The 103,673-nt window shown below is 68.4% G+C and carries 106 protein-coding genes, 1 tRNA gene and 4 pseudogenes (1 of these 111 only partly in view); 71 read left to right on the top strand and 40 right to left on the bottom strand.

Annotated elements, in window-relative coordinates:
• Window positions 1-1,465: 1,465 nt before the first annotated feature.
• The 3 genes from QQ657_RS32075 to QQ657_RS32065 are packed head-to-tail and all read left to right on the top strand — an operon-like array spanning window position 1,466 to window position 4,705.
• Window positions 1,466-2,773, top strand: coding sequence for an ATP-dependent nuclease (locus QQ657_RS32075; protein ID WP_284746014.1), 1,308 nt, complete (start codon window positions 1,466-1,468; stop codon window positions 2,771-2,773).
• Window positions 2,770-4,455 carry a UvrD-helicase domain-containing protein gene (locus QQ657_RS32070; RefSeq protein ID WP_284746013.1) on the top strand — a complete coding sequence of 562 codons (1,686 nt, stop codon included), beginning with the start codon at window positions 2,770-2,772 and terminating at the stop codon, window positions 4,453-4,455. The genes QQ657_RS32075 and QQ657_RS32070 overlap by 4 nt, the downstream gene beginning before the upstream one ends.
• A 43-nt stretch (window positions 4,456-4,498) precedes the next feature.
• Entirely contained in the window at window positions 4,499-4,705 is a 207-nt protein-coding gene (locus tag QQ657_RS32065) for a hypothetical protein (RefSeq protein ID WP_284746012.1), read from the top strand.
• A gap of 70 nt (window positions 4,706-4,775) precedes the next feature.
• Here QQ657_RS32065 and QQ657_RS32060 read toward each other — a convergent pair whose 3' ends face one another.
• Window positions 4,776-5,282, bottom strand: coding sequence for a hypothetical protein (locus QQ657_RS32060; protein WP_284746011.1), 507 nt, complete (start codon window positions 5,280-5,282; stop codon window positions 4,776-4,778).
• Window positions 5,276-5,437, bottom strand: coding sequence for a hypothetical protein (locus tag QQ657_RS32055; protein WP_284746010.1), 162 nt, complete (start codon window positions 5,435-5,437; stop codon window positions 5,276-5,278). The genes QQ657_RS32060 and QQ657_RS32055 overlap by 7 nt, the downstream gene beginning before the upstream one ends.
• 391 nt (window positions 5,438-5,828) lie before the next feature.
• On the opposite strand from QQ657_RS32055, the gene QQ657_RS32050 reads away from it, so the two are divergent.
• From QQ657_RS32050 to QQ657_RS32030, 5 genes are all read left to right on the top strand, one after another.
• On the top strand, window positions 5,829-6,692 hold the full coding sequence (locus QQ657_RS32050) for a sigma-70 family RNA polymerase sigma factor (RefSeq protein WP_284746009.1): 864 nt from the start codon (window positions 5,829-5,831) through the stop codon (window positions 6,690-6,692).
• 174 nt (window positions 6,693-6,866) lie between these two features.
• Window positions 6,867-7,688, top strand: a complete 822-nt coding sequence (locus QQ657_RS32045; RefSeq protein ID WP_284746008.1) for a conjugal transfer protein — start codon at window positions 6,867-6,869, stop codon at window positions 7,686-7,688.
• 18 nt (window positions 7,689-7,706) lie between these two features.
• The gene (locus QQ657_RS32040; protein ID WP_086676642.1) at window positions 7,707-7,946 is read left to right on the top strand and encodes a hypothetical protein; all 240 of its coding nucleotides are present in this window, start codon (window positions 7,707-7,709) and stop codon (window positions 7,944-7,946) included.
• Window positions 7,943-8,404 (top strand): hypothetical protein, encoded by a 462-nt coding sequence (locus tag QQ657_RS32035; RefSeq protein ID WP_284746007.1) that lies wholly within the window; start codon window positions 7,943-7,945, stop codon window positions 8,402-8,404. The genes QQ657_RS32040 and QQ657_RS32035 overlap by 4 nt, the downstream gene beginning before the upstream one ends.
• Before the next feature lie 11 nt (window positions 8,405-8,415).
• Entirely contained in the window at window positions 8,416-10,980 is a 2,565-nt protein-coding gene (locus QQ657_RS32030) for an ATP-binding protein (protein WP_284746006.1), read from the top strand.
• A 59-nt stretch (window positions 10,981-11,039) separates the two neighbouring features.
• Here QQ657_RS32030 and QQ657_RS32025 read toward each other — a convergent pair whose 3' ends face one another.
• The 4 genes from QQ657_RS32025 to QQ657_RS32010 form a co-directional block, all read right to left on the bottom strand.
• A complete protein-coding gene (locus QQ657_RS32025) occupies window positions 11,040-12,281 on the bottom strand; it encodes an SAVED domain-containing protein (RefSeq protein WP_284746005.1) in 1,242 nt (413 codons plus the stop codon).
• A gap of 70 nt (window positions 12,282-12,351) precedes the next feature.
• Window positions 12,352-13,275 carry an AAA family ATPase gene (locus QQ657_RS32020; protein WP_284746004.1) on the bottom strand — a complete coding sequence of 308 codons (924 nt, stop codon included), beginning with the start codon at window positions 13,273-13,275 and terminating at the stop codon, window positions 12,352-12,354.
• A 16-nt stretch (window positions 13,276-13,291) separates the two neighbouring features.
• Complete coding sequence (locus QQ657_RS32015; protein ID WP_284746003.1) at window positions 13,292-13,834, bottom strand: HORMA-1 domain-containing protein; 543 nt, start codon at window positions 13,832-13,834, stop codon at window positions 13,292-13,294.
• A 2-nt stretch (window positions 13,835-13,836) separates the two neighbouring features.
• Entirely contained in the window at window positions 13,837-14,835 is a 999-nt protein-coding gene (locus tag QQ657_RS32010; protein WP_284746002.1) for a CBASS oligonucleotide cyclase, read from the bottom strand.
• A 169-nt stretch (window positions 14,836-15,004) separates the two neighbouring features.
• Here QQ657_RS32010 and QQ657_RS32005 point away from each other — a divergent pair, with 169 nt between their 5' ends.
• From QQ657_RS32005 to QQ657_RS31955, 11 genes and pseudogenes are all read left to right on the top strand, one after another.
• Window positions 15,005-15,382 carry a hypothetical protein gene (locus QQ657_RS32005; RefSeq protein ID WP_284746001.1) on the top strand — a complete coding sequence of 126 codons (378 nt, stop codon included), beginning with the start codon at window positions 15,005-15,007 and terminating at the stop codon, window positions 15,380-15,382.
• A complete protein-coding gene (locus QQ657_RS32000) occupies window positions 15,382-16,545 on the top strand; it encodes a HigA family addiction module antitoxin (protein WP_284746000.1) in 1,164 nt (387 codons plus the stop codon). The genes QQ657_RS32005 and QQ657_RS32000 overlap by 1 nt, the downstream gene beginning before the upstream one ends.
• A gap of 330 nt (window positions 16,546-16,875) precedes the next feature.
• Window positions 16,876-18,885: a hypothetical protein gene (locus QQ657_RS31995; RefSeq protein ID WP_284745999.1), complete on the top strand. Its 2,010-nt coding sequence runs from the start codon at window positions 16,876-16,878 to the stop codon at window positions 18,883-18,885.
• Window positions 18,882-19,946: a C40 family peptidase gene (locus QQ657_RS31990; RefSeq protein ID WP_284745998.1), complete on the top strand. Its 1,065-nt coding sequence runs from the start codon at window positions 18,882-18,884 to the stop codon at window positions 19,944-19,946. Before QQ657_RS31995 ends, QQ657_RS31990 begins: the two co-directional genes overlap by 4 nt.
• A gap of 75 nt (window positions 19,947-20,021) precedes the next feature.
• A complete protein-coding gene (locus tag QQ657_RS31985; protein ID WP_284745997.1) occupies window positions 20,022-20,297 on the top strand; it encodes a hypothetical protein in 276 nt (91 codons plus the stop codon).
• Complete coding sequence (locus tag QQ657_RS31980; RefSeq protein WP_284745996.1) at window positions 20,294-20,941, top strand: hypothetical protein; 648 nt, start codon at window positions 20,294-20,296, stop codon at window positions 20,939-20,941. The genes QQ657_RS31985 and QQ657_RS31980 overlap by 4 nt, the downstream gene beginning before the upstream one ends.
• A complete protein-coding gene (locus QQ657_RS31975; RefSeq protein WP_284745995.1) occupies window positions 20,938-22,332 on the top strand; it encodes a tyrosine-type recombinase/integrase in 1,395 nt (464 codons plus the stop codon). The genes QQ657_RS31980 and QQ657_RS31975 overlap by 4 nt, the downstream gene beginning before the upstream one ends.
• A gap of 92 nt (window positions 22,333-22,424) precedes the next feature.
• Entirely contained in the window at window positions 22,425-22,799 is a 375-nt protein-coding gene (locus QQ657_RS31970) for a hypothetical protein (protein WP_284745994.1), read from the top strand.
• Window positions 22,800-22,808: 9 nt separating this feature from the next.
• Window positions 22,809-23,098: pseudogene (locus QQ657_RS31965) on the top strand (C40 family peptidase); the annotation flags it as partial.
• 188 nt (window positions 23,099-23,286) lie between these two features.
• Window positions 23,287-23,859, top strand: a complete 573-nt coding sequence (locus QQ657_RS31960; protein ID WP_284745993.1) for a hypothetical protein — start codon at window positions 23,287-23,289, stop codon at window positions 23,857-23,859.
• A gap of 223 nt (window positions 23,860-24,082) precedes the next feature.
• The gene (locus tag QQ657_RS31955; protein ID WP_284745992.1) at window positions 24,083-24,583 is read left to right on the top strand and encodes a hypothetical protein; all 501 of its coding nucleotides are present in this window, start codon (window positions 24,083-24,085) and stop codon (window positions 24,581-24,583) included.
• A 37-nt stretch (window positions 24,584-24,620) separates the two neighbouring features.
• Here QQ657_RS31955 and QQ657_RS31950 read toward each other — a convergent pair whose 3' ends face one another.
• Window positions 24,621-25,019 (bottom strand): histone-like nucleoid-structuring protein Lsr2, encoded by a 399-nt coding sequence (locus QQ657_RS31950; protein WP_284745991.1) that lies wholly within the window; start codon window positions 25,017-25,019, stop codon window positions 24,621-24,623.
• Window positions 25,020-25,596: 577 nt separating this feature from the next.
• Between QQ657_RS31950 and QQ657_RS31945 the strand changes: the two genes are divergently transcribed.
• Genes QQ657_RS31945 through QQ657_RS31890 form a run of 12 tightly spaced genes read left to right on the top strand, consistent with a single transcriptional unit; the run spans window position 25,597 to window position 37,326 of the window.
• Window positions 25,597-27,399: a type IV secretory system conjugative DNA transfer family protein gene (locus tag QQ657_RS31945; protein ID WP_284745990.1), complete on the top strand. Its 1,803-nt coding sequence runs from the start codon at window positions 25,597-25,599 to the stop codon at window positions 27,397-27,399.
• Window positions 27,400-27,404: 5 nt separating this feature from the next.
• The gene (locus tag QQ657_RS31940; protein WP_284745989.1) at window positions 27,405-28,265 is read left to right on the top strand and encodes a replication-relaxation family protein; all 861 of its coding nucleotides are present in this window, start codon (window positions 27,405-27,407) and stop codon (window positions 28,263-28,265) included.
• A complete protein-coding gene (locus QQ657_RS31935; protein WP_284745988.1) occupies window positions 28,262-29,374 on the top strand; it encodes a ParB/RepB/Spo0J family partition protein in 1,113 nt (370 codons plus the stop codon). The genes QQ657_RS31940 and QQ657_RS31935 overlap by 4 nt, the downstream gene beginning before the upstream one ends.
• Complete coding sequence (locus QQ657_RS31930; protein ID WP_284745987.1) at window positions 29,371-30,462, top strand: DUF4417 domain-containing protein; 1,092 nt, start codon at window positions 29,371-29,373, stop codon at window positions 30,460-30,462. Before QQ657_RS31935 ends, QQ657_RS31930 begins: the two co-directional genes overlap by 4 nt.
• Window positions 30,462-30,764, top strand: a complete 303-nt coding sequence (locus tag QQ657_RS31925) for a hypothetical protein (RefSeq protein ID WP_284745986.1) — start codon at window positions 30,462-30,464, stop codon at window positions 30,762-30,764. Before QQ657_RS31930 ends, QQ657_RS31925 begins: the two co-directional genes overlap by 1 nt.
• A gap of 15 nt (window positions 30,765-30,779) precedes the next feature.
• Window positions 30,780-33,173, top strand: coding sequence for a hypothetical protein (locus tag QQ657_RS31920; RefSeq protein WP_284745985.1), 2,394 nt, complete (start codon window positions 30,780-30,782; stop codon window positions 33,171-33,173).
• Window positions 33,173-35,122, top strand: coding sequence for a hypothetical protein (locus QQ657_RS31915; protein ID WP_284745984.1), 1,950 nt, complete (start codon window positions 33,173-33,175; stop codon window positions 35,120-35,122). The genes QQ657_RS31920 and QQ657_RS31915 overlap by 1 nt, the downstream gene beginning before the upstream one ends.
• Entirely contained in the window at window positions 35,119-35,571 is a 453-nt protein-coding gene (locus tag QQ657_RS31910; RefSeq protein ID WP_284745983.1) for a hypothetical protein, read from the top strand. The genes QQ657_RS31915 and QQ657_RS31910 overlap by 4 nt, the downstream gene beginning before the upstream one ends.
• A 23-nt stretch (window positions 35,572-35,594) precedes the next feature.
• On the top strand, window positions 35,595-35,978 hold the full coding sequence (locus QQ657_RS31905) for a hypothetical protein (protein ID WP_284745982.1): 384 nt from the start codon (window positions 35,595-35,597) through the stop codon (window positions 35,976-35,978).
• Entirely contained in the window at window positions 35,975-36,604 is a 630-nt protein-coding gene (locus tag QQ657_RS31900) for a prepilin peptidase (protein ID WP_284745981.1), read from the top strand. The genes QQ657_RS31905 and QQ657_RS31900 overlap by 4 nt, the downstream gene beginning before the upstream one ends.
• Before the next feature lie 45 nt (window positions 36,605-36,649).
• Window positions 36,650-36,883 carry a hypothetical protein gene (locus QQ657_RS31895; protein ID WP_284745980.1) on the top strand — a complete coding sequence of 78 codons (234 nt, stop codon included), beginning with the start codon at window positions 36,650-36,652 and terminating at the stop codon, window positions 36,881-36,883.
• Window positions 36,883-37,326, top strand: a complete 444-nt coding sequence (locus QQ657_RS31890) for a hypothetical protein (RefSeq protein WP_284745979.1) — start codon at window positions 36,883-36,885, stop codon at window positions 37,324-37,326. Before QQ657_RS31895 ends, QQ657_RS31890 begins: the two co-directional genes overlap by 1 nt.
• 292 nt (window positions 37,327-37,618) lie before the next feature.
• Here QQ657_RS31890 and QQ657_RS31885 read toward each other — a convergent pair whose 3' ends face one another.
• On the bottom strand, window positions 37,619-38,674 hold the full coding sequence (locus QQ657_RS31885; protein ID WP_284745978.1) for a hypothetical protein: 1,056 nt from the start codon (window positions 38,672-38,674) through the stop codon (window positions 37,619-37,621).
• Between the two features lie 97 nt (window positions 38,675-38,771).
• Here QQ657_RS31885 and QQ657_RS31880 point away from each other — a divergent pair, with 97 nt between their 5' ends.
• The 6 genes from QQ657_RS31880 to QQ657_RS31850 all read left to right on the top strand — a co-directional run bounded on the left by QQ657_RS31880 (window position 38,772) and on the right by QQ657_RS31850 (window position 44,756).
• Entirely contained in the window at window positions 38,772-39,641 is an 870-nt protein-coding gene (locus QQ657_RS31880; protein ID WP_284745977.1) for an N-6 DNA methylase, read from the top strand.
• A gap of 60 nt (window positions 39,642-39,701) precedes the next feature.
• Window positions 39,702-39,986: a hypothetical protein gene (locus QQ657_RS31875; protein WP_284745976.1), complete on the top strand. Its 285-nt coding sequence runs from the start codon at window positions 39,702-39,704 to the stop codon at window positions 39,984-39,986.
• A gap of 10 nt (window positions 39,987-39,996) precedes the next feature.
• Window positions 39,997-41,688: an FAD-dependent oxidoreductase gene (locus tag QQ657_RS31870; protein WP_284745975.1), complete on the top strand. Its 1,692-nt coding sequence runs from the start codon at window positions 39,997-39,999 to the stop codon at window positions 41,686-41,688.
• A gap of 124 nt (window positions 41,689-41,812) precedes the next feature.
• Window positions 41,813-42,244, top strand: coding sequence for a MarR family winged helix-turn-helix transcriptional regulator (locus tag QQ657_RS31865; RefSeq protein WP_284745974.1), 432 nt, complete (start codon window positions 41,813-41,815; stop codon window positions 42,242-42,244).
• Window positions 42,245-42,304: 60 nt separating this feature from the next.
• Window positions 42,305-43,666 (top strand): alpha/beta fold hydrolase, encoded by a 1,362-nt coding sequence (locus QQ657_RS31860; protein WP_284745973.1) that lies wholly within the window; start codon window positions 42,305-42,307, stop codon window positions 43,664-43,666.
• A 952-nt stretch (window positions 43,667-44,618) separates the two neighbouring features.
• The gene (locus QQ657_RS31850) at window positions 44,619-44,756 is read left to right on the top strand and encodes a zinc-binding dehydrogenase (RefSeq protein WP_434056802.1); all 138 of its coding nucleotides are present in this window, start codon (window positions 44,619-44,621) and stop codon (window positions 44,754-44,756) included.
• Window positions 44,757-45,321: 565 nt separating this feature from the next.
• On the opposite strand, the gene QQ657_RS31845 is transcribed toward QQ657_RS31850, so the two are convergent.
• From QQ657_RS31845 to QQ657_RS31825, 5 genes are all read right to left on the bottom strand, one after another.
• Window positions 45,322-45,546 carry a hypothetical protein gene (locus QQ657_RS31845; RefSeq protein WP_284745972.1) on the bottom strand — a complete coding sequence of 75 codons (225 nt, stop codon included), beginning with the start codon at window positions 45,544-45,546 and terminating at the stop codon, window positions 45,322-45,324.
• Between the two features lie 82 nt (window positions 45,547-45,628).
• Window positions 45,629-46,219, bottom strand: a complete 591-nt coding sequence (locus QQ657_RS31840) for a hypothetical protein (RefSeq protein ID WP_284745971.1) — start codon at window positions 46,217-46,219, stop codon at window positions 45,629-45,631.
• Window positions 46,192-47,772 (bottom strand): hypothetical protein, encoded by a 1,581-nt coding sequence (locus QQ657_RS31835; protein WP_284745970.1) that lies wholly within the window; start codon window positions 47,770-47,772, stop codon window positions 46,192-46,194. Before QQ657_RS31835 ends, QQ657_RS31840 begins: the two co-directional genes overlap by 28 nt.
• A 171-nt stretch (window positions 47,773-47,943) precedes the next feature.
• Entirely contained in the window at window positions 47,944-48,780 is an 837-nt protein-coding gene (locus QQ657_RS31830) for a helix-turn-helix domain-containing protein (RefSeq protein ID WP_284745969.1), read from the bottom strand.
• 86 nt (window positions 48,781-48,866) lie between these two features.
• Window positions 48,867-49,361, bottom strand: a complete 495-nt coding sequence (locus QQ657_RS31825; protein ID WP_284745968.1) for a winged helix-turn-helix transcriptional regulator — start codon at window positions 49,359-49,361, stop codon at window positions 48,867-48,869.
• 95 nt (window positions 49,362-49,456) lie between these two features.
• Here QQ657_RS31825 and QQ657_RS31820 point away from each other — a divergent pair, with 95 nt between their 5' ends.
• Entirely contained in the window at window positions 49,457-51,046 is a 1,590-nt protein-coding gene (locus QQ657_RS31820) for a phytoene desaturase family protein (protein ID WP_284745967.1), read from the top strand.
• 135 nt (window positions 51,047-51,181) lie between these two features.
• On the opposite strand, the gene QQ657_RS31815 is transcribed toward QQ657_RS31820, so the two are convergent.
• Entirely contained in the window at window positions 51,182-51,751 is a 570-nt protein-coding gene (locus QQ657_RS31815; protein WP_284745966.1) for a TetR/AcrR family transcriptional regulator, read from the bottom strand.
• Between the two features lie 89 nt (window positions 51,752-51,840).
• Here QQ657_RS31815 and QQ657_RS31810 point away from each other — a divergent pair, with 89 nt between their 5' ends.
• Together QQ657_RS31810 and QQ657_RS31805 are read left to right on the top strand one after the other, a co-directional pair.
• Window positions 51,841-52,839 (top strand): amidohydrolase family protein, encoded by a 999-nt coding sequence (locus QQ657_RS31810; protein ID WP_284745965.1) that lies wholly within the window; start codon window positions 51,841-51,843, stop codon window positions 52,837-52,839.
• A gap of 116 nt (window positions 52,840-52,955) precedes the next feature.
• Complete coding sequence (locus QQ657_RS31805) at window positions 52,956-53,162, top strand: hypothetical protein (RefSeq protein WP_284745964.1); 207 nt, start codon at window positions 52,956-52,958, stop codon at window positions 53,160-53,162.
• 94 nt (window positions 53,163-53,256) lie between these two features.
• Here QQ657_RS31805 and QQ657_RS31800 read toward each other — a convergent pair whose 3' ends face one another.
• The 7 genes from QQ657_RS31800 to QQ657_RS31770 all read right to left on the bottom strand — a co-directional run bounded on the left by QQ657_RS31800 (window position 53,257) and on the right by QQ657_RS31770 (window position 58,617).
• Entirely contained in the window at window positions 53,257-53,964 is a 708-nt protein-coding gene (locus QQ657_RS31800) for a FadR/GntR family transcriptional regulator (protein WP_284745963.1), read from the bottom strand.
• 114 nt (window positions 53,965-54,078) lie between these two features.
• Window positions 54,079-54,261 carry a hypothetical protein gene (locus QQ657_RS31795; protein WP_284745962.1) on the bottom strand — a complete coding sequence of 61 codons (183 nt, stop codon included), beginning with the start codon at window positions 54,259-54,261 and terminating at the stop codon, window positions 54,079-54,081.
• Between the two features lie 82 nt (window positions 54,262-54,343).
• Window positions 54,344-54,730: an RbsD/FucU domain-containing protein gene (locus QQ657_RS31790; protein WP_284746016.1), complete on the bottom strand. Its 387-nt coding sequence runs from the start codon at window positions 54,728-54,730 to the stop codon at window positions 54,344-54,346.
• Window positions 54,634-55,638 carry an ATP-dependent sacrificial sulfur transferase LarE gene (gene larE, locus QQ657_RS31785; protein ID WP_284745961.1) on the bottom strand — a complete coding sequence of 335 codons (1,005 nt, stop codon included), beginning with the start codon at window positions 55,636-55,638 and terminating at the stop codon, window positions 54,634-54,636. Before larE ends, QQ657_RS31790 begins: the two co-directional genes overlap by 97 nt.
• Window positions 55,638-56,918 (bottom strand): nickel-dependent lactate racemase, encoded by a 1,281-nt coding sequence (gene larA / locus QQ657_RS31780; RefSeq protein ID WP_284745960.1) that lies wholly within the window; start codon window positions 56,916-56,918, stop codon window positions 55,638-55,640. Before larA ends, larE begins: the two co-directional genes overlap by 1 nt.
• Window positions 56,915-57,763, bottom strand: coding sequence for an amidohydrolase family protein (locus tag QQ657_RS31775; RefSeq protein ID WP_284745959.1), 849 nt, complete (start codon window positions 57,761-57,763; stop codon window positions 56,915-56,917). Before QQ657_RS31775 ends, larA begins: the two co-directional genes overlap by 4 nt.
• A 2-nt stretch (window positions 57,764-57,765) precedes the next feature.
• Entirely contained in the window at window positions 57,766-58,617 is an 852-nt protein-coding gene (locus QQ657_RS31770) for a fumarylacetoacetate hydrolase family protein (protein WP_284745958.1), read from the bottom strand.
• A 275-nt stretch (window positions 58,618-58,892) separates the two neighbouring features.
• Here QQ657_RS31770 and QQ657_RS31765 point away from each other — a divergent pair, with 275 nt between their 5' ends.
• From QQ657_RS31765 to QQ657_RS31735, 7 genes are read left to right on the top strand one after another with little or no spacing between them, the layout of a single operon-like run.
• A complete protein-coding gene (locus tag QQ657_RS31765; protein WP_284745957.1) occupies window positions 58,893-60,209 on the top strand; it encodes an enolase C-terminal domain-like protein in 1,317 nt (438 codons plus the stop codon).
• The gene (locus QQ657_RS31760; RefSeq protein WP_284745956.1) at window positions 60,206-60,973 is read left to right on the top strand and encodes an SDR family NAD(P)-dependent oxidoreductase; all 768 of its coding nucleotides are present in this window, start codon (window positions 60,206-60,208) and stop codon (window positions 60,971-60,973) included. Before QQ657_RS31765 ends, QQ657_RS31760 begins: the two co-directional genes overlap by 4 nt.
• Window positions 60,970-62,025 carry a sugar ABC transporter substrate-binding protein gene (locus QQ657_RS31755; RefSeq protein ID WP_284745955.1) on the top strand — a complete coding sequence of 352 codons (1,056 nt, stop codon included), beginning with the start codon at window positions 60,970-60,972 and terminating at the stop codon, window positions 62,023-62,025. The genes QQ657_RS31760 and QQ657_RS31755 overlap by 4 nt, the downstream gene beginning before the upstream one ends.
• A gap of 37 nt (window positions 62,026-62,062) precedes the next feature.
• Window positions 62,063-63,565, top strand: a complete 1,503-nt coding sequence (locus tag QQ657_RS31750) for a sugar ABC transporter ATP-binding protein (protein WP_284745954.1) — start codon at window positions 62,063-62,065, stop codon at window positions 63,563-63,565.
• Window positions 63,558-64,586 carry an ABC transporter permease gene (locus QQ657_RS31745; protein WP_284745953.1) on the top strand — a complete coding sequence of 343 codons (1,029 nt, stop codon included), beginning with the start codon at window positions 63,558-63,560 and terminating at the stop codon, window positions 64,584-64,586. Before QQ657_RS31750 ends, QQ657_RS31745 begins: the two co-directional genes overlap by 8 nt.
• 2 nt (window positions 64,587-64,588) lie before the next feature.
• On the top strand, window positions 64,589-65,494 hold the full coding sequence (locus QQ657_RS31740) for an aldo/keto reductase (RefSeq protein ID WP_284745952.1): 906 nt from the start codon (window positions 64,589-64,591) through the stop codon (window positions 65,492-65,494).
• A 25-nt stretch (window positions 65,495-65,519) separates the two neighbouring features.
• Window positions 65,520-67,802 (top strand): alpha-L-fucosidase, encoded by a 2,283-nt coding sequence (locus QQ657_RS31735; RefSeq protein ID WP_284745951.1) that lies wholly within the window; start codon window positions 65,520-65,522, stop codon window positions 67,800-67,802.
• Between the two features lie 278 nt (window positions 67,803-68,080).
• Here QQ657_RS31735 and QQ657_RS31730 read toward each other — a convergent pair whose 3' ends face one another.
• Window positions 68,081-68,581 (bottom strand): MarR family winged helix-turn-helix transcriptional regulator, encoded by a 501-nt coding sequence (locus tag QQ657_RS31730; protein WP_284745950.1) that lies wholly within the window; start codon window positions 68,579-68,581, stop codon window positions 68,081-68,083.
• Window positions 68,582-68,663: 82 nt separating this feature from the next.
• Between QQ657_RS31730 and QQ657_RS31725 the strand changes: the two genes are divergently transcribed.
• A complete protein-coding gene (locus QQ657_RS31725; RefSeq protein WP_284745949.1) occupies window positions 68,664-69,761 on the top strand; it encodes an NAD(P)/FAD-dependent oxidoreductase in 1,098 nt (365 codons plus the stop codon).
• Between the two features lie 98 nt (window positions 69,762-69,859).
• Window positions 69,860-70,483, top strand: a pseudogene (locus QQ657_RS56775) (HAD family hydrolase); the annotation flags it as partial.
• Between the two features lie 99 nt (window positions 70,484-70,582).
• Here the strand turns inward: QQ657_RS56775 and QQ657_RS56770 are convergent.
• From QQ657_RS56770 to QQ657_RS31700, 5 genes and pseudogenes are all read right to left on the bottom strand, one after another.
• Window positions 70,583-70,780, bottom strand: a pseudogene (locus QQ657_RS56770) (NUDIX domain-containing protein); the annotation flags it as partial.
• A gap of 87 nt (window positions 70,781-70,867) precedes the next feature.
• Window positions 70,868-71,761: a phosphotransferase family protein gene (locus tag QQ657_RS31715; RefSeq protein ID WP_284745947.1), complete on the bottom strand. Its 894-nt coding sequence runs from the start codon at window positions 71,759-71,761 to the stop codon at window positions 70,868-70,870.
• Window positions 71,739-72,233: a glycine-rich domain-containing protein gene (locus QQ657_RS31710; protein WP_284745946.1), complete on the bottom strand. Its 495-nt coding sequence runs from the start codon at window positions 72,231-72,233 to the stop codon at window positions 71,739-71,741. The genes QQ657_RS31715 and QQ657_RS31710 overlap by 23 nt, the downstream gene beginning before the upstream one ends.
• A gap of 89 nt (window positions 72,234-72,322) precedes the next feature.
• Window positions 72,323-72,655, bottom strand: a complete 333-nt coding sequence (locus QQ657_RS31705; protein WP_284745945.1) for a hypothetical protein — start codon at window positions 72,653-72,655, stop codon at window positions 72,323-72,325.
• Entirely contained in the window at window positions 72,652-73,410 is a 759-nt protein-coding gene (locus QQ657_RS31700) for a TauD/TfdA family dioxygenase (protein ID WP_284745944.1), read from the bottom strand. Before QQ657_RS31700 ends, QQ657_RS31705 begins: the two co-directional genes overlap by 4 nt.
• 165 nt (window positions 73,411-73,575) lie before the next feature.
• Between QQ657_RS31700 and QQ657_RS31695 the strand changes: the two genes are divergently transcribed.
• Entirely contained in the window at window positions 73,576-73,992 is a 417-nt protein-coding gene (locus QQ657_RS31695) for an NUDIX hydrolase (RefSeq protein ID WP_284745943.1), read from the top strand.
• Window positions 73,993-74,123: 131 nt separating this feature from the next.
• A complete protein-coding gene (locus QQ657_RS31690) occupies window positions 74,124-75,245 on the top strand; it encodes a helix-turn-helix transcriptional regulator (RefSeq protein ID WP_284745942.1) in 1,122 nt (373 codons plus the stop codon).
• Here QQ657_RS31690 and QQ657_RS31685 read toward each other — a convergent pair.
• Genes QQ657_RS31685 through QQ657_RS31675 form a run of 3 tightly spaced genes read right to left on the bottom strand, consistent with a single transcriptional unit; the run spans window position 75,242 to window position 76,619 of the window.
• Window positions 75,242-75,499 (bottom strand): hypothetical protein, encoded by a 258-nt coding sequence (locus tag QQ657_RS31685; RefSeq protein WP_284745941.1) that lies wholly within the window; start codon window positions 75,497-75,499, stop codon window positions 75,242-75,244. The two genes, QQ657_RS31690 and QQ657_RS31685, sit on opposite strands and share 4 nt — an antisense overlap.
• On the bottom strand, window positions 75,496-76,248 hold the full coding sequence (locus tag QQ657_RS31680) for a Scr1 family TA system antitoxin-like transcriptional regulator (RefSeq protein WP_284745940.1): 753 nt from the start codon (window positions 76,246-76,248) through the stop codon (window positions 75,496-75,498). The genes QQ657_RS31685 and QQ657_RS31680 overlap by 4 nt, the downstream gene beginning before the upstream one ends.
• 8 nt (window positions 76,249-76,256) lie before the next feature.
• Window positions 76,257-76,619 (bottom strand): hypothetical protein, encoded by a 363-nt coding sequence (locus QQ657_RS31675; RefSeq protein WP_284745939.1) that lies wholly within the window; start codon window positions 76,617-76,619, stop codon window positions 76,257-76,259.
• A 374-nt stretch (window positions 76,620-76,993) separates the two neighbouring features.
• Here QQ657_RS31675 and QQ657_RS31670 point away from each other — a divergent pair, with 374 nt between their 5' ends.
• Both QQ657_RS31670 and QQ657_RS31665 read left to right on the top strand, forming a co-directional pair.
• On the top strand, window positions 76,994-77,857 hold the full coding sequence (locus QQ657_RS31670) for a DUF5753 domain-containing protein (protein WP_284745938.1): 864 nt from the start codon (window positions 76,994-76,996) through the stop codon (window positions 77,855-77,857).
• A 21-nt stretch (window positions 77,858-77,878) separates the two neighbouring features.
• Complete coding sequence (locus QQ657_RS31665) at window positions 77,879-78,070, top strand: DUF397 domain-containing protein (RefSeq protein WP_284745937.1); 192 nt, start codon at window positions 77,879-77,881, stop codon at window positions 78,068-78,070.
• Between the two features lie 463 nt (window positions 78,071-78,533).
• On the opposite strand, the gene QQ657_RS31660 is transcribed toward QQ657_RS31665, so the two are convergent.
• Together QQ657_RS31660 and QQ657_RS31655 are read right to left on the bottom strand one after the other, a co-directional pair.
• The gene (locus QQ657_RS31660; protein ID WP_284745936.1) at window positions 78,534-79,874 is read right to left on the bottom strand and encodes an FAD-binding protein; all 1,341 of its coding nucleotides are present in this window, start codon (window positions 79,872-79,874) and stop codon (window positions 78,534-78,536) included.
• Window positions 79,871-82,120, bottom strand: coding sequence for an ATP-binding protein (locus QQ657_RS31655; protein WP_284745935.1), 2,250 nt, complete (start codon window positions 82,118-82,120; stop codon window positions 79,871-79,873). Before QQ657_RS31655 ends, QQ657_RS31660 begins: the two co-directional genes overlap by 4 nt.
• A 363-nt stretch (window positions 82,121-82,483) precedes the next feature.
• On the opposite strand from QQ657_RS31655, the gene QQ657_RS31650 reads away from it, so the two are divergent.
• The 15 genes from QQ657_RS31650 (at window position 82,484) to QQ657_RS31580 (ending at window position 95,872) form a co-directional block, all read left to right on the top strand.
• The gene (locus tag QQ657_RS31650; RefSeq protein WP_284745934.1) at window positions 82,484-84,772 is read left to right on the top strand and encodes a tetratricopeptide repeat protein; all 2,289 of its coding nucleotides are present in this window, start codon (window positions 82,484-82,486) and stop codon (window positions 84,770-84,772) included.
• 82 nt (window positions 84,773-84,854) lie between these two features.
• On the top strand, window positions 84,855-85,613 hold the full coding sequence (locus QQ657_RS31645) for a hypothetical protein (RefSeq protein WP_284745933.1): 759 nt from the start codon (window positions 84,855-84,857) through the stop codon (window positions 85,611-85,613).
• A 188-nt stretch (window positions 85,614-85,801) separates the two neighbouring features.
• Window positions 85,802-86,113: a DUF6355 family natural product biosynthesis protein gene (locus QQ657_RS31640; RefSeq protein ID WP_284745932.1), complete on the top strand. Its 312-nt coding sequence runs from the start codon at window positions 85,802-85,804 to the stop codon at window positions 86,111-86,113.
• A gap of 1 nt (window position 86,114) precedes the next feature.
• Window positions 86,115-86,678 carry a hypothetical protein gene (locus QQ657_RS31635; protein ID WP_284745931.1) on the top strand — a complete coding sequence of 188 codons (564 nt, stop codon included), beginning with the start codon at window positions 86,115-86,117 and terminating at the stop codon, window positions 86,676-86,678.
• Window positions 86,679-86,791: 113 nt separating this feature from the next.
• Window positions 86,792-87,538 carry a hypothetical protein gene (locus QQ657_RS31630; protein ID WP_284745930.1) on the top strand — a complete coding sequence of 249 codons (747 nt, stop codon included), beginning with the start codon at window positions 86,792-86,794 and terminating at the stop codon, window positions 87,536-87,538.
• Window positions 87,535-88,188, top strand: a complete 654-nt coding sequence (locus tag QQ657_RS31625) for a flagellar biosynthesis protein FlgA (protein WP_284745929.1) — start codon at window positions 87,535-87,537, stop codon at window positions 88,186-88,188. Before QQ657_RS31630 ends, QQ657_RS31625 begins: the two co-directional genes overlap by 4 nt.
• A gap of 5 nt (window positions 88,189-88,193) precedes the next feature.
• Window positions 88,194-88,955, top strand: a complete 762-nt coding sequence (locus QQ657_RS31620) for a MinD/ParA family ATP-binding protein (protein ID WP_284745928.1) — start codon at window positions 88,194-88,196, stop codon at window positions 88,953-88,955.
• Window positions 88,945-90,264, top strand: coding sequence for a TadA family conjugal transfer-associated ATPase (locus QQ657_RS31615; protein ID WP_284745927.1), 1,320 nt, complete (start codon window positions 88,945-88,947; stop codon window positions 90,262-90,264). Before QQ657_RS31620 ends, QQ657_RS31615 begins: the two co-directional genes overlap by 11 nt.
• Window positions 90,261-91,112 carry a type II secretion system F family protein gene (locus QQ657_RS31610; protein WP_284745926.1) on the top strand — a complete coding sequence of 284 codons (852 nt, stop codon included), beginning with the start codon at window positions 90,261-90,263 and terminating at the stop codon, window positions 91,110-91,112. The genes QQ657_RS31615 and QQ657_RS31610 overlap by 4 nt, the downstream gene beginning before the upstream one ends.
• Window positions 91,109-91,966 carry a type II secretion system protein gene (locus QQ657_RS31605; RefSeq protein ID WP_284745925.1) on the top strand — a complete coding sequence of 286 codons (858 nt, stop codon included), beginning with the start codon at window positions 91,109-91,111 and terminating at the stop codon, window positions 91,964-91,966. The genes QQ657_RS31610 and QQ657_RS31605 overlap by 4 nt, the downstream gene beginning before the upstream one ends.
• A 13-nt stretch (window positions 91,967-91,979) precedes the next feature.
• Window positions 91,980-92,177: a hypothetical protein gene (locus QQ657_RS31600; protein ID WP_284745924.1), complete on the top strand. Its 198-nt coding sequence runs from the start codon at window positions 91,980-91,982 to the stop codon at window positions 92,175-92,177.
• Window positions 92,177-92,545 (top strand): hypothetical protein, encoded by a 369-nt coding sequence (locus QQ657_RS31595; protein ID WP_284745923.1) that lies wholly within the window; start codon window positions 92,177-92,179, stop codon window positions 92,543-92,545. Before QQ657_RS31600 ends, QQ657_RS31595 begins: the two co-directional genes overlap by 1 nt.
• The gene (locus QQ657_RS31590; RefSeq protein WP_284745922.1) at window positions 92,542-92,964 is read left to right on the top strand and encodes a TadE/TadG family type IV pilus assembly protein; all 423 of its coding nucleotides are present in this window, start codon (window positions 92,542-92,544) and stop codon (window positions 92,962-92,964) included. Before QQ657_RS31595 ends, QQ657_RS31590 begins: the two co-directional genes overlap by 4 nt.
• Window positions 92,961-93,365, top strand: coding sequence for a pilus assembly protein TadG-related protein (locus QQ657_RS31585; RefSeq protein WP_284745921.1), 405 nt, complete (start codon window positions 92,961-92,963; stop codon window positions 93,363-93,365). The genes QQ657_RS31590 and QQ657_RS31585 overlap by 4 nt, the downstream gene beginning before the upstream one ends.
• A 17-nt stretch (window positions 93,366-93,382) precedes the next feature.
• Window positions 93,383-95,872 carry a LysM peptidoglycan-binding domain-containing protein gene (locus QQ657_RS31580; RefSeq protein WP_284745920.1) on the top strand — a complete coding sequence of 830 codons (2,490 nt, stop codon included), beginning with the start codon at window positions 93,383-93,385 and terminating at the stop codon, window positions 95,870-95,872.
• Window positions 95,873-95,897: 25 nt separating this feature from the next.
• Here QQ657_RS31580 and QQ657_RS31575 read toward each other — a convergent pair whose 3' ends face one another.
• Complete coding sequence (locus tag QQ657_RS31575) at window positions 95,898-96,464, bottom strand: hypothetical protein (protein ID WP_284745919.1); 567 nt, start codon at window positions 96,462-96,464, stop codon at window positions 95,898-95,900.
• 567 nt (window positions 96,465-97,031) lie between these two features.
• On the bottom strand, window positions 97,032-97,676 hold the full coding sequence (locus tag QQ657_RS31570; RefSeq protein WP_284745918.1) for a hypothetical protein: 645 nt from the start codon (window positions 97,674-97,676) through the stop codon (window positions 97,032-97,034).
• Between QQ657_RS31570 and QQ657_RS56765 the strand changes: the two are divergent.
• Window positions 97,677-98,312: pseudogene (locus tag QQ657_RS56765) on the top strand (recombinase family protein); the annotation flags it as partial. It lies immediately after the preceding gene.
• A 3-nt stretch (window positions 98,313-98,315) separates the two neighbouring features.
• Here QQ657_RS56765 and QQ657_RS31565 read toward each other — a convergent pair.
• On the bottom strand, window positions 98,316-98,519 hold the full coding sequence (locus QQ657_RS31565; RefSeq protein ID WP_284745917.1) for a hypothetical protein: 204 nt from the start codon (window positions 98,517-98,519) through the stop codon (window positions 98,316-98,318).
• Between the two features lie 416 nt (window positions 98,520-98,935).
• A tRNA-Leu gene (locus QQ657_RS31560) sits at window positions 98,936-99,009 on the bottom strand.
• A gap of 174 nt (window positions 99,010-99,183) precedes the next feature.
• Here QQ657_RS31560 and QQ657_RS31555 point away from each other — a divergent pair.
• The gene (locus QQ657_RS31555; protein WP_013227937.1) at window positions 99,184-99,798 is read left to right on the top strand and encodes an ANTAR domain-containing response regulator; all 615 of its coding nucleotides are present in this window, start codon (window positions 99,184-99,186) and stop codon (window positions 99,796-99,798) included.
• Window positions 99,799-99,831: 33 nt separating this feature from the next.
• A complete protein-coding gene (locus QQ657_RS31550; RefSeq protein ID WP_284745916.1) occupies window positions 99,832-100,356 on the top strand; it encodes a DUF4352 domain-containing protein in 525 nt (174 codons plus the stop codon).
• Window positions 100,357-100,397: 41 nt separating this feature from the next.
• Here the strand turns inward: QQ657_RS31550 and QQ657_RS31545 are convergent, their stop codons facing one another.
• The 4 genes in view from QQ657_RS31545 to QQ657_RS31530 are tightly spaced (each overlapping or abutting the next) and all read right to left on the bottom strand, a layout consistent with a single transcriptional unit that may run on beyond the window.
• Window positions 100,398-101,111, bottom strand: coding sequence for an ABC transporter ATP-binding protein (locus QQ657_RS31545; RefSeq protein WP_284745915.1), 714 nt, complete (start codon window positions 101,109-101,111; stop codon window positions 100,398-100,400).
• Entirely contained in the window at window positions 101,101-101,874 is a 774-nt protein-coding gene (locus tag QQ657_RS31540; protein WP_284745914.1) for an ABC transporter ATP-binding protein, read from the bottom strand. Before QQ657_RS31540 ends, QQ657_RS31545 begins: the two co-directional genes overlap by 11 nt.
• Entirely contained in the window at window positions 101,871-102,998 is a 1,128-nt protein-coding gene (locus tag QQ657_RS31535) for a branched-chain amino acid ABC transporter permease (RefSeq protein ID WP_350310715.1), read from the bottom strand. Before QQ657_RS31535 ends, QQ657_RS31540 begins: the two co-directional genes overlap by 4 nt.
• Window positions 102,995-103,673: the 3' portion of a branched-chain amino acid ABC transporter permease gene (locus QQ657_RS31530; RefSeq protein ID WP_284745912.1), read on the bottom strand. It continues 293 nt past the right edge of the window; 679 of the gene's 972 nt are visible here — the last part of the coding sequence; its start codon lies off the right edge, out of view; the stop codon is at window positions 102,995-102,997. The genes QQ657_RS31535 and QQ657_RS31530 overlap by 4 nt, the downstream gene beginning before the upstream one ends.

Genomic DNA, 103,673 nt, shown 5'->3' with positions numbered 1-103,673 from the left:
TCGATCTTCCCGACACCGTCTGGATCAACCGACCCACCGACGACACCAACCAGGAGCCCGAAACGGAAGCCGCCTAACACCCACTGGTCTCACTCACCTTGACAAATTCCGGGTCGCGCATCTGGATAGTCTTCCTCTTGGCAGGTTCTCTCTGTTGCGCTGTTCGTGGCCTAGGAGGGCTATGTTGCGCTCCGGCTCAACTTGCAACGAACGCGTGTTCAAGATGTTGCATGACTCGGGCGTACCGTGTTCTCCCGTTGATCGACGAGGCGATCGGTACTTGCGTTCTACTTAAGCCATACTCTCAGTAAGGTGGCAACGACAGCTAGGAATACACCCGTCGCAAGAGGGCTGGTCGCGGCCGCGCGAAGCCGTCGCGCGGCCGCCTCGCGAGGTGAACGGGTCCGAAACCGCGCGGCAGGCGCGAACTGCGCATGCGGTATCGCCGTTTCGCGAGCTGCGGCAGCCACCAACTCTGCAAGGTAGGCGCCAACTATTGGACGGCGCCTTCGGTCTGCCGGGTTCTCGTCGAACCACAGCAGCAGCTCACCGACCGTTGCGCCAGCCGACACCGGTTGTCCCGTAAGGCGCGCCGTGTCGCGGGTCAGGGCCCATGCCACAGCCGCGACACGTCGTCGACGATATGTCGGGCTTTTCAGCCGTCGAGCGAATACCAAGTCGAGGCCCGCCCGGGGCGTAGGCGGCGCAAGGGCGCATAGTAGCCGTGTACACCTCGCAGCAGACGCCAACAGGCGATCGCGCGGCGCCGAACTCATAATCGTCGCCAGTAGTGCCGGGATCGTCGCTATGAGTACTATGCCGTGCGGGATGTTCGGGAGTAGTGCAGGCCCCAGGCCCGGCGCGTTGAATCCGAGCGGGACAGCAATTAACGCGATGCCCCAGAGCAAGAAGGTGGACCCCTGCACCCAGATGGCTGACTGAACTCGCGATAAGTCCCGCGGGGCAACTCCAAGGTCGTCTAAGTACTCGCGTTCCTGCGGTCTCATCATCCCCGTGAGCAACAGGTACGTGACCAGTCCTGGACCGAACGAAGCCAGTCTCGCGAACATGCGCTCCCGAGCTTCGGTGAGTGCGTCCGCCTCAACCGGGTCCTCGGCCGGCCCCTGCGGCTTCGCCGGTTCCATGCCCGCGGGGCCGTTCTGAGTGTTCACATCAGACAAGTCGGCACTGGGGGGACCACTGATACAGGCTGACGCAGACAGTCGAGCTTGCGCTCTCTGGCGCCCTATGCCCCGTCGTCCACGCCGCGTGCCAGGCCGCCAACGCCGGCGACGTCGGCGAGCCAGAGTCACCTCCGCTCTGGCTGGGATGCCGCCACTCGCTACCGTCGTCTCCGGCTCGCCAGATCTCGAACCGGGCAGCCAGTACCTGCTCGTCCGAGGCTGGATCCGGCCAAAAAGTCGCCCCCGGCAGCCACCGGGAAAGCCTCCTGCTGCGCCTGGACGTGCACACCGACCCGGACGATCCGGAGTCGCTGACCATCACCCGCAGGTTCCCCGAGTCCGGGCATCAGCGCTCGCCGTCGCGGGAGCAGTTCGCCGCGTTCGGCTGGCGGTACCTGCCAGCCACGCGGTCGGCGAGCTCAAGCCAGCTGGAAGGCCCGAACAGTGCCTGGCAGGCGCTGCTGTCGGCTGTCGAGCTGGGGGAGGCGAGCGCTAGCCTGTCCGGTCTGCTGCAACAGTTCAACACCACGCTGGAAAGCAGCGCCACCCTGGAAGAGCTCCGGCAGAAGATCGCGGGCCACCTGTCCAAGTCGATGCCCGCCGAGGTGACCGCGAGAGACCTCGTAGTGCGCACCACCGCGGACCCGGCGGTGTCAGCGCTTGAGAATGTGTCGCTGTTCTTCGACCGCGCCGGCCGACACGTCCCGGTCGCCGAGCAGTCCGACGGGCTGCGCCAGCTGATGATGATGACCCTGTTCGACCTGGCCCAGGGGGCGGCGAACATCGTGGCCATCGACGAGCCGGAGCTCCACCTGCACCCAGCGAGCCAGCGCACGATGGCCGAGCTGCTGCAGGGCTCGGCGAACCAGAAGATCGTGGTCACGCACTCGCCGTACATCGTGCACCAGTTCGACCCGTCGCACGTTATCGCGATGACCCCGGACGGCGCCTGCCACCAGGTCCCGGCCGGCAACCGCAACGCGGTCGAGAAGGTTCTGGCGCACTGGTGGTCGCCGCGGCTGCTGGAGGTGCTGACCGCCCGCTACGCGCTGGTAGTGGAAGGGGTCTCGGACCGGGTTTTCGTCGAGGCCGCCGCGGCCGCGATGGGGATCAGCTTGAACCGAATCGGCGCGGTGGTGTTCGAGCTCGACGGAGCCCATAAGTTCCCGCACGTGCTCAAGCTGCTGGGTGCTGACGGGTTCGGGATCCCGATGCTCGGCCTGGTCGACGACGCCGAAAAGGGAGGCTGGTACCCGGGGTTCGGCGGCAGCCCCAGGAAGGCGGTCAGCAAGGGTCTGTGGGTGTCGACGCCTGACCTGGAGGGCGAGTACTGCTCCGGCTTGGGCGGCCCGGTGGTGGCGGAGATCCTGGTGAAAGCAGGTGTGTGCCGGGAGCAGGGTGTGCTGCAGGCGTGTGAGGTGAGCAGCTACGCCGAGGTGACGCCGGACGCGCTGGCGAAGTTCTGCCGAGGGGACGGGAAGAAGGTGCCGGCGGCGGTCGCGGTCGCCGGGGCGCTCACCGGTGAGAACGTGGCGAGCGTCCCGAGCATCTATGGGATGCTGGACCGGCTGAGGACGGGCGCGCTGTGACAGCGACGGCCCTCGCGGTCGATCCGCAGCTGGCGATCGCGACCAGCGAGCGCGACAACCTGCTGGTGGTCGCCCCGCCGGGGTGCGGCAAGACCGAGATCCTGGCCAAGCGCGCCGCGTTCCTGGTTGCGGGGTTGAAGCCGGGACAGAGGATCCTCGCGTTGACGTTCTCGAACCGGGCCCAGCAGAACCTGCGGGAGCGGTTGAATCGGGAACTGGGGGCCGCGCGGTGCCGCCGGTATGTGACGGTCCGCAACTTCCATGGGCATGCCACCGAGATCCTGCGCGCCCACGCACGCACGCTCGGCATGAACCCGCAGTTCGCGCAGCCCGGCAAGCAGTCGCTGAAGTCGGCGATCGCGCCGCACGTAGCTGGTATGGCGCGTGGCCCGGCATTCGACTTCGCCAAGGAGATCGAGGGCGCGTTGAGCGCGGCGAAGCAGCAGCCGCGTGACGACCACGAGGTTCTCGTCGCGATGGCGAACGCGGGCGCCGCCAGCGCGGCGCTCGATGTTGAGCGGGAGCGGCAGCGCAGCGGGCTGCTGCACTACGACGACCTGCTGCGGCACGCCCAGCGGCTACTTCGGGTGAAGGCGGTGGCAAACCTCTACCAGCAGCACTACGGGGCGCTGCTCCTTGATGAGTTCCAGGATCTGACCCCGCAGCAGCTCGACATCGCCCTGCGGTCGGTCGCTGGCCGTCGTACGTTCGTCGGCGACCCGCTGCAGGGCATCTACAGCTTCGCCGGAGCTCGTCCTGATCTGGTGGAGGCGGAGCTGCGGACGTTGTGCGGGGAGCCGCTGCGGCTGACGACTTCGTACCGGTCGTCGCCGGCGGTCCTGGCCGTGGTCAACCCCGTGGCCGAGCGGATGGGCGGCCCGCCGCTGACCGCGGCCTATCCGGACCGGTGGTGTGAGGGTGGCGCGTCGTGCGCGGTCGGCAGATTTGCCACTGAGGATCTGGAGCCGCAGTGGATCGCCGAGAGCGCGCGCAGCATCCTGGCCCGGGATCCGGCGGCGACGATCGGTGTCATCTCCCGGTCGGCGTTCCGCCGTAGGAACGTCGATGCGGTCTTCGCGGAGGCGGATGTGCCCTCGAGCCAGTGGGACGTGGCCGTGGAGAACCCGCAGGTCGTGGATCTTCTGCGGATGGTGGCCAAGGGCCTGCCCAGCACAGCGCTGGTCACTGATCTGGAGATGCGGGCGCTGGCCGCGGTGCCGGCTGCCGATCCTGACACCCGGCAGGACGTGGTGGCCGCGGTCGACCAGCTGAAGGTGTTCGCGGCGGCGACCGGCTCGATCGCGGAGGCGTTCGCGCGGCTGCCGGTGCGCGATCCAAGCGCTGCGATCGGACCGGGTGTGCATCTGCTGTCGGCGCATACCGGGAAGGGGCAGCAGTTCGACTGGGTGTTCGTTCCCGGGTTTGAAGATGGCCACATCCCGGACTTCCGGGCGAAGGCGAGTGACGAACTCCGCGAGGAGCTCCGGGTACTGATAGTGATGCTGTCGCGGGCCCAGCACGCGGTGGTGCTGACATCGGCCACCCAGCGTGTGGCGGGGAGTGGGAACTTGTATGACCCTGGTGTGAGCATGTGGTGGGATTCGGTGACGTCAGCGTGCGAAATGTCGTGGCAGCACTTGCAGGCGCACATCAGCCGGTTCGTCCGGCCGCCGACCATGTGACGCCTGGGGGTCAGAGCTCGCTGGCGGGGCCAGCAGATCGCGCTTGAGTTCGTTCGCGATGGCCGCAAACGGCGCCGACGCCACCTCCGGATCGCGCGTCCCGACCGAACTCGGCGACGACGTCCTGCGCGGCTTGATTGCCGTGCGAATCCTGGGCCGCCATCGCGACACGATCTGGCCTTCGGCGGCCTGGCGTGGCTCGGCGTCGACCCGGTTCGTCGAAGTCGTCACCAAAACCTCTCGCCCTTGAACCCCGCCGACGGCGAAGACGAGCGCAGAGCACGCGCGGGCGAGTTTCAGGTCCGGGGTTGCCTCGAGTCCTACTGTAGCCACTTGTCGAAGGCGAACTTCAGTGCCTGCCGCGCCAACTCTTCTTCGATGACGCGTTGAACACCGCCGGACGATTGCGGCGGCGTCTGATTGATCACGGGCGTGCCAGTCCACCAGATCGGGGTGCCGCCGGGAAGCGCCATGAGGCCCCCGAAACGCATGTCCCCGACGAACCAAGCCAGCCCTCGGCCGTCCGTCATGCCTAGCCAAGCGTCGTCGGGGACTGCCGATAGGAAGGCCACGGCGTCCGCGCCCGCGGGGTCGAGCAGGAGCACCCGACGTCGCGCTTGACCGGCGACGGCCTCCATCCGGCACGGCCATACCTGCCACCGGCCGCTGAGCACCGGCGTTGTCATTTCCCGCAGAATCTTCTCCGTGGCCTTCGCACTGGCAGCGGACGACTTGCCCGCTGCGCTGGACAGAAGAAACGCCCCTGCAAGGCCGATGAACCAGACCCAAGCAGTTTGGGTGGCCACAGCTATGACGATCGTCAGCACGAAGAGGACTCCGAAACCACGTTCTCAGCCGACTTGCTGTTGGTCACCGCCTTCGCGGCCTCCTGGAGCGCCTTGTCGACCTCCCCTTGGATCTTGGGAGTCATCGCCAAGGCCGGTTTCGGCGACAACTGATATCCGAAATCTTCGGCCAGCACAAAAGCCCCCTATGCCGCGGTGTGTCGATCTCGCATTATAAAGCCACTCCGGCTTCCGGATCCGTTGATGCCAGAAGCTTCTGAGCTGCGGGGATGGGGGCGATGCGACGGTGCCGAGTGATGTCGGGCAAGGTCGTCTTGCTCGGTCGCCGGGTGACCTGCGAGAGCTGCGTTGCGGGGTCGCGAAATCGTCACTCCGTCGTCGCGATGGCCGCTGGATCCCCGGCCTCGGGCCGGATTGCTCCCCGAGACCTTCGCTGACCAGAGCCGATAGCACGTTCGAGTGAGTCGGTGCTTGCTCCACGCCGGGGCAAGGCTGTGGGCCAGGAACGGCGCGAACAGCGGTCCAGACGCTGGCTCGGATCTTGTCATCCGAGCGAAGGAGCCGGCCATGGCCAGCCGATCCACTGTGAACAGCCCGTTGACGATGCTGCAGGCCCACTTCCGGCAACTCCGCGTCGTGGCGCGGTTCGACCAGGCCCTGCGTGGGTGGTCCACCGAGGACCCCGTGTTGTCGGCGATCACGTCCCATCGGGTGCTGGTCGACGTCCTGGCGGACCGTGATTACGCCCGCCACGACGAGGTGCTGCACGCTCTCCTGGCGCGGGCGGCGTCGCCGGTTGGCGCGGGAGTCATCGCTACCGAGGTCGTGATGAATGCGATGCTGCCAGCTGTCCCGGGCATTGTCGGACGCGTCGTTCGTGCGGCACGAGCGGCGGGGAGTACGGTCGGGGTCCGGCGCGGCGTCACCGGCGGCGGCGTCTCGGCCTCTGAAGAGAGCCGTGACATCCAGGCGGCCGTCATCGGGCATCTTTGGGAGCAGACTCGCTGTTACCCGTTACGGCGGAGGCATCACGTCGCGGCAAACCTCGTGCGGGAGACCCAGCGAGCTGCGCAGCGGGACTTCGGTGTAGACCACGGCCAGGCCGCCGCGGACGTCGTCAGCATCGACGATGACGAGGCGCACCGACCGTTGGCCTCCGCGCCGAAGGAGATGGACGCCTCGGAGGAATTGCTCGAGCTGCTGTCGTGGGCGGTCGAGCAAGACCGGCTCGACGAGCACTCCGCCACGATCCTGATCACCCGCTACTTCGGCGATCCGGTCGGCCGCGACGGCGTGGCCACCGACCGCCAGATCGGCGCGCTAATCGGACTGAGTCAGCCGACGATCACCCGTCACCGCCGCCGCGCCTTCGAGCAGTTGGCCCAAGCTGCGGCGGAGTACCCAGGCCACGAGCTTCCTCGGGCCGGCTGAATCACACCGCGGCCCGGCCTGCGTGCCTTCGAGCAGGAAACCGGAACCTGCGGAGGAGGTCGTGCCGTGCTTGGTCGTCGCGGCAGCCCGGGCCGAGGATTACTTGTCGGCGTGCTGCCGGATGCGGATGTTGAGCCCGCGGTCCGAGGTGCGAATCGCCGGGCTGGCCAGCTGGTGGCATGGCTGGCCGTGCTGGCCAGCCCACTGCTGACCGTCGCTGGACTAGCGGTTCTCCAACCAGCGGGTGCGCCGCCGACGCGGGACGGTGGCGCACCCGCGCCCTCCGCGTCGCCGGAGGGCTGGGCGGAGATGTACGTGCGGGCCTGGCTCTCGGCGACCCGAGAGGACTCCGCCGAGGTGGAGGTCTTCTACCCGCCGGGGATGAAGTCGCAGCGAGCTGCCGGGACGCAGGTCCCGGTCGATACCGCGGTCGTTTCGGCGACGTCGCCGGCGCCGGGAGCTTGGTCGGTCGTGGTGGTGGCGGACGTGCTGGTGCTGCAGCGGGACGGCAAGCGCGCGGCGTCGCTGCTGTGCGCGCAGGTCGCGGTGGCCGGGACCGGCGACGCCTACGTCGCTGCTTCGCTGCCCTCACCTGTGGCTTGCCCCAGCACCCGCGGTCCCGTCGCGCTCGCCTACGACGAAGTCGCCGATCCGGCTGGTCCGATCGGGCAGTCGGTCGCAGGGTTTCTGGGCGCCTACCTGGCGGGGCAAGGCCAGCTCGACCGGTTCGTTAGCCCCGGGGCGAGCCTCGGGCTGCCGAAGCCGGCGCCGTTCGCCGCGGTGCAGGTGGCCGAGATCCGCACGCACGAGAAGTTCGAGCCGGGCCAGGCGGCGAGGCCGGTCGACGGGACGGTTGTCCACAGCCTCACCCACGCCGGGGGATGGGACGCGACCGGCCAGAACACCCCGGTCGACTACGCGCTGACGCTGGTCGCGCGGGCCGGCCGGTGGGAGATCAACCGCATCGATCCGGCGCCGCTGATCGCGGGCCGCTGAGGCCGAGGAGAACGTCTGATGATCGTGCTGGCTGCGGACGTGAAGTCCTGGATCGACACCAACCTGGCCTGGGGTGACCAGTCCGTCCGCCGGCTGATCCTGCTAGCCGCGATCGTCGGCGGGATCGGGCTGCTGATCGGCACCCGCGGGAACTTCACCCGGGCGATCAAGTACGGCGTGATCGCGGCGATCTTCCTCGGCATCCTGCTCAACCTCGACGGGGTCGCCGGCATGTTCGGCGCCTGGTTCACCCATTGACCGCCCCGAAAAGCCGCGGCGATGTCCTGGTCGGCCGCTCCTACACGCGGTCGCGGCGGTTTCCGCGGATGTTCGGGCGGATGCCCGGCCGCGACGGCGGCTATCTGCCCGGCGGCCCCTACACCCTGACCCAGGGCGCCCTGTTCCTCATCCTGCTGGTCGTGGTGTGGAAGCTGCCGCTGCTGGACTGGCTCGGTCCAGCCCGCTGGGGGCTGCCGCTGTCGGCGGTGTTCCTCCGGCGCGCCCGGATCGAGTCGCGGACGCCGCTGGGCTGGCTGGTCGGGCTCGGCGCGCACCTGCTGGCCCCGAGGGCCGGCATGCGCGGCCGTCGTCCGTACCGGCCGGCACGACCCGAACGGACCTGCACCAGTCTCTATGTGCACCTGCCGGACAACGGAGTCGAGGAGACACCGGTGTCTCCGCTGCAGCTGGTGCTGGCCCAGGCCCGGGGGCGGTGATGGAAAGCCCGGTGACCGACGTGGCCGGCAACCTGCTGTTCTGCGTCGACGGCTCGACCTGGGCGGTGTGGCGGGTGCTGCCGCACGAGAGCGCCCGCTCCACCGGCCGTCAGCTGCGCGAGCTCTACGACCGCACCGTCACGTTGATGAAGTCCCTGCGGGGCGAGGTCATGATCGCCTCGCTGTGCGAGCAGGTCCACGCCCACGCGATCGTTCGACGCTGCCTCCAGGGCATCGACCTCGATGCGAACCCGCACTGGGCGGAGACCATCCACAATGCCTGGGATCAGCTCGACACCCTCGACGTCCTCGGCCGCAGCTACTGGCTCGCCCAGCCCCTGTCCGGGCACGACTGGAAGGACGCCGCTCAGGCCATGCTCCGGGCGACGAGCGCGGCGCTCGGCGACCAGCTCGGCCTTCCCGCTCGACCGGCATCGGCAGCTGCGGTCGCGGCCGGTCGAGAGCGGGCTCGGGTGGCGGCGCAGGAGCTCGGGGGCGCGATCCCGATGCGGCCGGCGACCGAGGCCGAGCTGCTGTGGTGGCTCTGCCGCGCGCCGGTCCGCGGCATCGACGAACCGCAGCTCGACCGCGCGGCCGCGGTACACAACACGGGCGTGACCGTGCGACGGGGGAGCGGACGCGCCCGGCTCACGACCTTGCGCTCGTGCGTGTTCGATGAGGGTGGCCGCACCGACGCGCCCGCGGACCGTCAGAGCTGGGGACCGCTGGGGCTGTTAAACCGCCGGTTCGTCAAGTGCGTGACCCCACACGACGACGGCGCTATCGCCAGCTACCAGGCCTACCTCGTCTTGGCGGAGATGCCGCGCGCGTTCACCTTCCCTGGTCACGAAATCCTGGCCCGGCTGGCCGACATCGGCTTCGGCGTCGACTACGCACTGCGTATCACCGCCCGCTCGAACGAGGACGCCCGGGCGGCCAACCGCCGGCGAACCCGCGACCTGATGAGCCAGGACGAGGAACACGCCGGCGACTCCGCGGGCGTCCCGGCGGACGTCGTTTCGGCGCAGGAGGAGATCCAGCACAAGAACGCCCGTCTCGGCGCCAGCTCCACCGAGATCGACCTCGAAGTCGGCGTCGTCGCCTGCGTCTGGGGCGCTACCGCCCGCGATGCGGACGCCCGCGCGAAGTCGCTGCGACAAGCGTTCCTGGGCGGGGAGTATCGGTGGGAACGTCCGCTCGGTGGGCAGCGGCAGCTGTATCAGGCGCTGCTGCCGGGTAGCCGGACGCCGATGGTGGTGCGCGAATGCAGCCAGAACCTCCTCGCCACCGACGCCGCGATGCTGCTGCCGGTGTCGGCGACCGACTTCGGTGATCCCGCGGGCGCATTGTTTGGGCTGACCGTTGACGGCGGCGCCATCGCCCCATTCCTGCTCGACCCGACCTACGGTCCGACGCACGATTCCTCGGGCGGCATCGCCGTGATCGGTGAGCTCGGCGCCGGGAAGTCGGTCGTGCTGAAGAACGTCGCCGCGGTCGTGCGGCTGATGCTTGACGGCCGCGTCATCGTCATCGACCGGACCCGCAGCCGCGAATGGGCACCCGTCGCCGCCGCGCTGCCGGGGAACGCTCAGATCGTCGACATCATCGACCCCAGCCTCGATGACCGCCCCGCTGCGGCTGAGCTGCGGCACTCGTGCGACCCGCTTCGCGTCTTCCGCACCGCCGGGAAGTCCAGCACTGGCATCGCCGAGACCTTCTTCGCGTCCTGGCTCGACTTGGAGTCCAACTCCGCCGAGCGCGATGCCCTTGGCCGCGGCCTCGACGCCGTCAGCGGACACCCCGACGCCTCCAGTAGCCGACTTGTCGACACTCTCCGCAAGCACGGTGGACGCGACGCAGCGGCTCGTGCGCTGGCCGAGCGGCTCGAGCGGCTGCGGCGCGACCCGATCACCCGGCCGGTCTTCGATCTCGATCTCGCGCCGGTCGATCTGTTCGGCGCGGACATGGTCGTGTTCTGCACCAACGAGATCCCTCTGCCCAGCGCGCTGGAGATGAGCAACGAGCGGATGGCCGCCCGCGTCCCGCCGCGCAAGCTTTTCGGTCGCGCCTTTCATCTGCTGATCGCCGCGATCGCGAAGGAGATCTGCTTCACGCCCGGACGCTGGGGCGAGTTCATCTGCGACGAGGCCTACAACGTCACCGGCACCCCCGAAGGCCAGCAGATCGCGCTGGAGTTCGTCCGCGACGGCCGCAAGCACGGCGCCGACGCTGCCTTCGGTTCCCACGCACCGAAAGACCTCGGCGACGAGGTCCTGCGTGGCTTGATTGCGGTGCGGTTTCTCGGCCGCCACCGCGACGACGGCCTCGTCCGCAGCGGCCTGGCCTGGCTCGGCGTCGACCCCGCCGACGCCCGCTACCACGAGATCGTCACCAAAGACCTTTCGCCACTGAGCCCGGCGGGCGGCGAGGAGGAGCGTCGCGTCCGTGCGGGCGAGTTCCTCGTTCGCGATCACAGCGGACGAATCGGCAAGGTCAAGATCATGACTCAGCCGTATCGGTCGTTTTCGACGGCCGTGCTCACCACGCCGATCGTCACTCGCGGGCACTGCGATTAAGCCCCTGACGCAGGCAACCGCGCTCTCACGGCGCCTTCGGGCGCACTGCTGGGGTCCGTCTACGCGCTGTGTACTTCGGCGTACGCGGGGAACCGGTCGGTTGTAAACGACACGACGGGCCCACCACTGCGGCCTGCCGACACAGTGGCCATCTCGAGGTAGGTCGGCGGCTCGGCTTCCCGTTCCCACTCGTAGACGGTGACCCGCAGCGTGTTACAGGCGCGGCCCAGCATCACGGCGAGAGGGAAAGGGACTCGCATGAACAGGTGCACCGGTCGGTTGCCCGCGATCTCGCCCATGCGTCGGCGCAGTTCAGTGACGAGTGCGGGGGCCGCGTCGGCGGGGATGAGTTCTCGTTGCGCCACGGCGATCTCGACCGCGTGAGCGTAGGGCTGGCTCTTGACATATCGGCGGAAGTCTTTGTTGGGCGGTGCGGGTACGAGATCGAGATACACGGCGACGGGCCCCTCCGGAGGACCGTCGAGGGGAATCGCGCTCTGCACAAGCGGAACGGTCCGGGTTTCGGCTCCCGTCCACTCGTTTCCGTCCTGGTCGGTGACCGTGACCCTCAACCCGGTCGTGGTCGGTAACGCGGCCCCGAGAGCGAACGCCATGCTCAGGTGTGCGCCGCCAGTGATGTGCAGGTGCTGAACGCCGGCCGACTGCACGATGCGGGGCAGGTCGCCGAGGAACGGCGCGAAGTCTTTCCAAGCCTCGGCGGGCGGCACGCTGGTACCGGGCAGAGGCGGGCGGCTCCGGGGCGCGAGCGGTACCTTCCGGGTACCCAGGGCCGGGGTCCGGGTTTGGATGTCTAGATGCAGCCGATCATCGACGGCCGCGCGGCGGACGCGGCGGATCGCCATCTCGCCGGCCAGACGAGCGAGCCCATCGTGGTCGCACACCGGGAACTGGTCGAAGTCGCTAAGCGTGGCGATTTCCTGAGGGAGCAAACGGTCAGGGGCGCCGTAGTCCAGCCGGCCGTCTGGACCGGTGACGGTGTTGCCGATGGCGAAGGTGAAGGCTGGGTCGCCTTCCAGACGAAGAAGTTCCGGTAGTTCCAACTCGCGGACGTAGCTCGAGTGCGCCATGTCGTCCGTGACGAGGAGGACAGCTCCGGACAGACCTGATGCGAGGGCTTCTTGCAGTCGCCGCTGAAAGCGGCCGGGTGGCAGGTGAGTCTGGTCATGCCACACGGGGACGCCGTAGGCGCGGAGCACCCATGCGGCGCGGTCGGCCAGCTCGTCTCCGTCCGAGTGTCGGTAGCTGAGGAAGATCGGGTCCAGATCGTGGACTTGGGACATCTGCAGTCTCCTGTGCAGGGCTGGGGCAGATCCAGGGGCGGCCGCCGGCGGGAAGTGCCGTGTGGGCTTTCTAGTTCTGCTCGGCGAAGACCGGGCTCGGGGTGAGTTCGGCGGCGATGGTGAGGAGGCGTTCGTCGCGGACCGAGCGGTCGGGGAAGGCATCGAGGACGGCGGCCGGCACCAGGCGCTGGGTGATGTCGGAGCTGGTGAAGCCGGCACGGGAACCGTTCGGGCCGGTCAGCTCTACGAGTTTCTCGATGGTGTCCGGGCGGAGGCCCAGTCCTTGCAGTGCGCCGGCGAGGAGGGCTCGGCGCTGCTCGGTGTCCGGCCGGGTGAAGGTGAACGTCGCGGCCGCTCGGCGCATGATGGCCGGGTCGAGAGCGCCAGGGCGGTTGGTGCACAAGACCACCAGGACCGGCAGGCCTGCTCCGGCGAGGCTGTCGACTCCGGCGAGGAAGGCATCGACGCCGGCGCGGTCCTCGTGGTGCATCTGCTGTGCTTCTCGAGATTGGACCAGCGCGTCGGCTTCGTCCACGACGAACACGAGCACCCGCCGGGCTCGGTCGCCGGTCCGGGCGGCGGCGGCCTGCGCCTTGAGGTGGGTGAAGGCGTCGCCGATGAGCGTTGTCATCTCCCCGACGAGACCGCTTCCGCGGGTGGACAGCTTGAGCCGGTACAGGAGCACGGGGAGGTCGAGCTGGTCGGCGAGGTCGCAGCCGAAGGACTCGGCGAGCGCGGACTTGCCCGAGCCGACGTCGCCGGCGAAGACGAACAGCGGGGCGCGGTCGGTGAACAGGTCCAGGGCGGCGAGCTCGCGGCCGGGGTGGTGGGTGGCGGCCCAGGCTTGAAGGCGGTCCGGCGTCGCGAGCAGCATCGCCTCCTTGCGGAGACGGAGTTTGACAGCGTCGAGGCCGACGAGCCGGTCGTAGCGCGCTTGCCGAACCGGTTCGGGGAGTTCGACGACGGGGTGAAAGAGGTCGTCTTGAGTGCTCATGGTGATCTCCTGGGGGTTAGTCGTCGAGGGCGACGAAGACGTCGCGGGTGACCCCGGTGCCGTTCCGGCCGTAGCCGTGGCCGGGTGTGGTGGCGCCGGTGCCGGTGCCGGTGCCGGTGCCGGTGCCGGTCGCGGGCTCGGTGCCGGTGACCCGGTTGATGGGAAGTGCGCTCTTGAAGGCGGTGCGCTTGGCCTGCGGCAGGTTGTCGAACTTGGTCGAGTAGGCGAGGAAGGAATAGAACGGCAGGCCGTCGACGGGGGCCGTCCTCGGCAGGCGGCCGGGACCGTCATCGAGAAGGTGACCACCGAGGGTGGCGCGGTAGCGGAGCCGGAGCTTCCAGAGGTTGGTGTCGGGGTCGCGGAACCCGTAGGACACCGAGTCGAGGTAGCTGTGGTTGAGCAGTTGGGCGACCTCCTCGACGTAGTCGGTGATCATCGCGGCGCTCTCAGGTTCCCCGTACAGCGCGCGCAGCTGGCGCAGGTCGGCGCCGATCTTCGCGCCGACGTACCGGGCGTCGGTGAGGGTGAAGGAAGCTGATCGAGTCATGGAGAGGGTCATGGTCATTCCCCCGGGAAGGACGGGCCGAACAGCTCGCGCCAGGCGTCGTATGCGGCGCCCTGGGTGGGAGCCGTGGCGGCCCAGCTCACCGAATCGAGAGCCGAGGCCGCGGCCTCGACGAGACGCTTCCGGTCGGCGTCGGTGTAGCTGGACGCGATGTTGTTTTCCGGGTTCACCGGGTCCCAGATCCGGATCGGGTCGCTGGTCGCGCTGATCTCGTCGGTGGCGTAGAAGTCGCCGAAGACGATCGGGGTCTGCAGGCCGGTGGTCGTGATGTAGGCCAGCACCTGTTCGAACGCGACGGGGTAGTCGTCGACCTTCAGGCCGCCGCCGTGCCACCCCGTGTCCCACAGGTGCGCGACGACGAGCTCGAGCAGGAAGCTCTTGCACCGCAGGTGCGGATCCCGGGACTTCGCCTCGCGGATCCAGGCCTTGAGCAGCCGGATGAGCTCGGGGTAGCCCGGCCCGGCGAGCTTCCGCCGGTCGCGGATGAAGCGCAGGTGCAAGGTGACGGAGGTGAGGACGCGCTGGCCTTGGCGGGTGACCAGGAAGCCCTTGTCGTCCGCTTCGCCGGAGTAGAGGACCGGCGCGACGTCGATCTTCAGCCCTGAGCCGCGCAGGGTGATCCCGACCGCGTGCTGCGAGATCACGAAGTCCTCGGCGACCTTCGTCTTGCCGTAGACCTCCTGGCAGCGCTCGCTGAGCCACTCGAGCAGCTTCGCCTCGTCGATGTCTGGATCCGCGCAGCGCAAGTACGCGGCAACGTCCGCGTCCGATCCCTCACCACGCCGCCTGCTGATCGCCGTGTGCTTGGCGGTGCTGCCCGAGGCGCGCAACTTGACCAGGTCGTAGCCCGGGTTCGCGGCGACGTGTACCTCGAGGCGGGCCTTCAGGTGATTCACCTGCTCGCGGCGCCGCTTCGCCTGTTCCCTGGCGACGTTGACCCGGTTCTCGGCGAACCGCTGCAGGACAGCATGGGTCACATGAGTCTCGTCCGACATTTGAATCTCCCTCACGTTCCGCTTCGCAGGCGCTCCCCAAGCGCCACCACGCAGCGGCTCTCGCTCGCGCCGAAGTTGCATGCACCAGATCGGTAAACAAGATCGACCTGATGGCGGACGAAGTTAGCATGTACAGATCGGGTAAACCAAAACGGGGTCCAGGTGGCGAATGAACGTCTGGTTCGGCTCTCGGGAGCTGGCGCGCACCTGCGGCAGTGACCGAGCGCGAGTGTCCGCTTACGGTAAGGAGTCGGCCCGGCTGATCCGGGTCCGGCTCGGGCAGTTGCGCGGAGTGGTCAATCTGGCCAAGATGCGCGAGTTCGCGGCAGTGCGGCTGCGCTCAGGAGTGATTGCCCAGCGGACGGTCGTGTTCATCTCGGCCGGTCACAAGGTCGAGTTGGTCGTACAGGGTGCCGACGACAGTGTGAAACTCGCTGATGAGGCAACTGTGACGTCGGTGATCGTTGTTGGCGTCCTGCCTGTCGGGCTGAAGCGCCCCGGTCAGCACTCCGATGCTTCATCCCTCGAGTACAAGGGGAGCCTTTGATGACGCCACCTGCGGGCACGTACCCCTATCGTCCCGAGACGCCGCCGCATCCGGGTGAAATCTTGAAAGAGCAACTCGATGAACAGCGGGTAAGTCAAGCTGATCTTGCGCGCCGCGCCGGCCTGTCCACGAAGCATGTCAACCAGATAGTCCAGGGAGTTGTAGCCCTGAGTCCCGACATCGCGGTGCGGCTCGAACGCGCGACCGGAATTTCTGCCGAAACCTGGAATCAGCTGGAAGCGATCTGGCAAACCCATCAAACTGCTATCGAGGACCGGCGGAATCTGGCGGGTGAAATCAGTTGGGTCAGCAAGTTTCCGCTGGCATTCCTTAAGCGAATGGGAGTGCTCCGCGACACTGATCAGTCATTGGCTAACCTGCAGCTGATACTGAGTTTTTTCGGAGTCGCTACACCTGATGTTGCAGAACGGGCTTGGCGGGAGTATCGGCTCGCATTCCGACGTTCTGAACTTGTCGAAGGCGACGGCTACTCGATCGCCACCTGGCTCAGGGTGTGTGAAGTCAGGGCGCGCGGTATCGAATGTGAACCCTTTAGTCGCGAGCGACTCATTGCGTCAATACCTCAGGTGCGGAAGTTGACGCTTCAAGAGCCTGCGTCCTGGCAAGTCGAGCTTCCGCGACTGTGTTCAACTCTTGGTATAGCGCTCGTATTCATTCCGGCACTGAAGAATACTCACCTATCGGGTGTGACGCGTTGGCTTGCGCCTGACAAAGTGATGATCGGGCTCAGTGATCGATTCAAGACCGACGATACGTTCTGGTTCTCTTTCTTCCACGAGTTGGCGCATGTCTTGCTGCACGGCAAGAGATTGACCTTTCTAGATCACGGAATAGAGCCCGGCGACATTGGCGAGGTCGACTTGTCGCCCATGTTCCTGCATGGAGACTCCAAGGTGCCAGGTGCTTCGAGTGAGTCGGAAAGGGAAGCCGACAAGTTCGCTCAAAATTCGTTGATTCCTGAGCAAAATCTACAGAAATTCCTTGACTTCCCTGCTGTGGTCACAGAGCAGGCGATCAGGATATTCGCACGCGAAATAGGCGTCGCGCCAAGTGTTGTTGTCGGACGCCTTCAGTATGAAGGCATCGTGCCTTGGTCGTTTGGGAGAAAATTGAAAACTGTCGTGCGTTTTGATGCTATGTGATGCGAATAGGGATTGGTGCTGTGCTGCAAGCGGTGTTCCTGGGATGTTGTGAGCGGGACTGCGGGCGACGGCGGCCGCACTCAAGTGGCCTTACCGGCCGTCGATTTGAGGCCGCGAGATCGCCCGGCAAGGGAAGTTGTCGACGCCTGCCGGGGATCGATTCGCCGCAGGCTGGGCGGAGAGACGAAGGGACGCCTCCCTGCGCTGACTGACGGCGTGGTCTCCGCGTGACCTGGCTACACCTCCCTCGCCGAACCTGCCTCCGCCCTGCATAGAACCGCCCCGCATGCGCCGTGTCTGAGACACGACGGCACGCTGCAGGGAGGGCTGATGAAGCTGGTAGTGGCGCTGGCGATCATCACCGCGATCGCGCTACTGAGTCCGGGGACGGCCACAGCACAGACCGCACCGAACCCGTGCGAGCCGTACCCGACCTGCCTCTGGATCCCCGACAACCAGCCGGCACCGCCGAAGCCGGATCCGGACGCGCCGCCACTGCCGCTGCAGGACAACCCCGGCCACCAGGTTCACCTCGGCGGCATCTTCAGCATCGACGACGGCTATGGCCGCGACCTCCACAACTACGACCTCTTCGCCAACCTGCCCTCGCTGCTGGACAACCCGATGCCGGCGATCTGGCTGTGGCTGGGCAACATCGGCTTCGCCGTCGGCAAGTACGCGGTCGGGTTCTCGGTCTGGTTCACCGAATGGGCCGCCTCCACCCAGGTCTTCGACTGGATCAAAGCCCCGGCCCGCGACCTCGAAGGCATCTGGCAGACCTCGGTCATCGGCGCGCTGAAGCTGCGCGAGATCGCGCTGCTCATCGCCACCTGCTACCTCGGGCTCCTGTTCGCCCGCGGCCTGACCACTCGAGCGTGGCGGGAAACCGCGTCCACCATCGCGGTCAACGTCCTCGCCATCGCGATCCTCACCCACCCCGTCGACGTCCTTATCGGCGACGACGGCGTGCTGTCCCTGTCCCGCGATCTCGGCGCCGATGTCTCCAGCGTCATCATGGGCCAGGAACCCGGCGGCACCGGCAACCCGGCCGCGCCAATCGGCCAAGCCTTCATCGACAACCTGCTCGTCACCCCGTGGGAGACGCTCAACTACGGCACCCCGATCAGCCGCGTCCAGGGCATCTCTGGTGCCTGTCAGTACTCGGTCAAGAAGGTCCTCGACGACGGGCCCTGGTCCGGCAAGGACGACAGCACCCCAGCGCGTGAGCTCGACGGCTGCCCCGGCGACTACGGCAAGTACAACGAGGTCGCTGACGGCGACCGCGCGCTCGGGGCCTGGCTGTACGCGATCGCGATGCTTCTGTTCGCGATCCTGGTGGTCTGCCTGAACACCGTGCAGGTCCTCGCTCCGTACCTGCTGCTGTTCGAAGGACTGCTGCTCGCGCTCGCGTTGGTCGCCGCGCTGGTGCCCTCGATGCAACACCAGCTCGCCTACCGCGTCAGCTCCATCGCGACCACCATCGCCAAGCTCCTGGCCGGCATGGCCTTCCTCGCCGTCATGACGGTGCTGCTGCGCACCCTCATGCTGGCCGACCTCGGCCCCCAGCTCGTCCGGTTCGCTGTCATCGACCTCGTCGTCTTCTCCGGCTTCCTGTTCCGCAAGCGCCTCGCCGCGAACCTCCAGCGCGTCCGGGGCCAGGTCAGCTCCCGGCTGCAGCGGCTGGGCCGGCCCCGGCGCGCGCCGAAGGCGTTGCCGACGCCGGTCGTTCCGGCTGGCCCGGATCGGCTGGCCCGGGCGGTCAAGGCCGGGACGTCGGCGTTCGCGGAGACCTTCGCCCCGGTCGGGCGGCTGAAGGAGCGCCTGGTCACCGCGGGCCGCGCCGGTGGGCAGGCCGGCGGGAAGGTGCTCAAGTACACGGTCGGGGCACCGGTCTCGTGGCCGCACGCCGCCCAGCGCGCGCAGACGGCGCTCACCGCGAAGGCCGGTGTCGCCAAGACGGCGCTGGCGCGCCGCGCCGACGCCGCGAAGATCTACACCGCTGCCTACGCTGGCAACCTCGGTACTGCGACGGGTGCAGGACCGGCGTGGCATACCGCCGCCACCGTGCTCACCGCGCTCGGCGGCCGCACGGACCGGCAGAAGCAGGGAACGTCGACGTACCTCGACGCCAAGATCGCCGAGGCGACGCCACCAGCAGCCGGGCACAAAACAGAGTTCACTGGCACGGACCTCGCCGTCGCAGCCCGCGGGCGCGGGTTCCTCCCGAAGCCACCGGCGCCGCAGGCCGAGACGTCGCTGCCGCCTGCGATGCTGCCACCGCCCGTGCCCTGGGCGCAGCGGCTGCGTGACCGGCTCGGCAACTCCGCGGACCGACGGTGAACCCGCTGCTTGCCCTGCGCGCCGCCGAGATCGCGCGAGAACAGCTCCGCGAGCATCCCGGCCGCTGGGGTTGCCTGGCTGTGCTGCTGCTGTTCGGGCCGCCTGCCATCTGCGTGCTGATCGTCGTCGTCCTGCTCACCACGCTCACCGGTACCGGCGACACGAGCTCGGCAGCCGCCCCGAACGGGGCCGCGGTCGCCGACATCCCGGCCGACTACCTCGCCCTCTACCGCCAAGCCGCTCAGACCTGCCCCGGGCTCGACTGGTCCATCCTCGCCGCCATCGGCAAGATCGAAACCGACCACGGCCGCTCCAAGTTGCCCGGCGTGCACAGCAGGGTAAACAGCGCCAAGGCCGGCGGACCGATGCAGTTCCTGCAGTCGACGTTCGACAGCGTCGTAGCCCACCACCCAATCCCGCCCGGCGGCGCGCACCCGCCGTCGCGATACAACCCGCACGACGCGATCTACGCCGCCGCGGCTTACCTCTGCGACTCCGGGGCCCATGACGGTCGTGACCTGCACGCCGCGATCTTCGCCTACAACCACGCCGAGTGGTACGTCCAGAAAGTGCTGGCACAAGCCCATACCTACGCGCGAGCAACCAGCCAGCAGGGTGACTGTACGTCGGTGCGGGCGCCCAGCCGCGCCGCGCAGGCCGCGATCAAGTTCGCCTGCGACCAGCGCGGCCTGCCGTACGTCTGGGGCGGCAACGGTCCCGAGTTGACTGAACTACCGAATGGCCAGACCCAGGTCAGCGGCGGGTTCGATTGCTCGGGCTTGACGAAGGCGGCGTACGCGGCAGCCGGGATCCAGATACCGCGGACGGCGCAAACCCAGTACAATGCCGGTCCCCGTGTGCCTGCCGGGCAGCCGGTCTTGGCGGGAGACCTGGTGTTCTTCGGCTCCGGGCCGAGAGCGGTGACGCATGTGGGGATCGCGATCTCGGCCGAGGAGATGGTCGATGCGCCGGATCGGGGCTTGGTGGTTCGGGTCGAGCGGATCTGGCGGTCGAACTTCGTCGGCGCGACCCGTCCGGCCGCGGTCCAGCCCAGCCGATGAACCGGGGGTCACTCCATCAGGTGGTTTCCTTCTTCCGTCGGGCGTGTCGCGGCCGCAGCGGTCGCGGATGGTTCGTTGGATCTGCCCATGCACGGATATGAGGACGTGCAATGTGACCTGTCGACGCTGGAAGTGGCCCGCGTCGGCGGTCTGCGCGAGACCACTCAGGCGTGGGAACCCTACGTCCTGGTGAATGCGGCCGGATGCGAAGTCGAACCGGTCGCGGTGTTCTTGCGGGACCTGCAAGCCGCGGGCCGTCCACATGCGACGCTCCGTTCGTATGCGCTGGATTTGTTGCGCTGGTTTCGGTTCTCTGCGGGGACGTGCTCCGCCCAGGGGTGCGGTGGATGATGACCCGCCAGTCCCCGCGATTCCAGGCCGCGATGGAACGCTCACGCGACCCGGACGGCTTCGCCCGGCTGCGCAGCTGCTGCGCGGACAACCCCGGCGCCGCACCCCTGATGACACGGCTGGCGCTCTACCGCGCCGCCACCATCATGGCCTGCAAAGGCGGCCTGGTCACCGACATCGCCGTCGGTGACTGTGTGGAGCTACTCGACACCCAAAGCCAGGTCCAGGCCAAGGGCGGCACCTGCAAAACCTACTTCTACCAGCTGCTCCACGACGCCCAGATCTTCCCACCCGAAGCACCGGCAACCGTCCGCGCGTTCCGGTCGAGCACCGGCCAGCTCAGCGTCGAGGAACTCGTCGACCGCTACCACCTCGCCTGCCGGCCGATCCGCGACCTGATCGTCGAGTACCTGCGCGAACGGCAGCCCGTCGTCGACTACACCACCCTCAACGACCTCGCCAGTCACCTCGCCAACAGTTTCTGGCGCGACCTGGAGTGCCACCATCCCGGCATCGACTCCCTGAACCTGACGTCTGACGTCACGCACGCCTGGAAGCAGCGCAACCGGATCAAGACCACCACCACGGTCGACCCGCAGACCGGAAGCCGACGACCGTCGAGGCCCCGCGGGTCAACGCCGTGAACCGGCTGCTCGCCGTCCGCGCCTTCTACCTCGACATCAACCAGTGGGCACTGCAAGACCCGGCCCGCTGGGGCCCGTGGTCCGCGCCGTGTCCGATCAGCGCCGCCGACGTCAACCGCTGGAAGCACCGCCAACACGTCAAGGCGCGCATGAACCAGCGCACCCGGGAACGACTACCCGTGCTGCCTGCCCTCGTCCGGACGGTCGAACAACGCCGCTGCGACGCCACCGAACGCCTCCAGGCCGCGCACGCCACCGAACCCGGCGACACCTTCACCGCCGCCGGCGCCGACTATCGCCGACCGATCATGCCCAACGCCGGCGGCACCCGGATCTGGGCCGAGGACCTCGCCACCGGCGCCCGCCACAACCTGACCTTCGAAGAACACGAGGCGTTCTGGGCCTGGGCTACCATCGAAGTGCCGCGACACACCGGAATCCGCATCGAAGAGCTACTCGAGCTCACTCATCACAGCGTCGTCCAATATCGGCTGCCCACCACCGGCGAACTCGTCCCGCTCCTGCAGATCGCGCCCTCCAAAACCGACGCCGAACGCCTGCTGCTCATCAGCCCCGAACTCGCCGACGTCCTCGCCGCGATCATCTGCCGCGTCCGCGACCCCGAAACCGGCAGCATCCCCGCCACGCCGGCCTACGACACCCATGAACGCGAATGGCTTCCGTCCCTGCCGCTGCTGTTCCAGCGACGCTACGGCGCCGAAAACCGCGCCATACCCCGCCGCGGGATCGAGAACGCCCTCGACGCGGCCCTCGCCGCCGCCAACCTCACCGGCCCCGACGGGACACTGCTGGACTTCACCCCACACGACTTCCGGCGCCTGTTCGTCACCGACGCCGTCATGAGCGGCCTGCCCCCTCACATCGCCCAGATCATCTGCGGCCACCGCGACATCAACACCACCCTCGGCTACAAGGCGATCTACCCCGAAGAAGCCATCGAAGCCCACCGCGCCTGGATCGCCCGCCGCCGCACCACCCGCCCCAGCGAGGAATACCGCACCCCCACCAACGAGGAATGGGACGAATTCCTCGGCCACTTCCAACGCCGCAAAGTCTCCCTCGGCACCTGCGGACGCGCATACCACACCCCTTGCAGTCACGAACATGCCTGCGTCCGCTGCCCCATGCTCCGCCCCGACCCCGCACAACGTCCCAGACTCGTCGAACTCCGCGACAACCTGCACGACCGCATCGCCGAAGCGCACGACCACGGCTGGCTCGGCGACATCGAAGGACTCACCATCAGCCTCGCCGCAGCCAACGACAAACTCGCCGCCCTCGACAAACTCGCCACCCGCCGGAACACCGTCCACCTCGGCATGCCCAGCCTGAACGACCTGGGCGCGTTTCAGACGTCGACACCGCAGTAACGGGACGGCCCATTCACGGCTGCGACCGTGGGACCCGACAGGCATGTCGAAAGTCGATCACCAGATGGGCCAACTCGTGAGATGCTCACGAAATGCCCCGCTACGACCACTTCGTCGAGGAACTGCTCGGCTTCCTGCTGGCACGCCTGGACGAACCCGGCTTTGCGCGGCTTGTCACCCATGAACCCCAGCGGATGACGGCCGCCTACTTCGAAGGCGGCGGCGGCCGCGCGGAGACACGAACAGTGTCCTTCACCGGCTGCGTCACATGCTCGCAGATTCCGCCTTGCACACTCTTCCGCTCCCACGGCCACATCGACGTCCCTGCATGGCCCTGTCTGCCCGTCCGGGAGCTGGCGCTGAGCTTCGCCAACGCCCCTTACTACCGCGACGAATGGCGGCCCGAGTTCACCGTCGTCGCATCGGGGCAACTGGTCCACCAACCCGATCAAGATCAACTGTCCTAGTTCAGAGAACCGGCCAGCGGCGATCGAGGGTTCGACTGCTCCGGGCTGACCAAGGCGGCGTACGCTTCGGCCGGGATCGATCTGCCACGTACGGCGCAGACCCAGTATGTCGCGGGCCCACGAGTGGGACTGATCGACTTCAGCCGGGGGATCTCGTCTTCTTCGGAAGTAGCCCGAGCCACATCACGCACGTCGGGCTCGTCCTTTCGAATGGTTCGATGATCAACGCGCCGGACTTCGGCAAGCCCGTTCGAGTGGACACCATCGGAAAGGCGTTCGGTGCGAGCCGGCCTGCGTAGTGAATGATTCGGCGCGTCTTTGCGCCAGCCCTCTGCTTGCCTGCTGAATTCCGCTCTTCCCTCCACCGTGCCAGGGTTCTCTGGAGGCCTGCGGCTCTTTCTGTAACTGAACCGGCAGGCCGAGCGACTCCACAGCCAGACTCCTCGAGAGGAGGGTGTAGCCGCCGGTGACTTCGAGAGGGACAGGGATGAAGAAGCTCGTGATACCGGGAATCTTCGTGCTCGTGGCTGCCGTGATCACCGGCATCTTCGGCTTGGCTCAAGCGAACATCAATAAGCCGCCGCCTGCATCGCAGCCTCCCAGTCCGATTTCTACGGAGCCGCCGCGTTCTACTACGGTTCCGACGCCGGCATGCGTCAAGAGAGCAGCCATCACAACGCCGACGACCGGCGCCGAGATCGACGGAACCCAGGGTGTCAAGGTCGGCGGAACGGTCTGCGGTCTCGGAGCGGAAGAGTCAGTCTGGCTGTTCGACTTCGACCCCTATGACCAGAATTACTACCTCGTCTACGACCCCGAGGTCGGGCCACAGGCGGTGGCGAACTCGAACGACACCGAATTCGCCATGCTTGATCAGCCCATCGGCGATCCTGGGGACCAGCGCAAGAAGTACGTCATAACGGCCGTGGTCGCCCCGACTGCATGTGCCGACGAGCTGAGGAAGAAGAAACCCGACGGCGAAGGCAACTACGTCTTCCACCCGCTGCCACCGACGTGTGAGATCAAGGACCAACGGCAGATCTTCGAGAGCCAGCGATAAGTAGTAACTCGAGGGACGACACTTTGCGCATAGAAGCGCGTCGAACAACGACCTGTCTAGTCCCATGATGGGAGCAAGTTCGCAAGATCAGGTCGCCATGGGGTCGACGAGCTGGACTGGAATGATCGTTGGACCTAGCGTTGGCAGCGCGTTCGCGTCTGCCGGTCAGCAACACGCTTCCCCTGGCCAGAAGCGATTTTTCGACCTGGCTCTTAATGCCGACATGTTCCCCGGCACGCATGGCCGCCAGGCCATGCTGGGACACAGCGCGCCGAAGGCGCTCCGTCTGGGCGACGTCCTCACGAGCGGCGCGGTCTGGTGGGTGACCACCGCCGCGGTCGCGATCCTGATCGCGGTCTTCGTCCTCCACCGACACCTTCGTTCCCACCACCTCCGCTCCCGTGTCCGGTTCGACCTCCTGCCGACCGCCGGCTTCGATCCGTCGCCGCAAGCCGTCGTCGGGTTCGCGCACCAGCTCGGGCGGGTGCGGCCGGTGCACGGGTGGGTGCCGCCGTCGGTGGTCGGGGTGCGGATCCGGTTCAGCACGGACCCGGAGTTCGGGAAGATGGTGATGAGCGTGGAGGGGCGCGAGTCGGTGACCGGCGTGCTCAACAAGCTCGTCTACCCCGACGTCGAGATCCGACGCGCGACGTCCGAGGGTGAAGCGTCCTCCGTCGGAGACGAGGGTGATGTCTCCTCGCCGCCGACGGGACGACAGCGGTGATCTCTCCCCAGTGATCTGCTGGCCACCGCGGTCAGCGTCAGGCGGCGGTCTTCTTGCGCGGAGCGCGCTTTCGCGGCGCCGGTGCCTCCGCCTCGGCAACCTTGGCCTGCTCGTAGGCGGAAACCACCTCGGAGGACAGCCGTCCGCGCTCGGAGACTTCGTAGCCGTTCGCGTTGGCCCAGGCGCGGATCTCCTGGTTGCGCTGGCGGTCTGACGCGGTGGGCGCCGTCGACTGGCCGGTCGCGACGCGGACCCGGCGGCCGCCGATGCGTCGTCCGGCCCCGATGAACCGGGCGAGTTCGTCGCGCAGGGCGGCGGCGTTGTCGTCGGAGAGGTCGATCTCGTAGGTCACGCCGTCAAGACCGAACTGCACGGTCTGGGTGGCGGCGCTGCCGTCGATGTCGTCGAGGATCTCGACGAGCACTTTCTGGGCCATTGAATGCTCCTCGGGGTGGGTGTGCGACCAAGAACGCGAGCTGTGCCGCGTTGCACAATGCGCGACGTCCTTCGGCCGAGTGTATCCACAGTGTCGCCAGAAAGGAGATTCACCCTCATCGTCGACTGCATCAAAACCGTCCGGCACTTCCCGTGACTGGTGGTGCGAACCATCAATGTTGTCGTTCATGGGAGGAGAACCCGCCGTGCACCGTCAGCTGCCGCAGCCGGATCTGCATGTAGCTCGGGCGGAGCTCGTCTTGGCACGGCCTGGTCATCTTCCGTTGCATGCGTTGCCTATCCGGCCGGACGATCCACTGCAGACGTTGGCGAACGCGCTGGGTGACGTCCGGACGGATCTCGGTGAATCGGTGCAGGTCTGCCTTGACCTCATCCCACTGACGCCGGCGCGTATCCGACACCTGGCTCGTCGCGCTGCGCCACATTCCGGCAGAAACGGTATGAGGCCGTTCGGCGTAGTCGCCGACCTTGCCGCGGAACTGCTCGGAGAATTTTTACCGATCGCGCGCACGCAGGTCAGCGGGCGTCCACGAAATGCGACACCGTCCCCTCAACGAGTGACGAACAAGTTCGTGACCGACGAGCCGGTGTTCGCCATCCAGGTCCTGATCCGCTGTGTCTCGGAAATCCCGGGACGGGCGCAGGCGCACCTGCGCAGCGTGATCGGGGCGTTTGACATCTTCCGCGGCGAGAACTACTGGCGGGTCCGCGGCCCGCGGGTTCTCGGCTGGCACTTCGGCGCGGACACCCTGCTGGTGCGCCGACGGTTCGACCGCCGCTTCCGGACCGGGCTGGCGAAGCCGCGGCCGGGATCGCTGGTGACGACCAGCGAGATCGCCGGCCTGTTGAAACCGCCGTCCGGGCGCTGCCAGTCACCGGCGATCGCCCGCAGCCGCGGCTGGGTGCTCCCGGCACCCCGGGAAATTCCGACCTACCAACCGGGGACGGGACTGGTGCGACTCGGATACGTCACCGACGTCAACGGCGACGAGCGACTGGTCGGCGTGCCCCTGCGAGAGCTGCTGTTCTCCGCGCGCTTCGGCAAGGCCGGGTTCGGGAAGACCGAGGAAGCCTTGGCGCAGGCGATCGAGGTCGCTCGACTCGACGGTGGGGTTTGGTTCCTCGACCCGCACGCTGACGGCTGGAAACGCGCCAAGCCCTACCTGTCCGATCCGGCGTTGCGGGCGCGGCTGTGGGAGGTCAACCTCGACGTCCGCGGCCGGGGCAAGCGTTTGCCCGGTTGGAACCCGCTGAGCATGCAGGGCTTCACTGAGTCCGACATCGAGGACCGCGTCGACGCGGTCGTGACCTCGTTCGCCGCCGCGCTCGGGTGGGGTGACGCGGCGCCGCGGGCGAAGTCGATCCTCACCAAGGCCTGCGAAGCGCTCTGCTATCTCGCGATGCGGGTCCCGGCCGACTGTGCGCCGACGATCTTCCAGATCCCGACGCTGCTAGACGACGAGACCTGGCGGGAGTCGATCCTCCCGGTGCTGAAGCCGTCGGTGCGCAGGTACTGGACCGACTCGTTCCCCAAGCTGGCTCCGGACGCGACGACGGTCGTCACCAACATCATCAACCGGCTGCGCACCAGCCCCACCCTCTCGGCGTTCCTCGGCTCCTCGGTGACGACCTACGACGTCCGGAAGGCCATGGACACCGGCCGGATCGTGTTCGTCTGCACTACCGGCACGGGCGAGACGAACAAGCTGATCACCTCGTTCATGATCTACGACCTGTTCCGCGCCGGCCGCTCCCGCGCGGACACCCCGGTGGAGCAGCGGCGCAGGTGCGACGCGTTCGTCGACGAGCTCGCCGCGGTCGACGGCGCCTCCCGCGGCTACCTCGCGGCGATCCTCGAGCAGCTGCGCAAGTACCGGGTCGCGCTGCACGCGATGAACCAGATGCTCGACCGGCTCGCCGCGGAGACGCGGCGGGCGTTGCTGCAGAACCAGTCGCTGTTGATGACCTCCGCCGCGGCGATCGACGGCGCCCGCACCGTTGCCCGCGAGTTCGGGGGGCTGGTGCAGCCGGCGACGGTGACTGAGCTGGAGCAGTTCCACCACGTCGTCACGGTCACCCTCGGCGGGCAGCGCACGACGCCGTTCAAGATCCGCGGCCTGCACGTCGACGACGAGTTCGCCGAGCACTTCCACCCCGAATGGAACGACGCCGTCGACCAGGCTCTCGACGCCAACCTCGCACGCCGCCCGATCGGTGAAGTGCTCGACGAGCTCGAGGACCTGGACGACCGCATCCTCGACGCCCTGCAGACCGCGCAGCCGGCGCCGCAGTCAAGACGCGGGCGTCCGCCGACGCGGGGTAGCGGCGCCGGTATCGACCTGACTTCGAGCGTGGAGTGACCGGGATGGACCTTGACGTCGTCCAGCGCGATGCCCTGACCGTTCTCTACTGGCACCGGCTGATGTCCACGGAGCAAGTCCGACGTCTGGTTGCCCCGGCGCTGTCCCCGGTCACCCTGCGCGCGAAGCTCGCCGGCCTGCGCCACGCAGGCCTGGCGGACCGGATCACGCGGGAGCATCGGCCCCGCACGTGGCATGTCACCCCGGCCGGCGCCGAGTCTGTGGAGGCGGCCGGGACGGTGGATGCTCGGGCTTACCGGCTGCCGGGTACTGCGGTCGCGCACTTGCTGCAGGAGCACACCCTCGACGTCGTCGAGACGGGTCTCGCGTTCGTCGAAACCGCCCGGGAACGCGGTCACGAGTGCGGGCCGCTGTCCTGGACTCCGGAGGTCGCCCACCAGTTCCGTGACCGGACGGGAGACCGGCGCGGGGTCGTGATCGCCGACGCCGTCCTGCACTACGTCCTGGACGAGGCCGGACGGCGGTCGCAGCGGACGCTGTTCGTCGAGCTGGACCGCGCGACGATGCCGGTCGCGCGGCTGGCCCGCAAGCTGGTCGGCTACATCCGCTACCACGACCACGCCCCAGCAGGGGCCGGCCAGCGACTGGCCTGGCGGGAGCGCTACCCGCGGTTTCCGCGCGTCGTGGTCGTCTTGTCCGGCGCCGAGCCGTCCGTGCTCGAGCGCCGGCTCGCCGACCTGCGCGCCCACGCCCAGGCCATGCCCGTGGTGAGCACCGCCGCGGGCCGGGTCGACCTGGTCGCGACGACCTTGCCCCGCCTCGTACAGCACGGCCCGCTGGCGCCGGTGACGATGCCACTGCTCGGCGACCCACGGTGGGTGACCGTCTTCGGCAGGCTGTCATGACCGAGGCGCCGATCGAGGTCGTGGCGCAGTTCGGGCTGTCACCGCGGCTGCGGCAGCGCCGGTTCGCGTTGCTGCCGCTGCGCGGCGAGGGCACGCCGTTCACCGACCTGCAGGGCCGGCTACCGGGCGATGCCACCACGCCGGCGGATCTCGCGGACCTGATCTCCTCGATCGCCAGCGTCGGCGTGCTGCAGCCGGTGCTGGTCGAGGAGGTCGACGCGGGTGACGGGTCGCATCCGGCGATGAAGCTGGCGGCGGGGGAGCGGCGGCTGCGCGCCTGCCGCTGGGGTGCGGTGCATCGGCCGGACAACCCGCACTTCGCCGCGCTGCCCGCCGTCGTGTGCCCGGGTCCGCTGTCGGACGAGGAACGGCGGATCTGGCAGCTGGTCGAGAACCTCGCCCGGGAGAGTCTGCGCCCGGGCGAGCTCGCTGCCGCGCTGGTGCTGGATCGCTGCGCCGTCCTGCTGGGCAAGCTCCTCGCTGGCGGCCACGCCGTCCCCGCGGAGGTCTATGCCATCGACGATCCGATGGCGCGCTTCGCCGCGATGGAACGTATCCGCGGGACCGACAAGCGCTCGGCTGCGCCGTGGGCCGAGGTCCTGACCCGGCTCGGCCTGCAGCTGAGCCCGCGCAAGGCCCGCGAGCTGGTGCGCGCGTTCGCCGAGATGCCGCGCGAGGTCGCCGAGGAGATGGACGAGGCGAAGGTGTCCCTGCACACCCGGATCCGGTTCGTCGAGCTGCGCCGCGGCCGGGAGCAAGCCGCCGCGGACATCTGGGCCGCGGTGAAGAAGACCGGCCGCACCCGGCTGCTGCCGACCGCGATCGCTGCCGCCACTGCCGACAAAGAGCTGGGCGCGGAGCAAGCGCTGGTCGAGGCCGAGCGAGTTCAGGAGCAAGCCGACGCCGCCCGTGCGGACAAGCTCCGCGCGAAGCCCGAGGCGCAGGTCGTCGGCGTCGACGCCCGGCTCGTCGAGCGCGCTCTCGCCGCCCTGCGCCAGTTGCTTCTCGCGCTGGTCCAGGGCGCGGAGCTGGGCGAGCACGATCGCGGCTCGGTCGCGCTGCTGCTGGATCAGCTCGGCGACGCCGTCCACAAGGGAGTAGCCGCATGACCACCTTTCTCGGCATGCCCAGCGCACCGGCCACGCGCTGCGACTGCCGGCGCTGCCCCTGGTACACAGACGCAGAACCAGCGATCGCCATCGCGCCGCTGTGCTCCGGGTGCAACTCCGACTGCGCGTACTGCGGCTGCGCCCGGTCGGATTGCCGGGCGTGCCCGATCCGGTGCGGCTCCCGCACCGACATCGACGCCTGGATGCGCGACGTCGGCGGCACCCTGGAATTCGACGACCTCACCGTCACCACGCCGCTGCCGGCATCCATGCCGTCGTTCGTTCCGCAGGTCGACGGGTCCAGCGTCGCCGAGCTCGACGCGGTCGTCCGGTGGCCGGCGTACGCGGTTGGGCTGCGGCGGGTGTTTTCTCCCCGCACCCACACGCTCTACCCGCGTTGGAGCGACGGCCGGGCCGCCGCCGAGATTCTCGAAGTCCCCGACACCACGCTGACCGTCCTCAGCGGATACGGCGAGGACCCGCTCGTCGAGGCGTTCTGGACTGCCCGCCACCGTGACGACCTGATCGCCCGGATCGCCGGCCTGCGGTTTGGGCTGGTGCTGGCGCCGAACTATTCGATCTACGGCAACTGGCCCCGCGCCGAGCACTTGATCAACATGCGTCGCTCGCTGATCATCGCCGCCGAGTTCGCCGCCGCCGGTATCCCGACCGTGCCGAACCTGTACTGGTACCGGCTCGAGGACCTGCGCCGTCTGACCGACTGGGTCGTCGAGACCGGGTCGGCGGCGGTTGCGGTCAACGTTCAGACCGTGCGGGAGAACACCAACTGGCAGAGCTGGGTGCTGCCGGGTCTGCACTGGCTGGCCGAGAACCTCCCGCCGACGTTGGTCGTGGTCTTGACCGGGTTGTCGCGGCGGGATCGGATCGAGACTGCGCTCGAGCTGTTCGGCGAGCGTCTCGTCGTGATCAGCCAGAACCCCGCGCAGTACGCCCTGCACGGCGCTGTGATGACCGCCGACGGCCGCCGGGACGTCCACGCGCGTATCCCGGACGCCTTCGCCCAGTCGGTCCGCTACATGGCGTCGCTGTTCCCGCACGAGTCCGTCACCACCGGGGGAGGCAGCTGATGCGCCTGTGGGTCCTGCTGGGCTGGTCACTCGAGTACGGCGCCGCGATCACCGCGGTCGGAGTCCTCGGCATCGAGACGACGGAGAGCTTCGTCGAGTGGATCCCGCGCGAGCGCGAAGCCGGGCGGATCTGGCGTGAACGCCTCGCCGGCGCCAGCCCACTGGAGGTCGTCGAGCGGATGCCGTTCTGGGCGGAGACCGCCGTTGCCGCGGCCGCGGAGGTCGAGCCGTCCGTGCCAGACGCGACGCTCGAGGCCGCGGTGCGGGCGCAGGTCGACGACGTCCTCGGGTCGGCACGCTAGCCGTCGGGCGCTGCGATGGGAACGAACGCGAAGACCGGCCACGCCCCTTATGCCGTCGCTCCGGCTGGCCCGAAGACTTTCGCGCCGATCGCTGGCGATGACGCGCTGCTGCAGCACTTCGCGGCGGTCTGCGCGCACACCGAGGAGCCCGCGGACACCGCGGAGGAGAACCTCAAGTTCGTCGCCGGCATCGTGCAGGGCGGCATCGACCCGGACGACCCGCACGGACCGCCGGCCATCGACGTCCCCGACAATCCGGTCGAGGGCTACTGCTTGTTCTCCGCGGCGGTTGGTGCCGCGCTTGCCGCTGAGAGCCAGGTCTCCGACACCGCGGCCGGGCCGTATCACCAGCAGCTGCAGGTCCTCACGGCTGAGTACCTGGCCGGCCTGACCCCCGAGGAACTCGCCGAGATCGCCGCGACGGCCGGGTTCGAGCACCCGGAGCTGATCGGGATCGCCGGGCAGGCGCCCCATCCGCTGGCGGTGTGGCTGGACCCCTCCACCCCGGCCGGCAGCGAAGCCAAGAAGAAGATCCAAGCTCTCGCCCACGCCCGTCACGCCGCGCTGTGCGCAGGGGAGACGCTCAACGGCAAGACGATCAGCGAATGGAACATCTCGGCCGCTGCCGCGGCGCTACCGCCAGGGTTCGAGGGCTGGCCGGCCACCGCAGCTGAGCTCACCGAGGTACAGACGGACTTCGACACCGTCGCCGCGATCGTCGCCAAACAAGGCTTTGCCACCGCGCCGGACAAGATCGCGTTGTTGCTGCACTGGGAAAACCAGATCGCCACCGCACAGAACCCCGCTTTGGCCGACGACTTCAGCGCCGCGACCGCCGCAGCTCGCCACCAGGTCGACCACCTGCTCAGCACCGTCACCGCGGCACAGTTGAGCACGGCGGTCGCGACCGCCGTGCTTGGCGGGAAGATCAGCGACGACCAGCTGCAAATCCTGGGCGCCCACCAGGTGCTGCAGCTGCTGCGGGCGTCGACACCGGCCGGCGAGCGGGAGGAGATTAGTGGCGTCGTCGCCGAACGGTCCGCGATGCTGGCCAACTCGAAGGCCTGTGCGGGAGAAGTCTCCACCGTCCTCGCCGAACCTCTCGACGCGGCGAAGGCCGGCGCTCTGGTTCAGCAGGTGCGCGCGATCGCCGAGGTTCACGCGGCCGCCGCGACCTGGAACACCCTTGACCCCGCACCAGTTCACCAGGCCGCGCTGCAAGCCGGCCAGTCGAAGGTGCTCGCCTGGGCCGACGAGCAGAAAGTCGCAGACCTCCGGAAGTTCGTCGTTGCCAGCGGCGTCGCGACCGCCGCGGAAGCTGGCGTTGCGACCAAGGCGACGCTCGGGAAGCTGCTGCAGGGGCACCTGAGCGCGTCGGCGTCCGACGTCGGCGCGATCAAGAGCACGCTGAAGGCGACGCCTGCACAGCCGAAACCAGTGGTCGCCTCGCCGGTGATGGGCAAGCCGCGAAGCCGGTTCGGGATGCAGCACGCGCAGCTCGTCGCCGCCCTGCAGCACGCCCAAGCCGCACACGCCGCCGTCCCCAAGCCGCTCGATCCCGCAGCTGTCGCGGCCTGGGACTTCGGGACGGGGCAGCCGGCGAACCTTGGTGGCACCCATCCCAAGACCCTCCACACCGGACCCGACGGCACGACCTGGATCGCCAAAAGCGAGAGCAAGCCCCACGCCGGCGCCATCACCCAAGCTGAGACCGCAGCGTCACGGCTCGCGGCACGAGCGGGGCTTCCCGCGGTGCCGGTCTACGCGACCAAGGTCGGCGGCAACCCGGTCAGCGTGCAACCGCTGCTGCCCGGCGCGAAGCCGATGTCGGGCACGCCGGCGACCTGGTCGCAGGCCGACGTCGACGAGGTCGTCCGGCTGCACGTCACCAGCTGGGCGCTGGGCAACCACGACGCCCACCACGGCAACGTCCTGCGCACCCCCGCCGGCGGACTGGTGCCGATCGACCAGGGCCAGGCGTTCAAGAACTTCGGCCGCGACAAACTCGCCCTCGGCTACCGCCCGAGCACCACGGCGGTCTACCACCAGATCTACGACGCGCACCTGGCCGGCACGCTCGGCAAGGGCGTGCAGGTCAACCCGGCCGTCGCGCACTCGGTCATCCGCCGGCTCGAGTCCGTCCCCGACGCCGAGTGGCGCGCCACCCTGCACACCACCGCCTACGCCGGCGCGAGCCAGGACGTGACATGGGTGGCGCCGATGCGCGCCCGGGCGGCGAAAACCCACGGCATCGCTGAATCCGCGGTCACCTCGAGCCAGATCGCCGAGTCCTTTCTGGACTACGCCGTCGAACGCAAGAAGAACCTGCGCCGCGACTTCGTGAAATTCTTCACCGACGAGGTCAAGATCTCGTCCGCCGTCGCCCTGCAGCACCTCGGCAAGAGCTGATGGGCACCAACGCCAAAACCACCCACACCCCCTATGCCATCGCGCCATCCGACACCACGCTCGAGGCCGAACCCGCCCCGGTCGACGACGTGCCGAAGCTCGTCTCCGTCGACGAGCCACTCGAGGTCGAGCCGGGGCAGCTGCCGGTCACCCCGGTCCCGCTGACTCCCGATGTCGGCCACGCGTACGGGGAGCCGGTCCTGGTCGGTGGCGCCGACCTGCTCGCCTCCACCGCGACCCTGGTCAGCTACCACAGCAGCAACGGTCCGCGGATTGTGCTGCACGCCCGCGTCGACGAGGACGCGGACGCCAAGCTGCTGGACGCGCTCAACATCAGCCCCGCGATGGTCCCGATGCAGGTCGAGCAGCAGGTCACCGGGCGGCTGCCGGTCGACGAGCAGCACCATCTCGCCGAGAGGATCATCACCGCGGCCAAGAGCGTCAACCACCACATCACCAACGGCACCCTCGACGCGCAGACCGCGGCACCGGTGACGACCGCGAAGAAGATCGACGCCGCCAAGACGGCGATCGAAGGGCTCGCGGCCGACCTCGGTGCCACGCCGACCCCCGTGGAACAGGCCATGCTCGACTACTACGTCGGCCGGTTTGAGGCCGTGCAGCACGCCGCTGCGACAGGCGAGTCGATCGACCATGTCGCGCCGTTCCTGCATGAGGGCACGGCCCTGGTCACGGTGATGGTGCCGGCCCTGCCGCCCGAAGCGTCCGGCGATAGCGCGGTCGCGGTGCTGCGGGACGCCACCCGGATCAAGCCGAAGCTGGACACCACGACCGGCCAGGCCAGCTGGGACGGTGCCCGCGTGACGAACGTGCTGGGTAAGGAGTACGCGATCGACCTCGGCGACGGGTTCCAGGCCGTCTACCGCCCCTACAGCGTCAACGACCCGGCGAAGACCGAGTACTCGCTGCGGGGCCGGCTCGAGGTCATCGCGCCCGCAGGCGAGGGCCATGGCCCCGAGCTTGTCCGACGCCTCGGACAACTGAACCTGGCCAACCGCCCCATGACCCGCGACGAAGGCGAGTACAGCTACCTGACCGCCAACGTCACCGCCCAGAGCCTGGGCAAGCACGCCGAGGTTGCCGCGGCGCAGGTGACGGGGGAGCACCTCGAGGAGATGGTCCGCCAGGAGATCTTCTACGAACGCGCCCACGAAGCTGTTGGGATGACCGATGCGCAGCTGGTCGGCTTCGCCAAGGGTATTCAGCTCGAAGCCCACACCCGTGCTTTGCCGGCGAAGGTGCAGGTGTTGCGCGATGCGGTCGCCAAGGCCGCCGGCTTCGCAGATGGCGCCGCGCTGGCCGGCAGTCCCGGCTACGACCCGGCGCCGCAGCGTTCGGCTGGCTGGCTGACCTGGAGCAGGTTCGATGTCGGCAACTCATTCGTGAAGCTCAAGGGTGCCGTCGCCGGCCGTTCGCTGGTGCACAAGACGTCGGGGTCCGGGCTGAAGGCGATGCTGGCCACGGGGGTGCTGGCCTCGACCGAGCGCCGCACGACGATGGGAACGCACCAGGGCGTCGGCATGAGCGAAGGAGCAGACAAGCTCAGCGGCGGGGCGAGCTCGGTGTTCCTGCGCGTCCGCAAGACCTCGTCGCTCGCGTCGGAGCCGAGCCTGGTGTGGGATCAGCCGGAGCGGCTGCTCGCCCGCGCCGACTACTACGGCGCCAATGCAGACACCTACGGCGCGGTCAACCCTGCTGGCAGCCACTCGGTATCGAAGGCCACGCGCGACCCGTTCAAGATCGCGACCTTTACCAGCGTGAGCAACGAAGTCATGTTCGCCGACGGCATCGACCTGCTCGGTCCCCAAGGCCCCAGTCGGATCCTCTGCGGCAGCAAGGCCCAACGGGATGAGATCCGCATGATGCTGCTGGCCAAGGGCGTCACCACGATCGCCGGCAAACCGATCGAGGAGGTCGTGACCATATGACCGACAGCCGACAGCTCTCCCCCGCACAGCTCATCGCCTGCCTGGACGATCTGCTCACCGGACGCGGCGACGAGGCCGGGGACGACATTCCCGGCGCAGAACTCGCCGTGTTCGACGAGGACCAAGAAGTGTTCCGCGCCGCCCTCGCCCGCCACGCGCGCCCGGACGACGACCCTGGCGTGATCTGGATCCGCCCGATCGTCACCGCGGCCGGCTCGGGCTCGGGCCTGCCGGCGTTCGACCTTGCGATCGTCCGCCGCCGTGCCCTGCACGTCACCACAGCTCGGCAGGACGGGCGGCGCGTGGTGCTCGACCTCGTCACCGGGCAGCGTGCACACGTCCAGCCCGCGCACGGTCCTCAGCTGGCGGTGCTGCAGGACTTCGACACCTGGATGACCACCCTGACTGCCGCACAGCGCGCCGAGATCGACGCACTCGACCACGACTGAATCCATCGCCGAGCCCTGGACCCATGTCTTTCAACGACGGCGGGGCGGTGGTGGGGATGCACAAGGTCAGCGGGCCGGTCCCGCAGCTGGAGATGGTGGAGTGGGTCGTCGACCACCACGAGGCGCACGGTCACCTGCTCGTCCACGGTACGTCTCTCGGCGAGATCGTCAGCCGAGCGAAGGCCGCGCTCGCTTGCCGGGTTGCCGGTACGCCCGGCGGCGTCCGGCTGAAGATTCTTCATGCCGGGTGGTGGCGGGCCGAGCCGTGCCGGTGCCGCCGGTCGCTGGCCAGCTCGAACCATCCCGGCTGGCACTACCACCGAGCTGCCGCGGGTGACGTCGGTGCGTGGCGAGGTGCTGAAGTCCGTCTCGTGCTCAGCCCGTGTCGCCGAGGCGGCGACCGATGAGCGTGGTGCTGCGGCTGATCGTCGGTTTCAGTGCCGGAGCCGTCTGCAGCCCGGCCGCCGTTCTCTTGCTGCGCTGGACTGCGACGACGGTCCTGACGTGGCGGCGTGCCGTGACCGTGGTCGTTCTGAGTGGGGGAGTGGGAGCGGGGGTGGCGTTGTGGGAGCGGCCCTTGGTCAGCGCCGGTGTGGCGTTCCTGCTGCTCGGCGTGCCCATCGCCGTCGTTGATGCGATTGAGCACCGGATCCCGGATCGGCTCAGCTTGCCGCTCGCTGCGTTGACCGTGACGGCGCTGGTCGTCGGCACGCCCGGCGAGTGGGGCCGCATCGTCGCCGGTGGCGGTCTCTGCTTCGGCTTGCTGCTGCTGTCGTACGTGCTGAGCGGGCAGCCGGGTCCGGGTGACGTCAAGCTGGCCGTCAGCGTGGGTGCCGTGCTCGGCCGGCTGGGGTGGAGCTGGCTGCTCGGCGGCCTCGTCGCGACCTACCTGCTGACGGCTCTGGCCGGTCTCGTCGGTGTTGCCGCTGGGAGGTACCGGGTTCGGGACGGTCAGGTGCCGATGGGGCCGGCGATGGTCGCGGTGGTGGTCGCGGCCGGCGCGCTGGCCTCGCCGTGCATCAACGCGTCATGACCCAGGACATGTCTCCGGTAACGGTAGCCGGCGATCGGAGACGACATGGACGACTACGCCGAGAACGACCTCGACCACGCCGCGACCGCCGCGGCCCAGCGCTTCGACCTGGACCAGGCCCAGGCGCGCGCACTGGTCGACCTCGTCGCGGACGCCTTCACCGAAGGCGGCGACGCCGTCGAAGACGCCGCGTGGGATGTGCAGGACCGCAAGCCCGGCGTGGCCGGCGAGGACTTCGTCGACGACGTCGCCGAGAACCTCGGCTACGACCTGCCCTGATGACCGCCGCACCCGATGGCACCGCGCGCTACTTCGTGTTGCAGCGCAAAGGCGCCCTGTTTCCCGCGATCGCCGCCACGGCCTATCAGCTCGTTCACTCGCCGGTGTGGCGCGGGCGGCGCCCGGTTGATCCTGCGCCGCTGCTTACGGCGCTGGAGGACGCGGCCGTGCAGGTGGCGTTCTTCAGCGACCAGAAGATCAACGCCACGTTGGAACGGCTCGTCACCGCGGGTCGCCGTCTCGTGGCCAGTGCGCAGGCCATCCAAGCTCGCAGCCGACCGAGTTTCGGCGGCGCAGTCGAGGGACCGGCCCGCGCGGAGGACGACGCCGCGCGCCGCGCACTCGACCGGGCGATCACGGCGTTCGTCGAGGCAGCGCGGGCCGACTTGGGTATCGAGGAGCCGTGGCTGCCGATCAACCTTACGCCGGACCTGCGCGCCTAACCCTCCGATGCGAACCAGTGATGATGGGCTGGATCCCAGGAGGCTTGCGCGTAGAGCCGGTTTAGGTCGGGAAAGCCGGAGGGCAGTAGCCACCCCAGCGTGCGGCAGTCGTCCTCGCCGGGCCAGGAACCGCTCCATCGGTCACTGCCGCAATCATGATCGTCGAGACATCCCAGTCGCTGCAAACCTGTCTGCAAGCATCGGGCGACGTCGCATCCGGGTCGGTGCGGGTAATTCACCACGACTTCGCACCCGGGACAAGGTTGGATGTCCACACGGGACGCAGAATTCGTCATGGTGCCGGACGCCGATCGACGGGCGTGTCGACGAGGTTGACCGTCTTGGAGATTCGCACTGGTGCATCAGCGGGTCCACGCCAGTGGCCCGCGATCGGTGTCAAGCGGCGGAACTGCCGTCCCGGCCCGTAAGCCTGGTTGCGGATGAACGGCGCGACCGGGAACCGGACGCTGACGGTGCGACCGCTGGGCTCTCCCGACCTTGGCGAGCTTCTTACGCGTTTGCGGCTCACGGAGACCACTCGGACCGGCGTGGCGTTGTGTCCGACGCGCTCCGCGCGGATCCGCTGCGTGCGCGGCAGATGTTCCTCAGTCGTTTCGGCGAGCGCGTTGGGGGTGCAGAAGATCCACGCCGCGTGCACGGTTTGCAGCCATTCGAGAGTTGTCTTCGCGGCGGCGATTCGTCGCGGGTCGACTGCGCGCACACCGTCTCCGGGGTCCGGCACGTCCGGACGTCCGGCACCCCATGGCATGTAGACCTCGTTGTCCCAGGTCAGTTCCGCTCGTTGTGACCGGGCCATGACGTCGGCTTCCCGCGGGTTCGCTCCGGCGGCACGCGCGAGACGGCGGAGGGCAGCGAAGTCCGTGACGCTCCAGAACGTGACCCACAGCCCGCCGGTCGAGCTGGAGAGCAGGTCGGTCTCGCCCCACGACACCGCGACGATATCGATGCGCACACCGTCGTCGCGGACGTACTCGGCCATCGGTTCCGCGAACACCATGAACCCGGTCCGCGCCGGGACGTCATGCGGCTGGATGCCCCACTCCTCCTTGAGGCTCGGCGCTGCCTGCCGGATCAGTGTCGTGATGTCGGGCGTCACGTAGAACAGCTGCGCGTGGCACAGCCGCTGATGCTCGTCCTCGAGCAGGAGCGCGGCGCCGAGCTCGGGGCCGGTGTCCGGGCGGATCGTTCCGCGGCCTGCCCGCAGTGCCGCTGTCGTCAGCAGGTGCGCCGGCTCGGAATGCAGGTGTTCGGCTAGGTGCGAGCGCAGCGTCGGCAGCTGCCGCGGGGGAGGTGGTTCCCAGACGGGTGAATTGGCTGGCTGGCTCATCAGGTGTCCTCCGTAAACCTTGTGTACGAAGTACTCGCGATTTACGCTAGATAACCTGGAGTACAAAGTCAACAAGGTTTATCCGAAGGGGATCACCGTGAACGATCCGAAGCACCGAACACGAAGGTCGCACTCCCATTCGCCCATTGACGCGGAATGCCACGCCCTGAAGATCGCTGTAGACGTCGCCGAGGCCTGGCACAAAGGCAGCGGACCTGCGCGACCCGAGGTGGCGTTGGGCGTGGTGGCCACCATCGCGATGGCCGGAATGAACGCGCAGCGCGGCCCGGAACTCGCGCAGGTGCTGCGGGATCAGTCGCCCGAAGAGTTCGTCGCCATGGCCCGCTATACCTGGGCGGTGACGCTTCACCTGCGACCGGACCTGGCCGCCTGGGTGCACCCCCTCCTGACCTGGCTGTTCGACGACACCGACCAGCAGCTGCGCGCCCGGATCAAGCGGATAGCCGACGCGGCCCTGGACGCCAGTCAGCTCGACCTGATCGCCACCGACCGCCGCTACACCGCTGATTTACTCGGGCCGGTCCTCGGCGCGCTGCGGGCACCGGCCAACGCCAAGGTCAATGCGCAGATGTACACACCCGGCGATGTCGCTCGCGCCCTGACCGCGCTTGCGCTGGATGACATCCGGCCCGGCCAGTCGTTCTGCGACGACACCGTCGGCACCGGCGGTCTCTTTCGGGTGGCCGCCGAGACGATCCGCGGCCGCGGCTTGGACCCTGCGGACATGATCTGGTTCGGTGCTGACATCGACGAACTCGCCGTCGCCGCGACCGCGGTCAACAGCCTGATCTGGCAGCTCGGACCCCGGATCGTCCTGTACATCGGGGACATCCTGACCCAGCCGGACTGGGCCGCCGAAGCTCAGCGGCGACGCGCCCACTTCCTCGAACGGGTCGATGGGCTCTTCGCGGCAGCTGGCGCCTTGGACTTCCTCAAGCGGTTGTGAGCTGACACGCCCGAAGCGTTGAACCTGGGGTTCGCTGCGGCGACCTGCTAATTTCGCTCGGTGGAGCCCGCCGAGCACAAGGTCGAGGACGGCCCGCCGGCCGAGCCGGGCACGACCTACCGCTACGTCGACATGGTCGAGATCGGCACCTGGTTCGGCATTGGGCATCGCGCCGTCGCCAACTGGCGCACTCGCTACGTCGGCACCCACCCCTTCCCGGAGCCGGACGTCATCATCGGCCGTACCCCCGGCTGGTCCCGCGACCGCAGAGGCGAGATCGAGCGGTGGGCAGCCGGCAGACCAGGTGCCGGAGCGGGCGGCGGCCGGCCGCGCAAAGAACGATGAACATGACGGGGTGGCCGGCCCAGGCGTGACCGGCCACGCGGTCGATCTGCTCGTCCTCGGCTCCGGCGCGGCCGGCCTCGCGGCGGCCGTCGCCGGGGCCGCCGAGGGACTTTCGGTGCTGGTGCTGGAGAAGACGGAGTGGCTCGGCGGCACGAGCGCCTACTCGGCCGGAACGTCTTGGATCCCGGGGCACCGGCGCCAGCCCGACCCGGCTGCCGACCTCGCGGAGGCACGCCAGTACCTCGACACGCTCGTCGGCGACCGGGCGCCACGCGAACTGCGGGAGTCCTACCTGCGCCACGGGCCTGAGGCGATCGAGTACTTCGAACGGCTCGGGCTCCGGTTCTGGCATTCGGCGAAGGTGGTGGTCGACTACCACCCGGAACTGCCGGGCTCGGGAATCGGCCGGGCGCTGGAACCGCACACGTTCGACGCCCGGCGGCTCGCCGGTTTCGGCCGCGTCCGGTGGCCGATCCCGGAGCTCGCGTTGTTCGGCGGAACGCTCATGGTCCGCCGGGCCGAGGCCGACCAGCTGCTGAAGGTGTTCGACGGCTCGGTACGCGCGACGGCACTGGCCCTCCGCCTCGGCGCGAGGTGGGTGTTCGATCGTCTCCGCCACTCTCGCGGGTTGCGCCTGACGATGGGCGACGCGCTGGTCGCCGCCCTCTACGACCAGCTCACGCGCCGCTCCGGGAGCGTCTGGTTCACCGCGCGCACGACCGAGCTGACGACCGATGCCTCGGGTCGGGTGACGGGTGCGGTCGTGTCCCACCGAGGGCAGCCGGTGCGCGTGACGGCCCGCCGCGGCGTCGTCCTCGCCGGCGGCGGGTTCCCGGCGAACGCGGACTTGCGCGCCGAGCACCTGCCGTCGCCGACGCCGCAGTTCACGCCGGCGGCCGAAGGAGCCACGGGCGACACCATCGCGTTGGCCCGGTCGGTCGGCGGCGCTTTGGCCGAGCCGCGCGACGACAACGCGTTGTGGTTTCCCAGTTCGCTCGGGCGCCGGGCGAACGGGTCCACGGCGGTTTTCCCGCACATCTGGGATCGGGCCAAGCCGGGCATCGTGGCGGTGACCGCGGCGGGCCGGCGGTTCGTGGACGAGTCGGTGTCCTACCACCGGTTCGTCCGGGCGATGTACGCAGCGGCGGACGCGATCCCGGCGTGGCTGATCCTCGACGCGCACACGCTGAAGCGGTACGGACTGGGCATGATCCGTCCCCAGGTACGCGAGGGTGTTCTCCGCCAGTACATCGAGGACGGCTATCTCCACATCGGACAGACGATCGGAGAACTCGCTGAGGCGATCCGCGTCGACCCGGACGGTCTGAAGAGCACGGTCGGTGCGGCGAACCACTTCGCCCACACGGGTGTCGACGAGGAACTCGGCAAAGGAGAGAGCTCCTACGGCCGTCAGTACGGTGATCAGGCGCACCGTCCCAACGTGAACCTCGGGGCCATCGAGAAGCCGCCGTTCTACGCGATCGCGGTGGTCCCCACACCGTTGGCGACCACGCTGGGTCTCCGCATCAACGCGAACGCCCAGGTCCTCGCCCGGCACGGTGATCCGGTGCGGGGGCTGTACGCCTGCGGTAACGACGCGACGTCGATGACTGCCTCGGAGTACCCCGGGGCGGGGTGCCAGATCGGAGCCGGGCTGGTCTTCGGTTACCTGGCCGCGCACCACATCTGTCGATCTTCTTAGAGACTTCGGCGCCCTGTCCCGACGTCGTAGTGAGCGTGCAGACGGTCGTCCGGGACCTGCCGCGTCGCGGAGCTCGGCCGTCGGCCACTATGGACCGGTGTCTTCGCGAGTACCTTCCCCAGACGTGGCCGGGCCGGGCTTGCTGTACCTGGTGAAGCAGCTCGAGCTCGCCGTGCGGGCCCGGCTGGACGAGGTCCTCCGTCCGGTCGCGCTCACGCCGTTGCAGTACACCGCGCTCACCGTGCTGCAACGGCGGTCCGGGCTCACCACGGCGGAACTGGCCCGGAATTCGTTCGTCACCGACCAGGCGATGGCCGACATGGTGGTCGCGCTCGAGCGACGGGGTTTCATCGTGCGACAGGGTGACCCGCGCGACAGGCGGCGCCGGGTGATTCGGCTGACCGGTCCCGGAGAGGAGGCCCTCGACCGGGTGGGTGCCGACGTCGCCGCGCTCGAACAGCGGATGGTTTCGCTCTTGGATCCGCGCGACGCAGCGCGTTTCCGGGAGTTCGTCGTCACGTGTCACGCGGCGCTGTCGGACCGGCCCTCGCACTGATCTCGGAGAAAAGTACAGGAAACCTGTACATATTCGTGGAGGCGTGCCACGCTGCTCGCCATGAGCATGCGCAGGTGGTGTGGCCGTGTACTGGCGCTGGCCGGTTCGGTCGTGGTGGCGATCGGCTCGACCGCGGGAATCGCAGCCGGGACCACGAGCGGGCACTTCACGGGCCGGCTGGGGGACGGCGCCACCTGGGCCGCCGACGTGCCGCAGTCCTGGAACGGGACGACGATCCTCTACAGCCACGGCTTCGGCCCGCTCAACGCCCAGAACGCACCGGACGACGCGACGAAGCAGGCGTTGCTCGGCAGCGGGTACGCGCTCGTCGGTTCGTCGTACAGCGGCCCGTCGTGGTGGGCACTCGCGTCGGCCGTTCGCGACCAGTTCGGCGCGTTGTCGGCCGTGGAACAGCTCACCGGACCCCCGCGGCGCACGATCGCGTGGGGCACGTCGATGGGCGGGCTCGTGAGCGCGCTCGAAGCCGAAGACGCGGGCGGCCGGCTCGACGGGGTGCTGAGCACCTGCGGGCTCGTCGCGGGCGGTCTCAACCTGAACAACTACCAGCTGGACGGCGAGTACGCGCTTGCCCACCTGCTCGCACCCGGGCAAAACATCAAGCTGGTCCGGTTCGCGAGCCCGGACGAAGCGAACGCGTCCGCCGCCGCTCTGACGAAGATCGCCACCGATGCCCAGAGCACCCCCGCCGGCCAGGCGCGGATCGCGCTGGCCGCGGCCCTGATGAACGAGCCGACGTGGTTCACCGGTTCGGAGCCGCCCGCGCCTGCGGACTACGCGGGCCAGGAAGTCCAACAGCAGCAGGCACTGTCGCGGATGGTGCTCGGGTTCGTCGTCTCCGGGCGTTACCAGATCGAGCTCGCTGCCGGCGGGAACACGTCGTTCACCGCGGGCGTCGCCTATCGCGCATTGGTGAACGGCAGTACTCACTCCCGGCAGGTCCGAGCTCTCTACCGGGCGGCCGGCCTCGACCTGGACGCGGATCTCACGGCCCTGACCCGCGATGCCGACATCCGGCCGGACCCGCAGGCCGTCCGCACGTTGGCGCGCACCTCGATGGTGACCGGTCGCCTGCGGGTGCCGACCCTGGACATCCACACCACCGCCGACCAGCTCGTGCCCGTGGAGCAGGAAGATTGGTACGGCAAGCAGGTGTACCGCGCCGGCGGAGGAACGTCCCTTCGGCAGGCCTACGTCGATGGGACCGGGCACTGCGCTTTCCAGCAGGCGGAGTCGATCGCGGCGCTGCACGCACTGGAGTCGCGGATCGAGACCGGCCGCTGGGGTGACGTCGCCGAGCCGGGTCGCCTCAACGAAGCCGCAGCGGGACTTGGCGGCGCGGGCCGCTACGTCCGGTTCGATCCGCCGCGGCTCACCGGTGGGCTCGGCGAACCGGGGCGCTGAGCCCCGCGTGCCGATCCGGCGCCCGGCTGGAACGTTCGTGCGGCAAAGCTGCCCTTGAATACTCCCGTCCGCGCCGCGGGTCCGAGGCGGGCAGTACGAAGGCGTGATCCCAGCGCCGCAAGGTGCAACTGCCTGCCCACGATGCTGGCGATCAACCGGCTTGTCCTGGGGAACCTGCTCATCGGTGTCGGCGGCGCGCTCCCGGTGGCCTGGTTCGCGCTCGTCGCGCGCCGTTCTGCCCGAGCTGGGATGATCGCGCCCGGGACCGCCGGCGTATGCCGGACTACGTCGCGTGGCTGTCCGATGGCGCAGCCCTGGTGATCGATTGCCTCGCCGCCTGGTCGCAATCAAGTCTCGGGACACTGCAACTGCGGCACCCGCTGCTGCAGCCCCCGAGTGTGATCACCGTCGCCAGGCAGGTTACTCGCCGCATCTGTCTGCTCGCTCCCCATCGCATCGTTCCGGACGGACGCTGCGCGGATCGTCCTCCCGGACGGATCGCGCAGATCGCCGCTACCGTACGAACAGGAGGTCAAACAAGTTTCTGACACTCGGCCGGGGTCCACAGTGGCTGGATTGAGACTCAGCCGAGACTGCGACACGCTGACATCTCGGGCGATCCGGCACCGACCGCCGAGCAACGTATGTGGGAGCACTACACGACGGACCGAGCACGCGGCAGAACCCCGACCGGCGCCGAACTCGACCGAGTGGCCAACACCCACAACTACGGCCGCAGAGTCCTCCGCCACTGGAAAGCGGCCGGCCGCCTGGACGAACTTCACGTGGCGGGAACGCGGCAACCGCATGACTTGCAATTCGCTGCATCAGGCCGGCCCAGCGGCGAAAGAAGCTGGACGGCAAGGAGAGGCCGGCTGGTTTGCTGATCAACCACCGCTCGCACGAGCGGGTTTGGAGAGCAATGTGATCGCGGCGACCTCGACCAGTACCGGTGATCTGCTACGTCAGGTCCGGCGCGCTGCGCCCGGTCGTGGACAGCGTCCACCCGCTGGCGGACATCGCGTTGGCCCACCAGGCTTTCGAACGCGGCGGCGTCCTCGGCAAGCACGTGGTCGCGGTCGCCGGCTGAAACGTCGTTATCGCGGCTTGCCGCGGCTCGGCGCCGGAGCATCCCGGCGGTGCTCGGTGCGGTCGATGCCACACCCCGCACCGTGGCGTCCCGCGGCTGCTGCTGGCCCGTCGAAGCTGTCCGACGATCGGTCCGCTCCCGAATCGTCTCGTGCCATGGCCCGTGCGGTCTCGGATTGACAGCGGGGACGGGTCTTCCTGAGGCTGGAGTGTCAGTTCTGTCGGTCCGGTCGTCGCGCTGCGGTGTCCCACGGCCTCCAGGCGCGGCGCAGTGTGCGAGGAGGCCGTTCAGCCGGTCGTGGTCGCTCGGGCGATGTTGCGCAGTTCCTCGATCGCCGCGACCGTGACGCGCGAAGTCGGCCTGCGCTGCGGCTACGGCAGCGAGTGCAGCGAGACGGCTGTCGCGGTCTGCCTGGGCGTCGAGCAAGCCCATGCCGCGAGCCTCGGCGACGACGCTCTCCGCGGAGCTGACCGCGATCGGGTGCATCAGCGTGCGTTGCTCGACGTCGGCGGCCTCGGCCGACCGCGCTGTCGCGCCTGGATCTATGACCCGGTCCCACTCGGGATCACCATTGGACAAACTTGGCCATGATCACCACATCTCCGGTCGCGTGGGCATCGCGTGTCTCGTGTCGTTCACTGTGCCGGCGTCTCGGGTGCTCAGGCACCGAGGCGGCTGTAGATGCGACCGGCCAGGGCGCGGCCAGCCGGTTCAGTGCACCCAGCGGGTCGAGCTGTGCGAACTGCCCCAGCAGCTCCGCCGCCGCGTAGGCCTCGACTTCCGACAGCACGGCCGCGCACCGCTCCCGGTCCGGCAACCGCGTCAAGGCTTCGGCGGATGGTTCTGTCCAGCGACTCCGTTCGAACTCGGGATCAGCGGCCGGCGGTGTCCTCATCTCGGCGATCGTCGTCGTGCATCAGCTTGTCGATCTCGCGCCGCAGGCCGATCGTCGGGCCGCCGATCAGCTCCCAAGCCCGCGCGACGCCGATCATGAAACAAGCGACGACCAGAACAGCGATGCTCCGGGCGGGGACCGCGTCGTCCGGGCGGGCGAACAGGTCCAGACCCGCCACCAGCTGGATCACGAAGACGGCCACCGACGCGAACAGGAACACCAGATCACGTGGGTGACGCCGGCGCAGGGCGTGCAGCCGCAGCAGGGACAACGACGACGCGATCATGAACGCCAGACCGGCGGCGGCCACCACCACCGACGTCCAGCCGAGCCGGACGCCGGGGATCAACGCCAGCAGCGACACCGCCAGCGCGTTGCTGAAGGCGGTCAGCGCCGCGGCCGCCCGAACCCGGTGGATCTGCGTCTCGCTGCTTTCGGCCAGCCGCTCCTGAGACACCGAGATGGCGATGAACAGCAGGCCGACCAGCGCCCCGGCCACACCGGCGGCCCCCAGGAAGAACTCGTGCAGGTTGTCCGGCGTCATCCCGGCCTCACCGCGGACGCGCACGGCCCGGCCAGCATCGCCACGCCGCCCAGGACTCCCTGGTAGAGGGTGCCGTCCGGGCCGAGCGTCGCCGCCTTGTAGTCGTCGTTGAAAGTCCCGCCGCCGCCGGCTCTGACCCGCCAGACCACCGAACCCGTGCGGTAGTCCACGGCAACGAAATACCACGCGTAGATACCGCCGGCCGCCAGGTCCGAGTCCTGCGTGTAGCCGTAGACCAGGCCCGTCGCCGTCGACAGGACGGGCACCGACTTGACCCGCAGTGGCGTGTTCCAGTTCACGGGACACCCCGAGCCGCCGGCCGCGACGGACACCTTCTCCACGCCGGGCGACATCGCGGTCATGGCATTGAACGCGCCGTTGACGTCCGCCGGGGCGGCCTGGAACGCGGGAGCGTTGTCGTTGTTGAGGACGAGCACACTGTCCTCGTCGCCGGTCTGCGTACCGACCAGGCCGATGTCGTTGGCGCTCGCCCCCGGCGAGAACAGCGGCACGCGGCACACGAGCTGCGACCGCCCGGCGGGTGCTGGCGGCTGGCGGTAGACGAGCAGCGCGACCTGGTCGTCCGCGTTGTCCGTGACCGCCACGTACCGGTTGCCGAGCAGCGTCGGCGTCGCACCGGAGCCACGGGCGAAACCACCCGGTTTGCGGGCGCTGCCGCCCGCGTAGCGCTGGCTCCACAGCGTCGTCACCGTGGTGGCGCCCCCGTGCCCGAAGGCGTACATCGCGCCGGTCGCGTTCGACCGGTCGGCCGCGACCGGTCCGGTCACGACGTACGCGGTCGTGTCGCTGACCGCGATCCCGTTCTCCACGGCCTCGTTCGCGATGGTCAGCGAGTGGACCAGGCCGTCGGGTTGGATGTAGCCCAGGGTCGTGGCGGTGCCGGCGTCCTGGCCGAGCCCCACGATGCCGCCCGTGGTGAACCAGATGTCGCCGTCAGCGTCGAAAGCGGCGTTGAGCAGGCTCTGCCCCTGCGTCAGCACCCCACCGGCCACGAGATCGACGTCCCGGACCAAGTGCAGCACCGGGGTGGCCGCCGAGTCGTCGCGGTCGACGACGTAGACATGCCCCTCCCGCGAGGTGACCAGCACCTCGCCGGTGGCGCTCTGGTAGAGGTAGCCCAGATTCAGCGTCTGCCCAGCCGGCGCGTCCCATTCGGCTGTCACCGCCAGCGTGCGGGGATCGGCGACGGCGACGCCGTAGAGCGGGGTACCGGTGCTCGTGTTCACGTGGCCGGCGGTCAGCCTGCCGGCAGGGTCGAAGACGAGCGGGCTCAGTTTCGCCGCGGCGCTGGTCGTGGCCGGTCGTGAACCGAGCGGGCCGGGAAAGGGACTGGAATTGGTGTTCCCGCCGTCACCGTGCATGTCGCCGACTCGCGGCGTGAACTGCGCGTTCGCCGGGAGCGGCCGGGGTGCGGCCGGACGGCCCACGAACGCGGGCGCGGCGGTGGGATCCTGCGAGTCGGCGATCGGCGCCGGCCCGACCGTCGAACCAGCCGTCGGAACCGCCAGCGCCACGCACGCCAGGACGGGGACGAGCACAGTGGCGGTACGAAACACGCCGTCTCCAATACGAAGGGGGAACCGGACCGGGTGGCGAACGGATCGCACCCGGGGTGAGGGTATGGGCCGTGGGTCGCGCCATCCTGGCCCAATTCGGGCCAGGATGGCGCCCACGGCGAGGACGTCATCTCCGGTGTCCCCGCACGACTGAGCCGTTCGGGGTCGCTTTCACTTGGCCGGCAACGACTCCGTCCGAGCCAGCGCCAGACGCGCGGCGTCCGCCGAGTCCGGCTCCGCGCTGAACACGATGAGACGCAGGTCGTCGTCGCCGATCGTCATCGTGTCGCAGTCCAGGGTCAGGTCGCCCACCGCGGGATGCTGCACGGTCAACCGGTCGTCGTGGTGCCGGGCCGTCGACCCGTTCTCCCACACCGCGCGAAACCGGTCGCTGACGGCAAGCAGATCGGCGATCATGGCGGCCAGCCGTCGGTCGGCCGGATACCGGGAGACCGCGGTGCGCAGATCGGCCACGATCGTCGTCTCCGCCCGCAGGCGGCGCTCGGACAGCCGTGACGTCGAGCCGGGCTCGATGGTGAACAGCCGCCAGGCGACGTTCCGCTCCCGGCCCGATCCGAGGCACCCGTCCCAGCCCCACATCGCGGTCCATGCGGCGTTCCACTCGATGATCGTCCACGCGGCATCGCAGACACACACGGGCAGATCCTCGAGCCGGTCCAGCAGCCGCCGAGCGCCCTGGTCGATGCGCCTCGGCACCATGCCGGTCCCGGTGGCGGCGTGACCGGCCAGGATGCAGAAGTACTCGTACTCGCCCCGGCTCAGCCGCAACGCCCCGGCCAGCGCGTCCAGCACGGCCCTTGACGGCCGACCCTGCCCCTGTTCCAGCCGGCGGAGATAGTCGGCCGAGACACCCGCCATGCCGGCCAGTTCCTCGCGTCGCAGTCCTGGCACCCGCCGGGGACCGGTCACCGACAGCCCCACCTCCGCGGGCGACAGCCGGTCCCGCCAGCCTCGTAACAGTTCACCGAAGTTGTTGCGGCCGACCATGTCCGGAGCGTACGCCTGAACACGGCCCTCTCGACGGTGTTGTCACCGAGGCTTTCAAACAGCCGGTCAAGGAGGTGACCTGCGGATCAGCTGTCGCGTCGCCGCGCGCCCGGTCCGGGGGTCGCGGTGACGTCGTGTGCGGCGTGGATTTCGTGGCCGGCTGTGCACTTGAGGACCGCCTCGACCGGTGCGCCGCAGCCGCCGTGGCGCAGCGACACGGTGGGCCCGCGGTCTCCGGTCAGCCACCGGTCGGCCCAGCCGATCATGGCCACCATGACCGGGATCAGGTCGCGGCCTTTGTCGGTGAGCCGGTATTCCGCCCGCTCCCGCGACCCTGGCTCGCGGTAGGGGACCTTGACGAGCAGTTGCTGGGCGACGAGGTCGCGCAGCCGGGCCGAGAGCACCCCTGGGCTCATCCCCGTCCGGCGCAGGAAGTCCTCGAACCGGCGAGTGCCGTAGACCGCCTCCCGCATGATCACGCCCATGGTGGGGGGCGCCATAACGGTCAGGGCCAGTGCCACCGCGTCCGGGTCCAGGTCCCAGGCGTCGCGGTCCCAGACCGCGTCGGCATCGGTATTCATCGTCACCTCTCGGCTTCGCCGGCTGACTTGCGCCGACCGTACCCAGCATCCTAACCTGACTTCGGTATTTCGAAGTCAGCTCGGGGAAGGTGAACATGCGCAGCGGTGACAGTTACGTGCGGAGCCAGGTGGACGACGACTGGGACGCCATCGTGATCGGGTCCGGGATCGGCGGCCTCACCCCCGCGGGGCTGCTCGCGCGCGAAGGAAACCGTGTGCTCGTGCTGGAGCGCCACACCACGGCGGGCGGCTGCACGCAGGTGTTCCGCCGGGCCGGCTACGAGTGGGACGCGGGTCTGCACTACCTGGGCGAGGTGCACCGGCCGACGAGCGCCCTGCGGCGGGTCTTCGACCACATCAGCGGCGGTGCGCTGGAGTGGGCGCCGATGCCGGACGTCTACAACCGGATCGTCATCGGCGACCGCGAGTACGAGTTCCCCTCGGGCGTGGCGAAGTTCACCGAGCGGATGAAGGGCTACTTCCCGGACGAAGCCGAAGCGATCGACACCTACGTGCGCCTCGTCTTCGACGTCACCCGCTCGGCCAAAACGTTCTTCGCGCACCGCGCGCTGCCGCCGTCGATCGCCGACGACACCTACGAACAGCTCTGCGCACCCTTCCTGGAGTACGCCGACCGGACCGTCACCGAGGTGCTCGCCGAGCTGACGAGCGACCAAGAGCTCGTCGCCGTCCTCTGTGGACACTTCGGCGACTACTCCCTCGAGCCTTGGCGGGCCTCGTTCGCGATGCACGCCATGCTCATCCGGCACTACATCGACGGCGCGAACTTCCCGGTCGGCGGGTCCGGCCGGATCGCCGAGACGATTGCCGAGACGATCCGGGCGGCGGGAGGCCGAGTGCTCATCGGCGCCGAGGTCGCCTCGGTCCTGGTCGAGTCCGACGGGGTGTGCCGCGGGGTCACCATGACCGACGGCCACGTCTTCCGCGCCCCGGTGGTGATCAGCGACGCCGGCATCGAGACGACGGTGAACAGGCTGCTGCCTGCCGACGTCGCCGCCGCGACCGGGCTGGCCGAACACTGCCAGGACCGGGAGCTGTCCCTCGGCTGGGTGGCGCTGAACATCGGCATCAAGGAGTCCACCGCCGAGCTCGGCCTCGGTGGCGGGAACATCTGGGCGCACGCCGGCGCGGACCTGCGCGAGCGGATGACCGCCTACCAGGCGGATCCGCACACGCAGCCCATGCCGGTGTACTTCCTCTCGTTCCCCTCGGCGAAGGATCCGTCCTGGGAAGATCGTTACCCCGGCCGCACCACCATCGACATCTGCGGGCTGACCACCTGGTCGCTGTTCGAGCCGTTCGCCGGCACCCGGTGGATGCGCCGGGGCGAGGAGTACGACCGGCTCAAGCAGCGGCTCACCGACGAACTGCTCGGCCAGGTCCTGCGGTTCTGCCCCCAGCTGGCGGGCAAGATCGAGCACGTCGAACTGGCCACCCCGCTGAGCTTCAACCACTTCCTCGGCCGCACGAAGGGCGACTTCATGTCGCTCGCGCACACGCCCGAGCGATTCCGGCAACGCTGGATCAGCGCCCACTCCCCGGTCCCGGGGCTGTACTTCAGCGGCCAGGACGTCGTCGCCGCCGGCATCAGCGGCGCGATGATCGGCGGGGTCACCGCCGCGTCCGCCGTCCTGGGCCGCAACGTCCTGGAGAGCCTGTCGTGACCGAACCCGCTCACCCACCACACCGTCGACGTCGGCGGGACCACCCCTGCAGCTTTGGCGCGGAAATCGGGCAGCGGCGGGCATGAGCGAAAGTCCAGCTCGACAGCGGACGACGTATCCCGCCGGGATCGGCACTCAGCCGGCGATGCCGCTGATCAGCCAGTCGAGACCGCTGGTGAACGTCTCGCGGGGGGTTCCCATGCCGGCGCCGTGCAGCAGGCGTGGCTCACCCTCGGTCTGCTGGACGAAGGCGGCAAAGCCCAGGGCATGGACCAGCAGGACCGGCGTCGCGGTGGCCGCGGCGCGCGGTGACACCCCGGCGTCGAGCAGCAGTCGCTCGATCTGCTCCCGGATGGCGCTGGCCGTGGGGCCGGGTGAGGTCCGGCGGTCGAGGAAGCGCGGGGCGAGCGCCGGGCGGGTGCAGATCGCGTCGAACACGGCGAGCAGCAAGCTGTGCAGTTCTTCCAACGGTGCTGCGGTGCCGGGCGAGACCTCGGCGGCGGCGAGGGTGTCGTCGATCAGAGCGTCGAGCAGGGCGGCTTTGTTGTCGACCCACCGGTAGACCGCGTTCGGCACGACGTCAAGCCGTTCGGCGAGGGAGCGGATGGTCAAGCCGTCCAGGCCACGCTCGGCAAGGAGCTCCTGCGCGGCGTCGAGCACCTGGCGCCGCGACAGGCCAGCGTGCTGTCCGGTGCTTCGTGCCATGACAACAGTCTATCCACAAGGTGCACGCCGTACACCAGAGGTGTACGTTGTCCACCAGGAGGCGGTGGCCGGCAAGAGGAGAGGTGGCCATGCGGAAGATCATTGCGTTGGAAGAGCACCTGGCGACTCCGCGGATCGCGGAGGCCTGGAAGGGAGCCCCAGACGCCGAACGCGACGGTTACACGCGGTTCACCGAGCGTGGCACGCTGGGTGAGCGGCTGCTGGACCTCGGGGCCAGGCGCCTGGCCGACATGGACGACCAAGGCGTCGATGTGCAGGTTCTGTCGGTGACCACGCCCGGAGTGCAGAACCTGGCCCCGGACGTGGCGGTGCCGCTCGCCCGGGAAGCCAACAACGCGATCGCCGCGGCGATCCGATCGCATCCGGACAGGTTCGAGGGGTTCGCGACGCTCCCGACCCCCGACCCGGCGGCGGCCGCCGAGGAACTCGACCGCACGGTCACGCAACTCGGCTTCGCCGGCGCGATGATCGTCGGCCGGACCGGGGCGAAGAACATCGACCACCCCGACTTCGAGCCGATCTGGGCCACGGCCGCACGGCTGCGCGCACCGGTCTACCTCCACCCCCAGATGCCGGTCCCCGCAGTCCGCGACGCCTACTACTCCGGCATCGACCCGGCGATCGACTACCTGCTCGGTGGCCCCGGCATCGGCTGGCACTACGAGACCGGCGTGCAACTGCTCCGCCTGATCCTCTCCGGCACCTTCGACCGGCACCCGGACCTGCAGCTCGTCACCGGACACTGGGGCGAAGTGGTGCTCTTCTACATCGAGCGTCTCGCCAAGATGCAGGAGTGGGGGCAGCTCCCCCTCGAACGTCAGCTCATCGACTACCTCCGCTCAAACGTCTCCTACACCGGAAGCGGTGACCTCAGCGACCGCTACCTGCACTGGGCCATCGACGTCGTCGGCGTCGAACGCATCATGTATGCCACCGACTATCCGTTCGTGGACACCGGAGCCGGCCAGGCCCGCCGCTTCCTGGAGAACGCGGACCTGAGCGACGCCGAGCGCGACGCGATCGCACACGGCAACTGGGAACGGCTCACCGCCCGGACGCGCTCGTGACGTGACCACGCATGGCCCCGTCGCCCCTTCCGCAAAACTCCCGGGTCGCCCAGTCGTCCGACCACGAATTCGCGCCCGTCGAAACGGGTTGGCAGAAAGAGGCTAAGGAGAAACCGATGATGATGTTGCGTGTGGCGAATACCACCGCGCAGCCTGAACCGGTCACAAAACCGCAGCTCACGGGCCGAAAACCGCATTTTGGCGCGGTACACGCATATCTGGTCGCGTCGGGAGAGCGGGCGCTGCTCGCGATGGGGTGGTCCAGGGACTTGCGCGACCTGCTCGAAAGCCCCACCCGGGGCCGTTCATCCGCCTTCGGGTAGGAACGCAGCGGTGCTCACCGAGGCAGCCTACCGTCGCCGGTCGATCGAGTCCGGTGCGCGAGGACGAAAACTCTCGGCCAGTCCAATGTGGACGTTACTCGGCATCCAGCTCTTGGGCATCCGCCAGGTGTGCTCTCAGCCACCGTTCGGAGGTGTCCACGTGCATCAGGGCCGCGGCGGTGGCGACGTCGGCGTCGCGGTTGGCCAACGCGGTGTAGATGGCCCGGTGCTGGGCCAGGGTTGTGTTCGTGACGCCGCGGTCGACGGTGCCGCGCCAGATCCGGGCGCGCAGGGTACGGGAGGATACTCCCTCCAGCAGGGTGGTCAGGGTTTCGTTGCCCGTCGCGGCGATCACCGTGCGGTGGAAGGCCGCGTCCAGGACGGTGAGGCGCTCCACGTCGTCGACGGCCTCGCACATCGCGTCGAGGAGTTCCGCCACGGCGGCGAGTTCGTCTTCGGTGATTCGTGTGGCGGCGAGCCTGGTGGCGGCGGGTTCCAGCAGCCGGCGCACCTCCGTCAGTTCGAGCACCGTGCCGCCGCCCATGAGGGCCACGGCGTTGCCGAGACCTTCCAGGAGCAGGCTGGGTGCCAGGCTCGTGACGTAGGTACCGTCGCCGCGTCGGATCTCCAGGACCCGGGCCATGATGAGGGCCTTGACCGCCTCGCGCATCGGGCTGCGCGAAATGCCCAGCTCGGTGGCGAGCTCCTGCTCCGGGGGGAGCTTCGCGCCGGCGGGGAACCGGCCGGACTGGACGAAGCCCCGGATCCGGTCGATCGCCTCGTCGGTCAAGGACCTCGACATGGCGTGCTCCTCGGTTTCTGCTGGAAGCCGGCTGACAGCCGGCTTGGGCGTTTTTGTGGTGACACCGATCGTGTGAATGCCGGCCGAACAGTGCCGTCTCGGCTGTAGGGGTGGTCATGACGGGAGCAGTTGCCACTGTTCCTGAGAAACGCCGTTGTACAACCACTGTTCGGCGCCGACTTCGGTCAGCCGGTCGACGATGTTGGGGTCGAGTACCCCGTTGCTGATCGTCTGGCCCTGCGGCGAGGCGTAGGTGTCCCCGGCAGGTCCGCCGGGAAGTCCTGATGACGGTGTCACGACAGTGCTCCAGTGGTGCTCGCGGATCCGGTTGCGCCGGGCACCTGATCGCCGTTGACGGGTGCTCCGTGAGACGCGCCCGCTACCCGGGGGACTCCGGGAGGAAACCGACGGTCAGCAGCAGGTTCGCGTAGTGCCGGGTGTCACCGGAGGCGATGCACAACGCGACGTCGGGGCGGCGGCAAGTCTGGTAGAACTCGAGCCGCGCGATCGGCCGGAGCGGAATCTCGGGCCCGAGCAGTTGCTCGTACCCGGCCCAGCACGCGGGGACGCTGCCGTCGTCCGGTCGCATCGCGACGACCGATTCGACGGGCACCGTGTCCAGCAGCGAGGTGAGGATGTCGTCGATCCCCACCAGCCCGGGACGCAGGTTCAGGTACACGACGTCGGCGCCGGGATGGACGTTGGTCGCGTGCGCGTAGTTCGCGTCGGCAATGAGGATCTGCGACCCGTGCCCGGTCGCGGCCAGCGCGCCGAGCAGCGGTGGGTGCAGCAGCGGATAGCGCAGCATCGCGTCTTCCTTTCCGGGTGTTGTCCGGGCCCGTGGTTGAGCGCGCCGGCGCGGAAGGTCGTGACGGTGGCTCCGGCGAAGCCTTGGGACCGGACCAGGCGCAGGATCTCGCCGTCGTGGCAGAGCCACTCGGCCAGCGGGGCATCGAGTTCGACGCGGGCGTGGCCGCCGAGATCGCGTACCCGCAGGTCACGGCAGATCATGCCGCGGCGTGAGAGCACGGACCGGACGGCGGCTTCGGCCCGCTCGATCCGGGCGAGCGTGGTGATCGTGACCGGGACCCCGTACCGGACCCGGCTGGCGAGGCAGGGCATCGCCGGCTTGTCCGCTGTGGACAGACGCCACAACACGCTGATCGCTCGTACGTCCGCTTTGCTCAAGCCTTCGTCCCGGAGGGGAGTGACGACGCCGATCTCGTCGCCTGCCCGGATCCCGGGGCGGAACGGGTCGGCCGCGTCGTCGGCGTTCGTGCCGGTGGCCACGACCTCGATGCCGTGCGACCGGGCAAGCGCGGCGATCGTACCGAGCACCGTGGACTTGCAGAAGTAGCAGCGATCGCGGCCGTTCGCGGTGTAGCCCGGCTGGTCCAGTTCGGCGGTCATCGGTGCGGACCGCCAGACCAGCAGCCGCGCCCCGGCTTCGTAGCGCCCGTCCGGCACGTCGGCGAGGACCTGCTCGGCCACTTCGGCTTCGACGCGGCTGACCAGGACCGGCCCGGTGTTGTGCGCCAGCAGGGTCGTGACGATCGCGCTGATCTGGTCGGGCTGTTTGCCAGGCGCGTACACGACTTCAGGCAGTCCCTGACGCCGTTCGCGGTCGAGGTCCACCCGGGCGTGGCCGAGATCGGCCGTGCGGAGTGCGGTCATCACGCTTCTCCGTTCACGTAGGGGATGGTGAGCGGGCCTTCGGGCAGGACACAGACTCGCGCGCCGGGGCCCGCGGCGGTCAGTGCTTTGGCCACGGTCGCGGCGATGTCGGTGGTCTGGGTCAGGTGCGCGGTGGCGAGCTCGGCGTCGGTGAGGTAGCCGGTGTGCATGACGACCCGGCAGTCGTGCTGGATCTTCGCCTGGATCTGGACCTGCCACTGGTCGGGCACCGTCACCGGGCGGGCCGCGATCTCGGCCAGCAGCGCGCCGGGCGAGCTCGCCGACGCGAGCACTTCGCGGTAGGACCCGTGGTCGGGGAACCCGTCGCGGCACTCCGCGGCGCAGACGATCGTGGCGCCGGGCTTGGCGATCCGGTACGCGGCCGACATGCCTTTGACCGCCTGGTAGAGATTCTGGTCGAGCGGGTGGCCCGAGTTGGTGGTGACCACGACGTCGAACAGCGCGGGCACCGGCCGCATCGCGACCGTGCGGGCCACGGTGACGGCCGCGGCGTGCATCGGGAACAGATCGCCACCGAAAGCGGCGATGACAGCCTTGTCCCGGTTGAGGATGACGTCGAAGCCGAAGGTGACGTCCGCGGCCGCGGCGATCGCGCGGACGTCGTCGTGCACCGGGTTGCCCTCGATGACGCCCCAGGTCGCCCGCGGGCTGCCGATCCGGCCCGCGTCGTGCAGGACCAGCACGGTCTCCAGTGCCGCCAGGCCGGGGGCGACGAGCTTCGGGCCGCCGGAGAACCCGGCGAAGAAGTGCGGCTCGACGAACCCGGTGGTGATCCGGACGTCGGCGTCGAGCCACTCGCGGTTGAGCCACACGGGCACGTCGTCGCCGAATCGGCCGAGCCAGGCCATGCGGTCGCGGTCGCGGGCGTCGTGGTTGACGATGCGGACCGTGTCGACCACGTCGTCCCCGAACATCGCGCGCAGTTCGGCGTCGGAGTTGCCGCGATGGGTGCCGGTCGCGACGAGCACGACGACGTCCTCGAGCCGCACGATCCCGTCCAGCTCTTCGAGGATCGCGGGGATCATCAGCTCGCGGGGCTGTGGCCGGGTGCCGTCGCAGGCCGAGATCGCGACCGTCTGGCCGGGCCGGACGCGTTCGCGCAGCGGTGGCCCCGCAACGGGTTCCCGCAGTGCCCGGCGCAAGACCGTGCGCGGGTCTTCGGAAACCGGGTGGTGGACCGGCGTGACGACGGTGGTGACCGCCGGGTCGATGGCCAGGTCGAGTCCGGTTCGGCCGTAGGCGAGCTTGACGGTGGTCATGGCTGGTCCAGTCGGTAGATCCGGGCGGCGGTGCCGCCGGAGATCTCGGCGCGCTCGGCGTCGGTGAGCCGGGTGAGCAGGGATTCTGTGGTGCGCCACACGGTTTCGTAGCCCGCGGCCAGCAGGCACACCGGCCAGTCGGAGCCGAGCATCAACCGGTCTGGGCCGAACGCGGCCAGCGCGGTCTCGACGTAGGGGCGCAGATCCTCGGTTGTCCAGTGCTCGAGGTCCGCCTCGGTGACCAGGCCCGAGATCTTGGCGGCCACGTTCGGCTCGTCGGCGAGGGTCTTCAGGTGGATCGCCCACGGGTTGACCTCGCGGGTCGCGATCGGGGGCTTCCCGAGATGGTCCAGGACGAAGGTGAGGCCGGGCACCGCCCGGACGGCCTCGATCGCCGCGGGCAGCTGATGCGGGAGGACAAGGAGGTCATAGGCGAGCCCGGCGTCCCGCACCGCCCGCAGGCCGCGCAGGACGTCGTCGCGGACCAGCCACCGCGGATCCGGTTCCGCCTGGACCAGGTGGCGGATGCCCACCAGGAGTTCACCGCCGGGCACGGCACGCAGCCGCTCGAGGTCGGAGTCCACCGTGGACGAGGTGAGATCGGCCCAGCCGACCACACCGGCGATGAGCGGGTTCTCCTCGGCCAGGGCCAGGAACTCGATGGTCTCGTCGAGGTCGGGCAGGACCTGGACGAGCACGGTCTGGCCGATCCCGGCGGACCCGGCCGCCTTCTGCAGGTCCGGTACCCCGAAGTCGCGGCGGATGTAGGACGTCTCTTCGCCGTCCAGCCAGGGCTGAGGGCGAGCCGAGAGCCGCCAGAGGTGGTGATGCGCGTCGACACGCATGGCTATGCCCGGCCCACCCGATGCCGTTGGCTGCCCAAGCCGTCGATGCTCACGGTCACTTCGTCGCCTTCCGAGAGGTAGGGGAAGTCGTTGGCGCCGAAGGCGACCCCGGCCGGAGTGCCGGTGTTCACGACGTCACCGGGCTCGAGCACCATGAACTGGCTCAGGTACCAGAGGACGTGGTCTACCCCGAACAGCATGTTCTTCGTGCTGCCGTCCTGGCGGGGCTGCCCGTTGACGGCGAGCCGCAGGCCGAGCGACTGTGGGTCGCCGGCCTCGTCGGCGGTCACGAGCCACGGGCCGAGCGGGTTGAAGGTCTCGCAGGACTTGCCCTTGGTCCACTGTCCGCCGCGTTCGTGCTGGAAGTCGCGCTCGCTGACGTCGTCGGAGATCGCATAGCCCGCGATGACCCCGGCGGCGTCCTCCGGTGTCGCGAGGTAGCGGGCGGTCTTGCCCACGATGACGGCGAGCTCGACCTCGTAGTCGGTCTTCGAGCTGGTGCGCGGGAGCAGGACGGTGTCGTCGGGTCCGACGATCGTGTTGGTGGCCTTGAGGAACACGACCGGTTCGCGTGGCGGCTCGGCACCGGTTTCCGCGGCGTGGTCGGAGTAGTTCAGGCCGATGCAGATCAGGTTTCCGGGGCGGCTCACCGGGGCGCCGACGCGCAGGCCCGTGGTGTCCAGCTCCGGCAGGAGCCCGAGCTCCAGGGCGTCGGCGGTGCCGGCGGGACCGTCGTCGGCGAGGAAAGCGCCGTCGATGTCCGCTGTCAACGGCCGGAGGTCCCACGCCCGCCCGGCCGCGTCGAGCACGACCGGGATTTCCCGGCCGCGGTCGCCAAGTCGTTGAAAACGCATCGTTGAGTCCTTCACGGGAGCGAGCTGTGCCCTGAGCGGGCCGCTCGAAAAGCTAACAGACATGTGATGTCTCAGTCGAGAGCTCTTCGGGGGATGGGAAAAAAGCTGCACATTGCAAGCGTTGGTAACACTGTGTCCAAGTTATGGTCGTGTTACGGGCATCGTCTGGACAATCGATCATCTGACGCGTAGCCATACATATGTTGTCTCACGGCCCTGGTGTCGCTCATCGACACAGAGCGCCCGGGCATCGAATCCGAGTGAGAGGTGGCCGTGTGGCCGAAGTGATCAGTGCCATCGACGCCGTAGATGTCCGGTTTCCGACCTCGCTCGACCTTGATGGATCCGACGCGATGAATCCGGAACCGGACTACTCGGCCGCCTACGTGACCATCCGGACCAGTGGCGGGCAGGACGGGTTCGGCCTGGCCTTCACCGTCGGGCGCGGCAACGACGTCCAGGTCGCCGCGGTCCGGGCGCTGGTTCCCCTGGTACTCGGCATGCCGGTCGAAGAAATGCTTTCCGACCTCGGCGGCTTCTCCCGCCGCCTCACCGGCGACAGTCAGCTGAGGTGGCTCGGGCCGGAGAAGGGCGCCATCCACATGGCCGCCGCCGCGATCATCAACGCGGCCTGGGATCTGAAGGCTCGCATCGAGGGCAAGCCGGTCTGGCGGCTGCTGGCCGAGATGACGCCGGAGGACCTGGTCGATCTGGTCGACTTCCGGTACCTCCAAGAGGTACTGACCCGTGAGGAGGCGCTGGACATCCTGCGGCAGGCCGAGCCGGGCCGCGCGCAGCGCCAGGCCGAGTTGCTCACCACGGGCTATCCCGCCTACACCACGAGCCCGGGCTGGCTCGGCTACTCACCCGAGAAGCTGGCCAAGCTCGCGACCGAAGCCGTGAATGACGGCTTCACCCAGATCAAGCTGAAGGTCGGCGCCGACCGCGACGAGGACGTCCGCAGGATGCGGCTCGCCCGTTCGGTGGTGGGACCAGACATCAAGATCGCGATCGACGCCAACCAGGCCTGGGGTGTGGACCAGGCCATCGAGTGGCTGGCGCCGCTGGCGGAGTTCGACCCGTACTGGATCGAAGAACCGACGTCCCCGGACGACGTGCTGGGCCACGCCGCCATCCGCCGGGCGGTGGCGCCGATCAAGGTCGCCACCGGTGAGCACACCCACAACGCCGTGATGTTCAAACAGCTGTTGCAGGCTGGGGCGATCGACATCCTCCAGCTCGACGCGAGCCGCGTGGCCGGCGTCACCGAGAACATCGCGATCCTGTTGCTGGCCGCGAAGTTCGGCGTTCCGGTGTGCCCGCACGCCGGGGGTGTCGGGCTCTGCGAGATGGTGCAACACCTCTCGATGTTCGACTACGTCGCCGTCAGCGGGACCCAGCAGGACCGGGTCATCGAATACGTGGACCACCTGCACGAACACTTCGTGGACCCGGTCAAGATCGCCGCAGGCCGCTACGTGACGCCGACGGAGCCCGGCCTCGGGGCGCGTCTGCATGCCGAATCCGTGGCCCGATACCGGTTCCCGGACGGCCCAGCCTGGCATGAGGCCACCCAGGCGGTGGTCGCGTGAGGGAGTTCGAAGGCATCCGCGCCGTCGTCACCGGCGGAGCTTCGGGTATCGGGCTTGCCACGGCCCAGTTACTGGCCGAACGAGGTGCCCGGGTCGTCTGCCTCGATCTCAAGGAAGCGGTCGACCCACCGTTGACGGGAGTGCACGCCGACGTCTCGGACGACGAGTCGGTGCGCACCGGGGTCGCCGAGGCCGTGGACCGGCTGGGCGGCCTGGACGTCCTCGTCAACAACGCGGGAATCGGCGCGCAGGGCACTGTCGAGGACAACGACGACGCCGAATGGCATCGCGTGTTCGACGTCAACGTGCTAGGCATGGTCCGGGTGAGCCGGGCCGCGTTGCCGCACCTACGGAACTCCGGCAGCGCGGCGATCGTCAACACCTGCTCGATCGCCGCGACCGCGGGGCTCCCGCAGCGCGCGCTGTACAGCTCCACGAAAGGCGCGGTCCTCGCGCTGACCCGGGCGATGGCCGCAGACCATCTGCGCGAGGGCATCCGCGTCTGCTGCGTCAACCCCGGGACGGCCCACACGCCGTGGATCGACCGGCTGCTGGCCACCGCCGAAGATCCCACGGCCGAACTGGCCGCGCTGGCCGCCCGGCAACCGTCCGGACGGCTGGTCACGGCGGACGAAGTCGCTGCGGCCATCTGCTACCTGGCCGGCCCGGAGGCCGGTGCGACCACCGGCACCGATCTCGCCGTGGACGGCGGTATGTCCGGCCTGCGGCTCCGCCCCCAACCGCTCAACGAGGAGAGGTCATGAAGTTCTCAACCCTGTGTGCCGCCGTCGCCGGCGTCCTGACCGCGGCCACGCTGGCAGGCTGTAGCGGAAGCGGCTCCACCGCCGCCTCCGGCAGCACCGTCGTCGGAGTCGACTATCCCCGTTCCGACACCGACTTCTGGAACGCCTACATCAAGTACGCGCCCCAGTTCGCCACGCAGCTCGGCCTCGACATCAAAACCACCAACTCCCAGAACGACATCGCGAATCTGACGGCAAACGTGCAGACGATGATCAGTCAGGGCGTCAAGGGTGTCGTCATGGCCCCGCAGGACACCGCGGCGGTCATCCCCACGTTGCAGCAGCTCGCGACGAAGAAGATCCCCGTCGTTTCCGTCGACACCCGGCCGGACCAGGGCAATGTCTACATGGTCGTCCGCGCGGACAACCGTGCCTACGGCGAGAAGGCCTGCCGGTTTCTGGGGACCAAGCTCGCCGGCAAGGGCAAGGTCGTGATGCTCGAAGGCGGCCTGGACTCGATCAACGGGCGGGACCGCACCGACGCGTTCAACGAGTGCATGAAGACGAACTTTCCCGGCATCACCGTGTTCGGCGAGGCCACGAACTGGGACGCGAACACTGCGGCGCAGAAGCTGCAGACCCGGCTGACGGCCAACCCGGACATCAAGGGTGTCTACATGGAATCGAGCTTCGCGCTGGCCGGGACACTCCAGCTGCTCAAGCAGCGCGGTGTGCTCGTGCCCGCCGCGGATCCGAAGCACGTGTTCATCGTGTCGAACGACGGCATCGCCGAGGAACTCGACAAGATCCGGGCGGGCGAGATGGACGCGACCGTCTCCCAGCCGGCGGACCTGTTCGCCAAGTACGCCCTGCAGTACATCAAGGACGCCATCGCGGGTAAGACACCGGTGGCGGGCAAGACCGACCACGACAGCACCATCCTGCAGATCCGCGAAGGCCTGATGGAGGACCAGCTCGCGGCTCCGCTCGTGACCGCCGACGGCGCCACCTTCGGCCCGGTCACCAGTGTCAAGGTCGACGACCAGTCGTTGTGGGGCAACAGCAAGAACTGATGCGAACCGGCGTCCCCGCTTCAGAGAGGAAGCGAACATGAACACCATGCCGGTGGTCGAGGCACACCAGTTGTGCAAGCGTTATGGCGCCACGGTCGCACTGGACCACGCCGACCTGGCCGTCCTACCCGGACAGACGCATGCCCTCGTCGGCCGCAACGGCGCGGGGAAGTCGACGCTGGTGTCGGTCCTCACCGGACTGGACGGCCCGGACTCCGGGACCGTCCGGTTCGGTGGCGAACCGGCGCCGAAGGCCTCCGATCGGGACGCCTGGCGGGCACGGGTCGCGTGTGTGTACCAGAAGTCCACGATCATCCCGGAGTTGTCCGTCGCGGAGAACCTGTTCCTCAACCGGCAGGAGACCCGCGCCGGACTGCTTCGCTGGCCCGCGGTCCGGCGGGCGGCTACGGACCTGCTCGACCGCTGGTCGGTGGACGTCGACGTCCGGCGGCCGGCAGGGGAGCTGAGCGTCGAACAGCGCCAGTTCGTCGAGATCGCGCGATCGCTGTCGTTCGGCGCGCGGTTCGTCATCCTCGACGAGCCGACCGCGCAGCTCGACGGCGCCGCGATCACGCGGCTGTTCGAGCACATCGCCGAGCTGCAGCGCCAAGGTGTCACCTTCCTGTTCATCAGCCATCACCTGCAGGAGGTCTACGACATCTGCGACACGGTGACGGTGTACCGCGACGCCCGGCACGTCCTGACCTCACCGGTGGCGGACCTGCCGCACGCCGATCTGGTGGCAGCGATGACCGCGGAGGACACCGGTTCGGCGATCGAAGCCCGGATCACGACGGCTCGCCGCGATGCACCACCTGTGCTGCGCGTGCGTGAGCTGAACCTCGAGCCGGCCTATGCCGACGTGTCGTTCGACATCGCGCCCGGCGAGATCGTCGGTCTGGCCGGGTCGGGTGGCAGCGGCAAGACCGAGGTCGCCGAGACCGTCGTCGGACTGCGCAAGGCCGGATCCGGGACCGTCCGGATCGGAGACCGTCGGCCTCGGCCGGGGGACGTCCCGGCGGCATTGGCCGCAGGGGTCGGGTTCGTCCCCGAAGACCGGCATCACCAGGGCTTCGTGCCGGAGATGTCCATCGCGGACAACGCCACGATGAGTGTCATGGACCGGCTCGGCCCCGGCATCTTCGTCAAGTCGGACAAGCGGGATCGGCTCGCCCGGACGATGATCACCCGGCTCGAGGTGAAGACACCCGGCCCCGAGCTGCCGGTGTCGGCACTGTCGGGCGGGAACCAGCAAAAGGTCGTCATGGCCCGCGCGCTGGCCGGCGACCCACGCTTGCTCGTGCTGATCACCCCCACCGCCGGTGTCGACGTGCGCTCGAAGGAGTTCCTGCTGGGCAAGGTCGCCGAGATCGCCGGCGCCGGCGCCGCGGTGCTGATCGCCTCCGACGAACTGGACGACCTGCGCCTGTGCGACCGGGTGCTGGTCATGATCCACGGCCGCCTGGCCACCGAACTGCACGCAGGTTGGCAGGACCGCGACGTCGTGGCCGCCATGGAAGGAGTCGACCTCGATGTCTGAGACCCCCACCGCGCTCCGCGACGCCGAACCGCAAGCCACCGCCCCTGTGGCGTCCGGCACGCAGCGGCTCGTCCTGGCGCGGCTGCGCGATTTCGCCCTGGTACCGGGGATCATCGCGATCGCCGTGGTCGGCCAGCTGGTGAACCCGGTGTTCCTGCAGTACGACAATGTGATCAACATCCTGCAGACGATGTCGGAGATCGCGCTGCTGGTGCTCGCCCAGACGATGGTGCTGGTCGTCGGCAAGATGGATCTCTCGCTGGAATCGACGTTCGGACTGGCGCCGGGTGTGGCGGCCTGGCTGACCGTCGAAGGCGGGCACTCGCTCGGCCTGCTGCCGGGCTGGGCCGCGCTGCCCGTCGTGCTGGCCGTCGGGGTGCTGGTCGGCGCCTTGAACGCGCTGCTGATCGTCCGGTTCGGCCTGAGTGGCTTCGTCGTCACCCTGGGCATGCTGATCGTCCTGCGCGGCCTGCTGACCGGCATCTCCGGTGGGCAGACCTTCTTCGGCCTGCCCGAGGAAATGCTGTACTTGGGTACCACGCTGTGGGCCGGGGTCCCGGCATCGATCTGGGTCTGTGTGCTGCTGTTCGCGGGTGGGATCGTGCTGCTCGGCTACACCCGGTTCGGGCGCAGCCTCTACGCGATCGGCGGAAATCCTGACGCGGCGAAGGCGGCGGGCATCCGGACCGACCGGATCGTCTGGATCGTGCTGATCAGTGCCAGCGCGCTCGCCGCGCTCGGCGGCCTGCTGCTGTCCGGGCGGCTGGCTTCGGTCGCCTCGGGGCAGGGCAACGGCTACATCTTCACCGTGTTCGCCGCGGCTGTCATCGGCGGCGTGAGCCTCAACGGCGGCCGGGGCACGTTGTTCGGCGCGTTCACCGGAATCCTGCTGCTCTACATGATCCAGAACGCGCTCACGCTGGCCGGAGTGCCCGCACAGTGGATCGGCGCGCTCAACGGCACGATCATCCTCGTGGCGCTGGTCATGTCGCGCATCACCAGCGGTAAGCAGCAGAACTGACGATGCCGGATCCCTTCGAGCAGCGGCAGCTTCGGCGTGCCGAGGTGACGATGAGCAGGCTGGGTGTCGGCACGTCCGGTCTCGGCAACGTCTTCGGTCAGGTGGACGAGGAAGTGGCCGTGCGGACCGTGCTGGCGGCCGCACAGGCCGGGGTCCGTTACTTCGACACTGCCCCTTACTACGGCTACGGCGTGGCCGAACGCCGGCTCGGGCAAGCGCTGCGCGGGCTGCCCCGGGACTCTTACACAGTGTCCACCAAGGTCGGCCGGACACTGTCCGAACAGGATTGTTCCTTCGATTTCTCCGCAGGTGCGGTGCGAAAGGACATCGAGCTGAGCCTGGAGCGGCTCGGTCTCGACCGCCTCGACATCGTTTACGTGCACGACCCGGACGAACACGAGCAGGACATCTACGACCACGCGTGGCCGGAGCTGCGGCGGCTGCGCGAAGAAGGTCTGGTGTCGGCGATCGGCGTCGGGATGAACCAGTGGCAGATGCCGGCCCGGTTCGTCCGCCGTCTCGACGTGGACGTGGTCCTGCTCGCCGGCCGCTATACACTGCTCGACGCGGCGGGCAGCGTGCTGCTCGACCTGTGTGGCAAGGCCGGGGTGGACGTCGTCCTGGGTGGTGTGTTCAACTCCGGCTTGCTCATCGACCCACGTCCAGGGGCCTGGTTCGACTACGCGCCCGCGTCGCCACTGCTCCTCGCGAGGGCTCAGCGCATGCGGGAGATCGCGGGAGAGTCCGGCATCGGCCTGCCCGCGGCCGCACTTTCCTTCGCCGTCGCCCATCCCGCGGTGACGTCGGTTCTGGTCGGTGTCACCGGCCAGAACCAGCTCGACGAGAATATCCGGTCCTTCCGGCGGAACGTTCCGCCGGAGCTGCTGCGGCAGCTGACGACCTGCTAGTCCACCCAACGATCGGGAGGTCGCAATGACGCATCCTGCTGAGAATCCCTTGTCCCGGCGCAGGTTCGGCGCCCTCGCGGCAGCCGGGCTCGCCGCTACGGCCCTGCCCGCCGTACTGCCCGGCGGAGCCACGGCCGCGGCGAAGTGCGGCCGCTACGAAGCCGACTGGCCCTCGGTCGACCGTCATCCGCCGTCGCCGGAATGGTTCCAGGACGCCAAGTTCGGCATCTACTGGCACTGGGGCGCGTTCACCACGCCGGAGTACGGCAGCGAGTGGTACGGCCGGGACATGTACCGGCCGGGCAGCAACGAGAACAACCACCACAAGGCGACCTACGGCGATCCCACGGTCTGGGGCTACGACCGGTTCATCAACGGCGGGACCGACGCCAACGGCAATCGCGTCCAGTTCGCACCGAAGCTCGTGTCGCGGGGCGGCCAGTTCGACCCGGAGGAATGGGCCCGGGTCGTCAAGGACTCCGGCGCGAAGTTCGCCGGACCGGTCGCCGAGCACCACGACGGCTTCTCGATGTGGGACAGCAAGGTCAACGAGTGGAACTCGGTGGCCAAAGGCCCGCGGCTCAATCTGCTGGACCTGTTCGCGAAGGCCGTGCGGGGCCAGGGGCTGAAGCTGCTGGTGGCCATGCACCATTCGTTCAACTACAACGGTTTCTACGACTTCTCGCCACGCCAGACCGACCCCAGCCTGCAGAAGCTGTACGGCCAGTTGCCGCGTGCCCAGGAGGACGCGCTGTGGTTCGCCAAGCTCAAGGAGGTGCTCGACCGCACCCGGCCGGACATCCTGTGGCAGGACTTCGGCCTGAATTCGCCGGGCTACTGCTTCAACAGCGGGCCGTGCGCGGTCGGCGAGCAGCAGCGCCTGGAGTTTCTTGCGTACTACTACAACCAGGCCGAGAAGTGGGGCAAAGACGTCGTCGCCACCTACAAGCACTTCGACCACGGTTTCGACACTCTGGGTGAGGTCGCGGACTACGAGCGCGGGGGACCGGCCGACATCGTCCGGCCCTACTGGCTGACCGACGACGCGATCAGCAGCAGCAGCTGGAGCTACACCCAGGGCATCGGCTACTACTCGAGCACACAGATGATCCACGCGCTCATCGACCGGGTCAGCAAGAACGGCAACATGCTCCTCAACATTTCGCCGACTCTCGAAGGAACCATTCCCGACGAGCAGCGCGCGGTGCTGCGCGACGTCGGGGACTACCTCCGTCGTGAGGGCGAATCGATCTACGCGACGCGCGCGTGGGACGTCTACGGCGAAGGCCCGACCAAGATGGGCGGCGGTTCCTTCGTCGCGCCGAAGGTCGGGACCGCCAAGGACATCCGGTTCACCCGCGACAAGGCCGGGCGCGTCTTGTATGCGACGGTTCTGGCCTGGCCGGGCGATGCGGCAACGTTGACCATGACCACTTTGTCGGGCAAGCGTTTCGACGCGTCCTCGCTCAAGCGGGTCGAACTGCTCGGCGCGCCCGGGATCCGGTTGTCCTTCAGCCAGGACGCGGACGGCCTACGGGTAGTCATGCCCGCCGCGAAGCCGTTCGCGTCGCCCGCGTACGCGCTGCGGCTGACCTTCGCCGGGAAGATTCCCGGGGTGCGTCCCGATACCGGCGCGGCCGTGTTCGCCGACTGGAACTACGGCGGTGCCAATGCGGCGCTTACCGTCGGTAGTTATACCGCCGCTCAGTTGCAGGCGAAGAGCCTCGCACCGCGGACCCTCTCGTCGATCTGGCCCGCCGACGGCTACGAGACCCAGGGATATTCGGGCGACGGCCTCTCCGGAAAACGGACCGTGTACACCGCGCCTGCCCCGGACCTGCGGACGACCGGCAGCGATGACACCATCGTGTCCGTGCGGGTGAGCTTCGACCCCGCGCGGTGGTTCCGGATCATCAACGTCACCAACGGTCTCGCCATCGACGGCGGCGGCGCGGTGGCCCCTGGCAGCCCCCTGAAGACCTGGACCTGGGACGGCAGCCCGAACCTGCAGTTCCACATCGAGGAAGCCGGCGACGGGTTCTTCAAGCTTCTCAATCGCACCAACGGCCTGGTCCTCGACGGCGCGGGCGCCACCCAGCCCGGGTCGAACCCGGTGCAGACGGGTTACACGGGCGCGACGAGCCAGCAATGGGCGATCACCGACACGGCGACCAACCTCTACGCGATCGCCAACCGCGCCACCGGACTCGTGCTCGACAGCGGCGGCAATGTCGGCTCGGGTTCGCCGCTCAAGCTGTGGAACGACGACGGCAGCCCGAACCTGCGCTGGCAGATCTTCGTCAGTTGAAACACAACATCCCGCCCGGCCGGCGGTTTCGTGCCATCGGCCGGGCGCCGGCGGGGGAGACCGGTAGAGGTCCGCTGTCCGGGATCAGTCCACGACCGCCGTATCGGCACCGTCCATTCAGGACGTCCGCGGCACCGCGTTGATGAAGGGGCGACCCGTACGCGCAACAACAACCACCGTCCCGGACCCGCGCAGACGCCGTCGAGTGAGCGCGAGCATGTCGATCTACCAGCCGGGTCTGCCGGCGATATCGCGGTCGCTCGAGAAAGTGTCGAGCGTTACTCGGCGATCTCTGTGGTGATAGCGCTGATGGACGGTCCCTCGTTGGACTCGATGCGGTCAACCGTCTGGCGGCTCCACTCGTGGACAGCCGCGGCCTGGTCGGGGGCAAGCACCTCGAAGAAGTAGCGGCGAATGTTGTCCGCGTGACCCAGGAGGGCGTTCTGGGCGGCGCTGCGGCCCTTGGCGGTCAGGCCGATCCCGGCGCGGCGGCCGTTGGACTCGTTGTCGGTCCGGTTCACCAGTTCGCGGTTCTCCATCCGGGTCAGCTGGTGCGCGACGCGGCTCTTCTCCCAGTCGAGCGACTCGGCCAGTTCGCCGACGCGCATCCGGCCCCCGGGTGCCTGGTGCAGAGTCACGAGCACACTGAACTCGGCCTTGGAGATGCCGTACTCGCGCTGCAGATCGCGGTCCAGCTCGCGGTTGAGGAGGCGATGAGCCTGCATCCAGATGTGCCAGAGCTCCCACTGCTCGGGTGTCAGCGTGCGTGGTCCGGCCATGGCCGAATCATACCGGCGACGGAGTTGACGAGACAACTTTTCGAGCTATAGTTGTCACGTCAACTCGTCTAGGAGGCGCGGCATGGAACGTACGGTCATGGTCATCGGCGGAGGGTACGGCGGAACGCTGGTGGCCAAAGAGCTGGATGCCGCCGCGAACGTGATTCTCGTCGATCCCCGGGAGGGCTTCGTCAACGCAGCCGCGTCACTGCGGGCGCTGACCCGACCGGACTGGGCGCCCAACGCGTTCTTCCCGTTCGGAACCCTGCTCGAGCGGGGACGGGTGATTCGCGACCGGGCGGTCTCGGTGGACCCGAAGGGCGTGACGCTCGCGTCGGGTCAGCGGGTCGAGGCCGACTATCTCGTGCTGGCGACTGGCTCCGGCTACTCGTATCCAGCCAAGCCGAACCCGGAAGCCAACGACGTCGCCCAGCAGTTGGACGATCTCCGAAGGACACACAAGGAGCTCTCCGGCGCCGGTCGCGTGCTGATCCTCGGTGCCGGCCCGGTCGGCCTGGAACTGGCCGGCGAGATCAAGGACGTTTGGCCGGACAAGGCCGTGATCATCGTCGACCGGGCCGACCAGCTGCTCCCCGGGTTCCTGCCCGAGGTACGCGACGGTCTGCATCATCAGCTGAACGAGCGCGACATCGAACTGCGGCTGGGCGCCGGCCTGACCGCGCTGCCGCCGGTACCGCCCGGCCAGGCCGCCCGCTTCGCGGTCACCACCGACCAGGGCGAGGAGATCGTCGCCGACATCTGGTTCCGCGCGTTCGGCGTCCGGATCAACACCGGCTGCCTGGCGGACGGACATCTGACGCCGCTGACCGACCAGGGAATGATCCCGGTCACCGAGCACCTGAACGTCCGGGACCACAACCACGTCTACGCCGTTGGCGACGTAGCCGATCTCCCGGACCCGAAAATGGCGTCCTACGCGATGGAGCACGCCGCGATCGTGGTGAGGAACATCAGGGCGCAGCTCGCCGGCGACCAGCCGGACGCCGTCCACACCCCGACACTCGACCGGCGAATCCTGCTCCCGCTGGGAACACACGCGGGAGTCGGCCAGCTCCCGACTCCCCACGGCCCCTCCGCGGCGACCACGGAGACGGTCCACGAACGCAAGGGTGCTGACCTGTTCACCGCACGATTCGCCGCCCGGTTCAACCGAGCTTGACCGCCCCGGCCGCCGCAAGACTGATTTCGGCAAGGTGAGTTGGCCTCACCTCGTTCGGGTGTTTCTGCTGGTCGAGTGCCAGTTGTGGCGCGGCGGCAGTGCCTACCGCAGCCGAGCGCGCCTTCAAGATCGGATTCCTCGACTCAGCTGGCGTCGCGGCAGCGAGAATTGAGAGAGGCGTCGGATGTCGGGTTCGAGGACGTCGCTCCGGTCCCGTCGTTCCCGGCTCGGACGTCGACCGACAAGGCGGTCGTCGAGCGGACGTTCGGATCGATCAACACGCTGTTCTGCCGGCACCGTCGCCGGCTACGCCGGCTCATCGGTCGCACAGGTCTCCGCCAGATGAGTGGCTCTTGGGGAGAGTGCACAGGGTGTTCACGGGTGCGTTGCTCTTCGATTTCGATGGCCTGCTGGTCGACACCGAGTCCGCGGCGCTGCGCGCGTGGCAGGAGACGTTCAGGGAGCATGGTGCTGAAATTCCGCCGTCGGCATGGCACGCTGTGCTCGGAACGCAGCACACCAAGGCTGCGATGCTCGCCCTGCTCGGCCGTCGGAAGGACGAGCTCGATCTTCGGGCGACCTGGCTGACGGTGAAGGCGCGGATCGTCGCGCTGCTCGAGGACGAAGGGCCGCGTGCCGGCGTCGTGACGTATTTGGACACCGCGCGCGAACGTGGCCTCCGGCTGGCGGTGGCGTCGGGTGCGACACGAGACTGGGTGGTTCCCCGGCTGCGCGATGTTGGCCTGCTGCACGCGTTCGACGCCGTAGGTGAAGCGGCTTTCGCGGGTCCAGAGCTTGCGGCCGATCTGGTCCACGACGAGGCCGGTCTCCTCGGCTATCTCGCGCCGGGCGGTGTCCTCGAGCTTCTCGCCGGGGTCTTGGCCGCCGCCGGGGAGTTCCCACCAGTGGTGGCTGGGGTCGTCGGGGTCGCGGGTGTGGATGAGCAGGACTTCGTCGTCGCGGTTGAGGAGCAGGACGCGGGCGCCGACCCGCAGGGCCGGTTCTCGATCGATGGTCACCTGGTGGTCCTCGTGGTCGAAGCTATGGTGCTCGGCGTCGGCGGACGCCGGGGTCTCGAAGGCTCAGCCAGTCATCGTTCGTGCGGTTCAGGGACGGCTCGCGAGTCGGTGGTGCGCCCAGGCCCGCGCGGCGGCGGTGAGAGCCGGGCGGTGGGCCAAGGGCTGGTGGCGTTCCAGGTACTCCCAGATGCCCCAGATCGCGACCGCGAGAGCCGTTCGTGGTTCCGCAGGAGCTTGCCGCCAGGTCGGTAGCTGCTCTGCCCAGGCTTCGGCGTCGGCGGGGTCGTGTCCGGCTTCGATCAGGCGCGTGATGAGGAACCCCGGGTCGACGGCGGCGTTGGCGTGCCGGGACCAGGCCCAGTCGACGATCCGGACCTTGCCGTCGTGCGCGAGCAGGTTCAGCGCGTGCAGGTCGGTGTGGGCGAGGGTGTTGCCGGCGACGAACTCGATCGCGGCGGCTTCCCAGGTCGTCAGCTGGTCGAGGTGATCCCGAGCCCACGGGTCGAGATCGGACGGGGTGTCTTTGGCGAGTCGTCGCCAGGCAGCCAGTCGAGCCCACTGCTCCGCCAGGATCGGTGCTTCGACTGACGCCGTCTTGAGCCCGTCGGCCATCGTTGTGACGGCGTCTCGCACTGCGTCCAAATCAGGCGAGTTCGGTGACAGGTCGACGTGACGTCCGGGGGAGTGCTCGAAGCCGAGCAGCAGCCAGCCGTCGGCTTCGGTGTGCCACAGCAAGCGAGGCGTGACCGACTTCGGGAGGACCGGGTTGACGGCGGCTTCGTGCCGGTGCATGCGCCCGCGTTTGCCGTCTGCGTCGGCGATTCCCTTGCAGAAGATGGTGCCCGAGGCGGTGTCGAGAGTCGCGGAGAAGTCGGAGTTGCGGCCGGCGCTGGGAAGCACTGCCTCGTGGACGTCGCCGGTCTCGTGTTCGATGGCCGCCCGGACCATGGCGGGCAGCTCATCCCAGGTACTGCGGGGCATGCTGCGCGTCCTCCTGGCTTGTCGGCGGCGGGTCGTCGTGGCAGCCATTGTGGCAACCGGTGCAGCTGCTGAGCGCGGTGCGTGGCCAGAGGGCGTCGTCCAGGTGGAAGCCGAGCGTGCGCATGGCCGTGACCGTGCGTGCGAGGACGTCGTCGGGGGACTTGCCGGTGTGTTCGTTGTCGTTGGGTACGTGGTGGATGAAGCGGCCGGCTGCGCGGTCGCAGAAGGTGGCGTACTCGCTGGTGTCGAGGAGGAAGGTGTGCCAGCCGATGTCCACGAGCTCGCTTGGTGCGAGCGGGGCGCCGACGTTGGTTGCGCACGCGAGGAGGAAGGCCAGCGCCTGGTCCATGATGCGCTCGGCGAGGTCGCGCTCGAAGGACTCGGTCTTGACGATGCGGTCGGTCAGCCGGTGGAAGAGGTCGTGGGAGACGAGGGAGCGTCCGGTCCGGTGGGTGCTGGTCGTGATCGACATTGCGGGTTCTCCTTCAGATCAGCAAATGGGGGCTGTTCACTGTCGGCCGAGGCGGTCCTCTTGGAGCAAGATGCCTTGCTCGCGTTGGATCACAGGACCTTCCTCCCACGGTTGTGCTTCGGGCGGATGGGGCGCTCGGTGAAGCGGCTGGCTTCGACGGCGGCGATGGAGAGGTGGATCTGCTCGTCATCAGGGGCGGGGAGGGCGGCGTTGAGCACGAGGGTGAGGCTGCGGCGGCGGATGTCGAGGAACAGCGGGTCCACGTCGGCGGTGCAGGCCTCGCGCACGGTGGCCTGCCAGCGGCTGAGGTCCTCGTCCGGGCCGAGGTCTTCCCAGCATGCGATGGCCCACTTGCCGCGCTGTAGCTCCCCGGCGATTTCCAGTGGCCCGGGTACCCAGTAGGGCGCGGCGACGTCCGTCATGGCGCGATCGCCTGGGCGAAGCCGGCTGGGATGCGCCACGCCGGTAGGGGCTCGATGAGGGCCCGGTACATCGTCCGCGGGCCGGTGAAGGCGGTGCGGCCATGGAGCCAGCGGCGATTGTTGACGACGTACCCGCAGCCGGTCCGCGTGGGGAGGGTGATCGTGTGGCGGTTGATGATCTGGGTGAGCAGGTCGAGCCAGCGTTGGGTCTGCGGGGAGAACCGGGCCAGCTCGTCGCGGCGGAGCCGGATGCCGACCAAGCCGCCCGGGTCGGGTTCGAAGACGTTTCCGACGATCCCGGCCGCTCCGCCGAAGTAGGCGCCGCGCCTGGCCGACAGGTCGGCCAGGGCTTCGGGAGCGATCGTGGCCAGCTCGTCGTGAATCGCGTGGCCGTCGACGAGGACGCAGTCACCGCCGCGCTCGGCGGGGCGGACGCACGTCATGGCCACCAGCAGCGGAGGCCGCGGCAGATTCGAGCAGTCGGTGTGTACGGCCAGAGCGTGCCGGCTGAACCCACCCTGTCCCGCAGGCGTGCGGGCGTTCCTGCGGTCGGTGATCACTGTGAGGCCCGAGTGGGTGCTATCTCGGTGGGGCACGAGCCGGCCGAGCCGGTTGGCCAGTTGCCGCAGCTGTCGTTCGGTGCGCACACCGTCGAACAGCGCGACACCGTCACGGGCCAGCACGGCGGCAAGCTCGCCGACTCCGCCCGCCGCGGCGATGTCGACGCGGCAGTCCGGCAGCGCGGTCACGGACATGGCGGCTCTCCCCTTCGGCGACGGTTCTTGCGGTCTGACCAGCACACCGGGTCGGAGCGCGCGGCGTCCACTGACAGATTGTCAACCTCGCGGCGGCGTGGACGACCTCGTTGCGCTGCTACGGTCGGTGACAGAAGGCGCACGGATGGCGGGAGGCTGGTGTCGGTGGTGGAGGCCGGATACCCGGTGTCGATCAAGGGCGTGCTGGTCCGGGACGACCGGGTGCTGCTGGTGCACAACGAGCGCGGCGAATGGGAGCTGCCGGGCGGCCGGATCGAGCCCGGCGAGACCCCGGAGGAGTGCGTCGCGCGGGAGATCACCGAGGAGTCGGGGCTGCCGGTCGAGGTTGCGGGGATCCTCGATGCCTGGGTGTACCACATCGCCGTGGCCGACAAGGATGTGTTCATCGTGACCTACGGCTGCACTACGGCATCCGGCGCGGCGCCGGTGATCAGCCACGAGCACAGCCGGATCGGCGAGTTCGCCGAGCACGACATCTCCGGGCTGCGCATGCCTGAGGGGTACAAGCGCTCGATCGCCGCCTGGTTCGACCGGCTTCGCACCCCGCACCCGGTCCGGTAGCGGTCATGGCCGGGTGCGAACGCTGCGAGACGGCCTTGAGCCGCTACTCCAATGCCCCGGTCTGCCCGGCCTGTCGTGCCGCGACGACCAGCCTGTCCCCACGTCCGCCCCGGCTGGCTCCCGCCGTCTGGATGTGGTCTGACCCCGCCGCCGCGGCGGCACTGGGCTCGCGGGATCTCGCCACCATCCTGCGCGCCTATCGCGCCGCGAACGGGCTCAGCCAGGAGGCACTGGCCGCCTTGCTCGGCTACGACAAGTCGTACGTCGCGATGATCGAAACCCGCAGGCGCATGCCCGGCGACGTCGCCGGGCGCCGGCACATCGCTCGCGCCCTCGGGTTGCCGTTCCACCTGCTCGGCGTCACCGACCCGGACGACGCCGACTTCGCCGCGCTGGTGCAGTTCGGCGACAGCGTGATCCGGCTGGCCGAGATCGCCCGCCAGTCCGGCCGGGTCGTCGAGGCCGTCAACGAGCTGTGGCCGCTGGCGGCCCGCCTCGAAGCCCGCGCCGCCGACGGCCGTCTCGAGCGCGACACCCTGTACCTGCTTGCCTCCGCTCGCCTGGCCCTCGGGGTGTCTCTCGGCACCGTGCTGCCCGAGGAGCGCCTCCCCGGCGCCGCGGCCTGGACCGGCAAAGCCCTCGTCCTGGCCCGCCACCTCGACGATGACGACTTCTTCGCGAACACCCTGCGGATGCACGGCAACGAGTTGCGCAAAGCAGGCCGACTCCACGCCGCGGTCGCCCGGCTGCAACACGCAGCCGCCGTGTCCACGACCGCGGCCGGGCACGGTGCCGCTCTCGCGCTGCTCGCCCGAGCCGCCGGCGAGGCAGGATCGCCGACCCAGTTCGCCGACGCCATCGACGGATGCCGGCAGCGACTCGACGCGGCGGCCGGGAACGAACTGCTGCTGCACCCCTTCACCCTGCGGGAAATCCACGCACGGGGACTGCTTGCGCTCAACCGGCCACACGAGGCCCTCCAGGTCTTCAACACGGCTGCGGGGGAACCCGCCGCCCCGCAGTGGCACGTCATCGAGCGGGTCACTGCCGGGGAAGTTCTCGTCGCGACCGGCGAGCACGCTGGTGCCGAGGAGGCGTTGGCCGCGGCTATCGCGACTGCCGAGCAGCGTCGGCTGCCGCACCAGCTGCAGCGGGCTGTCCGCGCCGCCAGGCAGGGGCGCCTGCCGGCCATCGTCGATGCTGGACGTCTTGCGTTACAACGTCTTCGTGGCCTGCTCTCGCCTGTCGCCTAGGCGCGCTTCTTGCCGATTCGGTCCTGCTGCAGCGGGATGCCGTGGTCGCGCCGGTAGATTACGTCACAGCGGTCGCATTGCCGGGGAATCCCGAGCGTTCGCCGTTCGCTCAACGGCAGGAAAGTCGCCGTATCGGAAAGGCCGCACAGTGTGGTGAACGCCTGGCCAGGCTTCAACACACCCGTGAGACGGTGCCACTCGCCGTCGATGACCGGGTGGACGGCTTGAGGGTCCACGTAGATCGCCGCGCTCATCGTGACGCGCCGACCTCGTCGACCGCGTGGTCTTGCAGCCGAGCGAACGTTGACCGATAGCGTTTTACCGTGTCGGGATCGCCGAGATAGGTGCGGGCGTGGTCGTGCCGCAGAACGACGGTGGAGAGGCCGTTCTCGGTCTCGTAAATGATGAAGCCGTCGATTGTTCCGTGCGCGAAGGCGCTCGCTGGGACGATCCCTGCCGTGACGTTCGTCAACCGCGGCAGGCGCGTCGCCGAAGCCCACGCGGCTTCGCTGACGAGGATGGCGTGCGCGCAGTGCTTCGGGCGGTCGAGCTCTTGAACCTGTTGCGTGAAGATCGCTTGGTCGATGTCGTCAGACGCAACGTCACGGCGCAGCAGCGCCTCCCGGATGTATTCGGATGTTCGCAGGAAATCCGGGACCCTGTCTGGTGTCCACTCGAACTTGCGAACCGCCAGCTCTTCGTAGGAGCGCTCCAGGCTGGTCGAGTCCGGAGCGAGTTCCTCGACGCAGCTGAGGCGGTCACCTTGCCGGTGGAGCTGCATGAGCTGCCGGTACACCGGTGGGCTCACCTGCAGGTAGCCCAGGATGAATCCCAGTGCCTCCGGTGGTGGTCGGCGAAGCCCTGTTTCCCATGACGAGAGGGACGCGGGTGTGAATCCCAGATTTCGCGCCAGGGTACGGAGGCTGACGTCCGCCCCGGTGCGCAATTTTCGGAGCTCGTGGGACAAGAGCAGCAATGCCGGATAGAAGTTGGGTGCGGACATCTGTGTTCTCATTCCGTGCTGAGAGGGTGACATGGCGACGCCACGATGCCGGCGTCGATGTCGTCGGCGTGTGAGCGGAGCAGGTCGACGATCTCCTCGAACTGGTCCGCGAGGTCATGCTGTTCGTCCGGCGTCGCCGTACCGTCCGCCAGCTGGGTCCTGAGCACGCCGATTCGTGCGTCGACCGCCAGGAAGGCATCAACGAGCTGCTGCGTGGCGCGAGACATGGCGACTCCGGATGGCGCTGGTGGTCCGTCCGAACCGGACAGTCGGCGTAACCCGGCGAGGACGCGGCACAACAGGACGAATTCGGGGTACTCGGCGACCCGCAGGTCCGCTTCGGACGGCCAGGCGATTTCGGTCGACGGCACCGTTGTCACCACCTCGGGATGCGGATCGGCAAGAGCGGACGTGACTGTGTGAATTGCCACGCGTTGGTGACATCCGCGCGCGGGCCAGGGGCCGTTTGGTCCACTCGTCCGGGGGTCTCATGGGTCCCTCCCGAGGCATTCGTGCGGCGGCGGAGATGCGGGATGAGCCGTATCGGGGACGGCCCTCGCACCTCCGCCGCCTGTCCTGGGCGGGCAACTGGACGCCCGCGGATCGGTCTGCCAGTACGGTCGCGTAAATTTGCATGTGATGCAAGTGTGACGACGTGTAAATTTACATTGCTACCCGTTCGGGTTACCGTGCAACTTGACTGTGCTGCCGTAGGCTCAACGCCGACCGATCGAGAGGAGTGTCCGTGGCCGCCGAGATCAAGGCGAAGACCGCCGGGGTCCGCATGCGGCGGATCGCCCGCACCATCCTTGCCTGGCGTGACGCGAGCGGTCAGGACCAGATCGAGGTCGCGAAGGCGGTCGGCTGGTCGAACGCGAAGCAATCACGGATCGAGACCGCCAAGCTGCCGATCACGCCTGCTGATGTCATGACACTCGCCTTGCATTTCGGCCGGCCTGCAGACGAACGCGATGCGCTGTTCCGCGACGCGCAGGCGGCCCAGAGTTCCCGCTGGCTGGACCAGATCTCCGCCGAGGCGTTCGCCGCGGACGTTCGCGAGTACGTGGCGCTCGAGGCCGAGGCTGCCAAGGCGCGGATCTTCAAGATCGACGTCGTGCCGGCGCTGCTCCAGACCGAGGAATACGCCAGGGCCATCTCGGAACTGGGCTCCGCGCCCGACGACGAACGACGCGAGGAACGGGTGCAGGCCCGCATCCGGCGCCAGGCTCGGTTGCGGGACGAGGCGCCGCTCGGCGTTCGTTGCGTGCTGACCGAAGCGGTGCTCAGGCTCCAGGTCGGTGGTCACGAATCCTGGCTCGAACAGCTCTGGCGGATCGCCGACCTCATGGAACTGCCCAACGTCGACATCCGGTTCCTGAGAAGCGAGAACGGCGCTTACCGCGCGATGGGCTATCCGTTCACCGTCCTGAGCTTCGACGACAGCGAGCCGGACATCGGCTACGTCGAGCTGCTGCGGACTGGCGTATACCTTGAGCGGGAAGCCGAGGTCCAGCCATACGTCGAAGCCTTCGAAGAACTCTGGACGTCGGCGGAGGAGCCGGCCGAGTCCCGTGAGCTGCTGATGGAGATCATCGGAGCAGCCGGGTGACCAGAAGACTGGAGACGGACGTTGGACAAGGCTCAGGTGTCGGAGGCGGCGTGGCGGAAGAGTAGCTACAGCGGCGAGGGTGGCAACGAGTGTGTCGAGGTGGCGCCCTTCGGCGACGGTGCCGCCGTCCGTGACTCGAAGAATCCGCGCGGCGGCTTCGTTGTCCTGTCGGACGTCGCGTGGATCGCCTTCCTGGCCACTGTCGCGAGGTAGTCCGTAGCAGTGACGAGGCGAGTCAATCGAACGTATGTTCTATGCGTCTGATAGGTTCTTCGCGCCGAGGTTGGGATCGCAGAGCCGGGAGGTCGCTATGGCGTGGTTGCTGAGGGAGCGAGCTACCGGCCGGGAGTGGCGCATCGGCGACAGCGACCTCGCGTGGGATGCGGGCGGCTACGACACGGTGCGGTTCGAACTCCACGTTCTCGACGAAGACGTCAGCGGAGCTCCCGACGGCTTACCCGCCAGTCGCGCGGCGTCAGCCTGCGGAGGGTGATGCGCAGGCGGCCTGCGAGAGGCCGCCCCGCCGGTTCGGCGTGGCCGCCAGGGCTCTTGTCGCGCTTGGAGGCCTGCCGCAATCGCAGTGGGGTGGCCTTCGTCGTGTTGGGTATCCCGGCCGCGGCGGTCGACGCCGTCGATCGTCGGCGCACCGCGACTGCGCGTCTCGATGTCCGAGAGCCTATTGAGCGAAGCGCCGGGGAAACAGATTCAGCGGATCATGCCGATCCTTCGCCTCGGCAAGCGTCTCTTGTTTCGTGCCGAGGTGGCGCGTCCAGTCAGCACTGGTGAAGGGGATGGCTCCGGTCGGATAGCTGGTGCCGCCTAGACCGACAGCAGTGTCGTACCAACGTCGGTTGGCAGCAACCATCTCATCGGCCTTCATCGTGTCCGCGGCGAAGCGGAGCCCGGCGACAAGATACACCGTGCTCCCTCGAGGTACTCGGAAAAGAGGAGTACTGAAGGCTGCCGTGGATATCGGATAGATGAGTATCAACCCGGACGCGCCCATGTCGGCCTGCTCCAGGCCGTCCATGACTTTGCTGGCGAAGGATTCGATCTTCGCATCGGGTAGCAGCAGGTTGGCCCACGGGTGCGGAGCGTGCCACTCTCCCGTACTTTCGAGGTATGTAACGGTCTCATCGAGGCGTGTCGCGAACTCCCAGTAGCTCAGGTCCTCGATCTTGTCGCGGGAGGCCGTGAAACCAAGCTCGGATAGGAGTGCCCTCTCGTCGGGTCCCCCAGGGGGCGAGTAGTTCGAGGCGGCGTCGAGCATGAAGACCCAGTCGTCGCCGGTCGGCAAGATTTCTCCCTGCAGGAAATCGAACCGCCCCTCGGCAAGCAGATTGCGCTGGTTGGTGATCAGAGCTTCGATGGTGGGATAGTAGATCTTGATGCGTCGTACACGTTCAGGCGCCGCCATCAGCGGCAGCGTGGCTCGCACGATTATGCCGCACTGACCAAAGCCGCCAAGCATGGCGTAAAAGAGATCAGGTCGTTCGGTGGGCGAGCAGTGGCGGAGCAGGCCGTCGGCCGTGACAACGTCGAGGGAAATCACGTTGTCCGTTTGAACTCCGTAGCGATGGCTGGTGCCGCCGATCCCGCCGGCTGACAGAGTGCCTCCCACGGACGTTCCCAGATAGTCGGTGAGGACGCGTGGTGTCAGTCCCTGCTGGAGCGTTCGTGCGAGAAGCGAGTTCCAGGTCGCGCCGGCGTCGACCGTCACCGAGTCCTCGGTGAGATCGTGGATCTCCACCATGTCCGTCAGGTCGACGACCAGGCCGTCGAGCGCTTGCGCCTGCCCCAAGCCGGAGTGGCCGTGGCCGCGGGGTACGACCGGGATGTCGTTGGCCGCGGCGACGGGCAAGACGGTCCTGATGTCGGTTATGGATCCGGCACGGAGAACCGCGAGGGGACGGTTGCCGACGACGCCGCCGAAGTCGGCTGCGGCGTATGCCGTCGCAGCGGGCTCGGTGACAACCGTGCCGTCCAGCCTCAGCTGGGAAAAAATGTTCGAGGTCAACTATCTCTCCCGCTTTCCAGATTATCGATACAGGCGCGTACGGCACTCTCGGCAGGGTCGCCTCGCTGTTCGAGAATGCTCGCGGCCTCTTCGAGTCGGGTGCGTGCCCCGCTGCTGTCTCCGCAAGCAATCAATGTCCGTGCGAGCGCCCATAAGGTGTCGGCTTGCCCTTTGTCGTCATGTGCGGCTCGTTGTACGGACAGGGCGCCTTCGAGTTGCTGTGCTGCTGCTTCGAAGCGATTGGCTGCGAGGTGAGTCATCCCGATTTGATAGAGTGAGAGGCCTTCGCCGTACCTGTCGTCGATCGACCTGCAGAGTGAAAGGGCGCGACCGGCGTATCGGAGCGCATCCTCGGTGTGCTGCTCTTCGCGGCACAGATCCGCGAGGTGTACCAACGCCACCGACTCGGCGTGCTGGTCGTTTTGTGCGCGATGGATGACCATGCCGCGTTCGAGCGAGCTCCTGGCCAGGTGAAAGTCTTCCATGTCCGCATGCGCGAGTCCGATGCCGATGTGGCACCACGCCGACCTGGAGGCCTCATCGTGGTTTTCCAGCAGATCCAACCCCCGGAGGAAGGCGTCTCGGCCGCACTCGGGGCGTCCCAGACCGAGTTCGACCAGGCCGAGCCCGGTCAGCATGTCGGCTTGAAGGCTCGGTTCACCCAGTTTGGCAGCGGCTTCCAGGCCGAGATGATACGTGTGGTTCCAGATCGTCCAAGGCTTCCGAAGGTGGAAATAGGAGAAGAGCGCTTGCGAAATCCGGCACGCAAGACCCGGGTGTCCGGTCTTGAGCGCGAGCCCGACCACGGAGGGGAAGTCGGCCAGTTCCTGTTCGCACCAGGTGAACGCAGCGGCGTAGTCGAGTGCGGAGGTGTCAGAAGCTGGAGGACGGAACGGCCCGAGGGCGCGCCCCGCTTCGTCGGCGGTGCGCAAGTACCATGACAGCTCACGGACTTGAGCTTGTTCGATGTCTTGAGGCGTGTCCAGTGCGAGTGCTTGCTCGGATGCATATACCCGAAGCAGGTCGTGGAGCCAGAAGCGGTCTCGGCCGGCTTCCTCGACCAAGTGGCACGTGGCCAGTGCGCGGAGAATATTCAATGCCTGTTCGGATTGCGTGTCGGCGAGTGCCGCGGCCGCCGCGACGCTGATCTCCTTGCCGGGGTGAAGACCGAGTAACCGGAACATCCGCGCGGCTGCCTCGGGCAAAGCCCGGTAGGACCAGGAGAAGACCGCACGTACGTCGGCGTCCCCGTCTGCGGCCAGCGCGGCGAGCCGCTGGTGCTCTTCGGCCAGGTCTTCGGCGAGTTCGGACAGACGGATGGGGTGGGCGGCGATGCGTTCGGCCGCGACGGCGACAGCGAGGGGTAGATGACCGCACCGATCGAGGACGGCTCGTGCAGCCTCTGGTTCGTCGTCGACCCGTGGGCCTACGACTTCACGCAGGAACCGCAGTGAATCGTCGGCCTGAAAGGGCGCCAGAGCCAACAACGTCGCACCGGCACGCACGGCAAGTCCGGTGAGCATGACCCTGCTCGTCAGCAGTACCGTGCTGCCGGCCGCGCCGGGGAGCAGCGGGCGTACCTGGTCCGAAGAGACTGCGTTGTCGAGCACAACAAGAATGCGGCGGTTGTGCGTCATCGTGCGGAACAGCGCTGCCCGCTTCTCTTCGCTGGCGGGTACGTCTGCAGGGGTCAGTCCCAAGGAAATCAAGAAGTCTTCGAGAACTTCGGAGGGGCTGGCCGGCACCTGGTTCCCTGAGTGGCCTCGAAGATCTGCGAACAGCTGGCCGTCAGGGAAGCGGTCGATTTCCCGGTGAGCCCAATGCAGGGCCAATGTGGTTTTCCCGACCCCGGGTGGTCCGTGGATGGTCGCGATTGACAGCCTGTCGGCTTGCGCCGCGACTCTGTCGAGGGTCGAGAGCTGATCCCCTCGTCCGACGAACCGGCCCGGAGCGGCCGGCAGCTGGGCCGGACGTGTCACTGCGTCCGGATCGCCCGGGCGTGGACGTGGGATCAGCGCCAGCAGTTCGCCGTCGGCCTCGAGCGCGTTGTCGCAGGCCGCTGCCAGTTCCGCGGTGGCTGCCCGACGGCCATGTTCGACGTTGGCGAGGTGGGCTCGGCTGTAGTGAGTGCGAGCGGCCAGTTCCGCCAATGACAAGCCGCGGGCGATGCGCACATCCCGTAGCTCACTCGCGAAACTCTTTCGCTTCTCGCCTTCTGCGCCCCCCGTTTCATGTTTCCTGTACATGAAACAGAAACCCCCTGGTATTCGCGGTCGCGCCAGTTGATCCTGAGATGGAAGCACTGGGCGACAGGATACGTACCCCTCGGTAACGAGAGTATCGCTGCCGGGGCCTCGAGTCAGGCAAGTGACGGGACCCGGCGAGCAAGATCGTCCAGGAGGCTGAAGGTCGAGCACTATAGGTGACTTTTCTTCATGAGCAGTCCTGCATGGGTTGTACTCGAACGAGTGAGATGGTGACGTCTTGTAGTTGTTGAGCTTCATCCTTTCAGGGAGTTCGGCTGCTCGGACGGCTGGGCGCTTGCCGGAATGAGTGTCTGAAGGCTGAGTTCCCGGCCATCCGGCGCGTCCAGTGCGCGGGGAGGCGCGATGAGGAAGATCGACAGCTTTGCGGCGGTGGTGCATCGCCGACGGAGACAGCGCGGCCTGTCCCTCGGCGAGGTCGCCGCGAAAGCCGGCTACAGCTCGAGCTACCTCTCGAAACTGCTGCACGGCCACCGACCGCTCTTACCGGCCGTCGTACACGACCTCGACTCGGCGTTGGAAGCCGAAGGTGAGCTTGACAAGATCGCCGCGGAACAGCGTGGTGACGCGCGCCCGGTTGCTCGCCCGATCCAGCTGCCTCCGGCAGCGACCGACTTCGTGGGTCGTGACGAGCAGCTCCAGGCGATGGATCACGCCCTGGTGTCCCAAGGTCGTCCAGGCGCGACAGTGACGATCGTCATCGAGGGCGGCTTCTGGACCGGTAAGACCGCGCTCGCGGTGCACTGGGCGGCCGGCGTGCAGGCCCGCTTTCCTGGCGGATGCCTCTTCGCGGACCTCCGGGGACTCGCGCCCGGTGCGCCGGCCGACCCGGAAGAACTCCTGGACGGATTCCTGCTGGCCCTCGGCGTCAGGTCCGCCGAACTCGGTACGTCCAGCTTGCAGACGCGGATCGCTCGCTATCGTTCGCTGCTCGCCGAGCGCCCCGCGATCGTGATCCTCGACAACGTCGCCGACTACCGGCAAGCCGAATGGCTGCTCCCCAGTGCCGGCAGCGTGGTGCTCGCGACCAGCCGGGAACGTCAGCCTGGCCTGCTGGCACGCACAGGCGGCACGGTGATCGACCTGCCGCCACTGGCTGCCGAGCAAGCACTCGACTTGCTCGGACGCCGCGTCGGCGAAGCGCGCGTGCGAGCCAGCGTGAGGGCTGCCGAATTCGTCGTGGAGCGGTGTGGCTGCTTGCCGATGACGGTTCTCATCGTCGCTGAGCACCTTCAGCGTCACCGCGAGACGTCGTTGACTGCGTTGGCCGAACGCCTGGACTCCGAGAAAACGCGGCTCGATCTGTTCACGTCGAGCGATCCGGCGGTGAACATCCACGGCGTCGTCGACGTCTCGTACCTGGCACTGCCGCCGATGGTCAGGCGGGTCTTCCGGTATCTCGGGATCGGCCCGGCCAACGTGGTGACGCGCGAGTCGATTGCAGTGCTCGCCGACCTGGACATCGAACGCGCCGAGAAGTCCCTGCTGCTCCTCGTCGAAGCGCATCTGCTGGAACAGCTGCCGAACGCTCGATACCGGCTCAGCCCGCTCTTGCGGGCCTACGCGCACCAGCGCGCGCTGGTCGAAGAGCGGCTCTGCGAGGTGGAGCACGCTCACGATCGGGCGCTGCGCTGGTACGCCGCGACCGCCTGGGAAGCGAACAACACGTTGATCCCCAGCTGGGCGGATAGCGGCATCGCCCCGCGGAACCTCGTCGGCATCGAACCGATGTCGTTCGAATCCGGTGGATTCGACGCGGCCATGGCCTGGTGCGAGCAGGAGGTGGCGACCGCGCTCCAGTTGGCACGGAACGCGCGGACCTACGGGGCGAAAGACGTCCTCTGGATGCTGCCTACGGCCTTCCTCCCGTACTTCGTGCTCACGCGCAGCTGGAACACCTGGCTGATCGCGGCTCACGACGGGCTCGCCGCTGCACGCGATGCCGGCAGCGATGCGGGCATCGCGCGGAGCATGGAAGCGCTCGGCTGGGTCGAGCACGAGCTTGGCCGAACCGAGGACGGCATCACGCACATGGAAGAGGCCCTTCGCAGTCATCGGCAGCTCGGCGACGATCGATCTCGAGCTTGGACCGCCTACGGCCTCGGTCTGGCGTACGCCGGCTCCAGTCGGACCGCCGAGGCTCGCGAAATGCACGAGCTGGCCGACCACCTCTTCGCAGCCTCTGAAGTCAAGATCGGCCTCGCGGTGAACCGAGCCGCACTCGCCGACGTCTGCGACCTGCTCGACGCTCCGGACAAGGCGATGGAGTACGCGCTCGACGCGCTGAATCGCGCGCAGATGTTCACTTCGAAAGCGGTCCTCGGCATCGCGCATCAACGAATCGGCGCCCTGCTCGCCCGGCATGGTCGCCACCGTCTGGCGTTGAAGCACTTCGATGAGGCGCTGGCCGTCCGCGGCAGGAGTTGGCAGCGCTGGGGCGCCGCGGAGACGTTGATTTCACGGGCCGAGGCTCTTTGCGAGCTCGGAGAGGTCGAGCGAGCACGAGAGTCGTACGTCCGGAGCTTGGAAGTGCTCGAGGCCATCCGTGATGTGCGGGCTTTGGCTGTGCGGGCCCGGTTGGCTTCCTTGGAGGTCACGAGCACGGGCTGGCTGCGAACGTCCGTCACTGCTTGACAATCCACCCACTGGCCCCTCGATCGGCGTATTCTCCACCCCCGTGAGCGGTGCGAGGGTGGGGATTCTTGGAGCAGTGTGCATGACGGGATTGGTCGCGTGCACTGCTGGAGACTCCGAGACCGACAAGACCGCACAGCAGATCGCCGAAGAGATCGACTCACCGCCACAGCCCTCGGCGGTGAAATACGCGCGGAAGGCCCTAGATGCCGCACACGGCAGCTCGGAAGCCTTCGCCGTGGTCGAGATGCACGACAGCACTACGGACGATCCCGACGAAGCCACCACGCACCTTGTCTTCCGGGTGTACCACCCCGGAACGCAGGACGAGTTCTTTCCTCAAGAGCCGGTGACTGCCTGCTACAACGTGGGCTTCAACTTCCGAGGCCTCGTCGATGAGCCTCATCGCACTGATTGCCCAGCAGGCGCGAAACCTCTGGACCCGCCTCCGATCCCGGTCTGGGAAGTGCCAGAAGGCTTCGATCCCTCTCTGCAGTCCGTCCTGACCGGCCTCCCCGCATCCGTGGCCGAGAAAGAAGTGCTGGCGGCTCTGGCGCGTTCGATGCCGGCGCCGCCATTCGACCCGGAAACCCGGACGCAGGGCCAGGCACCCCTGCAGGACGTTGCCCTCCGCGGCAATGACGTCGGTGTCGCCTACCGAGCAGGAGACCGTTCCGCGGGCGGCATCGACTGCCTCCTCGGCTCTCGCGTAGACGGGCGACCCTTGTCTGGCGTCCGTCGTGGCAGCAAGTCCAGCCGGGCGAACTCCCGTGTACGGCGCAGACCGCACTCGCCCGTCAAGGAATCACTCCGCCTCACTGAGCCGCACGTGGCTTCTTGACAATCGTTTGCTTTTTGACAAGACCGGGACAAAACTCGCACTGAAACAGCACAATGCTGGGTTGCTCACGCGGTTCCGCAGAATCGTCGTTTGTTCCACAGTGGATTCATCAAGGCCTTCGACTTCTCGTTGGCTCAGAACGAATCCATGGAGGACGAATGAGGTCACGCGCTCTTCGGTTCAGGACCTTGACCCGGCTGTTCTGCGTTGCGCTGGGTTCCGCGATCGCGCTCGGTGTCGTCGCAAGTCCGGCTGATGCCGCGACGCAGGTGAAGCTCCGCGACAAATGTGGCTACCTGCAGTGGGGCGAGTACCGGCACTGCGATGGCGGCACCGGCTCCACCGTCATGCTCGACGTCGAAGACATCTGGGGCAACGTCTACCACTACTGCGTCGGTCCCGGCGTGACCGATCTGCAGCCGGTGATCAGGTGGCGCGTGACCGGCGCCTGGTGGAACGGCGGAGTCAACTGCATTCCGGGCTTCTACGGCGAGGCCTGAGATGTTCCGGACACAACTCCTCGGACTGCTCTGCCTGCTGGCACCGATGGCCGCGTGCACCGGCACGAGTGGGTCGGCGGTGGCCAGCCCGCCGGCAGTTGCCCCTTCGCCGCCGAAGCCCCACGGGCCGGCCGACGAAGCAGCCGAGCAGGCCCTGCATGTGTACGAGCGGTACTGGCGGGTCAGCGAGGAAGCCGCTGCGTCGCCGCGCGGCGTGGACTGGCCCATGGAACTGGCGAAGGTGATGGCGGACCCGGCGCTGTCCGCCTACATCGCCGAGTTGGAGAACCTCGCGTCCGTGCCCGCGCATAGCCGAGGCCAGTACGGCCGATCGCCCGCGGTGACGTCGGTGTCCCTGGCTCAGCCACCGCGGGTCGTCGTGACCGACTGCCTCGATGCCACCAACGACCACCTCATCAGCGAGAAGCCGGGCGAGGCCGGGCGGAGCTTGGACCACCCCGATCAGCCCAAGCGCTACGTGTTCGAAGCCGAGATCGTCCGGTACCCGAATCCGGACCGCTGGCTCGTCCAGCAGGTACAAGCGCGATTGGAGAAGCCATGTTGAGGCGTGGTTGCGCGTTCCTGGCCGTGCTCGGCATGGCCGCGGTTCCAGCAGTCGCACGCGCGCAGGAAGCGTCTGGCGGATGCACCACCGCAGGAAGTCAGGGGCGGTGCTGGGTGGCGGCCGCGAACCCGGGACGGCCAACCGGGCCGGCGGGCCCCGCGCCCGCCTCCGACGGGCAGAACGGCGGTGGTCCGCAGTATCCGTGCGTCGACCATCCGTGGACGCCTCCGCCCGCCGGCGACCCGCTCTGGGGCGGCCAGAACCCGTCACAAGGGTCGCTGAAGCTGCTGATCTGCCGTGGTGGCGGTGCGTTGCAGGGGTGGCCGCGGGTGGTGTTCGCGCCGAACGGCCAACCGATCGCCGTGCCGCAGGTGTCCCCGGCTGAGTTGGCCGAACAGGCGATCGCGGAGATGGACCTGTCGGCTCCGGACATCCGGCTCGCCCCACCCGCGGACTCACCACGCGGAGCCACGATCGGCTTCCCCGTCTGGATGTGGACTGCTCGCCGCGAGGCAACAACCGGTCCGGTGACCCGCACGGCGACCGCCGGCCCGATCAGCGTGACCGCCACAGCGACGCTCGCACGGATCGACTGGTCGATGGGCGACGGCACGACCACGCGCTGCCCCGGCCCGGGAACGCCGTTCACCGAAGACCAGGCCGGAAAGCCGTCGCCGACCTGCGGGCACACCTACGAACGGCTCGTGCCCGGCGGCGTGGCCGAGATCAGCGCGACGAGCAGGTGGGAGATCACCTGGTCCGGCGGCGGCCAGAGCGCATTCCGGACGATGAGCCTGACGTCCTCGGCGCAGCTGCCGGTCCGCGAGGTCCGGACGCTGAACACGGGAGGGCCGCGATGACGACCCGAGGCCCGCTGCGGACCGTCCCGGACGCTCCACCGTCCGAGCCGATGCAGCTTCGGCCGCCACGGCGGCGCCGGTCGAAGCTGCTCATCCTGCTCGGCCTGCTCCTGTCCGCGGTCTCGGCTACCGGCGTGGTCTGGGTGTTCCGGGCCGTCGACGACTCGATCGCAGCCGTCGGCGTCGCGTCTCCCGTTCGATACGGCGACGTCATCACCGCCGACGTACTGCTGGAGGTCCACGTGCGGCCGGACCCCGGCGTCCACGCCCTGGCCTGGGACCAGCGGTTCGAGATCATCGGCAAGCCGGCCTCGACCGACCTGCGGCCCGGTGCGATCGTCACCCCGGACCTGGCGGCCGGAAGCACGTCCATCCCCGCGCCGGGGGAGCAGCTGGTCGGCGTCGCGGTCAAGCCGGGCCAATTGCCGACGACACCCCTCGAACCCCGGCAGCCCGTGCTCCTGGTCCCGGTCGGCTCCACGGATACCGCGTGGACACCCGTCCACGGATCGGTGCTCCGCGTCGGCGCCCGCGACAGCTCGTCTCTCCAGGTGGTCGACATCGTCGTACTCGAGCGCGATGGCGCCCAGGTCGCCAGCCGCGCGTCGGCTGGCGGTGTCGCGATCGTGGCCCTGCCGAAGGGCGGGTGACCGGCATGCTGATCGCGTTCGTGTCCCTGCAGGGCAGCCCAGGTGTTTCGACGGCTGTGTCGGCCCTGACCTGGGTCTGGCCCCGGCACGCCGTCATGGCCGAATGCGACCCGACTGGCGCCCAGGCGCTGGACGTCTTCGACCCCGACGGCAGCCACGGCCGTCCGAGCGTCTTCGAGGTCTTGGCGCAGGCGCGTTCGATGCCCTTGCACCGGGCGATGTCCAGCCAGCTGCTCGTCCTGCCCGACGGCACCGCGCGCCACCAGGTACTCCCCGGAGCGCGATCGCCGCAGGAAGCCGAGAGCCTGGATTGGCGACGGCTCACCGACCTGTTCGTCGAACTGGAGACCGTCGACGTGCTCGCCGACTGCGGCCGCGTCCGAGCCGGCGGCGCACCGTATGCCGTGATCACCGGCGCGGCGCTGCTGGTCCTGGTCGTCACCAACTCCCGCAGCTCGCTGCGCAAGCTAGCGAGCTCGCTGGAAGTTCTGCGCGAGGAGACTGGCCGGGCCGGCGATGACTTGGCGCTCTTGGTCGTCGATCCCGATCCGCGCACTCACCAGCGGTTCCCGCACCGGGAGATCGCCGACCAGTTCGCCGCCGAAGGCGTGCCGATGGCCGGCTGGCTCCCATGGGATCCGGCCGGCGCGGCGCAGTTCACGAACCTGCACCGACCGGGTCGGCGATTCGAGACCTCGCCGCTGCTGACCACCGCGCGCAAGGCCGCGGAGGAGATCGGCCGGCGGGCGGTGCGGCATGTCCGTTGACGAACTCGTCATGCGCGCGCAGCAGCAGCTCGCGCCGCTGGTCCAGCAGGAGGCCGCTCGGCAGTCTCGCTCGGAGCGGGAGGTGGCTGAGGAACTGGTCGACGGTGTGCTGGCCGCGGTCGGCAAGGACTGGGCCGGCTCAGGCCAGCGGTTCTTGGACGCCCGCGAAGAGCTGGTCGTCAAGCAGGCCGTACTCGCGGAGATGTTCGGCCTGGGCGGCTTGGACCAGCTCTTGGCCGACGAGCGCATCGAGAACATCGATATCATCGGCAACGAGCCCGCGTGGCTGTCCCACGACGACGGCCGGGTCACCCGCGGTCCACGCATCGCGGCCACCGACGCCGAGGTAGTCCAGTGGCTGCAGCGCACCGCAGCCCGGATGGGCCGCACCGAGCAAACCATCAACGACGCTCGCCCCCTGCTGAACATGGAACTCCCCGGCGGGGAGCGGCTCGCCGCGGCCATCGGAGTCACGGACCGCCCGCACGTCTCGATCCGCCGGCACCGACTGCCGAACGCCGGGCTCGAGGAGCTGCGTCGGCGAGGCATGATCTCGGCCGCGCAGTTGATGCTCCTGCGCGCCGCCGTGCGCGCGGAAAAGAACGTCGTCATCTGCGGGCGGCAGAAGGCCGGCAAGACCACGCTGCTGCGAGCCCTTTGCTGGGAAATCCCGCCCGCGGAACGTTTTGCGACGCTCGAGACCGAGTTCGAACTGGGGCTGCACCGGCATCGCGATCGCTTCCCGGCCGTCATCGCGTTCGAGGAACGCGAAGGCAACTCCGAGCGGTCCCGCAACGGCACGCTGGTCGGCGGCGTCGACCTCTCCCGGCTCGTGTGGCAGTCGCTGCGGATGCACACCGCCCGGACTGTCGTGGGGGAGGTACGCGGGAACGAGATCATCCCGATGCTGAACGCCCTCTCCTCAGGCGGCGCCGGCTCACTGTCCACTGTGCACGCACGCAGCGCCGCGCAGGCTGTGCACCGCATGGTCCTGCTGTGCCTCGAGGCGAACACGGCGTGGACACCGGAATTCGCCTACGAGCTCGTCGCCAACACGATCGACCTGATCGTGCACGTCGACCTGGTCCAGCAGCAGGACCGCTTGGACCGGCACGTCGCCGAGATCGTCTCCATCGAGCCCGGCGAGTACGGCAAACCCGCGCGCACTCACGTATTCAAGCCCGGGCCTGACGGCGGACGGGGCCAGCCCACCGGCAACCTGCCGACCGACCTCGCCGACTACGAGCGCGGCGGGTTCGACCGGGCCTGGCTGACCTCGAGCGGCGACGGCGGATGGAGCGCGCCATGAATGAGCTGATCTTGGCTGCCGCTGTCCTGCTCGGCGGCTTCGCGGTGACCCTGGTCGTCGCGGGGGTCGCTGGCCGCGACGAACCGCAGCGGCCGACTTTCCGCCCGGCTCGCCGGTGGCGGCCCGACCGTTGCGGTTCGCCGCGCGGCGGTGTGGCCGCGGGTCTTGGCGCGGGTACCTGGCTGGCGAGTGGTTGGCCAGTCGCCGGGCTCGCTGTCGCCGCCCTGGTCTTCCTGTGGCCGTGGCTGTTCGGCGCCGGGCAGGCCGCGGCACAGCGCATCGAGCGACTGGAGGCGCTGGCCGACTGGCTCCGCGGCCTCGCCGACGTCCTGCAGGCAGGCAGTGCAGGACTCGTCGGCGCACTACAGAGCTCCGCGTCCGACGCGCCGCCTGCGATCGCCGGCGAGGTCACGACGCTCGCGCAGCGCCTGCGGACTTGGAACGTCCCGAAGGCGCTGCTGAGCCTCGCCGACGATCTGGACGACGAAGTCGCCGACGCCGCGGCAGCAGGTCTGTGCGTCGCCTACACCCAGGGAAGCGGCGTGGTCGACCTGTTGCGGACTTTGGCGCGCCAGATCGCCGACGACGTCGCTGCCCGCCGGGACGCCGAAGCTGAACGCGCGCGTCGCCGATCCGCGGCGAGGATCTTGCTCGGCCTGTGGTGCGCGATGTTCATCGGCTTCGCGATCTTCGGCAGCTCCAGCTACACCTCGGTCTACGACAGCACCGGTGGTCAGATCGTCCTCGCCGTGATCCTGGGTGTCGTCGGTCTGGCTGTCGTGTGGCTGCGCCGGCTCGGACTCGAACCCCGTGCCGAGCGGTTCCTGACGCTGAAGGAGCGGACATGACCGCTCAGGCCATCATCATTCTCGCGGCGATCGTCGCTTCGGTGGGCGTGACGCTCCTCGTCGCCGCGTTCGCGCCGACACGGCCACGACTGGCGGACATCCTCCATGACCGTGTGGCCGCATCAACCGGACTCGGTCTCGCTGGTGTGGTCGTGCGGCACGCTGAGCGGTGGCACCTCGCCGCGTTGCCGGCGGACCTGGAACTGGTCGGTCAATCGCGTGAGAACTTCGTGCTGCAGCGCGTCGGCCTTCTGCTCGGCGGTGCCCTGGGGATCCCGCTCCTGGCGACGCTGCTGGCCGTGTTCGGCGCGGCGCCGCCGGTGTTCCTGTCCGGAGCAGCTTCCCTGGGTGCTGCTCTGCTCGGCTGGCAGCTCCCAGCGGTCTTGCTGAAGGCCAAGGTCCAGCGCGCCCGGACGACGTTCACGACCGCGCTGGCGGCGTACTGCCGCTTGGTCGCACTGGGCAGGCTCGGCGACCGCGGCCCGGCCGAAGCCCTGCGCTACCCGGCGACGCTCGGGTCCGGCTGGGCGTTCGAACGGATCAGGCTCGCCATCGACGAGGCGGTGCTGCGCGGCCGGATGCCCTGGGACGGCCTCATCGAACTCGCCGAGACGGCTGGCGTCCGCGAGCTAAAGGACATCGGCCAGATCATCGCCAGCGCCGGCCACGACGGCGCCAGCATCGCCGACACCCTCCGCGCCAAGGCCGCGTCGATGACCCAGCAGCAGCTGGCTTCCCGCAAGACCGGCGCGTCGGTCCGCTCCGACCGCATGGACATGCCCCTCGCTCTGCTGGGCCTGGCCTTTATCGGCTTCCTCGCCTTCCCCGGGATCTACCTGATGCTCCACGTCTGAACAGGAGAACAACATGATCAACACCATCGCTCTGAAGCTCTGGCTCGCCGTCCGAGACCGGGCCGGTCAGTTCACCCGCGAGGGCGAGCGAGGGGACGAGAACATCACCAAGGCGTTCTACGCCGCGCTCGGCATCACCGTCGCGACGCTCATCGGCGCCGGCATCACCGCCTTCGTCAACGGAAAGCTCCCGCTGATCGGAGGCCACTGATGCGCGGCGAACGCGGCGACGACAACGTCGCCGCCGCGATCATCTACAGCGCGATCCTGCTCGTCGCCTGGGCCGGCATCCAGATCGCCGTCGTCCTGCTCGGCCGCGGCGTCGCACTGGAGGCAGCGCGGGACGGCGTGCACTCAGCCCGGCTGCCGCCGGCGGATCTGGCAGCCGCATCGTCGGCCGCCGAGACGTACGCCCGCAATGCCACCGGCACCTGGCTGTCGAACGCGCATGCAGGCGCGAGCAGCGATGACGAGCGCGTCACCGTGACCGTCACCGGCGAAGCCACCTCGCTGGTGCCCTTCGCCCGATTCCCGATCAGCCAGACGGCGTCCGGCCCGGTCGAGCGGCTCGAGCCATGACCGGCGACGAACGCGGGGACATCACCGTCGAGACGGCGATCGGCGTGACCGCGCTATTCCTGCTCCTTGGTCTGGGGCTGGTCGGCGTGCGCGTGCTGGTCGCCGACGCGTCGATCGACGAAGCCGCCCGCTCGGCCGCCCGCGCAGCGTCGATCGCCCGCGACGGCCAAGCCGCATCGGTGGCCGCCGACCGCCGCGGCCGCGCGGTCCTGGCCGAACAGCATCTGACCTGCAGCAGCCTGGACGTTGTAGTCGATGTCGCCGACTTCGCGAAGTCCCTGGGCGAAACCGGATACGTCGTCGCGACGATCACCTGCGACGTTCCGCTCGATGACCTCGCGATTCCCGGCATCGGCGGCACGAAAACGCTGCAGGCGCAGTTCCGCTCGCCGATCGACCGCTACGGCGCACGACCATGAACGTCCTCCGCGACGAGCGCGGCTCCACATCGGTGCTGATCCTCGGCCTCTGCCTCGCACTGCTCACTGCACTCGGCTTCGCCATCGACGGGACACGCAAAGGTCTGGCCTACTCGCAGGCGACGGCGATCGCCGAAGAAGCCGCCCGCGCGGGTGCGCAGGCCCTGCGCGTCCGTGCGCTCGCCCACGGCACCGACGCTGCCGTCGAGCCGGCCGTCGCCGAAGCGGAGGCACAGCGGTACATCGCGACGTCCGGCGCCACCGGCATCGCGCACGCCGACGAGCACGAGGTCGTCGTTGACACCGTCATCACCCGCACCACGATCTTCCTCGGTTCCGTCGGGATTGCCGAGTTCACCGTTCACGGCCACGGTGCCGCCGTCCTCGTCTCGGCGGACTGAGCCGAGAGGAGCACACCATGCGCACCACACTCCGAACCCTCGCCGGACTCGCGGCGATCAGCGCCTTGATCGCGGGCCCGCCTGCTGCACTGTGGCAGTTCCGTGCCGCGTACCTGCCGGACCGGTTCGGCGACGTTTTCATGTGGCTGACCACTCGCGACGACGGCAGCCTGTTTCTCCTGCTGCTGGTCGGCGTCGGCCTGGTCGCATGGCTGCAGCTGCTCGTCGCCTTCGGAGTCGAAGCCGCAGCGGCCCTTCGCGGGACACACGCTCTGCGGCTGCCGGGCTTCGGCTGGGCTCAGCGCCTCGCCGCCGGAGTACTGCTCCTCCTGCTGGCCGGTACAGCCACGGCTGAAGCCGTCGAGGCGCCGCCTCACATCGTCGTCACCGGCGACAACCTCAGCTCGATCGCCGCAGCCGAACTCGGCGACGCGGATCGCTACCGCGAGGTCTACGAGCTCAACCGCGGAGTTCCGCAGGCCGGCGGCGGCGCGCTTCGCGCCCCAGGCCTGCTGAAGCCCGGGTGGGTTCTCCAGATGCCCGCATCCGACGAGGTCACCGTCCGGCCCGGCCAGACGCTGTCCGAGATCGCCCGCGACCGGCTCGGCGACGCTCACCGCTATCGGGAGATCTTCGCCCTCAACCGAGACCGCACGCAGCCGTCCGGACACTCGCTTAACAGCCCGGACCAGTTGCGCCCCGGCGACGTCCTCCAGCTGCCGGGTCATGACCCGAAGCCCACTCTGAGCGCGCCACCAACTCCGGCTACGGTGCACACGCCGGCCACGCCTCGCCCCGTAGCTGCTGTCCCGCCTGCGGCGCCACGTCCCGGCGAGGCCGTGCCCGCTGGCGAGCAAGACAGTGGCGTGACGCCTGCGCTGCTCGCCGGCGCCGGGGGAGTGCTGGTGGCCTCTTTGCTCCTGCTGATGTCCGCGCGGCGCGGGCGTGTGCGTCAGCAGGCCGTCGTCGAAACGCCGTCAGTGCAGCAGCTCGACCGCGCGCTGCGAGCGATGGCCTGCAACGCTCGTCGACACGGCTCCAAGTTGCCCGCGGTCGCTGGGGCAAGCATCGGAGCAAACGGGATTCGCCTCCGGCTTGCGCGAACCGCCGAAGTCATCCGCCCGTTCACCGCCCTGACGGAGACCGAGTGGCTGTTGAGCGAGCAGCCGAGTGCGTCCGAGGTGGACGAAGACCTCGCTCCTTATCCAGCCCTGGTCTCCCTGGGCTATACGAGTGAGAGCGAGTTGGTGCTGGCCAACCTCGAGCAGGCGGGCCTGATCACGCTCCGAGGCGATCTGGAGGACACCGGCGCGGTGCTGGCCGCGATGACGTGGGACCTTCTCTCGGCCTGCTGGACCAGCGACATCAAGATCATCCTCATCGGAACAGGCAAGCGCACCGCCGCCTGCAACGCCGACCAAGCCCGATTCGCCGAGAATTGGAGCGAAGCTCTCCAGACCGTGGCGACCGAACCTTGTCGCTCCGTGATCTTTTCGGCTGAGCCGGTCAGCCACGCTCAGCTCGGCGACCTCGCAGCCCTAGATGAGCGAGTCGCCGCGATCGTGACGGTCGTCCCGGACAGCAAAGCCCTCCCGGGGGCTTGGAGCCTGGATGCCGGAATCGGTCGCACCTTCATCGACGAGCTCGACATGGGCGTCGAACTGCAACGGCTGAGGCCCGACCAGGTCACCCGGCTCACCGCGGGCCACGCTGAACCGGGACCTCAACCCGAGCCGACGCCCTCACCTCCCGCTGTCGCCCACGAGGACCCGGCCCCCGCGATCAGGTTGCTCGGCCCGGTCAGCCTGATCGGCGTCGACCCCGCGGCCGTCGAGGCGAAGAAGATCAACCGGCTGACCGAGCTGGCGGCCTTCCTCAGCCTCCACCCCGGAGCGAACGCGGACGAGATCTCACGGCAGCTCGGCACGGACACTGCGCCGTGGTCGGCAGCGACTCGCCAGGGCTACATCTCACGCCTGCGGACCTGGCTCGGCCGAGACGCCGACGGTGAGCTGTACCTCCCGAACGTCGACGCGAGACGAGGCGGCTACCGCCTCTCGGACTCCTTTGAGACCGACTGGGACCAGTTCCGAGACTTGTCTCGCCGCGGTCTCGCAGACCCCGAGACCTCGGTCGACCAGCTGAAAGAGGCGATGGAGCTCGTCTCGGGTCTTCCACTGAGCAACGTGCCCTCAGACCGGTACGCGTGGAGTTCGTGGATCCAGCGAGAGATGATCGACGCCGTCGTTGAGGTTGCCCACGCTCTGGCCGCCGCCAGCTGCGACGCCGGCGACCTGACCACCGCGCGCCGGGCAGCTGTCCGCGGACTTCTGGCCGACCCGGTGAGCGAACTTCTCTACCGAGACCTGATCCGAACCGAGCACTGCGCCGGCAACACGGTCGCGGTGCGTGAAATCGGGGATAGGTTGAGGTCGATCTCAGCCTCGCTCGACATCAAACTTGACGTAGAGACGACTCAGCTGGTGACCGCTTTGCGGCCTGGCTGACGAACTCGCTGCGTCGACGTTGAGTTCAGGAACGTACCTGTTCGAGCGGCCGGGAGCCGATGCGCCGCCATTTCGTTCCGCCGACATCCTCGAAGACGACCTCGATCTCCGTGTTGCCGCCGCTGGCCTCCATATCGGCTATCGTTTCCTGTTTTTGGCCGTCATCAGGCCAGGTCCACGGCTCCCAGGGCGCGTCCTCTTGCAGGAGAACCGAGCGCTTTCCGCCAGTCGCTCTGCACGGAACTCTGCGTTCTTCCTGCGGCGAGTGAATATGGATCACAGCAACATCGACCGCGATTATCGGTGATTGGCCCCGGTTCTCGATCTGCACCCGGACGCCTTGGTCTGCGACCTGCATCTGCGACACCTTGACGTAGAACGCTTGCACCCGCGCTTGTTCCAATTCTCGCCGGTTCTCACGAGTGGTTTCCTTTCGTGAGATGCGAAGGGCGGCCCAGGCTGCGAAGAACGCTCCAAGACCACCGAACCACTGGCCGAGCCCCGCCCAACCATCCGGGTCGTGGTCGAACGGCCAGTAGCGGGTGCCGATCATCACGACAAGGCCGGATATCAGTCTGGCCAGGAATCCCACCTGCCGAAGAGGAAGCGGTTGGTCTTGATGAAGATCTGATCCGTGGGCATCGCGCCTCCGGCAAGTCTGTGAGACCTGATGTGCGGACTTCTGCCCTGCGTCAGTCGTCGCGAGACCAGTTGTTGTTACGAGTGTCGATAGGGTATGCGCCTGCCGTTGGTCTCGGCGAATGAACAGCCACACATTTACTGCTTGTCTCGAAGAAGAGCTTCACTCTCTGATGGGTCTCGCGATGTTTCGGCCGTTGATCGGTGAGTCTCGTTGGTCTCGGTCAAAGTCTCGGGGTAGGTCTCGGTGGATGAAAAGGTCGACAAGTCAAAGGTTCAGATGCAGCGGCGCGACGCAGGGTCCACAATGCCGCCGAGGCAGACTGTGTCCAAATCGTGTTACGGTAGGGAACGCTCACGCGGCGAAACCTGCTGTTTCAGCGGTCGTGTCGAGCTCATTCACGGCGCAAGCGCAGAAAACCTGCGCTCCCGACTTGCTCGCGTATCGGCAGACCTCCTTCGCTGGGCTGCGGACGCGCGTCCCGCTGAGTCTGCTGAGGACACCTGACCCGTCATGACTTCATACGATCGAGTGCACGTCAACCCGCTGGCTCCCGGCCTGAGCGGCTTCGGCCAGCGAGACCGCGGCCCCGGTGTCTCGGGGCCGTCGGGACTCTCCGACCACGCTGTCTCGCCCCTCGGCATGCCCCTTGCCTTGCTGCGCGACGAGGTCCGCGTTGCCTTCCTGGGTCGGACGTCCACAGAGGAACAGCAAGACCCACGGCAGTCGATCCTGCGCCAGTTGGGCAACTCCAAGACCGCCTTGCCCGAATCCTGGGTCCTCGTCGCGCACTTCTACGACGTCGAATCGGGCCGGATGGATCTCGACCGCCGTGGCCGCGGTGACCACTACGACCGCTTCGACATCCCGATCGCTCGCGACGGCGGTATCGCGGACCTTCTCGACGAGGCGGCGAGACCGGACCGGAGATTCGACGTCGTCATCTGCGAGAACATCTCGCGGGTCGCGCGCCGGGCTTACGAAGGACTCTCGGTCGAACGAGACCTTGAGCGGTGCGAGGTCTCGCTGTTCGCGGCGAACGAGACCATCAGCGTCTCGGGCAGCCGAGCCCAGCGGATCCTCCAGCGCCGGATCAACCAGTCGGTCGCCGAGTACGAAGTCCTGAACACCCTCGAGCAGTCCTGGGGTGGCCTCTGCACCCACGTGCGCGAGGGCTGGAACATCGGCAAGCCCTGCTACGGCTACAAGGCCAAGACCTTTCGGCACCCGAACCCGGCGAAAGCCTCGAAGGGAATCACGAAGACCCGCCTCGAGCCGGACGGACCTTGCGGCGAGACTGTGACGCAGATCGCAGCCTGGGTCTACTACGACCATTTGGGTACCGACGTCATCGCAGATTTGCTCAACCAAGACCTCGTGAAGCACCCGCCGCCGAGTCCGCCTGGTGGGCGCCGGGCTAGGGGGTGCTGGAGCAGGTCGAGCATCAACGACATTCTCCGGAACCCGAAGTACACGGGCTACCAGGTGTACAACCGCCGTGCCACCAGGTCGGGCCGGGGCAAGCACAACGACCCGGTCAAGTGGGTCTGGTCGCCCGAGCCCGCCCACGAGCCACTCATTCCGAAGTGGATGTATGACGAGCTCATCGGCCGTAGGAAGACCAAGCAGCGGTCCCGCGCGAGCAACGCGCTGAACTCGCATCCTCAGACGAAGCGAACTTATCTGTTTCGCGGCAAGGTGTACTGCCCGTGCGGCCGTCGCATGGTCGGCGAAGTCCGCCACGAACGCGCCTACTACCTATGCCGCCCGAACAACAACAACCGCGGCCGGCCGGACACCTACCTAGGCCACCCGAAGACGCTCTACTTGCGCGAAGACGCGCTCCTCGACGCCGTTGCTGTCTTCCTCGCCGACCGCGTCTTCGGGCCGGACCGGCGAGCAATCCTCGATGCCCAGTTGGCCGGCATGGACACCGGCGAGGCCGACGAGCGCGACGTTCAGCGTACGCAGCTGCAGAAGGCCATGGACGGTCTTGTCAAGAAGCAAGAGTCAGTCCTTGAGCAAGCGATGAACGGAGACCCTGACGACGCGTTCACGAAGGCTCTGCGAGGGCGGTACAACGACCTCGAGACCCAGCGCGCGGATCTGGCCGCGAAATTGGCAGCCGTCGATGAGTCGGCCGGAGCACAGCCCGACAAGCCGAGCGCCGATGCGTTGTCGCTCCTTGACGCGCTGCCGTTCCTGGCGGTGAACCTTGCGAAGGCGCCGGAGGATCTACTGAGGACCCTCTTCGAGGTGGTTCAGCTCAGTGTCCAGGTCCACGACGAGGGCGAGCATGCGACAATGACCATCACCCTGCCCGCTGACCAGGTCATCCAAGTGGCGGGCGCAGCAGAGAGGATTGGCGACCAGATGAACCCGCAAGGGACGCCCGAGGGGCGTGCCGGTGGGGTTCTGGATCGTGCCCCCGGTGAGATTCGAACTCACACTGGACGGGTTTTGAATCCGTTGCCTCTGCCAGTTGGGCTACGGGGGCGCGACGCAGTGACTCTACGGGATCACCGAGTCCACCGAGTTACCGGGGCGGTGAGTGTCGCGCCCGCCACTACGTGGTGAACGCCATCTCTTCTTCTGGATCGTTCCCGGTAGGCTTCAGGTTCGCGGGAAGCCGCGAAGACCCACGTCCCGCCGAGTCTTCAGGAGGACCCCGGTGACCGATCAGGCTACCGAGGCCAACGGTGCCGCCACCGTGCCGCAGCGTCGGGTGCTCGTCGCGGAAGACGAGGCGCTCATCCGGCTGGACCTCGTCGAAATGCTGCGCGAAGAGGGCTATGAGGTCGTCGGGGAGGCCGGGGATGGCGAGCAGGCCATCTCGCTCGCCACCGACCTCAAGCCCGATCTCGTGATCCTCGACGTCAAGATGCCCAAGCTGGACGGGATCGAGGCCGCGGCCAAGATCACCGGTGACCGGATCGCGCCCGTCGTCATCCTCACCGCCTTCAGCCAGCGGGATCTCGTCGAACGCGCTCGTGACGCCGGCACCATGGCCTACCTCGTCAAACCCTTCGCCAAGCGGGACCTCGTGCCCGCCATCGAGCTCGCCGTCAGCCGGTTCTCCGAGCTGCAGGCCCTCGAGGCGGAGGTCGCCGGGCTCACCGACCGGCTCGAGACGCGGAAGGTCATCGACCGCGCCAAGGGCCTGCTCATGAGCCGGCAAGGCCTCACCGAGCCCGATGCCTTCCGCTGGATCCAGCGCACCGCCATGGACCGCCGGACCACCATGAAGGCCGTCGCCGAGGCCGTCGTCGAAAGTATCGGAAGCTAGCCTGGAACGGCGGTCGGCGGCAGAATCACCCAGGTGAAACTGCTGCCGGCCGTCGTTGCCCTCACACTCCTGGCCGGTTGCGAAGCCGCCGCGCCGAGCACTCCCGCGCCGGCGACCTACGAGCTGCCCCCGCGTCAGGTCCGGCCCGACGAAACCGCCCTCAAGGTGCCGCCCGCGAAGAACGGCGACACCGAGTTCACCCTGATCGGCCTCGCCGCGGGCCTGCCCAGCATCACCGGCAGCCACACGGAGATGCCCGCCAAGGGCCAGTTCGTCCGGCTCCGGCTCGTGATCACCAACACGGGCACGTCCAGCGTCCTGTTCGACCCGAAACGCCAGCTGCTCGTCGACGACAAGGGCGCCACCCACCCGCCGGACGAGCAGGCCATGCTGATCAAGCGCCAGCCCGGCCAGTTCGACCTCGGGCACAGCGTGCGCGTCGAGTTCGACCTCTACTGGGACATCCCCAAGGACACCAAACCCGTGACGCTGAGGGCCTTCGGCGGCCCCACGATCTCCGACATGAAGAACGTCGACGGCACCGACATCAAGTTATGAAAAGGGGGCCCGGCACGAAGCCGGGCCCCCGAAAAGCAATCTCAGACGCCCAGGTCGCCACCGAGGTAGGCGGCCCGCACCTTCGGGTCGTTCAGCAGGTCGGCCCCGCGGGCGCTCTGGACCACGCGGCCCGTCTCGAGCACGTACGCCCGGTCCGACAGCTTCAGCGCCTGCTGGGCGTTCTGCTCCACCAGCAGCACCGTCGTCCCGCGCTTGTTGATCTCGCGGATGATGTCGAAGATCTGCGCGATCAGCATCGGCGCCAGGCCCATCGACGGCTCGTCGAGCAGCAGCACCTTCGGCTTCGTCATCAGCGCGCGGCCGATGGCGATCATCTGCTGCTCACCGCCCGACATCGTGCCGCCGAACTGGGTCTTCCGCTCCGCGAGCCGGGGGAACAGCTCGTAGACCTCGTCGAGGTCGGCCTGGAGGTCGTCCTTGCGGGTGTAGGCACCCATCAGGAGGTTCTCCTGCACCGTCATGCCGGGGAACACGCCCCGGCCTTCCGGCGACTGGCCGATCCCGAGCAGCACGCGCTTGTGCCCCGGGGTCTTCGAGATGTCCTGGCCGTTGAACACGATCCGGCCGCTGGTCAGCGGCCGCAGCCCGGAGATCGTCTTGAGCGTCGTGGTCTTGCCGGCGCCGTTGGCCCCGATGAGGGAGACGATCTCACCCTCGTCGACCTGGATGCTCATGCCCTTCAGGGCCGCGATCTTGCCGTAGTGGACGTTGATGTCCTCGACCTCAAGAAGCATCTTCGGACACCCCCAGATAAGCCTCGATCACCTTCTGGTTGTTCTGCACCTCGTGCGGCAGCCCTTCTGCGATCTTCTGCCCGAAGTCGAGCACCGCCAGCCGGTCGCTGATGTGCATGACCAGGCCCATGTCGTGCTCGATGAGCAGCACCGTGCGGCCGTCGTCCCGGATCTTGCGGATCAGCGCCTGCAGGGCGTTCTTCTCCGCCGGGTTCATGCCCGCGGCCGGTTCGTCGAGCAGCAGCAGCTTCGGGTCGGTGGCGAGCGCCCGCGCGATCTCCAGGCGACGCTGGTCGCCGTAGGAGAGGTTCTTCGCGACGTTGTGCTCGACCCCGCCGATACCGACGAAGTCGAGCAGCTCGCGTGCCCGCTCCCGCCCGTGCTTCTCTTCCTTGCGGTGCCACGGCAGGCCGAGCGTCGCGCCGATCGCGCCCGTCTTGTGGTGCGCGTCGACGCCCACCATGACGTTCTCCAGCGCCGACATGTTGTGGAACAGCCGGATGTTCTGGAACGTCCGGGCGATGCCGCGCTTGGTGACCTTGAACCGCTTCATGCCGTCGATGCGGTCGCCGTCGAAGCGGACCTCGCCCTCGGTCGGCTGGTAGACGCCGGTGACCACGTTGAACACCGTGGTTTTGCCGGCGCCGTTCGGCCCGATCAGGGCGAAGATCTCGCCCTCGTTGATGCTGAGGTTGACCTCGCGCAACGCCGTGACACCGCCGAAGCGCATGGTCACGTTGTCGAATTCGAGCAGTGCGCTCACTTCGTCACCTCCGCCGAAGCCTCGGAGTCGGGGCCGGCCACTTCCGCGCCCAGGGCGCCCATGCCGCCGGTTCCTTCCCGTAGTTCGGCCTTGCGCTGCCGCGACGGCAGCAGGCCCTCCGGCCGCAGCGCCATCATCAGCACCAGCACGGCACCGAAGATGAGCACGCGGTAGTCGTTGAACTGCCGGAAGCGCTCCGGCAGCCAGGCGATCACGAACGCGCCGAGGATGACGCCGGGGAGGTTGCCCGAGCCGCCGAGCACCACCGCGGCCAGGATGGTCGCGGACAGGATGAACGGGAAGTTGTTCGGCTCGATGAACACGGCCTTGCTCGCGTAGATCGTGCCGGCGAACCCGCCGATCATGGCGCCGATGGCGAAGGCGAGCAGCTTGAACTTGAACGTCGGCACGCCCATCAGCTCGGCAGCGTCCTCGTCCTCGCGGATCGCCGCCCACGCCCGCCCGACCCGGCTCTTGGTGAGCCGCACCGAGAAGACGATGACGAGCACGATCGCGACGACCATCAGGTAGTAGTACGGCGCCGGGTCGAGGAAGAACTCCATGCCGAACAGCGGCTCGGGGTGCGGGACGTTCGTGATGCCGCGCGCGCCGCCGATGCCGTCGGTGTTGTTCGCCGTGATCCGGACGATCTCACCGAAGCCCAAGGTGACGATCGCCAGGTAGTCGCCGCGTAATCGAAGTGTTGGTGCGCCGAGGATCACGCCGGAGACCGAGGCCAGGAAGATGCCCAGCACCACCGTCGGCCAGAACGACCAGCCGTAGCTCGTGCCGATCGACGCCCACGTGTACGCGCCGATCGCGAAGAACGCCACGTACCCGAGGTCCAGCATGCCCGCGTGCCCGACGACGATGTTGAGGCCGACCGCCAGCAGGATGTACGTGCCGACCGGGAAGATCAGCACCGTCGTCCAGTCCGAGTACGGGGACATGAACGCCCCGATCCACGGCGCGGGCAGGATCAGCGTGAACACGATCGCGGCGAGGTAGACGGCGTAACGCTGCCAGTGCGGCGCGTCGGCCCACCAGTCACGCATGCCGTCGATGGGGTGAAAACCCTTGTGCGCCGGGGTTTTGTCGTTGTCTGCCACTCCGTCGCCTTTCATGCGCGTGCCCGCTGCAGGGATTCACCGAGGATGCCGGTGGGCCGGAGCATGAGCACGAGGACGAGGACCACGAACGCGGTGACGTCCTTCCACTCGGAGCCGAGGAAGATCGAGCTCCAGTTCTCGACCAGGCCCAGCACGATGCCGCCGAGGAGCGCACCGCGCAGGTTGCCGATGCCGCCGAGCACGGCCGCGGTGAACGCCTTGATGCCGAGCAGGAAGCCGACCCGGTAGTCGGTGTTCTCGTATTCCATGACGTAGAGCGCCGCGGCGACGCCGGCCATGGCCCCGCCGAGCAGGAACGTGATCCGGACGATGCGGTCGATGCTGACGCCCATGAGCACGGCGGCTTCGGGGTCCTGGGCGGTCGCCCGGATGCCGCGGCCGATGCGCGTGCGGCTGACCAGCTGGTCGAGCACGACCATCACGACGACGGCGGCGATGACGACGAAGACGTGGTCGGTGCGCACGACGCCGTTGCCGATCCGGAAGAGCTCCTCGTGCGGCACGAACCGGGGTGCGTTCTGCTGGACCTTGCCCGCCTTGTCCGACAGCGCGGGGATGACGAAGAGGCCGAACAGCTCCTGCAGGAACAGGGAGGCGCCGATCGCGGAGATCAGGGCGGCGAGCCGGGTCGCGCCCTTCTTGCGCAGCGGCCGGTAGGCCAGCTGCTCC

It is taken from the genome of Amycolatopsis ponsaeliensis, assembly GCF_030182635.1.
In the GTDB taxonomy this organism is placed as follows: Bacteria; Actinomycetota; Actinomycetes; order Mycobacteriales; family Pseudonocardiaceae; genus Amycolatopsis; species Amycolatopsis ponsaeliensis.
Note: the sequence above shows the minus strand (reverse complement) of the source record. Positions and strands in the feature narration are given on the sequence as shown.

Excerpts from the sequence above, each read along its gene's own strand:
- QQ657_RS32050 (WP_284746009.1), top strand. The coding sequence starts at position 5,829 with ATGGCCAGCCGATCCACTGTGAACAGCCCGTTGACGATGCTGCAGGCC.
- QQ657_RS32040 (WP_086676642.1), top strand. The coding sequence starts at position 7,707 with ATGATCGTGCTGGCTGCGGACGTGAAGTCCTGGATCGACACCAACCTG.
- QQ657_RS32025 (WP_284746005.1), bottom strand. The coding sequence starts at position 12,281 with ATGTCCCAAGTCCACGATCTGGACCCGATCTTCCTCAGCTACCGACAC.
- QQ657_RS32020 (WP_284746004.1), bottom strand. The coding sequence starts at position 13,275 with ATGAGCACTCAAGACGACCTCTTTCACCCCGTCGTCGAACTCCCCGAA.
- QQ657_RS32015 (WP_284746003.1), bottom strand. The coding sequence starts at position 13,834 with ATGACCCTCTCCATGACTCGATCAGCTTCCTTCACCCTCACCGACGCC.
- QQ657_RS32010 (WP_284746002.1), bottom strand. The coding sequence starts at position 14,835 with ATGTCGGACGAGACTCATGTGACCCATGCTGTCCTGCAGCGGTTCGCC.
- QQ657_RS32005 (WP_284746001.1), top strand. The coding sequence starts at position 15,005 with ATGAACGTCTGGTTCGGCTCTCGGGAGCTGGCGCGCACCTGCGGCAGT.
- QQ657_RS32000 (WP_284746000.1), top strand. The coding sequence starts at position 15,382 with ATGACGCCACCTGCGGGCACGTACCCCTATCGTCCCGAGACGCCGCCG.
- QQ657_RS31995 (WP_284745999.1), top strand. The coding sequence starts at position 16,876 with ATGAAGCTGGTAGTGGCGCTGGCGATCATCACCGCGATCGCGCTACTG.
- QQ657_RS31980 (WP_284745996.1), top strand. The coding sequence starts at position 20,294 with ATGATGACCCGCCAGTCCCCGCGATTCCAGGCCGCGATGGAACGCTCA.
- QQ657_RS31970 (WP_284745994.1), top strand. The coding sequence starts at position 22,425 with ATGCCCCGCTACGACCACTTCGTCGAGGAACTGCTCGGCTTCCTGCTG.
- QQ657_RS31960 (WP_284745993.1), top strand. The coding sequence starts at position 23,287 with ATGAAGAAGCTCGTGATACCGGGAATCTTCGTGCTCGTGGCTGCCGTG.
- QQ657_RS31955 (WP_284745992.1), top strand. The coding sequence starts at position 24,083 with ATGTTCCCCGGCACGCATGGCCGCCAGGCCATGCTGGGACACAGCGCG.
- QQ657_RS31950 (WP_284745991.1), bottom strand. The coding sequence starts at position 25,019 with ATGGCCCAGAAAGTGCTCGTCGAGATCCTCGACGACATCGACGGCAGC.
- QQ657_RS31940 (WP_284745989.1), top strand. The coding sequence starts at position 27,405 with ATGGACCTTGACGTCGTCCAGCGCGATGCCCTGACCGTTCTCTACTGG.
- QQ657_RS31935 (WP_284745988.1), top strand. The coding sequence starts at position 28,262 with ATGACCGAGGCGCCGATCGAGGTCGTGGCGCAGTTCGGGCTGTCACCG.
- QQ657_RS31930 (WP_284745987.1), top strand. The coding sequence starts at position 29,371 with ATGACCACCTTTCTCGGCATGCCCAGCGCACCGGCCACGCGCTGCGAC.
- QQ657_RS31925 (WP_284745986.1), top strand. The coding sequence starts at position 30,462 with ATGCGCCTGTGGGTCCTGCTGGGCTGGTCACTCGAGTACGGCGCCGCG.
- QQ657_RS31920 (WP_284745985.1), top strand. The coding sequence starts at position 30,780 with ATGGGAACGAACGCGAAGACCGGCCACGCCCCTTATGCCGTCGCTCCG.
- QQ657_RS31915 (WP_284745984.1), top strand. The coding sequence starts at position 33,173 with ATGGGCACCAACGCCAAAACCACCCACACCCCCTATGCCATCGCGCCA.
- QQ657_RS31910 (WP_284745983.1), top strand. The coding sequence starts at position 35,119 with ATGACCGACAGCCGACAGCTCTCCCCCGCACAGCTCATCGCCTGCCTG.
- QQ657_RS31905 (WP_284745982.1), top strand. The coding sequence starts at position 35,595 with ATGTCTTTCAACGACGGCGGGGCGGTGGTGGGGATGCACAAGGTCAGC.
- QQ657_RS31900 (WP_284745981.1), top strand. The coding sequence starts at position 35,975 with ATGAGCGTGGTGCTGCGGCTGATCGTCGGTTTCAGTGCCGGAGCCGTC.
- QQ657_RS31895 (WP_284745980.1), top strand. The coding sequence starts at position 36,650 with ATGGACGACTACGCCGAGAACGACCTCGACCACGCCGCGACCGCCGCG.
- QQ657_RS31890 (WP_284745979.1), top strand. The coding sequence starts at position 36,883 with ATGACCGCCGCACCCGATGGCACCGCGCGCTACTTCGTGTTGCAGCGC.
- QQ657_RS31885 (WP_284745978.1), bottom strand. The coding sequence starts at position 38,674 with ATGAGCCAGCCAGCCAATTCACCCGTCTGGGAACCACCTCCCCCGCGG.
- QQ657_RS31860 (WP_284745973.1), top strand. The coding sequence starts at position 42,305 with ATGAGCATGCGCAGGTGGTGTGGCCGTGTACTGGCGCTGGCCGGTTCG.
- QQ657_RS31830 (WP_284745969.1), bottom strand. The coding sequence starts at position 48,780 with ATGGTCGGCCGCAACAACTTCGGTGAACTGTTACGAGGCTGGCGGGAC.
- QQ657_RS31825 (WP_284745968.1), bottom strand. The coding sequence starts at position 49,361 with ATGAATACCGATGCCGACGCGGTCTGGGACCGCGACGCCTGGGACCTG.
- QQ657_RS31820 (WP_284745967.1), top strand. The coding sequence starts at position 49,457 with ATGCGCAGCGGTGACAGTTACGTGCGGAGCCAGGTGGACGACGACTGG.
- QQ657_RS31815 (WP_284745966.1), bottom strand. The coding sequence starts at position 51,751 with ATGGCACGAAGCACCGGACAGCACGCTGGCCTGTCGCGGCGCCAGGTG.
- QQ657_RS31810 (WP_284745965.1), top strand. The coding sequence starts at position 51,841 with ATGCGGAAGATCATTGCGTTGGAAGAGCACCTGGCGACTCCGCGGATC.
- QQ657_RS31805 (WP_284745964.1), top strand. The coding sequence starts at position 52,956 with ATGATGATGTTGCGTGTGGCGAATACCACCGCGCAGCCTGAACCGGTC.
- QQ657_RS31800 (WP_284745963.1), bottom strand. The coding sequence starts at position 53,964 with ATGTCGAGGTCCTTGACCGACGAGGCGATCGACCGGATCCGGGGCTTC.
- larE (WP_284745961.1), bottom strand. The coding sequence starts at position 55,638 with ATGACCGCACTCCGCACGGCCGATCTCGGCCACGCCCGGGTGGACCTC.
- larA (WP_284745960.1), bottom strand. The coding sequence starts at position 56,918 with ATGACCACCGTCAAGCTCGCCTACGGCCGAACCGGACTCGACCTGGCC.
- QQ657_RS31775 (WP_284745959.1), bottom strand. The coding sequence starts at position 57,763 with ATGCGTGTCGACGCGCATCACCACCTCTGGCGGCTCTCGGCTCGCCCT.
- QQ657_RS31770 (WP_284745958.1), bottom strand. The coding sequence starts at position 58,617 with ATGCGTTTTCAACGACTTGGCGACCGCGGCCGGGAAATCCCGGTCGTG.
- QQ657_RS31755 (WP_284745955.1), top strand. The coding sequence starts at position 60,970 with ATGAAGTTCTCAACCCTGTGTGCCGCCGTCGCCGGCGTCCTGACCGCG.
- QQ657_RS31750 (WP_284745954.1), top strand. The coding sequence starts at position 62,063 with ATGAACACCATGCCGGTGGTCGAGGCACACCAGTTGTGCAAGCGTTAT.
- QQ657_RS31745 (WP_284745953.1), top strand. The coding sequence starts at position 63,558 with ATGTCTGAGACCCCCACCGCGCTCCGCGACGCCGAACCGCAAGCCACC.
- QQ657_RS31740 (WP_284745952.1), top strand. The coding sequence starts at position 64,589 with ATGCCGGATCCCTTCGAGCAGCGGCAGCTTCGGCGTGCCGAGGTGACG.
- QQ657_RS31735 (WP_284745951.1), top strand. The coding sequence starts at position 65,520 with ATGACGCATCCTGCTGAGAATCCCTTGTCCCGGCGCAGGTTCGGCGCC.
- QQ657_RS31730 (WP_284745950.1), bottom strand. The coding sequence starts at position 68,581 with ATGGCCGGACCACGCACGCTGACACCCGAGCAGTGGGAGCTCTGGCAC.
- QQ657_RS31725 (WP_284745949.1), top strand. The coding sequence starts at position 68,664 with ATGGAACGTACGGTCATGGTCATCGGCGGAGGGTACGGCGGAACGCTG.
- QQ657_RS31715 (WP_284745947.1), bottom strand. The coding sequence starts at position 71,761 with ATGCCCCGCAGTACCTGGGATGAGCTGCCCGCCATGGTCCGGGCGGCC.
- QQ657_RS31710 (WP_284745946.1), bottom strand. The coding sequence starts at position 72,233 with ATGTCGATCACGACCAGCACCCACCGGACCGGACGCTCCCTCGTCTCC.
- QQ657_RS31705 (WP_284745945.1), bottom strand. The coding sequence starts at position 72,655 with ATGACGGACGTCGCCGCGCCCTACTGGGTACCCGGGCCACTGGAAATC.
- QQ657_RS31700 (WP_284745944.1), bottom strand. The coding sequence starts at position 73,410 with ATGTCCGTGACCGCGCTGCCGGACTGCCGCGTCGACATCGCCGCGGCG.
- QQ657_RS31690 (WP_284745942.1), top strand. The coding sequence starts at position 74,124 with ATGTGGTCTGACCCCGCCGCCGCGGCGGCACTGGGCTCGCGGGATCTC.
- QQ657_RS31685 (WP_284745941.1), bottom strand. The coding sequence starts at position 75,499 with ATGAGCGCGGCGATCTACGTGGACCCTCAAGCCGTCCACCCGGTCATC.
- QQ657_RS31680 (WP_284745940.1), bottom strand. The coding sequence starts at position 76,248 with ATGTCCGCACCCAACTTCTATCCGGCATTGCTGCTCTTGTCCCACGAG.
- QQ657_RS31655 (WP_284745935.1), bottom strand. The coding sequence starts at position 82,120 with ATGTACAGGAAACATGAAACGGGGGGCGCAGAAGGCGAGAAGCGAAAG.
- QQ657_RS31650 (WP_284745934.1), top strand. The coding sequence starts at position 82,484 with ATGAGGAAGATCGACAGCTTTGCGGCGGTGGTGCATCGCCGACGGAGA.
- QQ657_RS31645 (WP_284745933.1), top strand. The coding sequence starts at position 84,855 with ATGACGGGATTGGTCGCGTGCACTGCTGGAGACTCCGAGACCGACAAG.
- QQ657_RS31635 (WP_284745931.1), top strand. The coding sequence starts at position 86,115 with ATGTTCCGGACACAACTCCTCGGACTGCTCTGCCTGCTGGCACCGATG.
- QQ657_RS31625 (WP_284745929.1), top strand. The coding sequence starts at position 87,535 with ATGACGACCCGAGGCCCGCTGCGGACCGTCCCGGACGCTCCACCGTCC.
- QQ657_RS31620 (WP_284745928.1), top strand. The coding sequence starts at position 88,194 with ATGCTGATCGCGTTCGTGTCCCTGCAGGGCAGCCCAGGTGTTTCGACG.
- QQ657_RS31615 (WP_284745927.1), top strand. The coding sequence starts at position 88,945 with ATGTCCGTTGACGAACTCGTCATGCGCGCGCAGCAGCAGCTCGCGCCG.
- QQ657_RS31610 (WP_284745926.1), top strand. The coding sequence starts at position 90,261 with ATGAATGAGCTGATCTTGGCTGCCGCTGTCCTGCTCGGCGGCTTCGCG.
- QQ657_RS31605 (WP_284745925.1), top strand. The coding sequence starts at position 91,109 with ATGACCGCTCAGGCCATCATCATTCTCGCGGCGATCGTCGCTTCGGTG.
- QQ657_RS31600 (WP_284745924.1), top strand. The coding sequence starts at position 91,980 with ATGATCAACACCATCGCTCTGAAGCTCTGGCTCGCCGTCCGAGACCGG.
- QQ657_RS31595 (WP_284745923.1), top strand. The coding sequence starts at position 92,177 with ATGCGCGGCGAACGCGGCGACGACAACGTCGCCGCCGCGATCATCTAC.
- QQ657_RS31590 (WP_284745922.1), top strand. The coding sequence starts at position 92,542 with ATGACCGGCGACGAACGCGGGGACATCACCGTCGAGACGGCGATCGGC.
- QQ657_RS31585 (WP_284745921.1), top strand. The coding sequence starts at position 92,961 with ATGAACGTCCTCCGCGACGAGCGCGGCTCCACATCGGTGCTGATCCTC.
- QQ657_RS31580 (WP_284745920.1), top strand. The coding sequence starts at position 93,383 with ATGCGCACCACACTCCGAACCCTCGCCGGACTCGCGGCGATCAGCGCC.
- QQ657_RS31545 (WP_284745915.1), bottom strand. The coding sequence starts at position 101,111 with ATGCTTCTTGAGGTCGAGGACATCAACGTCCACTACGGCAAGATCGCG.
- QQ657_RS31535 (WP_350310715.1), bottom strand. The coding sequence starts at position 102,998 with ATGAAAGGCGACGGAGTGGCAGACAACGACAAAACCCCGGCGCACAAG.